The organism is Vibrio sp. 1159, assembly GCF_033340395.1.
GTDB classification, from domain to species: Bacteria; Pseudomonadota; Gammaproteobacteria; order Enterobacterales; family Vibrionaceae; genus Vibrio; species Vibrio alginolyticus.
In genome coordinates, this window is the sequence record NZ_JAWOWL010000003.1 from 248,365 (window position 1) to 342,294 (window position 93,930).

Below are 93,930 nucleotides of genomic sequence, written 5' to 3' on the forward strand. Positions count from 1 at the left end.
CGTCACGTGGTAATGGCTTGAAAGCTATTGTAGAGCAGATTAAGCAAATCGCCGTGTAACGAGTCATTTTCCCAACTCTTAAAAAACGCCGAATAGCCTAACTGTTTGGCGTTTTTTGTATCTGAGTTGAGATATTTTTTGCATATGGATAAAAAGTATGCAAATGGTCGACTATTTTAGCGTTAATTAACCATTCTATTGATCCTGGTTCATTATATTGCCCACTTGGTTTTTATAAACTCAATTGTATTTAAAATTTGTCTATATTAGATAATAGACATATGCCCCATTCGCTCCTATTCCCCAATGTGGAAACACACTTGGAAGCGATTGGGTTACTTAGATACAAATGCTAGGAACCTCCCTATATGCAATTCACCTTGGAACATGCGCAAGACGTGTTATCCGGAATGCCAGACCCCACTTTTATTCTGAGTGAAGATGGTATCTATATTGATGTTTTTGGAGGAACAGATAAAAAAGCCTATCACGATGGAAGTAATTTGATAGGTGAGACGCTGCACAGCGTACTCGAGAAAGATAAAGCTGACTGGTTTATCGAACAGATAAATCGGTCACTGAAACAAGACAGTATTGTGACGATCGAGTACAAGATGTGCGCCGACAGCATTCAGGGAATAGATGCTAACAGTGGGCCAAGAGGCGACCTATACTACGAAGGCAAGATCTGCCCACTCGCTATAAAATACCGGGGTCGTCGCGTTGTCCTTATTCTTACACGCAACATCTCCAATCGCCACCGAGTTGAAACCCTTCTTCGCCATCAAAGCCAAATAGATGCTCTCACCAATATCTACAACCGACGTGTTTTTTTCGAAAAGCTCACAGAAGAGGTCATTAAAGCTCAAGAGCCGAACTATCACTCCGCGTTGTTATTGTTTGATTTGGACTTTTTTAAAGTCATTAATGATAAACGTGGTCATGATGCGGGAGACCATGTCTTAGAAACGTTAGCTGATTTGGTTTCTCACTTACTCGTCAAAGATGAAATTTTCGCAAGAGTCGGAGGGGAGGAGTTTGCGATTATTTTGCCAGAAACTTCTCTGTCGGCGGCGAAAGAGGTAGGAGAGGAAGTACGTTCCCACATTCAAAATTGTCAGTTCGAATTTGAAAAGATTGAAATTCCGGTCACGGTGAGTGTAGGCGTGGTGGAAATAGGCAGAAATGAAACCACCAAACGTTTGTATGCGCATGCAGATAAAGCGCTTTATGCTGCGAAAAGAAATGGCAGAAATTGCGTGGCGACTCTGGATAGGCAGATGGAGTAACCTTGTTGGTTACTCCAAATCAAACCGTTGGCGTTATAGCATGTCGACGGCTTTTTCAACGGCGGCGATGAGTCTTTCCACATCGCTCGTCGTGTTATAAATACCAAAAGAGACGCGTACCGTGCCTTTCACATTTAGCGCATCCATCAATGGGTGAGCGCAGTGGTGTCCTGCTCGTACCGCAATGCCTTGTTGATCGAGCAGCGTCGCAATATCTTGGTGATGAACGCCGTCCATTACGAAGGTCAGTACAGAGGCATTCGGTTGATAGCCTAGAATATGGATGTCATCCAAAGCGCTTAGTGCTTGGTAGGCCTTATCCTGAAGCGCATGGAGATGAGTCTCTACTTCGTGATGGTCAAAACCTTGGTACCACTCAATGGCTTTCGCTAGAGCAATCGCGCCCGCAACGTTTGGTGTGCCCGCTTCAAATTTTCCAGGAAGTGCAGAAAACGTCGTTTTTTCGAAAGAAACGCGTTCAACCATTTTACCGCCGCCGTGCCATGGTGGCATGGCTTCCAAAAGTTCAAGCTTGCCGTATAAAACCCCAATGCCTGCTGGTGCATAAAGTTTGTGACCTGAGAAAACGTAGAAATCGATATCTGATGCCGATAAATCAAGTTGCTCATGTACGATGCCTTGCGCGCCATCAACTACAATAACCGCGCCAACGTTGTGCGCCAGTTCAGTGATTTTTTCGATAGGTTGGCGTGTGCCTGTTACGTTGGTTATTTGTCCGCAAGTAACAATTTTACAGCGGTCAGACAGAAGCGCCTCAAATGCACTGATGTCGAACTGACAATCTGATGTCATCGGAACTTTAATGACTTTAGCCCCCGTTTGCTCTGCCACGATTTGCCAGGGCACGATGTTGGCGTGGTGCTCCATCTCGCTAATTAAGATCTCATCACCTGGTTGTAACGTGCTACGGGCGTAGGTTTGAGCAATTAAGTTCAGTGCTTCGGTTGCGCCCCGTGTCCAAATGATTTCCTTAGAGCTGTTTGCACCAATAAAGCTTGCCACTCGTTCTCGTGCCGCTTCAAATTGGCTGGTAGCATTAGCCGTTAAACTATGACTGCCACGGTGAACATTGGCATTTTGCGCACTGTAGTAATGACTGATGACATCAATCACACATTGCGGTTTTTGCGTTGTCGCTGCGCTATCTAGATACACTAAGGGCGTATCGTTGACGGATTGATTTAGAGCGGGAAATTGCTCACGTACAGCATTTACGTCAAACATTATTCTTCACCAAGCTTGTGGTAGTGCAGAGTAGGCAGAGGGAGCATTGGTTCAGCAACTGACCATGCGTGTTTTTTACCTGAGAGTTGAATGATTACTTCCATCGCGAACTCTAAAGCTGTACCCGGACCTTGACTAGTGATCAGGTTGTGGTTGATATCAAAGGTCACGCGTTTGCTGCGCCACTTCTCTTCCGGGATATGTGACTGAAAGCTCGGGTGACAGGTCATCAGTGATTGTGGGAAAAGATCATGGTGTTGCAATACCAACGCCGGTGATGCGCAGATAGCAGCAACCAATTTTCCCTCGTAGATGTGCTGCTTAAGGATTTCTATCATCACCGTACTATCACGGAAAATTTCTGCACCACCAACACCACCAGACAGTGCTATGGCATCAAACTCATCATCAGCGATATCGACTAGCTTACAATCTGCCGTTAATGTGACTCCGCGAGAAGCTTTCATCGTCAATGAGCCATCAAAAGCAGCACTCGCTACTGTAACGTCATAACCCGCGCGAACCATCATGTCGATAACGGTGACGGCTTCCATTTCTTCGGTGCCTGGAGCTATTGGCACTAAGATTTTCTTACTCATTGTTCTGTCCAGCTTTGTTCTATTTGTTTGATGCGTTGGTAAAGTTTTAAATTCTCAGGCGTATTGATGCGATGTTTCTCGGCAGCCTTTAAAAAGTATCCGGTTATAAAATCAATTTCCGTTCGACGCTGATGGAATACGTCTTGTCTCATTGAAGAATAGTTCTCAGCTGTGGCGTTCACCACTTGCATTACCGTATCGAAAAGAGAGCGAAACTCGATAGCAATACCTTCTTTACTCATTACTTCAACCAGTTCTTGAGTGATGCTTTCGAGTTGTATCTTAAACTCGGGCTGCGCAAGCTCACCATTCTTACACTGCTGAATCGCAGTCAGTGGGTTAATCGCGCAGTTAATTGCTAACTTAGTCCATAACGCAGATTGGATGTGTGGATTCCAAATGACCTCTGGAAGAGCATGAAGCATAACATCTTGCAGAAAAGCGCACTGCATTCCTTTGTCATTATAACCACCCACTTGCGTTGTTCCGTGACCGGTATGCAGTACGTGTTGGTTATCTGGTTTGTATGCGCCGTGCGTCGTTGTTGCGAGCACTATCGGATTGTTTTGCACAACCTTCTCCACGCCAGAGGCAGTACCCATACCATTGTGCATCAGCATGATAATCGTGTCTGTATTGATATGAGGGAGCAAAGGCTGAATGGCGTCTTCCACTTGCCAAGCTTTTACCGTGATCAAAATGAGATCCGCTTGATTTACGGAGGAAATATCTTGATTACTGAATACGATTGCGGGTGTGTCATCCAACTGAAGTGATTGTTGTCTCTCTGAACTTCTTCCCCACAATGAAACATTGTGCCCGGCAAGCTGAAATTTTGTTGCCCAGAGTGAGCCCACCGCACCTGGACCGAGGATAAGGATATTCACCAAACGCTCTCATTAAAAAGGTTTGCTGCAAGGATAATGAGGGAAAAAAGGAAAGCAAATAAAAATGGCGCCGAAAGGCGCCATTTTTGATGAAACTTAGTGGTTCAATTAGAACTTGTAAGTTACAGCTACGTAGTGACCTACGCCTGAAGACTCAGATTTTGTCGAAGAATCCCATGGTAGACCAGTACCATCTTCGAAACCATATACGTCATGGTATAGCTTCAGACCGTAACCTACCGCGAAGCGGTCAGAGTGCCAGTAGATACCGTTGAACATAGCACCGCCATTACTAACTTGAGAATACTCGTCTTTCATACCAAATTGGTAATCGATGTAACCTTGGTAAGAGATGAATGAACCGTTCTCGAAGAAGTAGAATGGTTTGAACCAGTTAGTCGAGATTTGGAAACCGTTCCAATCTTTTTGGTTTGAGTCGTAAGTGCCGTAAAGGTTTAGACCCATTTTACCAAACCAAGGAACCATTACGTCAGAACCAAGACCTACTTTCTGAGTGTTAACACCGCCATTGTTACCGTCCCATTCAAAAAGAGTAGACAAGTAAAGCTCTTGTACTGGACCGAAAGATAAGTCTTTACCAGTAATAGCGTCTAGAGACATACGAGGGGCGAACTTCATAAAGATTTTACCATCTTTATCAGCTTTATCACTGCTGCTGTCGGAAGTTAGGTTGAATACGTCAACGTAGCCGTAAAGGTCGAAAATACCAGAGCGACCGCCAAATTCCATTTCTAGGTAATCGTGAGTTGATTCGTAAGGACCTTTCTCATTTATTGCGCCCATGATGTTGAACTGCATCCACTTGTAATCGTTCTTGTGGATATCGCCATCTGAGTAGTCAGCAGCCATAACTGGAGCTGAAGTAGCCGCTAGAAGGCTAAGAGCTAAAAGTGATTTACGCATAAGGGGACTCTCTATGTTTGTAATGATTCAGAACACGCAATCTGTGCTGCGCTTTCCAATTGGCGGGAATAATAGCGATAAAAATCCCAAATGAAAGTGATAAAGGGTGCAAAATTGAACGTTTTTGGTGAGTTATGTCACGAAATTATCTTTATTTACGGAACTTTTTGTTTGTTGCATTTGATTGCAATAAATATGTGATTTGGATCGTTTGCGTAAGCGATTTTATGACTTTTTAAGCCAGTCGATTAACCAACATAAATCGTTAGTGATCGGAGTGATAAGGGATTCGTATGTATCCGTGAATCAAAGAGGACGTTTGAATGAAAGAAGTCATGTTATTCCCACTCACTTCAGTTGTACTCCCTGAAGGTAAAATGAATCTGCGCATTTTTGAGCCACGATATAAGCGAATGGTAAAGGAATGCAGCCTACAAAATGTGGGCTTTGGAGTTTGCCTAGTAGGAAGTGAAGGTGACCCTAAAGACGTGGGTAACGTTTCATCTATCGGAACTTTGGTCAGGATCGTTGATTTTGAAACACTCAGTGATGGCCTTCTTGGTATTACAGTTGCTGGTGAGCAACGCTTTGTTGTCAAACGCGTCCGTGCAGATGCGGATGGCTTACGTCATGCAGAGGTTGAATGGTTAGACAATTGGCAACATCTAGACAACTCACCAGATTTCTTCTTTTTAAGCCAGCAGTTATCCCATGTTTATGAAGAGTTTCCTCAACTTGGAAGCCTCTACCAGCATCGTTTTTACGATGACTCTGCTTGGGTTACTCAGCGTTGGCTTGAGTTACTACCCCTAGACTGCAATCTGTTCGAACAGCTAGTCGGCGCAGAGGACTGTATTTCTGCGTTGCAATTTCTGACAGAAGCCATAGAAGCCCCGACTAACAAAGAGGCAAGGATATGAAAGGATTTAATAAAGCTGCGCTAACTATTGTTGCGACATTAGGACTGGCGGCGTGTGGCTCCGACAGTGACACTATCGAGTATTCCAATTTACAGGCAGTGCACGCGTCTTCTGATGCGCCGCTTGCAAATGTGTGGATCAACGATAAACCATCATTAACGAATGTTGATTATGGTGTGGGATCTGGCTACGTTAAATTGCGAGAGGGGATGAATTCGATTCAGGTCGATGTTCAGCTCCCAGGTAATGAAACCGCGACCGTAATACCTAAAACAGAACTAGATCTTGATTCCGACCTCAATTATAACGTGTTCGTTGTTGGCGATGCCGATGGTTCGCCAAACCCAGTTGAGCCTTTAGTTGTGACTCGCAGCGCCGATTCAATGGCTGATGCCAATAGTCTAGATGTTCAAGTTGTTCATGCAGCTTCAGGCGTTCCTGCTGTTGATCTTTATGTCACTGAGCCAGGTGTTGCTCTTGCTAGCGCGACTCCAATAACTAACCTTGCTTACAAAGCTTCTACCGACGTATTGAACATCCCAGCTGGTGAGTATCAAGTTCGACTTGCCGTAGGAGACAGCGTTGCTTTTGACTCCGGCACAGTACCTCTTGCGGCTAACTCCAACTTGACGATTGCCGCTATCGGCACAGGAGATTCGAATAGCACGTCACCTGTCAAACTCTTGGTGTTGGACGGTTCGGGCTCTTCTATAATTGAAGATATGGGCAGCCAAGCTGAAGTAAGAGTCGGACACCTTGTCGATGGAGCGCCAGTCGTCGATGTTAACGTTAACGGGGCGGCCTTCGCTCCTCTTGCCGACTTAGCGTTCAAAGAGATTCGTGGTTATTTGGATCTTGCTGCTGGGGATTACGATATTGATGTTTACGTGGATGGCACAACAACCAATCCGATCATAGATGTTGACGGGTTAATGGTTGCAGGTGGAATGGATTACAGTGTTTATGCAGTCGGTGTTGTTAGCCCAGCGATTGATATCGAAGCTCTGGTTGTTGAAGATATGAGACGCGCTGTGACGACTAGCGCGACATTGAATGTGACACACGCGGCGGCTAATCCTATAGCGGAAATGGTGGATATTTACCTCACTACGAGTGCAGGAATAGATGGAAGTGATCCAACTATTGCTAATTTTGCGTATAAAAATAGTGTACAAGGATTATATGTCGCTGAAGGTACATATTATGTAACGGTAACAGTGGCTGGTAACCCAAGTATTGTTGCGGTTGACTCAGCACCAGTCAATGTAATGAACGGTGTTGTGTACCAAGTCGTTGCCATTGATGATGGGAACAACGGTGGTTTCAACTTGTTGGTCGATGACGTGACCGATTAGGAAGAATGGGAGGAGGAAACTCCTCCCACAAATTAAGGCCGATTATGATGAGTGATAGCCCGAAAAAACTGGGGCGCAGTGATTGGAACGATTACATGGATAAAGTGAAGGCTCGAGACAAAGACGCGTTCGCTTTTGTATTCCGTTTTTACGCACCCAAGCTGAAGCAATTCGCTTACAAACATGTTGGTAATGAGCAAGTTGCTATGGAGATGGTGCAAGAGACCATGGCGACAGTTTGGCAGAAAGCGCACCTCTATGATGGTGAAAAGAGCGCGTTATCGACTTGGATATATACCATAATCCGAAACCTTTGTTTTGATGTGCTGAGAAAACAGAAAGGTAAGGAATTACACATTCATTCTGATGACATTTGGCCGTCAGAGTATTATCCACCTGATCTTGTTGATCACTATTCACCAGAGCAAGATATGTTGAAAGAACAGGTGGTTAAGTTTTTAGATATATTACCGAAAAACCAGAGAGATGTTTTACAAGCGGTATATCTTGAAGAGCTACCTCATCAACAGGTCGCGGAATTATTTGATATACCCCTCGGTACTGTAAAATCCAGGCTGAGGCTTGCAGTAGAAAAGCTAAGGCATTCAATGCATACGGAGCAACTATGAACAAACACCCAGATAACAGCTTGTTAGAAGCATACGCTTCGGGAAGGATTGATGCAGTTTCTGGTCTTGTGGTCGCAACCCATTTAGAAACATGCACCAAGTGCCGAGCTTATGTGAACCAAGTCGAAGCAAGTCAAGCGAACATCGTAAGTGACATACCTTCTGAGTATGTTTCTGAATTTGACGACATGTTTAATGACATCATCAATGCGGAGCCAGCGACTGATAATATCGTGATCCGCGACCCTGCTGCTGTTAATGTGGCAGGAAAAAGTTTCGCTCTTCCTAAAACTCTAGCGCGTTTCTCTGACCTCGTAGGGTCATGGAGAAGTTACGGAGGCAAGGTTTTCAGTGCTCAGATTGACCTAGGGGAAGACGCTCGTGTCAGCTTAATGTACATCGGGGAAGATGTGCAAATTCCTCAACATACGCACAAAGGCCTGGAGTCTACATTGATCCTACATGGCGGATTTAGTGACGAGGATGGCCAATATGAAGAAGGCGATTTGATGATTAGAGACGCATCAGTGAAGCATAGCCCTTACACTAAGGCCGGAGAAGACTGCTTGTGTTTAACCGTATTGACTGAGCCGATGATCTTTACTCAAGGCGTGGCACGTATATTTAATATGTTTGGTAAAGGGTTATACCCATAGACCTCTTATCTTATATATCGCAAAACAAAAACCACCGAATTCGGTGGTTTTTTATATGCTTCGTTAATGCTTGTGACGTGCTTTTTCCAATAGAGCATCAAAGTAATGTCGTAGCGAGTACAACATAATCAAGCTTGGCACGACCATGACAGCGGTAAGCACGAAGAATGTGCTCCAATCATTAAGATAATCCACTAGCTCGCCACTGAAAGAAGCAAGAGTCGTCCGTCCGAAGTTTCCTAGAGAGGCAAGCAACGCATACTGAGTTGCCGAAAATGCTTGCCCGGTTAGAATCGTCAAAAATGAAACAAAAGCGACAGTTGAGAAAGCAGTCGTAAAGTTATCGACAATAATCGTGGCTAAGTACAAGTGCTCGTTTGGGCCTACCGAAGCAATCCATGCAAACATCAAGTTACTGGCAGACATAGCAATACCGCCGATCATTAATCCACGTACAATACCAAACCTAACGTTGAACATGCTTCCGACAAAAGTAAAGAAGATGGTGGCTCCCCAACCAATCAGTTTGGAGTAATAGCCAATTTGTTCATTGCTAAAACCAATATCTTTATAGAACGCGATCGACATCCTGCCCAAAAACGCTTCGCCAATTTTAAATAGGAAAACGAACAGCAACAGAGTAATCGCGACACGGACGCCATTGCGATTAAAGAAATCAAGGAAAGGTTCTACAACAGTCACGGTAAACCAAGCTACGACTTTTGAACCAACCACTTCTTTGTGGCGTTGTTCAGCGGCAGACTGAAGTTGTTCGCGTTGAGTCTTCGGTTCACCGACTAAAATCGTAAAGACCATTAGAATGCCGACTATCACCGCCATCCCGTAGTACACACCATTCCAACCGACACTGTCAGCATTAACAAACGCTAAATAACCCGGTAGTGAATAACCTGTCCACCAGCCAATGACCGCCATTGCAGAAGCTTGAGGCAGTTTAGACTCTTCTGACTTTGGGAAAGTATCAATACGAAAAGCATCAATTGCGATGTCTTGTGTCGCTGAAGCCGTTGCAATGCACAAGGCGAGTAGTGACGCAAACACCAAGTTTTCCGCTGGATTAACGCCGGCAATAAATAGGGTAGCGACGAGTACGATACTTTGGCAAAAGAAAATCCAGCTACGTCTTTGCCCCAGCAGTCTAAAGAGGACTGGCAGCTTCACGCGGTCAACCAGAGGTGCCCACAGAAAGTTGATCGCATAGACCGCAAAAACGCTACCAAAATAGCCAATTGCGGAGAGGGTCAAGCCGGCATCTTTTAGCCAACCTGACATGTTTGAACCGATAAGAACCCACGGAAAGCCGCTAGAGCAGCCCAGCATGAAAACCCACATGAGTCGTTTATCGAGGTAACTTTTTACCGTTTCCAACCAAGTGATGGAAGGTAATGAAGACATAAATCAATCCAATAAAATGAAGCCGTTGAAAGAGAAAGCCCTTCGATTATTCAAAGGGCTTATCGTTTTGGCTATTTAAGTAGTGTAGCTTTGGTGATGACGATTTGCGTCTCTGGTACATCACGCATTCGGCCTACTGTCGTGGTCGGCTGCTGAGCCATTTTCTGGATAACGTCGAACCCCTCAGTAACCTCACCAAATACAGCATAACCTGGTGGTCGAGCGCCATAGTTGAGAAAGTCATTGTCGACTAAGTTGACGAAAAACTGACGAGTTGCAGAGTTTGGTGCATTAGTTCGTGCCATGGCGATGGTAGCACGGTCATTGTTTAGACCATTATTTCCTTCGTTTTTGATTGGCGCGTATGTTTTCACCATCTGCATATCTTGGTTAAAGCCGCCACCTTGTGCCATGAAGCCTGGGATAATACGATGAAAAATAGTACCTTCGTAGCTCCCATCTTCTACATATTTCAGAAAATTAGCGACAGTGATAGGTGCTTTCTCTTCGTTTAACTCAACCGTAAATGAGCCAAGTGTCGTTTCAAACGCTACTTTTGGTCCAGCCCAAACGCTGCAGCTGAGTAATGCTAAAGACAGAATCGCTTTGCGTAACATTAGAAACGCTCCTGCATGTATTGACGAAGCTCAGGGTCATTGGCAATCTCTTTAAGCGTCAATGTCACCACATCATTCAATGTCTCTTCAATATCGGCATCAGAAGCACTCAATGTGCCAGATCGCTTTGCTGTACCTGTATAAGTTTTGACTAGCTTGCCCTCAGGTGTCTCTGCTGTGATTTCCAGCACAACTTTAGCATCCATCTCATTTTCCATCACCGAATGCTTCACGTTGACCAACGCTTCTTGAACGCTCAATTCAATCGCGTTGTTGCTGTTTAGATCCGCATGGAAACCTTGAGATGAGAATTGCTTCTCTAATGCTTCTTCTAACGCAATACGTAAATTCTGTTTAGCATGAAGAGGAAGAATGTTCGAACGGCCGTTATCCACCAACGCCACGTACTGCGCTGCACGTACATCTTTGCTGGTCAAACTGTAAGTCTTGCCTTGAACAATTGGATTGGTGCTCAATGTGCTTTCTGGCATCAGGTTCAGCTGAGGTTGTTGAGGGGCTGAACACGCAGCAAGCAACGCAACCGAAGCCGCAAGTACCAATTTTCTCATTTTATTATTCCTTTTAACTATTTTGCTAAAGCTTATTTTGCGCTTAATTTAGCAGGATTTTTTGTAGCCTGTAAAATCACAAACTTATTGTTGGAAGCGATAAGTTTCACATTTTTATCGCCAAACAGACGTTTGAGTTTTGCGTCGTACCCGAGGTGACGATTTCCGATAACCAGTAAACGGCCATTTTCACTTAATACTTGTTTAGCATCGCAGAACATTTGCCAAGCAATATGATCGGTGATTGCCTGTTGTTGATGAAACGGTGGATTACACATAACCATAGAGCTGCTGCTGTGTTTAAAACCGTCCAAGCAATTGTTTGCTATGCACTGTATGTCTCTATTTTCACCAAGGTTGTCGAGTAGGTTCTGTTTTGCCGACTCAAGCGCCATAAAGCTTTCATCAACACATGTTAGCCGAGCATTTGGATTCAACTGACCAAATTTAACAGACAAAACACCATTGCCGCAGCCGAGGTCGATGACATTGTCTATCGAAGGGTCTTGAGGCAGGTGCTGCAGCATAAAGCGTGCACCTAAATCTAAACTTTCTCCTGAATAGACATTTGGCATGTTCTTGAGTTCGATATCTTCGCCATCAACGCGCCAAGTCGTGAAAGGCATTACTTCAATCGGAGGCTCAACTGTTGCTTGAGAAAACACCAATCTGTGCTTTTTCCAGGCCAAAGATGTTTTTGTTTCGCCTAAGTATTTTTCAAACAGTTTTAGCGTCGAAGTATGAATGTCTTTCGCTTTATTGACTGCAATGACGGGGCAGGAAGCCGGTAGCGCCTTTCTTAATTGGCTTAGTATCCACACTAGATGGCGGTTACTTTTGGGCAGTTGCAGCAAGACGAGATCAATATTGGCAGGAACGAGGTCCATCGTGGTGGCAAGCGCTACTTTATTGCACTGGTTTTGCTCGAGATTTTGCTGTGCACCTTTATGTGAGATGAATGAATCACTCATTAGCGTTACATGGTGCTTTTCCGAAAACCAGCAGGAGAGGGCACCAAAGCTGTCATTAATCACGAGGATGTTTTGATTGTCTGGCAAAGCAAGCTCTTCAACATGATTAATAAGATACTCATCACCGGCATCCCACGCTTGTAGCGTTTCGTTACTACGTTTTGGGAAACGATGAAGTGTTAAGCTTCGCTCGTGAAGGTTCAGTTCGGTTTTCATAGCTAAATGTAAGTTGATTTAGAAATTAAGTGTTATTGTCGCAAATGATGACGTGTCGAGATACAAAAAGCTGTCAAATTTTACGAGTTCAGTGATGGCTGCTCTCTAGGCATGCTCATGGAGTCGAGCGCCTTGAGACAATATGTCTACAAAGTGCGTCAATAATGAGAGTGACGTTTGAGTGATGCATGTCTGCTTTACTTAGGTATATACTTATGGAATTCGCATCAATGAGGAACGAATATGATCCAAGAAATCATAGAGAAGAAACTACACAGTGAGCTGCAACCCAGCTATCTCAAAGTCATTAATGAGAGCTACATGCATAATGTGCCACCAGGCTCAGAGAGTCATTTCAAAGTGATTGTTGTGAGTGATTCGTTCGCGGGACAGCGTTTGATTGGGCGCCATCGTCAAGTTCATCAAATTTTGGCAGATGAACTGGACAACCACATTCATGCATTAGCTATTCATACATATACTGATGAAGAGTGGAAGCGTGAACAAGATGGCGCCCCTGATAGCCCGATGTGTATGGGTGGTGGTCACTAAAAACGCAAGATATAAAGGTGCAGAGAAAGGTGGCTTAAGGCCATCTTTTTTCGTTTTACATTCTTTAGGGACGTTAACGTGGCACAAATTCTGGTTAAAAAATGTGTTAACAGTGTTTCAACAAATGAATGGAAATTGCAGAATATTTCAGGCGATGAATATCACTTTTCCATAAGATATGTATGGAATATGGCATTTGTGCGATGGGTCAAAGTTATGACTATTCTTTGACCTTTTAGACCTGATTCTACCGAAATAACCCCTCTATTCTAATGATTGATCATGGCATCAAGTTCCTAAAAAATGCTAGACTACGGCACCTGATAAATCTCGCGTATTCCTTGTGACGAGATTTTTAATAGGATGTTGCGATTTTGATGTTTAAAACAACATCAAAACCGGACACTGATGTCGTGTCTAAAAGTTACGCAATCAAAAGAATCTTTTTCCCGATAAAAGTAGTGCAAGTGCGTATGATTACAATAAAGAAGGGCTTGGATCTTCCTATCGCAGGAACTCCATCCCAGGTGATTAATGATGGTAAGACCATCAAAAAAGTCGCCTTGCTTGGCGAAGAGTACGTTGGCATGCGACCTACCATGCATGTCCGCGTTGGTGATGAAGTGAAAAAAGCGCAAGTTCTTTTTGAAGATAAAAAGAACCCAGGCGTGAAATTTACTGCACCAGCAGCCGGTAAAGTGATCGAAGTTAACCGTGGCGCTAAACGTGTCCTTCAATCTGTAGTGATTGAAGTGGCAGGTGAAGAGCAGGTGACATTTGATAAGTTCGAAGCCGCTCAACTTTCAGGTCTAGATCGTGAAGTGATCAAGACTCAGTTGGTTGACTCTGGCTTATGGACCGCTTTACGTACTCGTCCGTTTAGCAAGGTTCCTGCAATCGAGTCTTCTACTAAGGCTATTTTCGTAACTGCAATGGATACTAATCCACTAGCAGCTAAGCCTGAGTTGATCATTAATGAGCAACAAGAAGCATTCATTGCTGGTCTAGACATTCTTTCAGCCCTGACAGAAGGCAAGGTTTACGTATGTAAATCTGGCACTAGCTTGCCACGCTCTTCACAGTCTAACGTAGAAGAACACGTCTTCGATGGCCCTCACCCAGCAGGTCTTGCTGGCACCCACATGCATTTCCTATACCCAGTAAATGCAGAGAATGTGGCATGGAGCATCAACTACCAAGACGTTATCGCGTTCGGTAAGCTGTTCCTAACTGGTGAGCTATGCACAGATCGTGTTGTGTCTCTAGCTGGCCCAGTTGTGAATAACCCTCGTCTAGTCCGTACCGTAATGGGTGCAAGCTTAGATGACCTAACAGATAACGAGCTGATGCCTGGCGAAGTTCGTGTGATCTCTGGTTCAGTACTAACAGGTACACATGCAACTGGTCCACACGCATACCTTGGCCGTTACCATCAACAGGTTTCTGTATTACGTGAAGGCCGTGAAAAAGAACTATTTGGCTGGGCAATGCCTGGTAAGAATAAGTTCTCGGTAACTCGCTCTTTCCTTGGTCACGTATTCAAAGGTCAGTTGTTCAATATGACAACGACGACCAATGGTAGTGATCGTTCAATGGTTCCAATTGGCAACTACGAACGCGTAATGCCTCTAGATATGGAGCCTACTTTGCTGCTTCGTGATCTATGTGCCGGCGACACAGACAGTGCTCAAGCACTGGGTGCGCTTGAACTGGATGAAGAAGATCTAGCATTGTGTACCTTTGTATGTCCAGGTAAGTACGAGTACGGTACGTTACTTCGTGAATGCCTAGATACTATCGAGAAGGAAGGGTAATTTTCATGGCTCTTAAAAAGTTTCTTGAAGACATCGAGCATCATTTTGAGCCTGGTGGCAAACACGAAAAATGGTTTGCCCTGTACGAAGCTGTAGCAACAGTTTTTTACACCCCAGGTATCGTAACAAATAAAAGCTCGCACGTTCGTGATAGCGTTGACCTAAAACGTATCATGATCATGGTTTGGTTTGCGGTATTCCCAGCAATGTTCTGGGGTATGTACAACGCAGGTGGCCAAGCTATTGCAGCACTTAACCACATGTACGCTGGTGACCAACTAGCGACAGTTATCGCAGGTAACTGGCACTACTGGCTAACAGAAATGCTTGGCGGCACTATCGGTGCGGAAGCGGGTGTTGGCAGTAAGATGCTACTAGGTGCGACTTACTTCCTGCCAATCTACGCAACAGTATTTATTGTTGGTGGCTTCTGGGAAGTGTTGTTCTGTATGGTGCGTAAACACGAAGTTAACGAAGGTTTCTTTGTAACTTCTATCTTATTCGCACTTATCGTTCCACCAACGCTACCTCTATGGCAAGCGGCACTAGGTATCACATTTGGTGTTGTTGTAGCAAAAGAGATCTTCGGTGGTACAGGTCGTAACTTCCTTAACCCTGCACTTGCAGGTCGTGCATTTCTATTCTTCGCTTACCCAGCACAAATTTCGGGTGACGTAGTATGGACTGCAGCTGACGGCTTCTCTGGTGCAACTGCTCTTAGCCAATGGGCTCAAGGTGGTAACGGTGCTCTAGTTAACACAGTAACTGGCGCTCCTATCACTTGGATGGACGCGTTCATCGGTAACATCCCTGGCTCTATTGGTGAAGTATCGACTCTAGCTCTAATGATCGGTGCAGCGATGATCGTTTACATGCGAATCGCTTCATGGCGCATCATTGCGGGTGTGATGATCGGTATGATCGCAGTATCGACTCTGTTTAACGTGATCGGTTCTGACACTAATCCAATGTTTAATATGCCATGGCACTGGCACCTAGTTCTAGGTGGTTTTGCATTCGGTATGTTCTTCATGGCAACGGACCCAGTATCAGCGTCATTTACTAGCAAAGGTAAATGGTGGTACGGCATCCTGATTGGTGCAATGTGTGTGATGATCCGTGTAGTTAACCCAGCGTACCCAGAAGGTATGATGCTGGCGATTCTATTCGCGAACCTATTCGCACCTCTGTTCGACCATGTAGTGATTGAGAAGAACATCAAGCGGAGACTAGCACGCTATGGCAAGTAATAACGACAGCATTAAAAAGACGCTGGGTGTTGTTATCGGGTTGAGCCTTGTTTGTTCAATCATCGTATCAACAGCAGCAGTAGGTCTGCGTGATAAGCAAAAAGCTAACGCTGTCCTAGATAAGCAATCAAAGATCGTTGAAGTTGCAGGCATTGACGCAAACGGTAAGAAAGTACCAGAGCTATTTGCTGAGTACATCGAACCTCGTCTAGTAGACCTTGAAACAGGTAACTTTACTGAGGGTAATGCATCTACGTACGATCAACGTGAAGCATCAAAAGATGCAGAACGTTCAATCGCATTGACACCAGAAGAAGACGTAGCTGATATCCGTCGTCGCGCGAATACAGCAGTGGTGTACCTTGTAAAAGATCAAGATGAAGTCCAAAAAGTTATCCTGCCTATGCACGGTAAAGGACTATGGTCGATGATGTATGCCTTTGTAGCCGTTGAAACTGATGGTAACACTGTGTCTGCTATTACTTACTACGAGCAAGGTGAAACTCCTGGACTTGGTGGTGAAGTAGAGAACCCTTCATGGCGCGATCAATTCATTGGCAAGAAATTGTACAATGAAGATCACCAGCCAGCGATTAAGGTCGTGAAAGGCGGCGCACCGCAAGGTTCTGAGCACGGTGTTGATGGCCTATCAGGAGCGACGCTCACTAGTAATGGTGTTCAACACACATTTGACTTCTGGTTAGGTGATATGGGCTTTGGTCCTTTCCTAGCAAAAGTTCGTGACGGAGAACTTAACTAATGTCTAGTGCACAAAACGTTAAAAAGAGCATCCTAGCGCCAGTGTTGGATAACAACCCAATCGCGCTACAAGTTCTTGGTGTATGTTCTGCTCTTGCAGTAACAACTAAACTAGAAACAGCTTTTGTAATGACACTAGCGGTAACATTTGTAACTGCGTTGTCTAACTTCTCTGTTTCATTGATCCGTAACCACATTCCTAACAGTGTGCGTATCATCGTTCAGATGGCAATCATCGCATCGTTAGTAATCGTGGTAGACCAAGTGCTAAAAGCTTACCTATACGATATCTCTAAACAGCTATCTGTATTCGTTGGTCTGATTATCACTAACTGTATCGTAATGGGTCGTGCTGAAGCATTCGCAATGAAGTCTGCGCCAGTACCATCTCTTATTGACGGTATTGGTAACGGTCTAGGTTACGGCTTCGTTCTTATCACTGTAGGTTTCTTCCGTGAGCTATTTGGCTCAGGCAAACTATTTGGTCTAGAAGTTCTACCTCTAGTGAGCAACGGTGGTTGGTACCAGCCTAACGGCCTAATGCTACTAGCACCATCAGCATTCTTCCTAATCGGCTTCCTTATCTGGGTAATCCGTATTCTGAAACCAGAACAAGTAGAAGCGAAGGAGTAAGGACGTCATGGAACATTACATTAGTCTGTTAGTTAAATCGATTTTCATCGAAAACATGGCTCTGTCTTTCTTCCTAGGTATGTGTACTTTCCTTGCCGTATCTAAGAAGGTTAAGACCTCTTTCGGCCTAGGTGTTGCAGTTGTGGTAGTTCTGACTATCGCTGTTCCTGTGAACAACCTGGTATACAACCTAGTTCTGAGAGAGAACGCGTTAGTTGAGGGCGTGGACCTTAGCTTCCTAAACTTCATCACCTTTATCGGTGTAATTGCAGCACTTGTACAGATTCTAGAGATGGTCCTAGACCGTTTCTTCCCACCTTTGTACAACGCGCTAGGCATCTTCCTACCGCTGATCACAGTAAACTGTGCAATCTTCGGTGGTGTATCTTTCATGGTACAACGTGACTACAACTTTGCTGAATCGATCGTTTACGGTTTCGGCTCTGGTGTGGGCTGGATGCTAGCAATCGTTGCTCTTGCAGGTATCCGTGAGAAGATGAAGTACTCTGACGTACCTCCAGGTCTACGTGGTCTTGGTATCACATTTATCACTGTAGGTCTTATGGCGTTAGGCTTTATGTCTTTCTCTGGTGTTCAACTGTAAGTCGGGTAAACCGCAACAATTAAGGAATAGTCAATGGACATTATTCTTGGTGTAGTGATGTTTACTCTGATCGTACTAGCACTAGTACTAGTGATTCTTTTCGCTAAGTCTAAGCTTGTACCAACAGGTGACATTACAATTTCTGTGAACGATGACCCTTCTCTGGCGATCGTTACACAACCAGGTGGTAAGCTACTGAGTGCTCTAGCAGGTGCTGGCGTATTCGTATCTTCTGCTTGTGGTGGCGGTGGCTCATGTGGTCAGTGTCGCGTAAAAGTTAAATCAGGTGGTGGCGACATCCTACCAACCGAGCTTGACCATATTACTAAAGGTGAAGCGCGTGAAGGTGAGCGTCTAGCGTGTCAGGTTGCAATGAAAACTGACATGGATATCGAGCTTCCTGAAGAAATCTTCGGCGTTAAGAAGTGGGAATGTACTGTTATCTCTAACGATAACAAAGCGACATTCATCAAAGAGCTTAAGCTACAAATTCCAGATGGCGAATCAGTACCTTTCCGTGCTGGTGGTTACATCCAGATTGAAGCTCCTGCTCACCACGTGAAATACGCAGACTACGATATTCCTGAGGAATACCGTGAAGACTGGGAGAAGTTCAACCTTTTCCGTTACGAGTCTAAAGTTAATGAAGAGACCATTCGTGCATACTCTATGGCTAACTACCCAGAAGAGCACGGTATCATCATGCTTAACGTTCGTATCGCAACTCCGCCGCCGAACAACCCAGACGTACCACCAGGCATCATGTCTTCGTACATCTGGTCTCTAAAAGAAGGCGACAAGTGTACTATTTCTGGTCCATTTGGTGAGTTCTTTGCGAAAGATACAGATGCAGAAATGGTATTCGTTGGTGGTGGTGCTGGTATGGCTCCAATGCGCTCACACATCTTCGACCAACTTAAGCGTCTGCACTCTAAGCGTAAGATGTCTTTCTGGTACGGCGCACGTTCTAAGCGTGAAATGTTCTACGTAGAAGACTTCGATATGCTACAAGCTGAGAATGACAACTTCGTATGGCACTGTGCACTGTCTGATCCACTTCCAGAAGATAACTGGGATGGTTACACTGGCTTTATTCACAACGTTCTTTACGAGAACTACCTACGTGATCACGAAGCGCCAGAAGACTGTGAATACTACATGTGTGGTCCACCTATGATGAACGCTGCTGTAATCGGCATGCTAAAAGATCTAGGTGTAGAGGATGAAAACATCCTACTAGATGACTTCGGTGGTTAATTCCTCCAAGTGATTGAATCTATGGCTAGCTCTCCAAGAGAGCTAGCCATTATTTTTTATAGACATAAAACTGATACTCAACAGTTGATATAGGTAATCGGATTGAAAGGATTGATCCTATTTCCCATATCAATTCAACAACATTGGGAGTTAACAAGTGAAAAAGTGGCTTGTTGCATTTGCTTCTCTATTGATTTTGGCTGGCTGTGAGCAGCCTGCCGATCAAATTCATTTAAGTGGCCCTACCATGGGGACTTCTTACAACATCAAGTATATCGAGCAAGATGGTATTCCAACGCCAAAAGCGATGCAGACAGAAATTGATCGCTTATTGGAAGAGGTTAATGACCAAATGTCGACCTATCGTGACGACTCAGAGTTAAGTCGTTTTAATCAGCATCAAACGAGCGAGCCATTTACAGTTTCGACACAAACTGCAACGGTAGTGAAAGAAGCAATTCGCCTTAACGGTCTTACTTTAGGTGCATTGGATGTGACGGTCGGCCCTCTAGTTAACCTGTGGGGGTTTGGTCCAGAAGCTCGTCCAGATGTAGTTCCAACCGATGAAGAACTCGCTGCTCGCAAAGCAAATACCGGTATTCACCACCTATCTGTTGATGGTAATACACTGTCCAAAGACCTTCCTAACTTGTACGTCGACCTATCGACGATTGCGAAAGGTTGGGGGGTTGACGTGGTTGCTGACTACCTTCAATCTGAAGGGGTACAGAACTTTATGGTCGAAGTTGGCGGTGAAATGCGTCTCAAAGGTGTCAATCGTGAAGGTGTGCCTTGGCGTATCGCAATTGAAAAACCGACCGTTGATGAACGTTCAATTCAAGAAATTATTGAACCAGGCGACATGGCAATTGCAACAAGTGGTGACTATCGTAATTACTTTGAGAGTAATGGTGTGAGATACTCTCATATTATTAATCCACGAACAGGCAAACCAATTCATCATAAAGTGGTGTCTGTAACGGTATTAGATAAATCGTCGATGACTGCTGATGGTCTTGCAACTGGTCTTATGGTGCTAGGTGAAGACAAAGGCATGGCAATTGCGAACGAAAATAATATTCCTGTTTTCATGATTGTGAAAACGGAAGATGGTTTTAAAGAGTTGGCTTCGGAAGCATACAAGCCATTCATGAAGAAATAACAACAGAAGTGAGCATGTTTTTATGAATACATTTCTAATTACCTTTGCTGTGTTTGTCGCGGTAATCACTGCAATGGCTGTCGGATACATTTTCCAAAAGAAAGTCGTGAAAGGTAGCTGTGGTGGCTTAGGGGCAGTTGGCATCGAAAAAGTGTGTAATTGTCCAGAACCCTGCGATGCGCGTAAAAAACGTGAAGCGCGCGAGGCTGCGCGTGCTGAGAAATTGGCGGCGTGGGAAAAAGATAGAATTGCTTAGTATTGGTTAATCGTACTAAGAAAGTGATAAAGCTCAGCGTTCTGCTGAGCTTTATTTTTAGGCAGCTAACCAAAGCTCAGATGTCCGAGAAAGAGCCCAATACCGTGTTTTGTTGTTTCTTTCTCTCATGTTACAGAGCAAGACCACACTGATAGTCATTAGGACGAAGAAATGATTTGGTTACGTCCGTTCTCTTTGGCCATGTAAAGTCGCTCATCCGCCACTTTTATTTGTTGTTCCAGCTCCCCCTCGATGTTGCTTACACCAATACTCGCGGTCACAAGAATGTTTTTGTCCAAATAAGTTATTGGCGTTTTTTCTATGCGCTGTCTCATTTGTTCTAAGCGTGTTAGAAAGCCGTCATAGTCGCCACTGGCTTGAATACAAAACTCCTCGCCACCAAGCCTAGCGACAATATCATTTGGAAAATAGATTTTTAGAATATTCGCTATCATGACTAACACTGCATCGCCGCCCTCATGTCCGTGTGTATCATTTACTTGCTTAAAGAAATCGATATCAAGCATCGCGATGTTTCTTTGAGCGTTTTCTACATGGGGTTGCTCAAACAGAAAGCGGCGGTTCCATAAGCCCGTTAGCGCATCTTGATTTGCCATTTTAAACAGTTCAGATGTTGCGTCTTTGATATCTAACAGTTGGTGAATACGGCAAAAAAATTCTTCTTGATTAAATGGCTTGTATAAAAAGTCATTGGCCCCTGCTTTTAGAAACCTAGCCGTCATGGTCTTAGAGTTACTACCCGACAAGCCGAGAATGGCTAATTGATTTTTATCCCACTTCCGACGTAATTCACGCACCATAGTAATGCCATCTTTAACGGGCATATCATGGTCGGTTAAAACGAGAGTGATATCTGGATTTTGCTCGACAAGCTCTAGGGCTTTTTGCCCATTGTCAGCTTCCAACGTCTGAATATATTGATGCTCCAAAAGTTGGGCAATGTGTCTTCTTACGGTGTGTGAATCATCAACGACTAAACATTTGTGTTGTTGATTGTTGGTTAGTCGCTTGAGGAGTGGTAATAGATAGGAAACGGACGCCATGCTGTCTTTCAAAATATAGTCGAGGACACCTTTTGCAAGCATCTTTTCGCGAGTGTCTTCTTGAAATCGAGCCGTTAAAACAATGACACGATGACCATGTTCCAAAACGAGGTCAATAATCTCGCCATCTTGAGCATCCGGTAAACAATAGTCTAAAACCGCACAGAAGAGGTCCTGTGCTGAAGATAACAAGTTCTTTGCCTCCGCGTAGCTTTCCGCTGCGATGACCTCATAACCAGCTTGGCTTATTGTTTGGCAAAGAAAGTTTTTAAATGCACGACTATCTTCAACAACCAGAATCTTATTACTCAAGCGCAGTCCCCAAAATTAATTGTTTAAAATCAATGATAACTAAAATTAAACTTATCGCCATCAAAAAACACATGTCAACCAAAAGTAGAACAACTACTCAAATGTTTGACACGCATCCGTTAACATCACATCATTATTCCTGTCTTAGTTATATAATTATGTTTAGCTAACGTAGGGAGAAAGTAGTATGGAAATGCATCAACATGGTATGGCTGAGCTATTTCAACAACTGGGTCTCGGTAGCTCTCCTCAAGAAATGAAAGATTTTATTAATCAACATCGACACAAAAGAGATTCTGCGCCTTTACATGAAGCTAGCTTTTGGACGATGTCACAGGCGAACTTTCTAAAACAAGCCATCGAAGAAGATGCAGATTGGGCCGAATTAGTCGATCAATTGGACGTAATGCTTCGAGATTGACGTTCGCTTAAACACGCCCATTTCTCTTCAGGTAGATTTGATTTATACTGTTTTTTTGAACAGTGCTTTGATGGCTATGTCAGATCGAATTAGAAAAATTATTCATGTCGATATGGATTGTTTTTATGCTGCCGTAGAGATGAGAGATAACCCCAGTTACCGTGGCATTGCACTCGCTGTTGGCGGACATGAAAAGCAGCGTGGAGTGATTAGCACCTGTAATTATGATGCGCGTAAATATGGTGTTCGCAGTGCAATGTCAACGGCGCGCGCGCTGCAACTCTGTCCTCATTTGTTGGTTGTGCCCGGTAGAATGCATGTATATAAGCAAGTCTCTCAGCAGATTCGTGCTATTTTTGAGCGTTATACGCCTATCATTGAACCTCTCTCATTGGATGAAGCATACCTCGATGTCACGGACTCGACAGCTTGCCGTGGCTCCGCTACGTTGATCGCAGAGTCAATTCGCCGCGATATCTGGAGTGAACTTGGGTTGACGGCATCGGCGGGCATTGCTCCGATAAAGTTTCTTGCCAAGGTCGCGTCAGACATGAACAAGCCCAACGGTCAGTTTGTGATTCCGCCAGAGAAAGTCCAAGAGGTTATCGATAGTCTTCCGCTAGAGAACATTCCTGGTGTGGGGAAGGTGAGTCTTGAGAAGCTCCACCAAGCCGGTTTTTATCGATGTGAGGACATTAAAAACAGTGACTATCGAGAGTTGTTGAGGCAGTTTGGTCGTCAGGGTGCCTCCTTATGGCAGCGAAGCCATGGAATTGATAATCGAGAAGTCGTTGTTGAGCGCGAGAGAAAGTCCGTCGGTGTGGAAAGGACATTCAGCCAGAACATCGCAACCTATGATGAATGTTGGCAAGTGATTGAGGAGAAACTTTATCCTGAACTCGAGAAACGTTTAGAGCGTGCAAGCCCAGATAAGTCGATTATTAAACAAGGTATTAAAGTCAAATTTGCCGACTTTCAACTGACAACAATTGAGCACATCCATCCGCAATTAGAGCTTGAGGACTTCAAGATCTTGCTAAGAGATATTCTTAAACGCCAAAATGGACGGGAAATTCGCCTTTTAGGCTTGAACGTGATGCTCAAGCCCGAAGACCAAGCGCGTCAATTGAGCTTTTTTTAGGCCCTTACCGTTTCTACCTGCGTTAATACCTGCTCAAAACTTACATTTGCCATTGCACCATAACCTGCTAGCTTTGAGGCTTTTAGCTGGCTAATCAAAGGAGTGCTGATTCCGCACAAGAAGCGAGCAACGGCATCATTACTGATGGCCGATGGGGAAAGCTGAATAAACTCCCGCGCCCATATCGATACTTGAGATTGTTCAATATCTTCAGGTTCTGGTGCTGTGAATGTGGCGACGTGACCACGACACACGGAGCAGTGACCACATTGCTTTGGTGCATCGTGATCCGCAAAGTAGTTCGCCAATTGTGAGCTCAAACAGTGCTCGGACTGGAACAAGTGCAGCATGGTGTGGATTCTTTCGATATCTTTGCTTTCTTTGGATTGGAACAGTTCATACAGTTGTTGGATTAAAACATCCGAGCTCTGTTTGGTTGGCATAACTGAGTACACGTCCGTCAGTTGTTTGCTCTCTAGTTCTATCCAGCCGTTCTGGTGAAAATAGTCGAGCGCTGCGACAACTCGGCTGCGTTCCGATTGATAGTTCATCCATAGCGCTTCTAGATCAACTTGGCACCACACTTTGGCTTTTTGTGAGCAGGAAAAAATAGCCTCCACAAATTGACGTCGCTCGCCTTGAAATTGATTCACAATAAATTGCTGATCGTGCAAAAACTTAAACCGATATTCCGCAAAGTAACTGTACTTTGCTTCAATGACGTTATGTAGCTCCAAATAAACCAACAAGGTTTTGAGTGTCAATTGGCGGATATTACTTTCACGCGACAAACGCAGTGGCACTACCTCCCATTGTGGAGCATGTTCTTTCGCTTGCTCGACTACATAGTTAATTGACGTAAATTCTGGTGTGTCACCATAGACAAAATTCTCCAACACCGTTAGGCCGGACGTATTGCCTAGCAGAATGCACTCCGAGCGTTGCCCGTCCCTGCCTGCACGTCCAATCTCTTGTGCGTAGTTCTCGATTGATTTGGGTAAGTCGAAGTGAATGACGCGTCGAATATCAGATTTATCGACCCCCATACCAAATGCAATCGTTGCAACAATACAGTCAATTTGGCCATCCATGAACTGCTGTTGGATTTGTTCACGAACGTCGCTTTTCATGCCAGCGTGGTATGCGTGAGCGTTAATGCCAATATGGATTAATGACTTTGCTACTCGTTCTGCTGTTTGCTGCTGCGTCACGTATACGATGGTCGGAAGCTTAGGTGAAGAGGCGATGATCTCACTGAGCTGTTCTTGTTTCTTTGTTTCCTCACACGGGATCACCGAGATATCCAGATTAGAGCGGTAGAAGCCTGTAACGGTAATATGTTCACTGGAAATATCGAACTTTTTTTGCATGTCTTCAATAACTGCAGGCGTTGCCGTTGCGGTGAGAAGTAAAGACTGTGGGATGTTCAGTTCACGTTGATATTGCGGTAGTTTGAGATAATCTGGACGAAAGTTATGCCCCCATTCGGAAATACAGTGCGCTTCATCAATGACCATCAAAGAAATCGGTACTTGGCGAATGAATTCACGAAAACGCTCATTTTTTAGTCGCTCAACAGAAATCATCAAGATTTTGATTTGTCCATTCTTCACGCCAGCCATGACCTGTTGTGCTTCTTCTCTACTTTGACTGCTATCGATAGAAGCGGCCGCGATTCCTTTACTTTGTAAAAAGCTCAGTTGATCCTTCATTAACGCCAACAACGGAGAGATCACCAACGTAAGGTTGGGTAATATGGTTGCAGGTAGTTGATAACAGAGTGACTTCCCCGAGCCTGTAGGAAAGATTGCCGCAGCAGAGTAACCATTCATAACGGCTTCAATAACGGGTTGCTGACCTTGGCGTAATGAGTCAAAACCAAATACAGATTGAAGTGTTTGATGCAGCGAGTCACTTTGCATAATAGGGAAACCTTTCTTTGATGGTAAACTTGGCTACATTAACACACCCCGAATACTAAACGCGCGTCCTAAAAGTATGAACAAAGCTGACTTAGTCCAAATTATCATCCAACATCTGGAAGAAAAACTTCAAGTTGCCCATTCATCGGCTCAGCGAGCTATCGATGCCGCCACAGATGAAGAAACTGTTCCCGAGCACAAGTACGATACATTGGCACTTGAAGCCGCGTATCTTGCTCATGGACAAGCCATGCGAATTCAAGATAGTGAAGAGGAGTTGCGTCAATATCGTTCTTTAGTGACTCGTAACTTTAAGAATGCGCCTGTTGGTGTTGGTGCTTACGTTGTTCTCGCAGATGAGAATTTGATCGAAAAGCACTTCTTTGTAGGCCCTTGCTCTGGTGGTTTGACTGTTCAATATCAGACTCTGGAAGTCTTTGTCTTAACAGCCAAATCTCCTCTGGGTCGAGCGTTGTTCGGGAAAGAAGAGGGTGATGAGGTTGACGTGAAAATAGGAGATAAAACAACTTGTTACGAAGTCGTGACGATTTGCTGACATCTCATGTATCACTCAGTGTTATGTTTAACACGAGTAATGTTAAATAAAAGAGAATGACATGAAAAAGCTTTTTACACTCTCATTGCTGATGGTCAGTGCTACTGGTTATGCAGCGCAGTGTCGTGTGGACATCAATAATGAAGTCCGTATGGATGGGCAAAGCTTGGAAATTCGCCAAACGACAGGTGATAAAGCTGTCGTGGATGAGGATAACAACCTCTTCATCAAAGGTGAGCTAATTGAACTCAATGCCGACCAAAAAGCGGCAATTGAAGACTATCGCGAAAAAATGAACGCGTATATTCCACAAGCAAAGCAATTGGCGAGTGATGGTTTAGCGCTTGCGAATGATATTATTGATGATGTTGCGGAAAGCCTCGATGCACCTGGTGCGTTTGATAATGTAAAAGTCGCAGTAAAGGACTTTTTCGCTGATGTTGAATCACGTTACTACAAAGATGGTGATTTCATCCTGCCTGCGGAGAGTTTTGAGTCTATGACACAAGGGTGGACTGAAGACTTTGCAAAAGCACAAGAGATCTTCAATAAAGAGTTTTTAGCCAGTTCGTTGGATGCTTTATCGAAAAAAATGAAGGAAGAGGGAGGGATAAACCTCACTGCATTATCAGAGAGTATGGCTGAACTCAGCGCGAAAGTAGAAGAGCGTTTAGCCGAGCATTCAAAAGAGGTAGAACAACAAGCAGAAGACTTGTGCGATTCGCTGGATGACATGGCAGGGCAAGAAAACGATCTGTTGAAGAAAATCCCTGAGCTAAAAGATTACCGAGTATTTACGATTTAATTACTCATTAAAAAGCAAAAACTCGATGAGATAAAGAAAGAGAGCACTATTGTGCTCTCTTTGCGTTTTACTCGCTTATTCTTTGATAGCTTATTGCGCATTCATCTCGGTGAGTTTATCGCCGACAGGTTTTGAGAAGTTAAAGCCATCATGCTGATCCCAGTTGATAGACCATGTCATTACTCCTGCATAATTCGGGTAATGGTACGCTGGTTTTACGGTGCCACATGAAGTGCCTTTGGTTAAACAATCTAGTGCGTTGATAATATTCTGTGTTGGAGCCTGCCCTGAATTTGCCGAGCTAGGACCTGAAGGTAAACCGATTGCGACTTGATCATCGCGCAATGGTGCAAATTGAGTGCCGTCGGCCAACTCAAAACCTTCGATAAGCATTTTAGATTGCGCTACCATCATATCCACAGAGCCTTCTGGTGCACTGCCTGGCAGGTATGGGTTTGGCAAACCGCCGTTGTTATATAACTGGACGTGAAGCAAGTCGAGCGTGCTGCGTGTCTCGTTTATCACAGGAATGTAAGCTCCCCAAATACCGCTGTAAGCCACATAGCCGCCTTGAACATAAGGGTGCTCAGGCGCCATGGTTAGGTACATATCTCCACCCATGTTTTGCTCTATTTGAAGCAAAGCACGACCAAGGCGAGCTTGAATTTGCGAGCCATGAACTAAGTTAGAACCACTCTCTAAATCCACATCTAGACCATCAAAGCCCCACTCAGCGATAAGACCTGTTAGGCTAGAGACAAAGTTGGCTTCATCTTGGTCGGTATTCAGCGTAATCGTGCCTTCTGCGCCGCCAAGAGAGAGAACAAACTTCTTACCTTTAGCTTGAAGCGCTGCCATGTCCTGCTTGAATTGTGTTGGATCGAGTGCTGGACAATCGCTGTAAATATCGCCTGAATATAGATTAAAGTGCACAGTGCCATCACTGTTGCGATCATTTTCAGCAAAGGCAATATCAATCACATCCCAAGCATCTGCCATATCTGCTAGACGAATTGGACAGCCCGCACCATTTACAAAATTGTGCCAGTAACCGATGAGGTTATGGCGTTTCTCTACTTGCTCAACCACCGTTATTGCTGCGGCGTCAGACAGTGCATTGCTTCCTGACAAATCCACAGCTTGGGCGCTAACTGTAAAGTTACCAAGTGCAGTTGGTGTCCAGTTGGCTGTGTAAGGTGCTGTGGTATCGGTTGCAACAATAGAGCCGTTGATCATGAAATCAACGTGTTTAATGCCTGAAGTTAAAGACGTTGCATCGGCGCTTAATGCGAGACTTTTGCCTAATCCGACGGTTTGACCGCTGCTTGGTGAAGTCAGAGAGACGACCAAATCTTTATCGCTGACTTCCACACCAACCAGGGACTCTGACGTGTTGTTATCATTATCGGTTGCGACGGCTTTAAGCTGGTTAGCGCCAATAAGTGTGGCGTTCCAAGTAACGGAATATGGCGCTTGAGTGGTGACCCCTAAGCTGGTGTTGTTCGCAAAAAACTCAACTTGCGTGACTGTGCCATCAGCATCGCTTGCGTTTGCCGTGATTTCGTTATTGCTGCCAGCGAGCACGACTTGTCCATCCGTTGGTGCCGTAATGGTAACTTGCGGTGGTGTCGAACAAGCACCTAGGCCACTCCAAGCATCTTGCCAGTATAGCCCTTCACCAGGCTCGTAAGCCCATGTCGCATCCGAGGAGCACCAACCAGCAACATCACAACGATATTTTTGGTTGAAGTGAGAAATCAGGTCGCCAGCTTGATAACTTGTGCCTGCCACATAAGGTACTGCATCTGCACATCCGCCCGTTCCGGTTTCTGAATTACTAATAACCAGCGCTACTTCTTGGCTCATCGTTGCGAGGTTTGTATCATCAGTCGCTTGTGCTTTGAACGAGTATGTACCTGGACTAGCGGTCCATTGATATTCGTAAGGTGCGCTAGTATCAATGGCGACAGATTGATTGTTTACGAAGAACTCAACTTGTGTGACCACACCATCAATATCGTCAGCTTGAGCGGCTACGGTTAGGTTATCGCCTACATTAAGCACTTCTGTGCCTACTGGGCTTGTCAATGAAATGCTTGGTGGCGGTAATTCGACTTGTGGTTGAACTTGGATAGAAATCGTCGTGGTGCTAACAGCTCCCTCATTATCTGTCGCAATTGCGGTCAATTGCGAGATCCCTTCAATAGCTGTCCAAGAAGCTTCGAATGGTGCTTGAGTTACCACAGCAACGGTTTGGTTGCCTGCAACAAACTCAATTTGTGTGATTTGGCCATCTTCGTCAGTTGCGTTGGCTAACAAAGTGATCGCACTGCCTTCGGGAATTTGTGCGTTGTTTATTGGAGAGGAGAACGACACCGTTGGTGATAAATTGTTGCTTCCACCATCACATTGCCCTAACGCTTTCCATGCTTCCCAAGATCCTGAGTTGGTCACGGGATCATTGCCTTGCGTCCAATATGCAGCCTCATAAGCGGCTCCTTGCGTTTTTACTAAAGCGCCCGATGTATAAGTCGCAGTGCTGTCCCAGTCGGGTAAACTTTGACAGTTATAGGCTTGAGCTTGGTAGCTGGCGCTGAGTGCTACAACCATCGCTCCGTGAAGTAGGGTGACCTTCATTTTCCTCTCCTTGAATCATGGGTATAAATGAGAACAGAGTAATAACTAGCTGATAAATAGACATTAGGGGGAAAAAGCGAAGCACAATATTCTGCTTTTCGACACAGTATCACGAGGAACAGTTCGTCCCTTACACCAGAGCTCATTATTTTTCGGCTCACTTCACGGCAGAAGGATTGGTAAAATTCAGCCACGTAAAACGAACAACAGTCGCGAGGCTTTTGAGCGATGAATATGAGATGTACGTTAAAATTTACAAGCTGAATGACTACAAATTGTTTCAACTGTCGAGGATTTAACCGAGGTGCTCTTGTTGAATAGTGAATATTGCTATAGTGTACTAGTTAGCTAGTTCAATGATATTTTTGTGTGAGTAGTATGACACAGCAAACCTCTTCTCAGCCTCGCGAGCATTTTGGCTCTCGTCTCGGGTTCATCTTAGCTGCCGCAGGTGCCGCAGTTGGCCTTGGCAATATTTGGGGCTTCCCAACTCAAGCAGCCAGTAATGGTGGCGGTGCTTTCCTGTTAGTTTATTTGGTGATGATTCTTATCGTCGCATTTCCGATGCTGGTGGTTGAAATGGCGATTGGTCGCCATGGTCAAGCCAACCCTGTAGACAGTATGCGTGCAATCACAGATAACCCTACCGGTAAAAAACTCGGCGGCATTGTGGGTTGGATTGGTTTAAGCGTACCAAGCGCTGTCTTAGCGTTTTATTCAATTGTTGGTGGTTGGTTGATCTGCTTTTTACTGGGTGCAATCACAGATCTAATGGGGTTAGAAGCTGCAACTCAATGGCTAAAGGGCTTTAGTGTTGAACGTAACTTGTTCGGAACCATTACTTTTTATGTACTGACGATTCTCATCGTACAAGGTGGCGTAAAACAAGGTATTGAGAAGTGGTCCACACGTTTGATGCCAGCATTGTTTGTTCTGTTTGCTCTGCTATTTGCTTACATCATGACGCAAAACGGTGCGATGGAAGGTCTGAAACATTACCTAGTGCCGGATTTTGAAAAGGTATGGGACCGCAAGTTGATTCTTGCTGCAATGGGACAGGGCTTCTTCTCGCTTACGATCGGTGGCTGTTCAATGCTGATTTATGGCTCTTACTTGAGTAAGAAAGAGAACCTACCAAAGATGGCGATGAACGTGACCATGGTAGATACTGCCGTTGCTTTCATTGCAGGATTAGTGGTGATGCCAGCGATGTTTGTGGCAATGCAAAAAGGCGTTCAGATCTATGCAGAAGATGGCTCTCTATTAAGCTCTGATACGTTGGTATTTACCGTATTGCCATTGATGTTTGATAGCTTAGGTTTGCTTGGTCAATTGTTCTCTATTGTGTTCTTCTTATTGCTGACGATTGCGGCGCTAACGTCCTCCATTTCAATGTTAGAGTGTCCAGTGGCTTTAGTGAGTGAGCGCTTCAATACTAAGCGCAGCGCAACGAGCTGGGTTTTAGGTGGTCTCATTGCCTTGTTCAGTGTGGTGATTGTTTATAACTTTGGCGCTCTGTTTGGTATGGTCGCGACGGTTGCTACTCAGTATCTACAACCAACCGCTGCGCTCTTATTCTGCTTATTTGGTGGTTGGGTATGGAATCGCAACTCAAAAATCAAAGAGCTTGAGCAAGGTTGCCCGGAGTTTACGCAAGGTTGGTTTGGTAAGTTATGGCCTGCGTATGTGAAGTTTGTATGTCCAATTCTTGTGGCGACAGTCATCTGGGCTTCATTTGGCTAACCGAGACGCCTATCGAATAAAAGAAAAGGGCTTGATGGTAACTCATCAAGCCCTTTTTCATATTGGTTATTCTCGTTTCGGTTATCCGCCAAGCATGGTGTGGATTAACGGAATTGTCCTGCTTCTGGAAGAAAGTCAAAACCAGCAGAAGCCAGTTTTGTCTCCAGTGCTGTGCGCTCGATATCGAAGAAAGCCACCAGTTTGTCCAGATCACCTCCGAAGTCATCGCGTAGCTTCATATTCACAATGCTCATCAGCATGACAGGGTCCATGGATTCAAAGTTCGTTAGATTCATGACTTATCCTCAAAATCTGAAATCAGTAGGTTTGCCGCAGCAAATGCCGCTTTTTCACGCACTTCTTTTGGTAGCGATTCATCCGCTGCAACATCGTTCAGTGCTTTAACTGCACATGAAATTGCTTGGGGAATATAAGCTTGATCGCCACTACCAATCTGAGCATAAAGCTCACGAACCAGTTCACAACAGCCGTATACTTGCATGTTTTCTTTCCACTAAATGATAACTTATCTCAATATACACACAGCGGATTTGAAACTCAAAGTACAGAGTTGTTTTGGCTCAAGTTGAAGGTTTGCTTGAGCGAGATTTAATCACTGCATTTGTGCTTCTAACTTCTGAGTGACTTCTGGTGAAAGTTGAAGTTGTTTTGCTAGTTCTTGCAGATACGCTTTTTCCATAAAGTTTTGTTCATCAGCGACGATCAAAGACGCTAGGTAAATTTCTGACGCTTGTTGAGGAGAGGTCGCCTGATTAGCAATTTCAGCAGGATCAAGCGGTTTGTTTAACTCTTGCTGAACGAGGTGACGAACGTGCTCATCTGCGCCCATATCCGCGAGAGCTTGTTCAATGCGCGCCATTTCCTCTTCATCAACGTGACCATCAGCTTTTGCAGATCCAATCATTGCTTTTAAAATTAAGACACTGTGTTTACTGTCATCGGGGTCAAAGGTTTCTTGAACACCTTGACCGGATTGCTTGGCTTGCCAGTCGTTATACACTTTGTAGGCCAAGGCTCCAAGCGCAGCTGCGCCACCGACTTTTAATGCGTTTGACCCTATTTTTTTAGTCATTTTTTTACTTTTCTTTGAGCCCATCAGCATACCGATGAGGCCTCCGCCTACAGCACCTGCTCCTAGCGTTTTTAGACTACTTGAATTTGATGAGGATTTGATGTTGTTGGTTTGTTTGCCCAATGCATCTGCACCTTGCTTAAGTAAGTCTGATTTGAGTGCTTGGTTTAGAAGACTTTTTAAATCCATAACTGACCTCCTTTAGATGATGAAATCAGTTTAATAGCAAGAAGCTGAACCAAAGATTAACAAAGTGAATAGTTCGAAAAAGGTGGAGGGAGGATGTTGAGCTGTAATAAAAAGGGCTGACCGAAGCCAACCCTTTTTAACTATTTGAAACTACTTCAAATGCGAACTCGTCTAGTGCTTACTTTAGTTGAGCTTTTACGTGCTCAACAATGTCAGTCATTGCGACTGCTGTTTTCTCACCAGTAGCACGGTTCTTGTATTCGAAGTTGCCTTCTTTCATTGAGCGGTCACCGATAATAATGGTATGCGGTACACCAATAAGCTCCATGTCAGAGAACATTACGCCTGGGCGTTCTTTACGGTCATCAAATAGCACTTCGATGCCCATTGCCGTTAGCTCAGCGTACAATTTCTCAGCGGCTTCTTTCACTTCTTCTGACTTGTGCATGTTCATTGGAACGATCGCTACCTGGAATGGTGCGATTGCATCTGGCCAGATGATGCCGTATTTGTCGTGGTTTTGTTCAATAGCAGCCGCTACTACGCGAGTGATACCGATACCGTAACAACCCATTTCTAGGATGACGTTCTTACCATCAGGACCCAGTACACCACAGTTCATCGCTGCGGAGTAAGCGTTACCTAGTTGGAAGATATGGCCAACTTCGATACCACGCTTAAGCTGGATAATGCCCTTGCCACATGGGCTTGGGTCACCTTCCACAACGTTACGTAGGTCTTCAACTTGACCAAGCTCTACATCACGACCCCAGTTAATACCGAAGTAGTGTTTGCCATCGATGTTCGCGCCCGCACCGAAGTCGCTCATTACCGCAACGCTGCGGTCAACAATGAACGGCAGTTTAAGGCCAACAGGGCCTAGTGAACCAGGGCCTGCACCGATAAGCGCACGAATTTCTTCTTCAGATGCCATTTCCAGTGGAGCTGCAACCTGAGGAAGGTTTTCTGCTTTCACTTCGTTCAGTTCATGATCACCACGAATAATAAGCGCGATGATTGGCGTATCAACTTCGTCAGATGCTTTCACAAACAGTGTTTTCACTGTTTTTTCAATTGGTAGTTCGAACTGCTCAACCAATTCAGCGATTGTTTTCGCGTTTGGCGTATCAACCAACGTCATTTCTTGTGTTGGTGCCGCAGCCTCAGAGGCTGGAGCTAGTGCTTCTGCTTTTTCAATGTTTGCCGCGTAATCTGACTCGCTAGAGAATGCGATGATATCTTCGCCGCTTTCAGCCAGTACGTGGAACTCTTGAGAGCCGCTACCACCGATAGCACCGCTATCTGCAAGTACAGGACGGTAATCCAGACCCATGCGATCGAATGCTTTACAGTAAGCATCATGCATTGCGTCGTATGACTTTTGTAGTCCGTCTTTATCAATGTCAAAGCTGTACGCATCCATCATTGAGAATTCACGTGAACGCATTACGCCAAAACGTGGGCGTCGTTCGTCACGAAATTTAGTTTGGATTTGGTACAGGTTTAGCGGAAGCTGTTTGTAAGAGCTCACTTCATTGCGAACAAGGCTAGTGATCACTTCTTCAGCGGTTGGGCTAAGTACAAACGGACGAACATGACGGTCAGTAAAGCGAAGTAGCTCAGGGCCCATCTTTTCGCTGCGGCCTGTCTCTTCCCATAGTTCAAACGGCTGAACAACGGGCATCAAAGTTTCGACTGCGCCTGCATTGTCGATTTCTTGACGAACGATGTTTTCGACTTTACGCAGTACACGTAGACCAGTAGGTAGCCAGGTGTATAAACCTGAAGCCAGCTTACGGATCATACCTGCACGTAGCATGAGCTGGTGGCTCACTACTTCTGCGTCGTTTGGAGTCTCCTTCAGAGTAGAAAGAAGATAATTACTGGTACGCATTAAATTTATCCGTTTATTTAAGTTAGATACTCAAGCTTGAATAAGCAGGAGTATGGGAGTTCCCGAAAGGGAAATTTGTTAGCCGTCTATAATATCAGCCAATTGCGTTTGTCAAAAGCTTTCAATAGCGGTAACCGTTATTAAGTTGCTTGTTGCTGTGAACTTTACGTTCAAGTCGAACAAATTTACCGCATATTCTTTGTCGTCCGGTTTGTTTTTCTTATATGCAGGGCGAGGATCTTGTGCCAGAACTTGTTCAATGACTGATCTTACATAGTCAGTATCGGATCGACTTTCTATCGTTGCTAATGCTTGAGCAGAAAAGGTGACTTGTGACTTTTCTGGCTCTTGGTCTGCGTATCCGCCTTGTGCTTCCGAAATAGAATCCGAATAGGGGATATAAGGCTTAATATCCACAATCGGTGTCCCATCCACGAGATCTACACTGCCTAAATCAAGATAGATTTGATCGCCTTGCTTAGTGACTCCTTTCACTTCAACGGCTGACATTCCGATTCCGTTTGGACGGAAAGTCGAGCGCGAGGCAAAGACACCAATTCGTTCATTGCCGCCTAATCGTGGCGGACGTACAGTTGGTTTCCAACCAGCTTCCAGATTCTGATCAAATAGAAACAACAACCAAACGTGAGAGAACTGTTCTAGCCCACGCACTGCTTCAGGGCTATTTGCTGCACCTAACAGTTTTACGCGTGCTTTAGCCTCTGGTACTAAGCGTGGTTGGCGCGGAACTGCAAACTTTTCTTTGTACGGTGTCTCAATGACGCCGATGGGTTCGATGGAATACATGGTGGACATCTTTAAGAATTCATTGAGATGAAAGTATCACAAATTTCTCTTGCTTTTCTTGTTGATAATGACTATTAATTAAAATGTTATAACATAACAATTTAATTGAAAGGAAAAGTATTATGAAACCAGGAATCCATCCTGAATATCGTCCTGTGGTGTTCCACGACACCAGTGTAGATAAGTACTTTGTCGTTGGTTCTACATTGAAAACGGAGAGAACCATCGAATGGAAAGATGGCAAAACTTACCCTTACTTTACGTTAGATGTGTCGTCAGCTTCTCACCCGTACTACACCGGTAAACAGCGCGTTGTACAAACCGAAGGTCGCATTGCGAACTTCAACCGTCGTTTTGGTCAATTTAAGAGCGAAAAGGAATAAATCATGAAGGTAGTAAAATCATTAAAAAGTGCAAAAAGTCGTCATCCGGATTGCCAGATTGTAAAACGGAGAGGGCGTCTTTATGTCATTTGCAAAACGAACCCGAGATTCAAAGCTGTGCAAAAGTAATCAACCTGCATATATCTAACTTATGGTTTTGTTTAATTGATAATGTTGAGTTAATTATCTTACATGGATGAAATATCTACATTTTTATTCAATGTTGGTTATAAATGCCTCTGTTCGTCACAGTTTGTAACATTTAGGGCTTTTATTTGACCTTCTACTCAAGTACCCTTCGCACGCTTTTTGACATTTTTGTCACATTTGCATAGGAATAAAAACAAGGAGGGAACAGATGAGTTCATCTGATTCAATTAAACAAAACTCGCCTAAGAAGCCGCTGTTTACGCGCTTTTTGGATACTGTCGAATATTTGGGGAACTTATTGCCCCACCCGATCACACTATTTGCCATTTTCTGTTTAGCCATTCTGGTGATGTCGGGTATTGCAGGATACTTCGAAGTTTCCGTAGTTGATCCTCGTCCTGAGGGTGCAAAAGGTCGTGCCGCGGATGGCATGATTCATGTCGTTAGCTTGCTTAACGCTGATGGCCTTGAACTAATCGTTACCAATCTAGTGAAAAACTTTGTCGGCTTTGCACCTTTGGGTACGGTATTGGTTGCGATGTTGGGTGTTGCTATTGCTGAATACTCAGGCTTACTATCTGCAGCAATGCGTGGCTTAGTCATGGGTGCATCACAACGCATGGTAACAGTGACGGTCGTTTTCGCGGGTATCATTTCAAATACGGCATCAGAGCTTGGCTATGTGGTACTTATTCCACTGGCTGCAATGCTGTTCCATTCTTTAGGTCGTCACCCACTTGCCGGTCTTGCTGCGGCGTTCGCTGGTGTATCTGGTGGTTACTCAGCAAACCTACTTATTGGTACGGTTGACCCGCTGTTGTCAGGCATTACTGAAACGGCTGCGCAAATGATTGACCCAACTTACACTGTTGGTCCAGAAGTTAACTGGTACTTCATGTTTGTGTCGACATTCTTCATTGCAATCACAGGTGCGTTTGTTACTGAAAAAATTGTTGAGCCAAAGCTTGGCAAATACAGTGAAGAAGAAGCCTCAGAAGATTTGTCGAACGACAAAATGGGTGGCTTAACAGACATTGAGAAGAAAGGCCTAAAACTAGCAGGTGTTGCTGTACTGGTTGTTTCAGCGCTGCTTGCTTGGACGGTTGTTCCAGAAGACGGCATTCTACGTTCTGATGCAGGTACAATTGCAGGTTCACCATTCCTGAAAAGTATCGTGGCATTCATCTTTGTGTTCTTTGCTATTCCAGGCTTTGTGTTTGGTAAAGTTGTTGGCACGATGAAGACGGATCGCGATGTAATTGATGCAATGGCGAAATCTATGTCTTCTATGGGCATGTACATTGTATTAGTTTTCTTTGCGGCTCAGTTCGTTGCTTTCTTTAAATGGACTAACTTCGGTCAGGTATTCGCGGTTGCTGGCGCTAGCTTCCTGCAAGAAATTGGCTTAACTGGCCCAATGTTGTTCTTTGCCTTCATCCTGATGTGTGGATTTATCAACCTAATGATTGGTTCGGCATCGGCGCAGTGGGCAGTAACGGCTCCGATTTTTGTTCCTATGTTGATGCTTGTTGGTTATGCACCGGAAACGATTCAGGCTGCTTACCGAATTGGTGACTCGACGACAAACATCATTACTCCAATGATGAGCTACTTTGGTTTGATTCTTGCCGTAGCGACTCGTTACATGAAGAACTTAGGTATCGGTACGCTGATCGCGACCATGCTACCTTACTCAATCTGCTTCATTGTAGGTTGGAGTGTGCTGTTCTACCTATGGGTATTCGTATTTGGTTTACCAGTAGGCCCTGGCGCAGCAACATACTACACACCTTAGAAAACGGTTACCTCACACAGCTCCATTATAAAAAGCCTGCGAACGTCGCAGGCTTTTTTATCGATTGAGACTGTGTACGCAGGCTTACCTGATTATAGATGTCGGATTATAGCTGAAAACGTATCAACAAAGGGCGATAAAAGTGCTGAGTGAGCCAGCACAAGCTTTTCCAAATTATGCGTTTGTACCAGGGTAAGTGCGCAATATACACATAGCTAAATTCAATTTCTGGCTGGGCTTTTCTGTTGCGTTTAAAAGCCGGAGCACCTGAGCTCATATTAAAGCGACGCTGGAATATCATTGCGTGGCGGATGGTATAGGCCGATATTCGACGATACAATGCGAGGCGTTGTGGCTTATTGGTATCGTAGCCAAAAATTGGGCAAGTCATATCATTATCAATTTCTACAATGCCTAACGTAGCCAGCATCTCTTCTTGATAAAACAGTCCCACTAACTTTACTAATTTGTTCTGGCTCGCCTGTTTTAAATATTGGGTTGAAAACTGGATGTTATTGATGCTGTATTTATCAAGGTAAAGCATGTCATATAACTCTTTGGCACGCTGAAACTCTTCATCAGTGGTCAGTGGCCTAAACTGCCAATCTTTATCATTAAGCAGTTTGAAGTCTTTCGTTAAATCTCGGTTGAAGCTGAACGCTTGCCAATCATCAAGTAAATACACTTGTCGTGTTACCAAGCTTTGCCATTGCTGCTGCTCTAATCGCTGAATAAAGCGTGATTGTTGACGTTGGTTAATGGAGCGAAGTACCAAGGGAAAGGTGGGATATTTATCGAGTGCGACGCGACGCAGTTCATCGAGATTTAAGGCTGCCCATTGTTCGCTATACATATTGGTGGACAAGCACTGATTGTTGAGCGTTTGGACTTGATCCAATCCAGCCAATGATAAGATTGGTTTAGTCATATTAATAAGTAACTTACATACCCATCGAACAGCCACATTTTTGACTTTGTGAAGCTCTCCTTCGGCGTAGCCACTAAGCAGTGTCATAGGGGAGACTGCATAACAGTTGTTTGGTATTTTTGGTGTTACGGAGTAAGGAATGGCAACATCATCGATATAGTAGCAACCAAAGCTTGCTGTGCATTCATCAATAGGATTTGACTGCATAAGAGTGATAAAGGTTTGATGCCATTCTTGAAAGGAAAGTGTCATGAGTTCAATGCCTCTCCATTCCACTCAATATCAACGGTAGAAGCGTCGCTCCACTTCGTCTTGTTCTGCCTAGCTAACCGGAGTAATTCAAACATACTCCGGATTTGGCTCCCGACCAGTAAGTTATGCTGTTGCATCACATTCACTCCAGACCACCAATCTTGCCAAGTTCGAGCCTTGAACAGGGATAACCCGCCCTCAGCGATGAGTGTTATTGGACCTAAATGATGCAATCGCTGCTTGGAAGGACTGGTAAACTCCATATTAGGAAGCAGTTGGTTGCATCGAGACGAGAGTAGGTGCAAACCACTGGTGGCTCTTGGGTTACATTCAATCACGTAGAGCTCATCTTGTGATTTGATGAAGTCAAACGACACTTGCCCATGATAAGTATGACGTTTACCAAAAGCGGCGATAAATCTATCTAGTCGTTCGCACGAGATCGGCTGAAAAGCACTGGCGGCCGAGCCGTTTACACAGTATTTCGGCACATAAGCTTGGTGTGCTTTAAGGTCACCATGTTCAAAAATGGCATAGTTACACACCGGAGTCCCTTGGATTTTTTGTTGCTGAACCCAAGGGAAAAGGGGCGATATCGTGGCGGCAGAAATAGACTGAGTCGTCACATCTCTTATGACTTGCCCGCCAAACCGAGAGTAAACGGGCTTTAGAACGGTCCTCTTATTAATTTCAATCTCACTTTTATCAGCGACCAAACGAGTTTTTGGAAGTGTGATTTCTGGCAAACCCTGAAGCTGTTCAAAGACGGTCAACTTGTTGTGCAGGGCATTGAGTAGTCCCACATTGGGCAGAAAAAAATCTACTTCTGGGCATTGTTTGGCAACATGAGCCAAGTAATAAACTTCTTCACAAGTGGGTATCACTATATCAATACGCATCTGAGTAATGATTTTTAGGATCTGCTGTTGATAGGTGGGAAACGCAAATCGAGGTGAAGCGGTGGGTATGTAAGACTCGATACCTCGCAAAAACGATCCCAGAGGCTTTTTTAGCGAATCGGTGAGAATTACTTCATGCCCATGATGCATACACATGGTTGCCCACTCTAGTGCAACTGGTGCTCGGGCTCCGGTGATTAAGACCCGCATATGTTCACCACACGTCGTTGTTTATTCATTGGCGTCCAAATAGGCGCAGGGCGGTAACTAAATCTGACAGGATCAAGCCGCAATTGGTCAAACAACTTTATCAAGGCTTGGTGTATAACCCGATGGTGGTGAACATCCGCTTCAATTTGAATGGCTTGTGACCCTGTTTGGGTGATTCGGTAATCCACGCGACCTTTGGCAGATAGTGTTATAGCGCGGTAGATGAGATCTGGTAACACCGTAACTGGGACGTGGTTTGCGTTTAGCGTGAGGCGATCACCACATCGTCCGGCAATCGTGCCAAGAGGTTCAAATACGCCATTATCCTGTTTATTCTCAATAATATCGTCGAGCTGATAACGAATAATGGGCTGAGTTTTACGACGAAAATCGGTGATAATTGGGCTGTAATGAGTACGTTCGGTATTCAGCCAATGTTTTTCGATGTAAATAACATCCTGATTCCAGCGCATTTGTCCATGCTGATCAGTACATGCAAGAAAACCTTCGGTACATTGATAGACTTCATGGAGTTCGCTGTCGAACCGTTGAGAAATAAAGTGACGGTCACTCTCAGTTAGGACTTCTGCACCAGAAATGATCCGCTGTGGTTGAATTTCGGGTTGACCAAATTGACCGCTGAACTGGGCGCAGAGCTGAAGAGCTTGCGCACTACCAACTAAAAGCGTGGGTTGGAACTCATCTAGCTCTTTTATCCATTCTTGGTAAGGTTTAGTTAAATCCGCATAAAAGAATGTGACAGGGCCTTTCGCGACGGATTTATACAGTGGGCTGTTGGCGCGCAAGGCTAGCGCAATTCGGTGCTTTTGCCATAGGTTGGGCAACAGGCGAGCCAATATATTGCCAGCCCACAGTTGCGTTTCCTGTTTGTCAGCAAGAAACAACCCGCGTATGCCTGATGTGCCCGAAGAAAGCCCAACAGTAACATCGCCAACTTTCGAAGCGGCGAAGTTGCGTGACTGTTCTGCTTCGAGTGCTTGTTGCATTAGCTGTTCAGCATCTAAGCCCTTCGTATTCAACTCTGAAAGGTTCTCCATCATGGTTTGCTTATTCATGATAGGGAAATCACTGAGTGGTGCACCTTGAAGTGAGCGGTAATACGGTGAATGGCGGCATACCCAATCCAAGTGTTGCGTTAAGTGTTGTTGCTGCCATGTTTCGACTTGTTCCCTTGAGCCGAAGGGGCGGTAGCGGGTTCGCCAGAATTCTGAGATAAGCGTTCTCACTTCATCCATCCTTCTTTGATTAGCTGCTGGATAGTTTCCTGACAATGTGAAGGCACGAAGCGAACAAAGTGGTGGGTTTGTTGGTAGCAACTTCTCAACTCGGAGAGGGTGTTTTTATAGGCTTTTGTATCATCGCAAAGCATGTTCGCCAGCCAATGTTGATCGATATTTTCACTCAAGCTCTCGATTAACCAGCATGCATCGGCGAGTAAGAACAGCCAACCTTGGTCTCTTTTAACCAGCAAGCCCACTTGGCCAGCTGCATGGCCTGGCAAGCTAACCATATAAATAAATCCATCGTCGAACATGTCTTTACAGAGCAAATTAACACCTTGGCACTGAGGAAGAATTTGGCTGATTGATACAGAAAAGTCACTATGAATGAATAAGTTAGATTCAAGTTGTGGAGGAAGTAGAGCTTTTAGGTATCCTTTTCTTACGCCTCCAATTCGACCACTTTTAGTAATTGCATCCACCCCTTTTTGTTGGCAATGCAATTGAGAGTGGGAAAACTCAGACACGGCAGCAATGTGATCAGCATGGAAGTGGGAAAGTACTAAGTGTTCAATATCATGAGGTTTGAGACTTTCTTTTGCTAACTGCGCAACAATTCCGTGTTCTTTTTTATAGCGACAAGGTGTTGTCCAAGCATAAAAACGTTCAGGGAAGGGGCGAGTCGCGCTAAAAAAATGCTCGTGATATCCCGTGTCAAACAGGATGTTGCCTTGTGTTGGGTGCTGAATTAACGCAACGGCTGCCGGAAATGCTCTAGGCTTGATACCAGAACCTGGTTTGACAACAAAGCCTGGGTGTACGCAGTGTCCAGCCTCAAAGATTTTTATTTTTAGACCAGTTTGCATACTGCTGTATTCCTTCTTGAATTGAAAAAAGCGGTTGGTAATTCAGTGTTTGTTTAGCCTTGCTGATATCCAGAGTTTGATGATAGTTAAACAATCCTGCGCTGTATGAGGTGAGCCTTGGTTCTGGCTGATGTGGTAAGTGCCTTCGTATTTGCTCACTGAGCTTTAATAATGGTGATACCACACCGTATGGTAATGATTGTAACGTTACTTTTAGGTTTAACCCCTCACATAAAGCTTGCAGAACAGTCTCAATTGGCATTGGTTCGTTGTTGGAAATGTTGAACACATCACCATGCTGAAGTCGGTCTGCCTGAGTGCAAGCGAGCATCGCTGCATGGGCAACGTTGTCGACATAGGTCAGATCAACCACAGGATTTCTACCCGATGGCAGAAGCAGAGTGTTGTTTTTTATCGCCTTAAGCACTCTTGGGATAATCGCGCGATCATTGGGTCCAAAAATGCCACGCGGTCTTAAAATGATCGCTTTACTTCGACCTTTTACGGCTTCAATTTCTGATAGATATTTTGTGTGTGCGTAATCATTACACCAGTATGAAGCTATGGCGTCGGTTTCTCTAATATTCCAACGGTCTTGATGGTCAAAGTAGACGCTGGTGGACGAAATATGGATAAAACGCGAGATTTGATGCGTATTAGCCGCATTGACGAGGTTTTTGGTGGCATCTACATTGGCTTGATAAAACGCCTGCCACTTTCCCCATGGGCTTGAGAGAGCGGCACAATGGATGATTGCATCCATACCTTGGCATACCGCATGAACTGCTGAGTGGTCTCTTAAATCGACTATATGTGGGATAACATCGAATTGCTCGGCGAGTTGTTTAGCGATGACTGTATTTCGTGCTGTAAAATGCAGTTCATGCTGCTGGTGAAACATTCTCAGAATTGCGCTACCCAACATCCCGCTGCCACCAGTGACCAATATCTTCATAGTTTTAGCACTCCCATCCCTAGTGACAACCCTGCGGCGGTGCCAGCTAATAACACATGTTTTCCTGCGGTTTCTGGCTGATTACGCAGCCAGTGTAAGTTAATTGGGAGTGAGGCGGCGACTTGGTTTCCCAAAGTCGAAAAGTGATTAACGGTTTTCTCTGTTGGTAGCCCGGTGAGTGTAGGCAGTTTTTTTAATCCATGCGCGCTGGCTTGATGAGGAAGAAAATAATCAATATCGCCGAGTGTTACCGGAGAGGCGTCAAACCCTTTTTTTAGAAACGCTGGTAAGGCGTTACGCACATGTTTAAAGAGTGCTTTGCCCTCCATCTCAAACTGGCAACTTTTTAAATAGGCTTGATGCTCGGAGGTATGCGGATTGATATGACTACCTCCGCCCTTAATTTGACAAAATGAATACCCGGTATGATGCGTTTCAAAGTGACTGGTGAGCAATCCATCATCGTTGCGTTCTTCGAGCAAAAATGCGGCGGCACCGTCTGCGAATAGCGTTGCAACTTCTGGTTTGAGCGTAAAATTTCGATTCAGTGTGATGCCAGTGGCGAGTTCGCTGGTGACAATAAGAATCCGACGGTATCGTTTTGCTAAGAATAGACTCTGGGCAAGATCAAGCGCAGAGAGAAAGGATAAACAGGTGCTGTTCAAATCAAAGCTTTCTAGCCATGTTGGAGCGTCTAACGCGGCGAGAACCGCTGAGGCGTCGTAGGGTAGAGACTGGTGATGTGTGCCGCTAGCGTAGATAAGAAGATCAACGGAGCTTAAGGTATGTGTGTTTCCTAAACACTGCTCTATTGCCTGCACCGCCATGTAAATAGCGGTCTCTTTTGTATTGGCTACATGACGACATTCAACGTCGAATTTATTTCGGCAGGTCCCTGGCGCTAATTTTAGGAAGCGATCCATCTCTCGATCAGACCATTGATTCGTTGGCAGGTAGCTTCCACTGGAAACGATGTTAAAGCCCATTATTCTCTATACACTTATTAAAAACGTCGTTCAAAATAAACCACGTTGCATATTGAAGCTATGACGAGCGAGATGAAAAATAAACAGAACAAAACAAATGGGAGTAAGAGCACGCTTTGGGTGCAATGCTGAGAATGAATTTTCAGGAATGAGCCAGGCTTTGATTTGCTGGCTCAATATGAATAGAGTGAGGGTTACTTCTTGAATTTCGCCAAAATACGATCCAAATGGTTTGCAAATTCGCGTCGATCGGTTTGAGAAAGCGCGGCGGGCCCACCTGTCTGAATTCCGCTTGAACGCATGGTTTCCATAAAGTCGCGGATATTTAGGCGAGCTTTGATGGTGTCTTTTGTATAGAGCTCGCCACGAGAACTGAGGGCTTGAGCGCCTTTAGAGATAACCTCATCTGCAAGCGGAATATCTGACGTGATCACCAAATCGTTGGCTTCTACACGCTTGACGATTTCGTTGTCTGCGATGTCAAATCCCGCAGGGACTTGTAGCGAGTGGATGTTGTCTCTTTTCGGCACAGGGACAACGTGGTTAGCGACAAACGTACATTCAATCCCCGTACGCTCGGCGGCACGCACAATGGTTTCGCGAATAACTTTCGGACACGCGTCTGCATCTACCCATAACTTCATGATGATTTCTCACTGAGTTTCGCTTCTAACTCTTCAATACGAATGGCTAGCATTTTTACGGTGCGCTCTAGGGCTTCAAGACGATCATTATCGGTGTGGTGTTGTGCTGCGATTTCAATCTTGGGTACGCGTTGAGCACTCTTCCAACTTTTTATTGCGGTGATTAATGCTGGCATTGGAACTGGCGTTTTCAAGCGTGCTTTCACTAACGCTACGGTTGGCTCTTTTCCTTGTTGTTGCAACTGTTCCATTGCCGCTTCTAATTCTTTAGTAACGTCTTGAGTTAACATTTTTAATCCTTAACAACGATATATCTATCATCATACGTTGAGTGCGCTGATTTGGCGAATGGCATTTTGGAGAGTGTAGTGTGAGAGATCTCTTACATAGGTTGTGAGAGAAAACGATTTCGTAAGCGGAAAAAGAGAAGCTGAAGAGCTTAAGTTTCTGATAAATAATGATTTAACAACTTGTTAACCAATGTGAGAGCCAAATATTTATCTTGGATAGATTGTCTATTTTTGGAAAAGGCGTAAATTGAGAGTTGTCAGCAGGAAGCAGACATGGAACAGGAAAGCACCAAGGATTTGGTTATCGTCAGGAAGACGATTTGGTTGGTCAGGATGATTAATCAAGCATGGAGCGTAGGACATTGTAAGGATACGATCATCAATAGGATGTTGATGACTAAGGATAGACAATGGACCCCTCTAGGATTGAGGTTATGGACAGCATCAGGAAGATGCAAGGGACACCGCTCAAGGAACAAGTGACGTGTGCTAACGAGGAATGTTAGCAGTCAGGATGATAAGGACACCGCTAGGACGGCGACGTAAGGAATAAGCTGACGGAATCAGCCACTATTATGGATGATGCATGGAGCACTTTTAGTAGCCGGACTGCTGCGAGTAAGACCATGACCCCGATACTTATGTGTCGGGGTCTTTCTTATATAAAAACGATATCCAGTGCTCTCATTGAATTAAGCATCTCGATGTTACTTGGGGATATCAATATCACAAAATATATAAATTCCTAATAACACTTAATAAAAAACAACTCAGATCAATACCCTTTCCAACCAGTTGGTTTAACTTTCGGCTTCTCTACAAGGTGTTATGCCCGCAATCATTGAGCATGTTCAGCTCATCGAGTTTGTGATCTGCGGATAGATTAAGTTTGTTGTAATCAAGGAACAGATGTGGCCATAGTAACCAGAAGAATGCTTCTTCTACCCTACAATGAGTCGTTGCAACTAGAATTCGTCATGCTGAATTGCTGTGCGAAAAACCGTGCTGAATTGAATGGTCCGTATACAGTTGCGTCTGCCAAACAGATGTTTGAGAAAATACTAGATGATGAGAACATTTATAGTATGGCAGTGCTAGAGAGCACCAGTCGTGACTATATGGGGCACGTGTTCATTGCTAATCTCGATTCCGAACCTGAATTAGGGTTTATTTTTGATAAAGCATATTGGGGTAAAGGGTTAGCAACAGAAGCACTAAAAGCATTTTTCCCCAAAGCGTGCCGTGAATTGGGCTTGAATAAGGTGAAAGCTAACGTGAATAGCAATCATCAAGCTTCTATGGCAGTACTGAAAAAGCTGGGATTTGTTGAAACAAAAGAAAGTAAGGATATATATGGTCCTTACTTTGAAATGGAATTTACAAGCGATGCGGTGGTAGGTGAAAGTTCTGCGGCCTGAAACCGACCATGGTTAACTCTCCTTGGTAGCAATCGTCACCAAGAGATGAAAACTCAAATTGATACACCGTATGCCAACGCCAGACTCCGTCTGGCGTTTTTAGTTTATGGGCACCAAAGGCGATGCTGATTAATTGGAGATCCAATTGCTCACATTTACGCGTGATGGCCGCTTTTGCGAGTTCGGCTTGGCGACGCTGTTGCCAAAACAGGTAACAGAAAAAGCAGAGCCCTAAAATTGCTAAAAGATCACCAATCATTCCTGAACCTTTCTTAGCTTTTTGTTGCTTGTTGTAAGCTTACTAGCGCATTTGCTAGTTCCTCTGATGGGTTTGAATGCAGCAAAGGCAATAACACCATTCTTAACTCTGGCAGCATCACTAAATCGGCAAATAACTGATTAAATAGGGCTTGATTACCGGTTTGAGCTAAACGCAGCAAAAACTGTTCTGCTACCTTTTCATTGGCGAGTAAGTGCCAAGCGCGACCCGCCACACCAATCAATACCTCCTGATGGCTTAAACGAGGGCTATGCAATATCGCATCTAATACTGGAGAGGCGACTTCTGTTGGCGCACCAGCAAGGGCTCGGATAAGTGCTGAAAGTAGGAAGAGATCAGGTTCGCTACTTGCGATTTCTTGCTGTGCCTTTTCCGCGATACGTTCTGCTAAACGCTCTTGAAGCTCTACATGCTCAAGCGCACCTAATAGGGCATAAAGTGGCTCATTTGGTAGGTGGTTCAACGCTTTGCGTATCATTACCCCGTTTTGCTCTTTGTCCAAACGAGCTGCCATGTCGGTGATCCCTTGCAGACCTACGGTTTGCCAATTATCCCAGCCTAAACCACCTGAAAAGTAATGCTGAGTGTGCTCATAATATTGGCTGGTAGGAAGATCGAGGTTCGCGCGGACCTGGCTATGAAACACGGCCATTTTGTCTTCGGAAGGTTTGAACGTATATGGGTTATTAGACAGCTTTTGCTGTTGCTCTTCAGAGATATCACCATTGAGGCGTGTTCCCATGGCTTCCACTACGTATTTAATGAAATTGCCGATATCTGATTGCTTTAACAAACCGCGCTCGTCCAATTCAAACTTTAGAAACCAAATCCAAGGTTGCTTTTGTTCATTCCAATAAGCGATGGCAAGGTGTGCTTTACGCTGCATTGGGAATGGGTACGGTGCTTGACCTTTTTCTACATCGGCAAACTCTTTCTTAGCGATGGTTTTGATACGACGACCAAGATCGAAGATTTGATAATCACAGCGGCTGTTGTTCAACAGTTGAGTGAGGGTTTGAATGTTTTCCATTAAATACGACGTCCTAACGTTCTTTTCACAAGAAATGGTATCATTCTCGGCTAATTCAAGGTTCGAGATAGAATTAATGGTAACAAATACTCAATTGGTCGACTTACTTCACCAACTTGAAACGCAGCTTAAAGAACATAAGTTGTGGCAACACACTAGGCCTTCAGAGCAAGCCTTACAAAGCGTGGAGCCATTTGCGATTGATACATTGCATCCTCATGAGTGGTTGCAGTGGATCTTTATAGACAGAATGCACGTGCTAGTGGAAAACAACCAACCATTGCCAAGAGGGTTTTCTCTCGAGCCCTATTTTTCAGAAGCGTGGAAGCAGGAACCGCAGTTCGCAGAGCTGCTTGTTACAATCCGAACCATTGACGAACTGTGTAAGTAAACGAATGCTAGAACAAGAAATAGCGCGATCTTCAGAACCAGTTGAGCTGGAGATCGTTTATCAGGATGAATATTTTGTAGCGGTCAACAAGCCTGCCGGCATGTTAGTGCATCGCAGTTGGTTAGATAAACACGAAACTCAATTTGTCATGCAAACTTTGCGCGACCAAATTGGTCAGCATGTGTTCCCATTGCATCGTCTGGATCGTCCAACATCTGGTGTGCTCGTGTTTGCGTTGTCGAGTGAAGTCGCATCACAAGTCATGCCGATGTTTGCTGAACATAAAATGGAAAAGACATACCACGCAATAGTACGCGGTTGGATTGAGGAAGAGGGCGTTTTGGATTACTCGCTCAAAGTCGAGTTAGACAAGATTGCGGATAAGTTCGCTTCACAAGAAAAAGAAGCGCAAGAAGCGGTGACGGAATATAAGCCGTTGGCTAAAGTGGAGGTTCCCTATTCGACGGGTAAATTTCCTACAACGCGTTATTGCTTAGTTGAGATGAAACCTAAAACGGGGCGTAAGCACCAACTTCGTCGTCATATGGCACATCTACGCCATCCGATCGTGGGTGATACAACGCACGGGGATGGAAAGCACAACAAGCTGTATCGCACAGAGTTTGAATCTCATCGTTTGCTACTGCATGCTTCAGAGTTACGGTTTGTCCATCCATTTACCGATCAAGAGATTGTCATGACGGCCAATCTTGATGAAACTTGGCAGCAATTGTTTACTCGATTTGAGTGGGATGAACCGATAATCGGCGCAGTTAGATCTAGATAATGATTGAGTACAAATAAAAAGGGTTAGCATCAATGCTAACCCTTTTTAATATTTAAGACTTAACGTTTTACTTTAGTTTTTCAAGATCCGCTTCGATCTCTGCGATCTTGCTCGAAACGACTTTTTCTAAATGACGAAGGTCTGAAAGAATTTTCTCTTTTACATCAACCTCAGGTTGTTTCGTTGGCTTAGTGATTTTATTCAGTTCATCAATGACTAATGTGAGGTTACGGTTGATTTCCGTTACTTCTTTATATTTGTGACTGCCACTGTCCACAAGAACATTTTTGATTTGGCGCGGGTATTTGAATTTAACGCTTTTAGCGAACAGTTCGCCTTTTTGCTTGTGGAAATAGATCTTGAGTACGTCTTTGTGTGCTTCTTGGCGTAGGGAATAACGTTCAATCTGCTTAGGGTCGTGAATACCCAAACCAGTGAGGTGGGGATACATAGGTTACCTCTATTACATCGAATTGATATTGATATAACTGTAGCAGCCTATGTATGAGCTAGATAGCTGATATTTAGCCAAAATGCTTAACTTGTGGGCAAGATCGCTCTCGCCCAGAACCGAAAAGATTGGCAGGTTTGATCTAAGCAGCGACCTCATCAGATAACTTTTCGATCAATCTCTCTCTTAGCTCATCTTGCTGTTCTTCACTTAATCTTCCCCCTGCATCACTGGTTAAAATAAACAAGTCTTCTGCTCGCTCACCAATGGTGGTGATTTTTGCACCATGAAGGTTGATATTTAAATCAGCAAACGTACGGCCTACTTTGGCCAACAGCCCTGGTGTGTCTAGCGCGACAAACTCCATTAAAGTGTGTTTTTTACCTTTGGTTGGTAAGAAGTCGACTTTGGTTTTCACATTAAAGTGCTGAAGTTTGTTCGGAGTACGGCGCGTTTTAATCTTGGTTGGTCGGCCCGCCTCCAGTACATGGGTGAGGTGTTTAATCACCGCCGCGTGACGAGATTCATCGATCGCTTCGCCATGTTGATCGAGTACCATAAAGGTATCAATCACGTGCCCATCTTTGCTGGTCATGATTTGCGCGTCGTGTACATTAAAATTACGCCTATCTAACTCCGCCACGACCGTCGCAAATAAAGCAGGCTGGTCTTTCGTATATACAAACACCTCAGTGCCGCCACGAGTGGCTTTTTTACTGATCAACACCAAAGGCTTAGTCGGATCTTCCATGCGAAGTAAGTGTTCGCAGTGCCACGCGATTTGCGTATGGGTATGACGAAGGAAGTAGTCAGCTTTGAAGCGTTGCCACAATACTTCAATTTCGCGCGCGGCAAACCCCTCTTTGCGCAGCATTGCGGAGGCCATTTGTTGATTGTGGCGAATTCGCTCACGCACATCGACAGGGTTCTCTAGCCCTCTGCGTAAAGCACGTTGTGTGGAGTAATACAGCTCTGCAAGTAAAGTTCGTTTCCAAGCATTCCAAAGTTCTGGGTTGGTTGCACAAATATCTGCAACTGTCAGGCATACAAGATAATCGAGAGATTCTTCGTCTCTGACTTTTTTGGCAAACTCGGTAATGACATCGGGATCATAAATGTCTCGGCGCTGTGCGGTGACAGACATTAATAGATGATGTCTTACCAACCAAGCGACAAGTTTGGCTTCGGGCTTCGATAAGCCATGCTCAATGCAGAAGTCGTATGCTTCTCCTTCACCGATAATTGAGTGATCGCCGCCACGACCTTTCCCGATATCGTGGAAAATAGCGGCAATAATCAGCAGCTCTTTCTTTTGCATTCGAGGGTAGACGTCACAGCAAATTGGGTGCTTCGCATGATTTTCTGGGTCACTAAAAGTGTTGATGTGTTTAAGTAAGCGAATACTGTGTTCATCAACTGTGTAGGCATGGAATAAGTCAAACTGCATTTGACCAACAATCTGACTCCATTGCGGTAAATAGGCCGCCATAACCCCTAATCGGTGCATGAGACTGAATGCTTTGTGCAGAGCATTAGGGTGACGACATAACGCCATGAACTTTTCACGCGCAGCAGGAATGGTGTGCAAAAACTTGTTGAGCCGACGGCGAGCGGTGCGCAGTTGACGCAGCGTTGGTGGGCTCACCCCTTCAATAGTTGAGTCGTTAGCAATATGTAAGAACATATCCAGAATAGTTTCTGGGCGAGCTTGGAACAATGCGGGTTTCCGCGCTTCAATTAAAGAACCGCGACGTTGAAAGTCCGTATCGAGAATCTCGGCACTTTCTGTCGCCCCACCATTAATGATCGCTTGGTCAAAGAGTTTGAGTAGCATTTTATTGAGCTCTGCCACACGACGAAGCGTGCGGTAGAACTCTTTCATCATCATTTCTACGCCTCGATTGCCTTCTCCGACGTAGCCTAGATTTTCCGCAACTTGTGCTTGATGGGCAAAGGTCAAGCGGTTGTCATAGCGGCGAAGCTCCATGTGCAGAGCGAAACGTACTCGCCAAAGGAAGTCCTGACATTCAACCAATTCTCGGTATTCTGCGTCAGTTAAAAATCCGTATCGGCTCATTTCTAACAATGAAGTCGCACCAAAGTGACGTCGAGCGACCCAGCTTAATGTATGAATATCGCGCAGCCCGCCAGGGGTTGATTTAATGTCCGGTTCTAAGTTGTAGGTCGTGTCGTGGTAACGTGCATGGCGTTCGCGCTGCTCTTGAATTTTAGCGCGGTAAAACGTCTCACTTGGCCAGAAGGAGTCTGATAACACGACTTTCTTCAGTGCCTGAAAGGTGTCCTCGCTTCCACACAGCAATCGCGCTTCTTGCAGGTTTGTCGCGACCGTTAGATCGGCTTTACCAATTTCAGCACATTCAGTAACGGTGCGAACAGCGTGTCCGACCTCGAGTTTTAAATCCCACAACAGCGTAATGAATTCGCTGATTTTTGCTTCTAACGCGGTTGGCAGTTTATTGTTCGACAGAATCAAAATATCGATATCGGAGAGCGGATGCAGCTCGCCTCGTCCGTAGCCACCAACGGCAACTAGGGAAATGTTGTAAATATCCTTGAAACCAAAATGTTGCCACAAACGATTGAGAAGCAGATCCATATATTCAGCTCTGGCTAAAACCAAGCTTGTTACCGGATGATGATTGAGAAACTCTTGGTTTTGATTAGAGCTAAACTTCTCTAATTCTTGTTTGAGTTCACCGATATTGATTTGTTCATCGGAAAAGGTAAGAGGGGACTGAAGTGTCATATTTGCCATCCGTGCAAGCTAATCTAATAACAATCTAACAAATTTGCGGCAGATAAAAAATATCCCCGCCGAAGCAGGGATATAGTAAACAACGAGTGGTTGTCAGCTTTACGCGTTTTTCATTAGGCGAGGAATCGTATCGTCGCTACGAAGCGTCAGTACTTCACAACCTTCTTTTGTTACTACAATGGTATGTTCCCATTGCGCAGAGTTCTTGCCGTCGCCCGTGTAAACAGTCCAGTCATCTTGTGCATCAACAGAGCAACCAAATTTACCTGCGTTAATCATCGGCTCAATAGTAAAGCACATGCCTTCTTTTAATACGCGGCGGTCTTTGTTCTTGTAATGAACCACTTGTGGTTCTTCATGGAACTCATCGCCGATACCGTGACCACAGAAGTCTTTCACAATAGAAAACTTGTTGCGAGGATTGTTCTTGTTGTTCTCTTTGATGTACTTCTCGATAGCTGTACCGATGTCGCCAACTGTTGAACCTGGCTTAACGGTACGCATACCAACGTACAGTGCTTCTTGAGCTACCATGCACAGACGTTTGTTTGCAGGCGAAACATCACCGACTAGGAACATCTTAGAAGTGTCACCATGGTAACCCTGAGGACGCACGCTCAGATCGGCATTCTCATCATTTGGAACGATTACGGTAATATCAACGTTTAAGATGTCACCATCTTTTAGTACCGCCGGCTTCATTTGGCCGTTGCTACCGATTTCGTCTTTTTCCGCTGGAATACCGTGGCATACGATATGGTTGATTGAAGTACAGATCGACTTAGGGAAACCATGGTAATCAAGCGGAGCAGAGTATGCGCCTTTTTCTAGAGCGTACTCATGACAGATTTTGTTTAACTCTTCTGTCGTCACACCAACTTTGATGTGTGGTTCGATCATTTCTAGAATCTCTGCGGCTAGCTTGCCCGCAATGCGCATGCGTTCTATTTCTTCAGCAGTTTTAATCTTGATTGACATTGGCTTTCTCTACTTATTCCTAAGCACGTAAACGTGCGAATGGCCGCATTCTATCAGACATCGGGGCGTTAACCCAAGTTAGATAGGAATATGCATCATTCTTAATTCGATCATATGTTTAAAGTTTTGCTTATAAATAGGAGAAAGTGGCTCGGTGAAGAAATAATTTTTACTAGCCACAGTGAGCTAAAATATGGTATAAAGCGCGCCGGAATAGAGGACTGTTCTCTTCGTTTAGCAAAGTTAAGCGGCGAAGCAAGCTTCATCCGAATAACCTTTTATCTTTAAATCACACACATTCCGTCACATATTCCGGGGTGCTGAGCAGAAGCTTGGTCGGAGTTATGGGGAATGTGGAGGCCTAACCCCATAGAGGATTTTAAAATGGCAACTGTATCAATGCGCGATATGCTAAAAGCTGGTGTTCACTTCGGTCACCAGACTCGTTACTGGAACCCAAAAATGAAGCCATTCATCTTTGGCGCTCGTAACAAAGTTCATATCATCAACCTAGAAAAAACTGTACCAATGTTCAACGACGCTCTAGCTGAACTAGCTAAAGTTGGCGAGAAGAAAGGTAAGGTTCTATTCGTAGGTACTAAGCGCGCTGCATCTGAAGCTGTTAAAGAAGCTGCAATCGCAAGCAACCAGTTTTACGTAAACAACCGCTGGTTAGGCGGTATGCTTACAAACTACAAAACAGTTCGTCAGTCTATCAAGCGTCTAAAAGAACTAGAGACTCAATCTCAAGACGGTACTTTTGACAAACTAACTAAGAAAGAAGCTCTAATGCGTACTCGCGAAATGGAGAAGCTAGAGAAATCTCTTGGTGGTATCAAAGACATGGGCGGCCTACCAGACGCTCTATTCGTAATCGACGCTGATCACGAACACATTGCAATTAAAGAAGCTAACAACCTAGGCATTCCAGTATACGCTGTGGTAGATACTAACTCTAACCCAGACGGCGTTGACTACGTAATCCCAGGTAACGACGACGCGATCCGCGCTGTACAGCTATACCTGAACGCTGCTGCTTCAGCAGTATCTGAAGGTCGTAACAAAGACGTAGCTGCAGTTGCTGAAAAAGACGGTTTCGTAGAAGCTGAATAATAGCGGCTCTGTGTCACACTTGGTCTATGTGAAACCTTTGTGTAGCATAAACTAAGTTATAGTTAGCAATGGGGGCCGACAATGTTAGGCCCCTGTTTTTTACCTTATTTCGAATCAAACGAGGAAGACAGAATGGCAACTGTAACTGCTGCTCTAGTTAAAGAACTTCGCGAGCGTACTGGCGCTGGCATGATGGAATGTAAGAAAGCGCTTGTAGAAGCAAACGCTGACATCGAACTAGCAATTGAAAACATGCGTAAATCTGGCGCAGCGAAAGCAGCTAAGAAAGCTGGTAACGTTGCAGCTGAAGGCGCAATCATCATCAAAGAAGAAAACGGCGTTGCTGTTCTTCTTGAAGTTAACTGCCAAACTGACTTCGTTGCTAAAGACGGTAACTTCACTGCATTCGCAGAAGAAGTTGCAGCTGCAGCTCTAGCTTCAAAAGCTTCTGTTGAAGAACTACAAGCACAATTCGAAGACGCACGTGTAGCTCTAGTAGCTAAAATCGGTGAAAACATCACTATCCGTCGCGTAGAATACGTTCAAGGCACTGCAATCGCTTCTTACCGTCACGGTGAGAAAATCGGTGTTGTTGTTGCTGGTGAAGGCGACGCAGAAACTCTTAAGCACGTTGCAATGCACGTTGCTGCTTCTAAGCCAGAGTTCGTTAACCCAGAAGACGTACCAGCTGACGTAGTAGAAAAAGAGAAAGCGGTTCAAGTTGAAATCGCAATGAACGAAGGCAAGCCTGCTGAAATCGCTGAGAAGATGGTTGTTGGCCGCATGAAGAAATTCACTGGCGAGATCTCTCTAACAGGTCAAGCTTTCATCATGGAGCCTAAGAAAACTGTAGGCGAAATGCTGAAAGAAAAAGGCGCTTCAGTTTCTACGTTCGTTCGCCTAGAAGTAGGTGAAGGTATCGAGAAGAAAGAAGAAATGAGCTTCGCTGAAGAAGTTGCAGCAGCTCAAAAAGGTTAATCCTTAGAGACTGTATAAAGATTAGACCGTAGCCAAGGCTGCGGTCTTTTTATGAGCAGTGAACGATTAGCCGTGATGAATAGCCATAACTGAAGTTGTGTCTATTCATGACTGTTAATCAACAACTCTCTTTGGAAGGTAAACTCCATGACTACGAACCCTAAACCAGCGTATCAACGTATTCTATTAAAACTGAGTGGTGAAGCTCTTCAAGGTGAAGACGGTTTTGGTATTGATCCTGCGGTCCTTGATCGTATGGCACAAGAAGTTAAAGAACTGGTTGAACTGGGTGTTCAGGTTGGTGTAGTTATCGGTGGCGGTAACTTGTTCCGTGGTGCAGGCCTAGCTGAAGCTGGTATGAACCGCGTAGTTGGTGACCACATGGGTATGCTTGCTACAGTAATGAATGGCCTAGCGATGCGTGATGCTCTTCACCGTGCATACGTAAATGCGCGCGTTATGTCTGCAATCCCTCTAAAAGGCGTATGTGACGACTATAATTGGGCTGATGCGATCCGTGAGCTTCGCCAAGGCCGAGTTGTCATCTTCTCTGCTGGTACTGGTAACCCGTTCTTTACAACGGATTCTGCTGCTTGTTTACGTGGTATCGAAATTGAAGCGGATGTCGTACTAAAAGCGACGAAAGTTGATGGTGTATTTACTGCTGACCCTGTAGCAAACCCAGACGCAGAGCTGTATGATAAGCTATCTTATGCAGAAGTTCTGGATAAAGAGCTGAAAGTTATGGACTTGGCGGCGTTTACGCTAGCTCGTGACCACAAAATGCCAATCCGCGTATTTAATATGAACAAGCCAGGCGCACTACGTCGCGTGGTAATGGGCGAAGCAGAAGGCACGCTCATCAACGAATAAGCTTGGCTTAAGGTGCCACTCCAAAGCGTTAGGGTGGTGCTTGCTTTGCTCAACCGTTTTAGGCTTTCTTCAGGAAAGATGACATTTTTAAGGTGAAACTGTGATTAACGAAATCAAAAAAGACGCGCAAGAGCGCATGGATAAAAGCGTTGAAGCGCTTAAGAACAACCTTTCTAAAATTCGTACAGGTCGTGCACACCCAAGCCTACTATCTGGTATTTCTGTAGAATACTACGGTGCAGCAACACCTCTAAACCAAGTAGCAAACGTTATTGCTGAAGATGCACGTACACTTGCAATCACGGTTTTTGATAAAGAGCTGACGCCGAAAGTAGAAAAAGCGATCATGACGTCTGACCTTGGTCTAAACCCTATGTCAGCTGGCACTATCATCCGCGTTCCACTTCCACCGCTAACGGAAGAACGTCGTAAAGACCTAGTTAAGATCGTCCGTGGTGAAGCTGAAGGTGGTCGTGTTGCTGTTCGTAACATCCGTCGTGACGCAAACAACGATCTTAAAGCGCTTCTAAAAGATAAAGAAATCTCTGAAGATGAAGACCGTAAAGCACAAGACGAAATTCAAAAGCTAACTGACGTTGCAGTTAAGAAGATCGATGAAGTTCTTGCTGCAAAAGAAAAAGAGTTGATGGAAGTTTAATACTCCCACACACATCACTGTTGGAAAACGCTGTGCTCACAGCTCAGCGTTTTTTTATGTTAGTCTATCCAACTGATGGAACTCAATTAACTCCCTATGCAAAATTCTCAAGCCTTCTCTGATTCCCTTCCTAAGCATATTGCCATCATTATGGACGGTAATGGCCGTTGGGCTAAGTCCAAAGGAAAACCTCGCGTATTTGGTCATAAAAAAGGCGTTAGTGCCGTTCGTAAGACCGTGGCTGCTGCTTCAAAACTAGGCATTAGAGCCATGACGCTGTTTGCTTTTAGTAGTGAAAACTGGCGTCGTCCGGAGGAAGAAGTGGGTCTTTTGATGGAACTGTTTATCACGGTCCTGTCTAGTGAAGTAAAAAAACTACACAAAAATAACTTACGGTTGCGCGTGATCGGTGATACCAGTCGATTTAGTGAGCGTCTACAAAAGAAAATTGTAGAAGCAGAAAACCTAACGGCAGATAACACGGGTATGGTGATCAACATTGCAGCCAACTATGGCGGTAAATGGGACATCACAGAAGCTGCTAAAACGTTAGCGCTAAAAGCACGTAACGGTGAAATTCGTGTAGAGGATATCAATGAGCAGCTAATCAGTGAGCATTTGACCATGGCAGACCTACCGGAAGTGGATCTTTTAATTCGCACCAGTGGAGAGTGCCGCATCAGCAACTTTATGTTGTGGCAAATGGCTTATGCAGAAATGTACTTTACACCAGAGTACTGGCCAGAATTCGATGAAGACAGTTTGGTAGAAGCTGTGACTTGGTTTATCAACCGAGAACGTCGTTTTGGCTGTACAGGTGAACAAATAAAGGCATTGATGGCAGCTCAATAAGGACTAGTTAGTTTGAAACAGAGAATAATAACAGCACTAATTTTAGCTCCCCTGGTTATTTTAGGCATTTTTAAATTACCGCTAATGGGCTTTATTGCCGCTTTAACTGCAATAACGCTATTAGGTTTTTGGGAGTGGACTCAGTTTACAGGAAGCAACTCTCGCATTGCTGCCCTTGTGCCGGCAATCATTATTACCGGACTTAGTTTTCTATACATCTCGCCTGATGCATATAGTCTCAATCACTTAACGACACCTCATTATGTCGTCTTGGGTATTGGTTTTGTTTGGTGGATTATTGCTAGCTTAATGGCGATTACTTACCCCAAAACGACGAAATCTTGGCAAAGTAATTTTGTTTTACGTCATGTATTTGGTTTTCTGACATTAATCCCATTCCTTTGGAGTGTGATTATTCTCAGAGCGTATGACATCACTGTAGATCCATACCACGGCGCAAAGCTTGTGTTGTACGTTTGTTTCTTGGTATGGGCTGCAGATAGCGGCGCCTACTTTGCAGGCAAAAGCTTAGGCAAACGTAAGATGGCTCCTCATGTAAGCCCCAATAAAACTATTGAAGGGCTAATTGGTGGCATTATCACGGCATTAATCGTAGCGTGGGCATTTGCTGATTGGTTCGACATCCAGTTCACTAGCCCTGTCCATATGGTGCTGATTACGCTAGTGACTGTCGTTATTTCAGTGCTTGGTGATCTGGTTGAAAGTATGTTCAAACGTGTCTCAGGCATTAAAGACAGCAGTAACATTATCCCAGGGCACGGTGGTGTGCTAGATCGTATCGACAGCCTAACCGCAGCATTCCCAGTTTTTGCTCTTCTTTACTACGTATTCTAATTTATCAGGAGCGGCGTCGTCGCTCCTGAGCTTTCTAACGGTCTTACAACATGCAAAAGTTAACGATTCTTGGTGCTACTGGATCAATTGGTGCAAGCACGCTTAAAGTGGTCGAACAAAACCCAGATCTGTTTTCTGTCGTTGCCTTAGCGGCAAGCACTAACGTTGAAAAGATGATCGGTCTATGTCGTCAGTGGCAACCTAAGTATGCGGTCATGGCAGATAAAGCTGCGGCATCTCAACTTCAAGCTGAGCTACACTCGGTTTCACCAAGTACCGAAGTGCTAGGTGGTGTTGATGCGCTATGCCATATTGCTTCGCTGGACGAGGTCGACAGTGTAATGGCTGCTATTGTAGGAGCAGCCGGCTTATTGCCTACTATGGCTGCCGTGAAAGCAGGTAAGCGAGTCTTGTTGGCAAATAAAGAAGCACTTGTAATGTCAGGCCAGCTATTTATTGATGCTGTAGAAGAATTTGGCGCAGAGCTACTTCCCGTCGACAGTGAACACAACGCCATTTTCCAATGTTTACCACAGCAAGTACAAACCAATCTAGGTCGTTGCAATTTACAAGAACATGGCATTTCTCATATTTTGTTGACTGGATCTGGTGGTCCTTTCCGTTACACTGACATCGCAGAACTGGAGCAGGTGACACCCGCGCAGGCGATTGCTCATCCAAACTGGTCGATGGGGCCAAAAATTTCTGTTGATTCTGCCACGATGATGAACAAAGGCCTTGAGTATATCGAAGCTAAGTGGCTATTTAATGCTGCTCGCGAACAACTGAAGGTGGTTATTCATCCTCAATCGGTAATTCATTCTATGGTTCAGTATCGTGATGGTTCGGTCTTGGCACAAATGGGAGAAGCGGATATGGCGACGCCAATTGCGCTCACCATGTCATACCCGTCAAGAGTGGAAGCTGGGGTTAAGCCGCTAGACTTCACGAAAGTTGGTGAGCTGACGTTTTTGCAGCCTGATTTTGCTCGTTACCCATGTTTAAAACTCGCAATTGATGCCTGTTATGAAGGTCAACACGCAACAACAGCATTGAACGCAGCTAATGAAGTCGCTGTTGATGCATTTTTAAATAACAGACTAGGTTTTACCGATATTGCTCGCATCAATGAGTCTGTGTTGAATAAAATCAACGCAAGCTGCAAAGCTGAGAATGCGAATAGCTTGGAAAGCTTGCTCGAGCTAGATAGAATGGCACGAACTATTGCCCTAGAAACCATACGCGAGCGTAGCTGATGACTGGTATATTGTGGAATCTCATTTCTTTTATCGTCGCACTGGGCATTCTTGTTGCCGTGCACGAATTTGGGCATTTTTGGGTTGCTCGCCGTTGCGGCGTTAAAGTTGAAAAGTTTTCAATCGGTTTCGGCAAGTCTATTTGGAGTAAAGTAGGCAAAGACGGAACGGAGTTCAGCATCTCAATGATCCCTCTCGGCGGCTATGTGAAAATGGTTGATAGCCGTGTCGATGAGGTGCCGGAACATGAGAAGCACCTAGCGTTTGATAAGAAGCCGTTATGGAAGCGAACCTCTATTGTTGCGGCTGGCCCCATCTTTAATTTTCTTTTCGCAATTTTTGCCTATTGGCTGGTATTTCTAATTGGTATCCCGGCTGTTAAGCCTGTAATTGGTGAAGTTACGCCCAATTCGATTGTTGCGGAAGCTGGAATTGAATCTGGAATGGAACTTAAATCGATATCTGGTATCAAAACTCCGGATTGGGAATCAGTAAATATGGGATTGATTTCTCATATTGGCGATGATTTGATGACGGTAACACTAACGTCAGCGAATGAAGTTGGTTCAGAAGTAACGAAAACGCTCGATTTACGTGAGTGGAAGTTCGACCCAGAAACTCAGTCAGCGATGCAGTCGTTAGGTTTTGCTCCGTATACACCGGAGGTGTATCGAGTTATCGAGCAGGTCTCGCAAGGTGGAGCGGCGGAAAAAGCCGGTGTGCTTCCAGGTGATGAGGTTGTCGCAATTGGTCAACAACGCGTAACCGAATGGAAGCAAGTGGTTGAAGCGGTTCGTTCTAATCCTGATACACCGCTTGAATTGACGGTGTTACGTCAGGGTTATGAGCAAACATTGACGCTGACGCCCGGTAGCCGTGAGCTAGCTAACAAAGAAGTCGTTGGTTTTGCAGGTATTGCACCTAAAGTCGCAGAATGGCCAGAAAGTTATCGCTTCGATCTTCAGTTTGGTGTATTCGAGTCAATAGGTAAAGCAGTAGACAAAACTGGCCAAGTCATTGGTTTGACAATCAGCATGCTTAAGAAGCTGATTGTTGGAGACGTTGGTCTGAATAATCTGAGTGGACCAATATCAATAGCCAAAGGCGCAGGCGCGACAGCAGATTATGGTTTGGTCTACTTTTTAGGTTTTCTCGCTCTAATTAGTGTTAACCTAGGTATTATTAACCTCGTTCCTTTACCAATGTTGGATGGCGGTCATTTGTTGTTTTTTGCAATTGAAGCAGTCATTCGACGTCCTGTTCCTGAGAAAGTGCAGGAAATGGGCTTTAGAATTGGTGGTGCGATTATCTTCTCGCTCATGGCGTTAGCGCTATTTAATGATTTTACTCGTCTGTGATAGTTCAGAGACAAAAGCAGTAGCAAGGAATAATTAGAACAAGTATGGCGATTAAGCGAATTCTATTTGCAAGTTTACTGGCGACCAGTGTATCTGCAAATGGAGCAGAGAACTTCGTAGTTCAAGATATTGAAATCGATGGATTGCAGCGTGTAGCACTGGGTGCTGCATTGTTGAAAATGCCTGTACGTGTCGGTGATACCATTGGCCAAGGCGATGTTGCAGAAATTATCCGCGCCCTGTATGCATCTGGTAACTTTGAAGATGTGAAAGTGTTGCGTGACGGTGGTGTTCTGATGGTTCAAGTCAAAGAACGTCCTACCATTGCAAGCATCTCTTTTTCAGGTAACAAAGCAATCAAGGACGAGCAGCTACAAGAAAACCTGAACGCGTCTGGCGTTCGTGAAGGTGAAGCGCTTGACCGCACCACGCTAAGCAACATTGAAAAAGGCTTAGAAGACTTTTACTACAGCGTAGGTAAATACAACGCAACAGTAAAAGCGGTGGTTACTCCACTACCACGTAATCGTTCTGATCTTAAGTTTGTCTTTACTGAAGGTGTGTCGGCAAAAATTCAGCAAATCAACTTTATCGGTAATGAAGTGTTCAGTGATGAAGAGCTGCTTTCGCGCTTTAACTTAAATGTTGATGTGCCGTGGTGGAATTTCCTTTCTGATGAAAAGTATCAAAAGCAAGTTCTTGCAGGTGATATTGAAGCACTCAAATCATTCTACCTAGATCGTGGTTACTTAAAATTTAACGTTGATTCGACACAAGTTGCAATCTCTCCTGACAAGAAAGGGGTATACATTACTCTTGGTCTAGAAGAGGGCGAGGTTTACACCGTTAAGAACGTGAAGTTCCGTGGTGATTTGATTGGCGAGGAAGCGACGTTCGAAAGACTTGTGCCATTTGAAGACAATGAGACATACAACGGCTCGTTGGTTACTTCAATGGAAGAAGGGATTAAGCGTGTGCTTGGTGAGTCCGGTTATGCTTATCCTCAAGTGAATACCATTCCAGAGTTTGACGACGAGAATCAAGAAGTTTCTTTGGTCGTTAACGTAGAACCGGGTAACCGAATTTATGTTCGTGACATTCGCTTCACGGGTAATAACTCAACCAAAGATGAAGTCCTTCGTCGTGAAATGCGTCAGATGGAAGGCAGTTGGTTGAACTCGAAATCGATTGAAACGGGTAAAACTCGTCTAAATCGTTTGGGCTACTTTGAAAATGTTGAAGTACAGACGGTTCGAGTTCCTGGTAGTGATGATCAAGTTGACCTAGTTTACTCTGTCAAAGAAGCGAACTCTGGTAGCGTTAACTTCGGTGTTGGCTACGGCACAGAATCGGGTGTGAGCTTCCAGGTTGGCCTGCAACAAGATAACTTCATTGGTAGTGGTAACCGTGTTGGTATCAACGCGATGATGAATGACTACCAGAAAAACATCAGTCTAGATTACCGTGATCCGTACTGGAACTTAGACGGTGTAAGCTTAGGTGGTAAGGTTTTCTATAACGAATTTGAAGCGAAAGAAGCCAATATCGTTGACTATACCAACGAAAGCTATGGCGCGAGCTTAACGTGGGGTTTCCCATTCGATGAGTTGAACCGTTTTGAATTCGGTGTCGGTTATACGCACAACAAGATCGGTAACTTATCGCCTTACTTACAGGTAGAGCAGTTCTTACGAGCACAAGCAGACAACATTGATTCTAGTGGAGCGTTGAACACAAACGACTTCGACTTCAATATCTCTTGGACACGTAATAACTTAAACCGTGGCTACTTCCCTACGGCAGGTAACCATCAGCGTGCATTCTATAAAATGACCGTACCTGGCTCTGACGTTCAATACTTCAAAATGCAGTACGATGTTCGTCAGTATGTGCCATTGACTAAAAAGCACGAGTTTACCCTCTTGTTCCGTGGCCGCTTAGGTTACGGTAATGGTTACGGTCAAACGGATGGCAACGATAACTTGTTCCCATTCTACGAAAACTACTACGCAGGTGGCTTTACATCGCTTCGTGGCTTTGGCTCAAACTCTGTTGGTCCTAAAGCGGTTTACCGTGATACATCTGGTTCAAACAATGGCGCAGATACAGCAACAGATGACTCTGTTGGTGGTAACGCCGTAGCGCTAGCAAGTGTTGAGTTGATTGTCCCAACACCATTTGCATCAGAAGAAGTACAAAACCAAATTCGTACCAGTATCTTCTTTGATATGGCAAGTGTTTGGGATACGGAGTTTGACTACCGCGATTCAGGTGCGGAATATGGTGACCGTTACTACTACGATTACTCAGATCCAACCAACTACCGCTCTTCTTACGGTGCGGCGTTGCAGTGGATGTCTCCAATGGGGCCACTAGTATTCTCACTAGCGAAACCAATTAAGAAATTTGATGGCGATGATGAAGAGTTCTTCACATTCACTATCGGTAGAACTTTCTAAAGAGGAAAATATTTTGAATAAAATGATCAAAGCGGCTGGGATTGGCCTTCTTGTACTGAGCTCTTCAATGTTTGCAAATGCGGCAGAAGCTGCACAAAAAATTGCTTATGTAAATACAGCTCAAGTTTTCCAAGCTCTTCCTCAACGTGAAGTTGTACTACAAAAAATGCAGAAAGACTTCAAAAGCAAAGCTGATGAACTGAAGTCAATCCAAGCACAAGCTAAAACAAAGATTGAGAAGCTACAACGTGACGGCGAGCTTTTGGGTCAAGACGACGTTGAAAAGCTACGTATCGATATCGCGAAGCTAGACAGCGAGTACAAAGTGAAAGCACAAGCACTTGAAAAAGCAAGTGCGCGTCGTGAAGCTGAAGAAAAAGCGAAGCTTTTCAAAACGATTCAAGATGCAGTTAAGAAAGTCGCAGACAAAAATGGTTACGATCTTGTGATTGATATCTCTGCTTTGCAGTACGGCAAGCCAGAATACAATATCTCTGAAGACGTAATTAAAGCTCTAAAATAAGAAGTTATGAAGACATTAACATTAGCCGAATTGGCGACAATTACCGGGGGTGAACTGTTTGGTGACGAGTCTCTCGTTGTAAGCCGTGTTGCCCCAATGGATAAAGCACAAGAAGGTGATGTAACCTTCTTGTCTAACCCAAAATACGCAAAACACCTTTCTGAGTGCCAAGCTACCGTTGTTATGGTAAAGGCTGAGCATAAAGATCAATGCGTTGGAAATGCGTTAGTGGTTTCAGACCCTTATGTCGCATTTGCTCGTGTGGTTCAAGCGATGGATACCACACCAAAGCCGGCAAACGATATTGCACCAAGTGCTGTGATTGCCGCTGACGTTAAGATGGGTGAGAACGTTACAATCGGTGCTAACGCTGTGATTGAAACGGGCGTAGAACTCGGCGATAACGTAAGCGTTGGAGCTGGTTGTTTTATCGGTAAGAACGCCAAGCTAGGGAATAACACCAAGCTTTGGGCTAATGTCACTATCTATCATGAAGTGTCATTGGGTGATGACTGTCTCGTTCAATCGGGTACCGTCATTGGCTCTGATGGCTTCGGTTATGCGAATGACAAAGGCGAGTGGATCAAAATTCCTCAGCTTGGTTCAGTGCGTATCGGTAACCGCGTTGAGATTGGTGCTTGTACTACGATTGACCGCGGTGCACTCGAAGATACTATCATTGAAGACAATGTCATTCTGGATAACCAACTTCAAATCGCGCACAACGTGCAGATCGGATATGGTACCGTGATGCCTGGTGGTACTATTGTCGCGGGCAGTACAAAAATTGGTAAGTACTGCCAGATTGGCGGCGCGTCTGTTCTGAATGGCCATATCACTATCGCAGATGGTGTGGCTATTACAGGTATGGGCATGGTAATGCGCAGTATCGAAGAAAAAGGCCTTTACTCATCAGGTATCCCACTACAAACGAACAGAGAGTGGCGTAAGACCGCGACTCGAGTTCACCGTATTGATGAGATGAATAAGCGCCTAAAAGCGGTTGAAAAACAGCTGGAACAGAAAGAAGAAATTTAGAACAAGTTATCTTTCGCTCTGTATTTAACACGAAGGCTAACAAGCTCTAGTTCCATATTCTGTAAGAAGACTCGCGAAATGCGGGTCTTTTTCTTCTATAATGACGCGCTCTAAGTAGATTTAACTCCAAGATGGTGCGTATTTTGCTAGTATATTGCAAAGCGATTCGGCTTTACGACCTGTTGCCACGTTTGCCATCTTGGCGGCAAAAAATTGATATAGGAAGACGACTTTGACTACTGAAAAGAAAACGATGAACATCTCTGAAATTCAAGAGCTACTACCTCATCGCTACCCATTCTTATTGATCGACCGAGTGATAGACTTCCAAGAAGAGAAGTACCTTCACGCGATTAAAAACGTGTCGGTTAACGAACCTCAGTTCACAGGTCACTTTCCTCAACTACCAGTATTCCCAGGTGTTTTGATTTTAGAAGCAATGGCTCAGGCAACAGGCTTACTTGCATTTAAATCATTTGGTGCACCAACAGAAAATGAACTGTACTACTTTGCAAGCGTAGACGGCGCGAAATTCCGTAAACCAGTGGTTCCGGGCGACCAATTGGTTATTGAGGTAGAATTTCTGAAAGAACGTCGCGGCATTGCTGCATTTAGCGGTGTAGCAAAAGTTGACGGTGAAGTGGTATGTTCTGCAGAACTGAAGTGTGCTCGTCGAGAGTTTTAATATGATTCATGAAACCGCTAAAATCCACCCGGCAGCGGTGGTAGAAGAGGGCGCCAAAATTGGTGCTAACGTAACAGTAGGTCCTTTTACGTACATCACCTCTACGGTTGAAATTGGTGAAGGCACAGAAGTGATGTCTCACGTTGTGATCAAAGGTCACACAACTATTGGCAAAGATAACCGTATTTTCCCACATGCTGTCATTGGTGAAGAAAACCAAGACAAAAAATACGGTGGTGAAGACACAACTGTGGTTATCGGTGACCGTAACGTCATTCGTGAAGCGGTCCAAGTTCACCGCGGCACAGTGCAAGACAAAGCAACCACGATCATTGGTGATGACAACTTATTGTGTGTGAATGCACACGTTGCGCATGATGTTGTTATTGGTAACCACACTCATATCGGTAATAACTCGATTCTTGGTGGTCACGTTACTGTTGATGACTATGCCGGTGTGATGGCACTGTCTGCGATTCATCCGTTTTGTACAGTGGGCGCTTACGCATACATTGGCGGCTGTTCAGCTGTGGTGCAAGATGTCCCAGCTTATGTACTCGCGCAAGGTAACCACGCTACTCCATTCGGCTTGAACCTTGTTGGCTTGAAGCGTAATGGCTTTGAGAAACCAGAGATTCGTGCGCTACAAAAAGCGTATAAAGAAATCTACCGTTCAGGTAAGACGCTAGAAGAAGTGAAGCCTATTCTAGCTGAAATGGCTCAAGAGTGGCCGGCTGTGAAGCGTTTCTCAGATATTCTGGAAACGACGGAACGTGGCATTATTCGTTAATTGGCGAATGAACCAATAAATAAAAAGATCGTGACCGAATTTGAGGTTACGATCTTTTTGTGTTTTATGGATAAGGCAAACCGTTATCCATAGCGCACAGGAAAAATAGCGAAGTAGATATGGAAAGACCATTACGTATTGGCATCATTGCCGGAGAATTGTCTGGCGATACGCTAGGTGAAGGCTTTATCAAAGCAGTAAAGCAACAATATCCAGACGCAGAGTTCGTAGGCATTGGTGGTCCGAAAATGATAGCCCAAGGTTGCGAGTCTCTGTTTGATATGGAAGAGCTTGCGGTGATGGGATTAGTCGAGGTTTTAGGCCGCTTACCGAGACTTCTTAAAGTGAAAGCTGAGCTCGTTCAGTATTTTACTCAGAATCCGCCTGATGTTTTCATCGGGATCGATGCTCCTGACTTCAACTTACGCCTGGAGCTTGACCTCAAGCAAGCGGGCATTAAAACCGTTCATTACGTGAGTCCGTCTGTTTGGGCTTGGCGTCAGAAGCGCATCTTTAAAATAGAAGCGGCAACGAACTTGGTGCTAGCATTTCTTCCGTTTGAGAAAGCGTTCTACGACAAATTTAATGTACCTTGCGAGTTCATTGGTCATACCTTGGCTGATGCCATCCCACTAGAATCAGAACAAGCGCCTGCACGTGAGTTGCTTGGTTTAGAACAAGATAAAAAGTGGCTTGCTGTCCTGCCAGGCAGTCGTGGTAGCGAGTTAAAAATGCTCTCAGAGCCATTTATTGAAACCTGCAAGTTACTCCATAAAAAATTTCCAGAACTGGGGTTTGTTGTCGCGCTTGTTAATCAAAAACGCCGTGAGCAGTTTGAACAAGCATGGAAAGAGCTAGCGCCAGAGTTGGACTTCAAGTTAGTTGATGATACCGCACGCAACGTCATCACCGCATCCGATGCTGTGATGTTGGCCTCCGGTACCGTAGCGTTGGAGTGTATGCTTCTCAAGCGTCCAATGGTGGTGGGTTATCGTGTGAATGCATTTACTGCTTTCTTAGCTAAACGTCTATTGAAAACGAAGTATGTGTCATTGCCGAATATCTTGGCGGATGATGAGCTCGTCAAAGAATATCTACAAGATGAGTGCACACCAGACAATTTGTTTACTGAGGTTTCTCGCTTATTGGAAAGCGACAATAAACCGATGTTAGATAAGTTTACGGAAATGCATCATTGGATCCGTAAAGATGCGGATCAACAAGCCGCAAACGCGGTTCTAAAACTGATTGAAAAATAGAGATTTATCATGGCTGTTAAACCAAAAGCGACCAAAACCAAAGTTGAACTCCCTCCGTTTGAATATCCGCAAGGTTACCAGCTTGTGGCCGGAGTCGACGAGGTCGGACGTGGCCCTTTGGTGGGAGACGTCGTCACCGCTGCGGTTATCCTTGATCCTAACAATCCTATCGAAGGGTTGAACGATTCGAAAAAATTGACCGAAAAGAAACGCATGGCGTTGCTTCCTGAAATCAAAGAAAAAGCATTGGCGTGGGCGGTCGGGCGTTGTTCTCCTGAAGAAATTGATCAACTGAATATTTTACAGGCGACTATGGTTGCGATGCAGCGTGCAGTGGCGGGGTTACAGGTTCAACCTGATTTGGTGTTGATTGATGGTAACCGTTGTCCGGAGCTGCCAATGGATGCTCAAGCTGTAGTAAAAGGCGATCTACGTGTTGCCGAAATCAGTGCGGCTTCAATTATTGCCAAAGTCGTGCGTGACCAAGAGATGGAAGAGTTGGATAAACTTCATCCACAATTTGGCTTCGCGAAGCACAAAGGTTACCCAACTAAAGCGCACTTTGAAGCGATTGAGCAACACGGAGTGATCAGTGAACACCGCAAGAGTTTCAAGCCAGTAAAAAAAGCGTTAGGCATAGAATAATCAAACGATCTAATTGTTGTTATAAACCCAACCTCTTTAGGTTAGAATCCCCAACAAAATAGAGTTACACGGTACCTGTTAATGTCAGATCCCAAATTCATCCACCTGCGTGTTCATAGTGACTTCTCGATGGTGGATGGCCTCAACAAAGTTCCGCCAATCGTAAAGAAAGTTGCTGAGCTCGGTATGCCCGCAATGGCGTTGACCGACTTTACCAACCTATGTGGTTTGGTGAAGTTTTACGGTACGGCGCATGGCAGTGGTGTTAAACCGATCATCGGTGCTGACTTTAAAATGCAGTCGGACGAGTTTGGTGAAGAGCTGACTCAAGTGACTTTGCTTGCGGCGGATAATGTGGGTTATAAGAACCTGACGTTATTGATATCAAAAGCGTACTTACGTGGACATGTTCAACACCACCCTGTGATTGATAAAGCCTGGTTGGCTGAAATGTCTGAAGGCTTGATTGTATTATCCGGCGGTAAAAGCGGGGAAATTGGTCGCGGCCTTTTGAAAGGCAACCGTCAAATAGTGCAGGGGTGTGTTGATTTTTATAAACAGCATTTTCCAGATCGCTTTTATCTTGAGCTACTTCGTACCGGTCGTCCAGATGAAGAAACTTATCTTCACTTTGCGGTTGAATTGGCAGAGCAGCAAGACTTGCCAGTAGTGGCGACCAATGAAGTTGTATTCCTGAGTCCAGACCTATTTGATGCTCATGATATACGCGTAGCGATTCACGATGGTTACACATTAGAAGATCCGCGTAGGCCAAAAAACTACAGTCCGCAGCAATATCTTCGTACAGAAGAAGAAATGTGTGAGCTGTTTGCTGATATTCCTGAAGCGTTAGAAAACAGTGTCGAGATAGCGAAGCGTTGTAACGTGACTGTGCGCTTAGGTGAGTACTTCCTACCAGCTTTCCCAACCGAAGGGATGAAAGAAACTGAGTTCCTAGTCATGAAATCCCGAGAGGGGTTGGAAGAGCGTTTAGAGTTCCTATTTCCAGATGAGGAAGAGAGAAAACGTCGCCGCCCTGAATATGATGAACGTCTTCAGATAGAGCTAGATGTTATCAACCAAATGGGATTTCCTGGTTACTTCTTGATCGTAATGGAGTTCATCCAGTGGTCAAAAGATAATGGAATTCCTGTCGGTCCTGGACGTGGTTCCGGTGCTGGTTCTTTGGTGGCTTACGCACTAAAAATCACCGATCTGGATCCACTAGAATATGACTTGCTGTTCGAACGTTTCTTGAACCCAGAACGTGTTTCGATGCCCGATTTCGACGTCGATTTCTGTATGGATAAACGTGACCAGGTTATTGACCACGTTGCGGAAATGTACGGTCGCGACGCGGTATCTCAGATCATCACGTTTGGTACCATGGCGGCAAAAGCGGTAATCCGTGACGTTGGCCGCGTATTGGGCCACCCATTTGGTTTTGTTGATCGTATTTCAAAGCTGATCCCGCCCGATCCAGGCATGACGCTAGATAAAGCGTTTAAAGCTGAACCTGCACTACCTGAATTGTATGAGGCCGATGAGGAAGTTAAAGAACTCATCGACATGTGTCATATTTTGGAAGGCTGTACGCGAAACGCCGGTAAACACGCTGGTGGTGTTGTAATTTCACCTACAACAATTACCGATTTTGCGCCAATTTATGCAGACGCTGAAGGTCACTTTCCGGTTACTCAATTTGATAAAAACGATGTTGAGACCGCTGGCCTAGTTAAGTTTGACTTCTTGGGTTTACGTACCTTAACCATTATTGACTGGGCGTTAGGACTGATTAACCCACGCCTAGAGCGAGAAGGGAAAGAACCGGTTCAAATTGAATCCATACCGTTAGAAGACCCTGCCTCTTTCCGTTTGTTGCAAAACTCTGAAACGACAGCAGTATTCCAGCTTGAATCTCGAGGCATGAAAGAGCTGATCAAACGACTTCAGCCAGACTGTTTCGAAGACATTATCGCATTGGTAGCACTCTTCCGTCCGGGTCCTTTGCAATCGGGCATGGTAGATAACTTTATCGACCGTAAACATGGTCGAGAAGCGATCTCTTATCCAGATGAAAAGTGGCAACACGAGTCGCTAAAAGAGACGCTTGATCCAACCTACGGCATCATCCTGTACCAAGAGCAGGTAATGCAGATTGCGCAGATCTTAGCAGGTTACACGCTAGGTGGTGCGGACATGCTTCGTCGTGCAATGGGTAAGAAAAAGCCAGAAGAGATGGCAAAACAACGTGCTATCTTTGAAGAAGGTGCGATAAAGAACGGTATCGATGGCGAGTTGGCGATGAAAATCTTCGACTTGGTAGAGAAGTTCGCCGGTTATGGTTTTAACAAATCGCACTCTGCTGCTTATGCATTGGTTTCTTATCAGACTCTTTGGCTGAAAACACATTACCCTGCCGAATTTATGGCTGCGGTAATGACAGCCGATATGGATAACACGGAAAAAGTCGTTGGCTTGGTCGATGAGTGTTTCCGTATGAAGCTCACCGTGCTGCCACCAGACATCAACTCTGGCTTATATCGCTTTAATGTTGATGAAAATGGCGCAATTGTTTACGGTATTGGTGCGATAAAAGGGGTAGGTGAGGGTCCTATCGATGCGATTCTTGAGGCGAGAAATAAAGGTGGTCACTTTAAAGACCTATTTGATTTCTGTGCTCGAGTTGATCTAAAACGCGTCAATAAACGAGTGATAGAGAAGCTGATTTACGCGGGCGCGTTGGATCGACTAGGCCCACACCGCGCGGCGATGATGGCGTCACTCAATGATGCGGTAAAAGCAGCAAGTCAACATCACCAAGCTGAAGCGTTTGGTCAAACGGATATGTTTGGTGTGCTAACGGATGCACCTGAAGAAGTAGAGCATAAGTATACGCAGGTTCCGCCTTGGCCAGAAAAAGTGTGGTTAGAGGGCGAGCGTGATACCCTAGGTCTATATTTGACAGGGCACCCAATTAACGCCTACGTAAAGGAACTAAACAAATACACCAGTTGTCGACTAAAAGACGCAACGCCCACTCGCCGCGACCAATCTGTCACGGTGGCAGGTCTGGTTATTGCCGCTCGTGTAATGACGACTAAGCGTGGTACACGAATTGGCATTATGACACTGGATGACCGAAGTGGTCGCATGGAAGTGATGTTGTTCTCAGATGCACTGGATCGATACGCTGAACTTCTCGAAAAAGACAGAATTTTGGTCGTTTCTGGACAGGTCAGCTTTGATGACTTCAACGGTGGCCTTAAAATGTCGGCGCGTGAAGTTATGGATCTCGGCAGTGCGCGCGAGAAATACGCTCGTGGTTTGTCGGTATCGATAGATGCAAATCAGATCAACGATCAGTTTTTTGAGCAGTTCAGCCGTATTTTAGAACCGCACAAAGCCGGAACCGTACCCGTCAATGTATACTACCAGCGTGCCGACGCCAGAGCGCGGTTAACATTGGGCACCGAGTGGCGAGTTACGCCAAGTGATACATTACTCGACGATTTAAAACAGTTGCTTGGCAAAAGCCAGGTAGAACTCGAATTTAACTAAAAATTCAGCGCAATATGTTAGACGCTGAGTAAACAAGGATTCATAGATGAGCCTAAACTTTCTTGAATTTGAAAAGCCAATTGCAGAACTAGAAGCGAAAATTGAAGCATTACGTGATGTCTCTCGTCACGGTGGTGATTCTGCGATTGACCTGGATAAAGAAATCGAACAGCTTGAGAAGAAAAGCTTAGAGCTGAAGAAAAAAACCTTCAGTGACCTAGGTGCATGGGAAACAGCTCAACTGGCTCGTCACCCACTACGTCCTTACACGCTGGATTACATCCAACACGCTTTTGAGGAGTTTGATGAATTAGCGGGTGACCGCGCGTTTGCAGACGACAAAGCGATTGTGGGTGGCATGGCTCGCCTTGAAGGCCGCCCTGTGATGATCATTGGTCACCAAAAAGGTCGTGAGACCAAAGAAAAGGTGAAACGTAACTTTGGTATGCCGAAACCAGAAGGCTACCGTAAGGCTCTACGCTTGATGGAAATGGCAGAGCGTTTCAACATGCCGATCATCACATTTATTGACACGGCTGGCGCATACCCAGGTGTGGGCGCAGAAGAACGTGGTCAATCTGAAGCTATCGCGAAAAACCTAAAAGTGATGTCTGGTCTTAAAGTACCAGTAATCTGTAACGTTGTCGGTGAAGGCGGTTCTGGTGGTGCATTAGCAATCGGTGTAGGCGACTACGTGAACATGCTTCAGTACTCTACGTACTCAGTAATTTCTCCTGAGGGTTGTGCTTCAATCTTATGGCGTGATTCAGACAAAGCGCCACAAGCGGCAGAGGCAATGGGCCTAACTGCTCCGCGTCTTAAAGAGCTTGAACTGATCGACGAAATCATCGAAGAGCCACTAGGCGGCGCTCATCGCGATCATGTTCAAATGGCAGCGAATATGAAAGCGACACTACTTCGTCAGCTCGAAGATCTAGAACAACTGGATGAAGAGACGCTACGCGAACGTCGTTACCAGCGCCTAATGAGCTACGGTTACTGTTAATTTCGGTGATTGCTGTTAAGCGTTAGCTGATATCTCAATTGATAACAGTTAAAATAGAAAGGGTTGGATGAGAGTCCAGCCCTTTTTTGCACCTATCGGATCGTTTATGGAATCGCTTTACCTGCATTTTGCTCAAGTTCTCGGCCGCTACTATCAATCAGGCACTAAGGTTGTCTTGGCGTTTAGCGGAGGGGTGGATTCACGTCTTTTACTCGAATTACTCAGTCGCTACCAACAAGCGCACTCTGTAGAGTGTCACGCTGTGTATGTGCACCATGGTTTAAGCTCGAATGCCGATAATTGGGCCGATAAATGCTTACTTTGGGCACAACAAGTGGGGATATCGTGCTCGATCGAGCGAGTGAGCTTAGACATCAACAATGGTGAAAGTATTGAACTTCTTGCTCGTGAAGCTCGCTACCAAGCCTTAACTAAGTACATTCAAGAAGGCGATATACTGTTGACTGGTCAACATGCCGACGATCAAATAGAGACTTTTCTCCTTGCTCTTAAGCGCGGTAGCGGGCCAAAAGGGTTATCTTCGATGGCGGAGAGTATGCCGTTTTCTTGCGGATCTCTAGTTCGACCATTGCTTACTATCAAGCGGAAGACCATCGAAGACGCCGCTACTAAATTAGGCTTGGAGTGGGTGGAAGACGAAAGCAATCAAGATACCCGTTATGATCGTAACTTTCTTCGTCATTGTGTTGTTCCTGAATTGTCTGGTCGTTGGCCGAGTATCCATCAAGCGGTTCAGCGCAGTGCAAGCTTATGTGCTCAACAAGAAGCGCTATTGGATGAACTATTGAGCGCGGTGTTTGAACGCGCTTTACAAACGGATCTAAGTTTGAGTATTGAAGAACTGGCTAAGCACAGTGAATTAGCACGTGCGCGCTTGATTCGTATGTGGCTAGCTAAGCTTAATACTAGTATGCCGACTCAGGTACAACTCAATCTTATCTGGAATGAAGTGGCATTAGCTCAGCAAGATGCCAACCCCAAACTACAACTTAAACAAGGTGAAGTGCGCCGTTTTCGAAATCGTCTCTATTGGGTAACGGAAACGGCTGATGTCACTAAGTGGCAAAGTACGATTCAAGTTGATGCGACTTTGTCGCTGCCTGAGGGACTCGGGGAGCTGACCTTAACGACGAGTTCTAGTAACGCAACGATTGCGCTACCGAGTCAGCCAGAATTGCTTCGCGTGACCTTCAATCCGGAAGGTTTATCAGCGCATCCAACCACGCGTAATCACAGTCGAAAACTGAAGAAGTTATTCCAAGAATACAATGTGCCAAGCTGGCTGCGTCGTCAAATTCCGATTTTAATGTACCAAGACCGAGTCGTTGCTGTGGCAGATCTGTTCGTTGATCAGGCGTTTAATGGTCAAGATTGTGAACTTATTTGGCGCAGGTAATGAAAATTCATGCCACAATGTCGATTATAAAATATAAAAATCCTTAAATAATAATTGATTAGGTGAAGCAATGAAGAAAACAATCATGGGTGCAATGGTGGCGTTAACCATGTTCAGTGGGCAGGCTCTAGCTGCGGGAGATGCTGCAGCAGGTCAAGCAAAGTCGGGAGTATGCGCGGCGTGTCATGGCGCTGATGGTATTGCTGTCATTCCGGGTTACCCAAATCTGAAAGGGCAAAATGAGCAATATATTATCAGTTCAATTAAAGCTTATAAAAATAAAGAGCGAACAGGTGGGCTTGCTGCTGTGATGCAAGCTCAAGCTTCATTGTTGTCTGATGAAGATATCGCTAACCTAGCGGCTTACTACGCAAGTTTGAAGTAAACGCGAGTCTGAAAAAGCTTGGACGATTGGGCATTGAGCAGTCCTCATTGGGTTTTATCAACTCACGATATTCGCTATGTTAATTTGCTCAGCCTGGATTTTCGCTGGTGGATCAGAGACAAACATTGAATGTTGCGAAACGCTAAACGATAATAAGCGCAATCGATTGAAGCTTAAGGGATGAACATGAAAAAAATTGAAGCGATTATCAAGCCATTTAAACTGGATGATGTTCGAGAAGCGCTAGCTGAAGTTGGCATTACAGGGATGACCGTCTCTGAAGTGAAAGGCTTTGGTCGCCAAAAAGGTCACACCGAGCTTTACCGTGGTGCAGAGTACATGGTGGACTTTCTACCTAAAGTGAAGCTCGAAATCGTTGTAACGGAAGATGTGGCTGATAAATGCGTAGAGACAATCATTGAAACCGCGCAAACTGGTAAGATTGGTGATGGTAAAATATTCGTCACTGATATTGAGCGTGTGGTTCGTATTCGTACTGGTGAAGAAGACGAAGACGCGATCTAAGGTTTCTTGTCACTTGTTTCGTATTTATTATGCTAAAAGGGAGCCAAGTGGCTCCTTTTTTGTTGTTTGCTTATTAGTGAAATCATTTAACCCGAGATTGGTTGTTCTAGATTTCGGGTGCCTACATTCAGGTTTGTCGTATGTTTAAGCGTTTTTTTCTGGCGTTAGCTTTTCTTATTATGGCGGTATTGGTCGGCTTCCAAGTTATTTTCACCGTACCAGATCAGCCGCAAATCATTACTCAAACAGGCTCAGAGTTGACGCAGGATATTAGGTGTATCGAATTTAGCGGCTCAAAAGCTTTGGATCAGGGCGGTGAAATCAATGTACTTGTCTGGAATATCTACAAACAGAACCGAACGAATTGGCAACGTGCACTCGATGAGTTTTCTGCTGATAAGCAGTTACTGTTATTGCAAGAAGCCAGCATGACACCATCATTTAAACAGTGGTTGGTGGATGGTCGCTGGGTTAGTAATCAAGTGAGTGCTTTTAAGGCGCTGGGTAGCGGTGCCGGTGTAATTAGTATTGCTCAAGGGCAACCAGAAAAAGCCTGCGCTTACACCTCTAAAGAGCCGTGGCTTCGCTTACCTAAGTCTGCATTATATAGCCAGTATCACTTGAGTAATGGCGAGAAACTCGCAGTGGTGAATGTACATGCGATTAACTTCACCGTGGGTACAAAAGAGTATGTATCTCAGTTAACGGCGCTTGAAATGCTTTTAAAGCATCATGTGGGGCCAATTCTATTTGCTGGAGACTTCAATAGCTGGAGTGAATCTCGCGTTAATGCGATGAGGCAGGCCTTAAAGGCTGCGGACTTACAAGAGGTGACGTTCTTGCCGGATCATCGAGTCCAATTTATAACAGGGTTACCACTGGACCATGTGTTTTACCGAGGTCTGACGCTTAAGTACGCAAAAGCGCCGCAGAGCGACGCTTCCGATCATAACCCATTGTTATTGTCATTTACGTTAAATGACTAGCTTAGGTTACCACAATATAAAGTGCCCAAATAACGTAGAAGAATACCCATGGCAGGCTTGCAATCACCAAAGCTTGGCCACGTTCAAACTCCGTCCACGTCAGTACAACGCCGTAGCCGAGCACAATGTACCAAGGCAGAAGCAAAGGTAACGAGCTAGCGAAATGAGACCATTCGTTAGTAAGAGGCAGCTTTAATAGACCATTGAGGCTATTTAAATCGGCAGCGTAAGTCATTACCTGACCATGCTTGAGTAGCAAGCTCGCGTAGCTTGCTACATCGCCCAATACTGCTGGGAATAAGATAGCACACGATGCGGCAAACCATTTCCAGTAACCGTATTGTTGTTTGCTTGCCTTTGTTGCAAGAAAGAACCAAAGCGCGAGCAATATTAAGGTGGCAAAGCGGTTGAATACATCATTGATGATCGCGCTTGCCATTAGCGTGTTTGGTTCTAATAGCTCAATCTGCTTCGGGTCGATTTGCTGAAATTGCGCAGCAAGTTGGTCACTGAGCCACGTGAAATCGACATTCGAAAAGTAAGCACCCCAGAATAAAAACGGACTAAGCATCAGGAAGATGAACGGTTGCCATCCCCATCCACCGCGTTGATAAAGCGCGAGAAAACAAGATGTTGGAGAACGAAAAATGTCCAACAGCATCACAAGTGGATTGCTTGATGGGTTCATACACTTACCTTCGTTACGTCAACGTACAACTTAAGCTTTTGACCTGGTTGTAAGTATTTTTTCTTGTGTAGCGAGTTCCATTTCACGATGTCGTTTGTTTTTACTTTGAACTTGCTTGCAATGCCGCTAATGGTGTCGCCAGAGCGAACGTTGTAGAAAACGGTACGGATCACAGAACCTTTGTCTGAGTCCTTCCATATCACTAGCTTTTGACCCACACGCAATGGATCTTTAGGGCTCATACCATTCCATTTAGCTAACGATTTATACGACACTTTATTGTTACGTGCGATTGACCACAAACTTTCTCCAGACTGAACGACATGGGTGAGCTTGAGTTGACCACGAGCACGAGATTGAGTCTTGTTTAATCGGTTTTGTGCCGTTAATGCGTATTTTGCATCGTCTTTTGTTGATGTCGGAATCAACAGGTATTGACCAATACGAATATTGTTATTCGATAGGCCGTTGGCACGTCGAATGACTTTCGTGGTTGTGCCGTATTTATTAGCTAGCACGCTTAAAGAGTCGCCAGATTTCACCTTGTAGCGAGCGACCTTCATCCCTTTACCGCGATTTTTCTCCACCTTGGTGAGAAAAGTCTCTTTTTTCTCTACGGGAATCAAAAGTTGGTGCGGCCCCTCAGGCGCTGTCGACCACTGGTTGTATGCTGGGTTGTAACTCTGCAACTCTTTTACGCTAATGCCGGCATAATCTGCGGCAATAGCCAGATCTAACTGCGCTTCTGGATCAACAAGCGTTAGAACAGGCTTGTTTGGAATTGCAGGAATATTAAGTCCGTACTTGTCTTGGTTTGCGATAACGTCAGCCAAGGCCAATAGCTTAGGAACGTAACTGCTGGTCTCTTTTGGTAAGTCTAATGAGAAGAAATCGATAGGTTTACCGAGCTTTTTATTCTTACGAATTGCGCTAGAAACTCGGCCTCCACCGCTGTTATAAGCGGCGATTGCATGTTCCCAGTTACCATCAAAACGCTCGTTTAGTTGTACTAGGTAGTCCAGCGCTGCATCCGTTGCTGCTGCCACATCTCTGCGACCGTCATACCAGTAGTTTTGCTCTAATCCCATCATTTTTCCGGTGCCTGGGACAAATTGCCACAACCCAGCCGCGCTACCATGTGAGTAGGCAAAGGCATCGAATGAACTTTCCACTACAGGAAGTAATGCAAGCTCCATTGGGAGTCCGCGCTCTTCGATACGTTTTGTGATCATGTATAGAAAAGGAGTCGCACGCTTAGATACCGTGTAAAGGTGATTTGGGTGCTTTAAATACCACGTACGGTAGTAGTCCACTTTCTTGTGGTTTGGGATATCCATGTCCAGCTGCATGGCGATACGTTGCCACACATCTTCTTGTTCTTGGGGGGAGAGAACTTTAGGCGCGTCGTTAGCGGATTTTTTTGCTAGTGACGATTTATTGCCCGGTTGAGCTTTTACTGCATTTTGCTTTGCAGTCTGCTCAGATTTATTGGTTTCTGGTGTAGAAGACGTTGAATCTGACTGAGTCAATTGACAGCCAGATAATAACAACGCCAACGCCCAAGTATACTTCAAACGCATGGATTCAGCCTATTTAGGGCCTGTTTATCTTCACCTGCCTGTCGCGCAACGTAATGTGCGTGGCAGTCGCAAGATAATAGACATCTTTTAAACACTAACTAATTTATAGAGGCAAAGAGCTTCTAATTATGCAATGGGGAGAAATTCAAATAGATTTATATCAACCCCAAACGTAAGAGAAGCGCCAGTGGCGCTTCTCGAAAAATCAGTCCCTGATAATACTGGGGTCTTGCAAACTTACAAGCAGAAAATGGTTAAAATTCGTTCTTCCACTCGCGTAAAGCAGTAAAAACCGAGCATGGATCGCTATTTTTAATGCGACTAGCAACAGATTGAACCACGTCAGGGTTAGAGGTTCGCAAGAACGGATTAATCCACTTTTCTTTGCGTATTGTTGTTGGAAGTGTCGGAATGTTGAGTGCTCGCAGTCGGTTTACATCGTCGCGATATTGGCGAAGTTGCTCATTGTCAGGTTCAACCGCTAGAGCAAACGCCACGTTACTCGCCGTGTATTCATGTGCGCAGAAGACTTGAGTTTCTTCTGGTAGAGACGTTAGTTTGCTCAGTGATTCAAACATTTGCTCAGGCGTACCTTCAAAAATACGACCGCAGCCAGCAGAAAAGAGCACATCACCGCAAAACAGTTTTCCGTCCCCAACGTAACCGATATGGCCCAAAGTATGGCCGGGTAACCCAAGTACTAAGAAAATCTCACCAAACAACTCCAGCTTGTCGCCTTCTTCCATTGGTGTCGTTAGGGTTGGAATTGGCTCTGATTTTGGGCCCACAACGGCGACGTCAGGAAATGCACGCACTAAGTCTGGAACGCCACCAATGTGATCGTTGTGGTGGTGCGTAATTAAAATCGCTTCTAAAGTTAATTCGTTAGCCTGCAGAAATTCTAATACTGGCTTCGCATCGCCCGGATCAACGACTGCGCAGCGCTTATCGCTATTTTGTATCAGCCAGATGTAATTATCATTAAATGCGGGTATGCTTTTGATCTCTAACACGATTCGTTCTCCGTCACCCATTTTAGTCAGGTGGTTAATGAAACCAGCACTCAGCAACAAAACTATACCACACCCGTCGACTTGGTCAGCAATGAACAACGGTCCGTGGGTGCTTGAGTCAATCCAGACCCGACTTGATGAATGGTGCCCGAAACTCTTCGGCTACCATATGCTCAAACTGGGCGGGTTGAGCTGTGAGCTAACCAGCTGTAATTGTAACATTCAACACCAAGTCAACGTAGATATCCAGAACCCGTTGCATAATGTGATTGCAGATGGTTACGAATTACCCTTTTTGGAAAAAAGCTTTGATGTTGTGATACTCGCTCATCAGCTCGACTATGCAAGCGATCCACACCGTTTGTTGCGTGAAGTCGATAGAGTGATGATGGATGATGGCTATGTAATTATTACTGGATTCAACCCATTAAGCTTGACTGGATTAGCGAGTTTGCTTCCATGGCGTAAACATAATTTGCCTTGGAGTGGACGAATGTTTACGTCGAACCGCATCAAAGATTGGTTAGGGTTACTTAATTATCAAGTGATTCATTGTGATCGTTATGCGCTGTTTCCGATGAAACGTTACCGTACGATGTGGACATGGTTGGAAAATAGTCTTGGTGATTGGGCATCACCCGCTGGGAGTTTGTATTACATAGTCGCGCGGAAACGGACATACCCTCTCAAGCCTATCAAACCGCATTGGCGCTTGAAGAAAAAGCTCACACCACTTGGGGTGATGAATCGAGAGGGTAACACTATGAAGAAAGAATCTCGCTAAGAGGGTTGGTAACCTGTATCTTCCTCAGTTGGGTTTTCTGCAGCAGTCCGGGCTAGCTCATCACACATTTCGTTCTCACGATGGCCCGCGTGGCCTTTTACCCAATGCCATTCAACTTGATGGCGTGCGGTTTCTTTGTCTAGAGCTTGCCATAAATCGGCATTCTTCACGGGTTTTTTATCCGCTGTTTTCCAACCACGCTTCTTCCAGTTATGGATCCACTGAGTAATACCTTGGCGCACATATTGGCTGTCAGTCGTTAAAGTGACTTTACAAGGTTGTTTTAACGTCTGTAGCGCGACGACAGCCGCCAACATTTCCATGCGGTTGTTGGTAGTTAACGTATAGCCTTTGGAAAGTGTCTTTTCTACGTCTTTGTAACGCAATACTATGCCGTAACCACCTGGTCCTGGGTTACCTAAACAAGAACCGTCAGTGAAAATCTCAACGTGTTTGGTCATATTTTTTGGTACTATTAGCCGAAACATTTAATAAAGCATAGTCTGACATACATAACCTTATGAATACCAGCAGCAATTCTGAATATAACCGCATTGTCGTTCTCGATACCGAAACCACAGGTATGAACCGCGAGGGTGGTCCTCACTACATGGGACACCGCATTATTGAAATCGGTGCCGTGGAGATCATCAACCGTAAGCTGACTGGTCGTCACTTCCACGTTTATTTAAAACCCGATCGTGAAATCCAACCAGAAGCGGTTGAAGTTCACGGTATTACGGATGAATTCTTGGTTGATAAACCGGAATACGCGAGCGTGCACCAAGAGTTTCTTGAGTTTATTAAAGGCGCAGAACTTGTTGCCCACAACGCGCCCTTCGATACCGGATTTATGGATTACGAGTTTGGCATGCTCGATCCTAACATCGGCAAAACGGACGACTACTGCAAGGTGACCGACACCCTTGCTATGGCGAAGAAAATCTTCCCTGGTAAGCGAAACAACCTTGATATCTTATGTGAACGTTACGGTATTGATAACTCGCACCGTACTCTCCACGGAGCTTTGCTCGATGCGGAGATTCTAGCCGACGTTTACCTCTTTATGACGGGTGGTCAAACGAGTCTAGAATTTAACGCGAATAAACAAGAGGGTGGAGTAGAAACCATTCGTCGTATTGAAGGAAGAAAAGCGCTAAAGGTTTTGCGCGCAAGTGCCGATGAACTAGAAGCTCACCAAAAAAGATTAGAGTTGGTGAACGACTGTATTTGGCATCAATAGGAGAAGCTATGTTGAGGGCTTTGTTGGTCGCGTTTTTAGCGATATGGAGTAGTCTCTCGAGTGCTGCGAGTGAATCTACAATGTCTTTGTTAGACAATCGCTTTCGAGTTGATCCAACCATCGAGCAGATCACGTTTTTGGTTTATCGTGAGCAAAGTTCTCAGCCAGTCGTTTTAGTCCGTCCTGACGGTAAAAAATACTATGCTTGGGGCTCTTACGACAATGTACGTTGGTATCAAGAAGCCTCTCTCGATATTATTTCCGTTGATAACCCTATGCCAGGTCCATGGCAGGCTGTAGGGAAAGTTACACCTAAAAATAACATCCGCTTAATTTCTCACCTAAAGCTCAGTACGGATCGGTTCCCAAACCGATTATATAATGGGGAAGCGCTTAAGTTTACAGCTCGCCTGACCTCCGACGGCAAACCTCTTGTATTGCGCGACTTCCTTGATCGCGTGAATCTGCGCGTGACATTTACCAAGTTTGTCGAAAATGAAGATGAGCTGATCAAAGAAGCTCGTCCAGTGCCGATGGTTGTGGGTGAGTTTTCTGATGACGGCCGCGGCTTGGATGAAAAAGCAGGGGATGGTGTGTTTACGGTTCAGCTCCCGATAGACGTTGAGCCTGGTAAGTACCGCGCGCGCATCACGTCTGGCAATGGCGTATTCTTACGAGCGCAAGAACAAGTCATCTTAGTTTATCCGAACCCAATCTCTCGTACTTTTATTCAGGCTCGTAATTCCGATAAGCCACACCAATTAGTGGTGAGTGGCGAGCAAGGTATGATTGCACCAGGCTCTATAGCAGTCACAGTGAAAAAGGACGCTCCCGATGGTTTCATTAGTTACAGCCAAGGACAGGTCTCTAAAGATGGAATGAGAGTTACGTTGAACCTCAATAACGATGCTGAGCTTGGTAAGTACGCATGGCGCGGCGAGATCTTTGCCACTGATTTTGCAACCCAGCGTCCGTTGGTGTTTCCTATTCCAGAGCAAACCTTCAGTGTTGTTGATGAAGTTGATCTAGAAGCTGCTCGAATTGCAAAAGAAGCTGAATTAGCCGAGCAACGCCGTATTGAAATGGAAAAGCAAATTATCGCTGAGCGGGAGGCTGAGCGTAAGAGCAGCATGATTATTATCGCGGTGGGTAACGTGATAATGCTGCTGATTGTGATCATTGCATGGATAGTCTGGCGCAAAATTAAAGCGAAGCGCGATGCCATGCCAGAGATGCAATTAGAAGTACCAAAGAAATAGTAGTAACACACATAAAGCGAGAAATGGAGCCAATCGGCTCCGTTTTTTTCAGTTTAAGTTTGAGACAGAATTTGATGTTTCTCATGGTCATTAATCATTTTATTTTAAAGTAACACCATGATTTAACGTTGATTAATCATAATAAAGCTCGCATGATACTGTTTACGTTTCGACTTGATTTTAGTGCGTATAGACGGAGTGAGTTATGACAATTGGAGAGTTAGGACTAGAACATTTACCACGACAAAAGGCCTTGGTTGAGTCAGCTTATGATGCCTTTTATTCTGAAAAAGACGTTGTTGCCGCGGTATTGCTTGGCTCCTTGTCATCAGGACAAGGTGACCGTATTTCGGACGCTGATGTTGTTGTATTTACTCAAAACAACTTCCATAAAGCCTCAGAGCCTTGCTTTACCCAGTTTGAAGCTAATAAAGACATTTTTTATCGCCTTGAGGGAGAGCACAACGAAAATGCGTGTTTCAAAAAATACATTTTTAATGACCTAACCAGTGCAGAGATTCATTGTTTAGATCTCTGTGACCCCTTCAAACTTTCTAAGCCATTTAAGACTTTATTTGATAAAGCTGATGTGATTGCGGGCATGGTTACTGATGAACCTGCGCCAAAGCATGAAGAGTTCCCAGTTTATACCAGTGGTGATCAAGGCCTGATCTGGGAACTCTTTGATTGTATTAAGTGGTTGAGCAGAGATAACCATGAGCTTGCTAAGTCCTACTTGAAAAAACTCTCTGAGAAACTCTAATTTGAGAGTCATCTCCGTTCCTCCCACTGAAGTTAGCTAGGCGGTTAGGTTATGAAATACAAAAAGCGTCAGAAGTATAAATACACTCTCCATTCTGAAGAAAAGATTGAGACTCACATTTCAGTGAGTAACGCGTATGACAGCCCTTTTCTTAGTTTGTCCAAACAAGGCGTGTTAACGATTAAAAAGGGCTATGCATGGGATGGAGCGAGTGGGCCAGCGTTAGACACAAAAAACATTATGAAAGCTTCTTTAGTGCATGATGCTCTTTACCAACTCATGAGGGAAGAGGTGTTGCCACAAAGTGCTCGAAAGCATGCGGATACGTTGTTGAGAGAAACATGTTTAGAAAAAGGAATGTCTAGCTTCAGAGCAACTTATATCTATTATGGCGTCAGAGTTGTCGGTGGCTTCTTTTCTAGACCTGATACTTTGTGTGCTTAATGGGAACATCTTTCCAACGTTTAACTGTTTATTTATACAGTTTAGTTATGTAAGCTCCAAGGTGATACAAAGGAGTAGTACATAATGACAATAAGATATGAAGAGCATGTGCCAAGCCCGAAAGAATACTGTGATATGCGTATAAAAGCCGGGCTATCACCTAAATCGTTGAAAGCTGCTGAAATTGGCCTACCCAATTCGTTATATGGCGTATCTGTTCGGGATGAAGGAAAGCTCATTGCAATGGGTCGGGTTGTTGGTGACGGGGCGTGTAACTTCGAAATTGTCGACGTTGCCGTTGATTCTGATTATCAAGGTAACGGTTTAGGTAGAAAAGTCATGGAATACATCGACGGTTATCTTTCTTCTGTTGCACTTGAAGGCTCTTACGTTTCTATGATTGCTGATGAACCGGTCTTTTACGAAAAGCTTGGTTATAGGCTGGTGGCTCCTAAAAGCCAAGGGATGACAAAAAAGTTTAAGCCAAAGGCATAACACGTATTCAGCTGTGAAGATAAGCACTAGAAAACAGGAGTTTAATTTCCTGTTTTCTATATTAAATTTCTATTTAAGCCACTTCTGGAATTGGTTTGGGTGGCTGCTCTAAATCAGGCTCTTTTTGAACAGTAGGAATTTGTCCCTCACCCACAGCACTGATGTAACAGCCACTAAGTTTAATGGCAAGGTACATATCAGCTCGCAGTAAGATGCCTCCTTCACTGGTGCTGATACCAGTAAGCTCACACCATTGACGAAGACGTCGTTTCCTTCCTGCGAGGATTAAGCGTACACCTCTCTTTTTCAAAGTATTGTGAATATCTGCCAGTGTTGCCATCACACTGAGATCCAAGTGAGTAAAGCTCGATACGGCGTCGATGACAACGCAACTTGCGTCTTTGTGATGCTCTGCCTGCTCTAACACTCTACGTTTAAAGTAAGGAGCATTGAAGTAAGTTAGCGGTGAGTTAAAGCGGTAAATCACCATTCCAGGAATAGGCGAAGCTTTTCCTGAGTCGTCGATGGTCCGAATGGTACCTTTTTCATCCAAGCCAAGTAGCTGATCACTCGGTCGCATGACAATCCGTAAAAATTGAAACAGCCCTAGCAATACCGCCAAAGTGATCCCCGGTATTACACCCACGATCAACACAGAAATAAAAGTAATGATGGCCAGATAAAATGCATCTTTGTCACGAGATTTTAATTTCCAAATTGCTTTAAGATCGAGCAGCGATAGGGACGCAATGATCAATACAACACCAAGTGAAGCGATAGGGATGAACTGCAAAGGCTCGTAAATAAATACCGCAATAATGGCAATGGTGATTGCGGCGACAATCGAAACTAATTGAGATTTACCGCCATTTGCATCATTGACGGCTGTGCGTGAGTCAGCGCCGCTTATTGCGAAACCTTGTGAAAACGCTGAGGCAATGTTGGCAAAACCCAACGCCTGAAACTCTTTATTTGCATCAATATCATAACCGTTTTTAGCCGCGAAACTGCGGGCGGTGAGCATCATGCTAACAAAACTGACAATCGCAAGGTTGAGCGCCGGGACCACTAGTTCACGGACTTCACCTAGCTCAAACTCCGGTGTTTGAAACTGAGGGAAGCCACCTTGTGTGAGTCCGACAACCGATACGCCCATCTCTTGTAAATGGAAAAACCAAACTGACGCAGTAGTTACGAGGATCGCCAGCATGGCAGCAGGCCAAGTTGGTCGGTAGCGTTTGGTGAGCAAATAAACGACAACCGTCACGATACTCAGAGTTACAGTAGGCCAATGAAGATCGGTTAATCGTTGTGGAGCTTCCCATAAACGTTCCAGTAAATAACGTTGCTCGTATTTCAAACCGACTACTTTCGCAAACTGACCAACGATAATTGTGAGAGCAACACCGTTGAGTAGACCCAAAAGAATCGGACGAGAAAGGAAATCTGCAAACACTCCTAGCTTGAAACGACTTGCCAGTACACACCAAATTCCCGTCATCGCTGTCATGGTCATAACCAACTGCCAATGTTTTGTGGGGTCACCTGCGGCAAGTGGTGTCACAACAGCTGCGATCACTGCACAGGTTGCTGCATCGGGTCCGACAATGAGTTGCCGAGATGTGCCCATCATGGCGTAAACCAACATTGGCAGTACACACGAATACAGACCGACAATTGCGGATACACCAGTTAACTGTGCATAAGCTATGGCAACTGGCAGTGCAACCGCGACAACAGAAAAGGCGGCTCTAAAGTCGTTAACAAACCATTCTTTTTGATAATGCTTAAGCTGAACAAGCCCTGGGAACCACTGTGCGAGTAATATTTTAGCCAACGGATTTACCATATATGTGAGTGAGTTACTTAAAGTATACACCGCTTAGTTGGAACGTCTGTGAGTTAGTTATCACTGGAAATCGGGGAAAAGATTGGAGTGCGAGGATTTTATTGCGCAGGGGGGCTTTGTAGTGTGAGGTGTTATGAATCCGATTCTGGAAGCAATAAAAAACGGGAGCTGATACTCCCGTTTGTGGTCTCAGATTCTAGAGTTACGCGACACTATCCATCTGAGGGTATAGCGGCTTTGCGGCAAGCAGTTCCGGCTCAAAATCGTCAACGTTGATTGTATCTAGACGATGCTGTTCCGCTTCTCTGAGTAGATCGGCTTCTTCTTGCGTGATAAAGTCTTGCTCTAGCCCTTCCTGAGCAATCATATCCAAACGTAAGAATGGGCGACGCTTACCTTGCGCTTTACATACTTTGTCAAACACAGGTTCAGCTTGAAGAATGACTGACAGCGCAAGCTCAATCTTACCTGCTGCGTTGTGCTCGGTTGGTTCAAGGTATTGACCGCGACCAATGCGTGAGCGCGTTGCACTTGGCGTTTGTAGAATGCGCGCCACTTTACTGTCTAGTTTATCGCTTGGCGCTTTGCGTACACGACCGAATGGCATGATTAACACGCGCAGTGCACGACCAATCACTTTGTTCGGGAAGTTTGCTAAGAATTCGTCTACCGCCACTTCCGCTTGTTTCAAACTGTCTTGTAGACCCCAGTGTACTAATGGTAAATCTTCGACTGGGCGTCCATCTTGCTCAAAACGTTTCAACGTCGCAGAGCTTAAATATAGCTGGCTTAGAATGTCACCAAGACGCGCTGATAGACGCTCTTTACGCTTCAAAGAGCCACCTAGCACTGCCATCGAGATATCCGATAGTAAGGCAAGGTTTGCACTGTAGCGGTTCAATTGTTGGTAGTAACGCTTGGTTGCATCTTTGGTTGGCGATGAAGAGCCCAGACCGTCGCTCAAACCAAACCATATACTGCGCACTAGGTTACTCATTGTAAAGCTCACGTGACCAGCAAGCGCTTTATCAAATTTCTCGACAGCATTACTTGCTTCAGAATACGCCGCGTTCATTTCTTCAAGAACGTACGGATGGCAACGGATTGCGCCTTGGCCAAAGATGATCATTGAGCGTGTTAGAATGTTAGCACCCTCAACCGTTACTGCGATTGGCGCACCTTGGTAACCACGAGCTAGGAAGTTAGAAGGTCCCATACAGATACCTTTACCGCCTACGATGTCCATTGCATCGATGATGCTTTGCTGGCCGCGGTGCGTACAGTGATACTTCACGATAGCTGAGATAACTGAAGGTTTTTCACCTAAGTCGATACCCGCAACGGTTAAGTTGCTTGCTGCATCCATCACGTAAGCATTACCACCCAAGCGTGCTAATGGTTCTTCAACTCCTTCCATATGGCCGATCGGCTGTTTGAACTGACGGCGAATACGTGAGTAAGCACCGGTTGCCATTGCCGCAGTTTTGATGCCACCTGTTGAGTTTGAAGGTAGCGTGATACCACGTCCAACCGACAGACACTCAACCAGCATACGCCAACCTTGGCCCGCCATTTTTTCACCACCGATAATGAAATCGATAGGAACAAAGATGTCTTTACCGCGCGTTGGACCATTTTGGAATGGTACATTGAGCGGGAAGTGTCGGTTACCAATCTCAACACCTTTGACATCAGTTGGGATAAGCGCACAAGTGATGCCAAGATCTTCTTTGTCGCCTAGCAAACCTTCAGGATCGCGAAGTTTAAATGCTAAGCCTAGTACCGTTGCGACTGGCGCTAGGGTGATGTAGCGCTTGTTCCAAGTCAGGCGCATACCCAGTACTTCTTTTCCTTCCCATTCGCCTTTACAGACCACACCGTAATCTGGAATAGAGCCTGCGTCAGAACCCGCTTCTGGACTTGTTAGGGCGAAACAAGGGATTTCCTTACCTTCAGCTAGACGCGGTAAGTAATGATTTTTTTGATCTTCAGTACCGTAGTGTTGCAGTAGCTCACCTGGGCCCAAAGAGTTAGGAACACCAACGGTAGACGATAGAACGCCAGAAACACCCGTTAGTTTTTGTAGTACTAGTGATTGCGCGTATGCTGAGAATTCCAGACCACCGTACTTTTTCTTAATGATCATGGCGAAGAACTTATGATCTTTCAGGTATTGCCAAACTTCTGGCGGTAAGTCCGCGAGTTCATGGGTCACTTGGAAATCACTCACCATGGCGCACACTTCATTCACAGGGCCGTCTAAAAAGGCTTGTTCTTCCGCACTTAACTTAGGTGCTTGAATCGCGTGTAGCTTTTGCCACTCTGGTTTGCCTTTAAACAGTTCGGCTTCCCACCAGACGGTACCTGCGTCTAACGCTTCTTTTTCGGTTTGAGACATAGCTGGCAGCACTTTCTTGAAAAGCACTAACGCTTTGCGGCTAATTAAAGACTGACGTACGCCAGGAACCGCGAGCACAGCTGCGGCGAGAACGTAAATAGCCCAACCAATAACGCCGACAGTTCCTGCTACTGTAAGAGCCAGCATGGCCGCGGTGAGTAAGCTAATAGATTTCACGAGAGACATGCGGTGGTAGAGCGTAATGCCTAGCACGATCGCCATCGTGATGATTGAGAGCAAGATGTCCATATATATTTTCCTTTTCAGACTTTATAAGTTTTGTACGTCTGTATGTTAGGTAAGAGGTCTAACCAGTTGGTTTAAGTGTAATCAAAATATTAAGGAAATGTAAAACATAAGATTGGATAAAAAGTGATCTAAGTAGAGTTAAAATTCTAAAGTTGAGATTTGAGTGATGGTTTCATGAGCAAGTTGACAAGTTTATTACCATCACTAATCTAAATCTGTTGGTTCACTATCGACACTAATTCTCGTTTGTGGGTAAACTCAGAGTAATCAAACCCGAGTTCAGGTTTATGAAATGTCCGATACCAAATTGGTATCAGAACAATTTGCTCAGTGAGTCAAGAGCTGACTGAAGCCGAAATAATAAAGAGAACGTCTTATGTACCATGATCTGATTAGAAGTGAATTAAACGAAGCTGCTGAAGTGCTCAACAAATTTTTAAGCGATGACCATAACATTGCGCAAATCGAAGCAGCGGCGAAAATGATTGCTGACTCATTCAAACAAGATGGTAAAGTATTGTCATGTGGTAACGGTGGTTCTCACTGTGATTCAATGCACTTTGCCGAAGAGCTAACAGGCCGTTACCGAGAAAATCGTCCTGGCTATGCTGGTATTGCTATTTCAGATCCAAGCCACCTTTCTTGTGTGAGTAATGACTTTGGTTATGACTTCGTGTTTTCACGTTATGTAGAAGCGGTTGGTCGAAAAGGTGACGTACTGTTTGGTCTGTCGACTTCAGGTAACTCAGGTAACATCCTGAAAGCGATTGAAGCAGCACAAGCGAAAGGCATGAAGACGATTGCGCTAACAGGTAAAGATGGCGGCAAAATGGCAGGCCTTGCAGATATTGAAATCCGCGTGCCACACTTTGGTTATGCAGACCGCATTCAGGAAATTCATATTAAGATTATTCATATCATCATTCAGTTGATCGAAAAAGAGATGGAATAATCGTTTACGGCCACCGTTTCGAGCTGTGTTGTTAGGGAGTTTTTTAAACCATGTGTGAATTGCTCGGTATGAGCGCTAATGTTCCAACGGATATTTGTTTCAGTTTTACTGGGCTCATGCAGCGTGGAGGTCGAACTGGCCCACACCGTGACGGATGGGGGATCACCTTCTACGAAGGGAAGGGCTTTCGAACCTTCAAAGATCCCAAGCCAAGTTGTGAGTCTAAAATAGCAGAGTTGGTACAAAATTATCCCATCAAAAGTCGTGCGGTCGTTAGTCATATCCGACAGGCGAATCGTGGTGGTGTTAATTTAGAAAATACTCATCCCTTTACACGTGAGCTGTGGGGTAGGTATTGGACGTTTGCGCATAACGGTCAGCTCTCTGGCTACCAAGACTTGCATACAGGTCGACATCGACCTGTCGGTGAGACAGATAGTGAACTGGCATTTTGCTGGTTGTTGAAGCAAATGGAAGATCGATATCCTGAGCCACCAAAGGATATGGAGTCGGTGTTCTTATATGTTGCTAAATGTTGTGATGAGCTAAGAGAGAAGGGTGTATTTAACATGCTTCTGAGTGATGGTGAGTATGTAATGACGTATTGCACCAATCATTTGTATTGGATCACAAGACGCGCACCGTTTGGAAAAGCTGCTTTGCTTGATGAAGATGTGGAAATTAACTTCCAAGAAGAAACCACGCCACATGACATCGTTTTTGTGATCGCAACTCAACCTTTGACGGGCAACGAAGCTTGGCAGCGTATGAAACCTGGCGAATACGGCTTGTTTCACCTAGGTGAACTAGTCAAAAATAATGCCTCTGAACTGGTAAATGTGCCGTTTGCGGCGGCTAAGCCGGGCAATCAAGCGCCAACCGAACCGTTAGAGTGATGGTCTCTTACTCTGAATATAAAAATAAAGCTCGCTTAATCGCGAGCTTTATTTTTATGCGTTTTAAACCGAGGGTGGATACGGATGAGCATTCTTACTTTCTAGAGTGCTGGTAGTAGAGTCCTAGTCTCGCTAAGGCTTGCTGTAAAGACGTAATTGATAGAGATTTCTCATAAAAGACGACGTTATTCTGAACGGTGAAGAACGAACCAGATTCAGAATCTACTTTCCGAGTGTTATGCTACTCGAGTGGTTATGGGATTTTTAGAATGTTGGGTTTTAGGTTTCTAGTCTCACCATGGTTTTCTTGAATCAAGTTTATAAGTATTGAAAACACAAAAGAGCAGCCCTCAGGCTGCTCTTTTGTGCATGGAGTTTATTATTCAGGGCTACTCATCTGAGGCGTACCCATGTACGCCAAGCTCTGCGCCATCTAAATAGGCTTTACCATCCTTCATGATCAACCGCTCGTCTACCAGCCACTTAGCCACCATAGGGTAGATTCGGTGCTCCTGCGCCTGAACACGTGCCGCAAGTACACTAGCATCATCGTCTTCGAACACAGGAACTTTTGCTTGCAGTATGACAGGGCCACCATCAAGCTCTTCCGTTACAAAGTGCACACTCGTACCATGTTCTTTATCGCCAGCATCAATTGCTCTCTGGTGTGTGTGTAGCCCAGGATATTTTGGTAGAAGAGAAGGGTGGATATTGATCATCTTACCCATGTAATGAGAAACAAATGCGCTGCTCAGAATGCGCATGTAACCAGCAAGAATAATCACGTCTGGTTGGTATTCATCTATTTGACTCATTAGCTCTGCATCAAAGCTTTCACGCGAGCTGAATGCTTTAGGGTCGACAAAGTGACCGTCCACATCAAACTTTTTTGCACGTTCTAAACCAAAAGCATCTGCTTTGTTAGAGAACACGGCTGCCACTCGTGCGTTTGGCATGCTGTCTTCGCAAGATTCCAAGATAGCTTGCAGGTTACTTCCGTTACCCGAGATGAGGACCACAATGTTTTTTAGGGTATGGTTTTTCATGATGTCGAGAGCGCCTTGGTATTGTAGGTTGGAGTTATGTAGCTTCTAAACTACCTACTAATAGAATGGTTTTTAGTGTTCTAGATAGCAAAATGAGGACCTAGTCATCTAGTGTCCTCATTCTTCTTATCTTTTGAGCTCGATTTGCAAATTATTGGATTTCAACTTGCTCTTCGTTCGCGTCTGCTTGTGCGATTTGACCAATCACCCACGCGTTTTCGCCTTCTTCTTTAAGAAGAGCAACTGCTGCATCTGCCTGGTCTTTCGGTAGTGCAACGATTAGACCTACACCACAGTTGAATGTGCGGTACATTTCGTGTGTGTCGACGTTGCCTTTCTCTTGTAGCCACTTGAAGATAACTGGCCATTCCCAACTGTTACCATCGATAACTGCTTTCGTGCCTTCAGGCAGTACGCGTGGGATGTTTTCCCAGAAACCACCACCAGTGATATGAGAAATCGCATGGATGTCGTGTTTCTCAATCATCTTGAGTGCTGACTTGATGTAAATTTTTGTTGGTTCTAGTAGGTGCTCACCAATAGTGCGGCCTGCTAGCTCTTCGCTCTTATCTGCACCAGATACTTCTAGGATCTTACGGATAAGGGAGTAACCGTTTGAGTGTGGGCCGCTTGAGCCAACAGCGATAAGTGCATCACCAGCAGCGACTTTCGTGCCGTCAATCACGTCTTCTTTTTCTACTACGCCAACACAGAAACCAGCTACGTCGTAGTCTTCGCCTTCATACATGCCAGGCATCTCCGCAGTTTCGCCACCAATTAGGGCACAACCTGCTTGAACACACCCTTCTGCGATACCTGAAACAACATCCGCTGCGGTATCAACGTCTAGTTTGCCTGTTGCATAGTAATCTAGGAAAAACAGTGGCTCTGCGCCTTGCACGATAAGATCATTTACACACATTGCCACTAGGTCGATGCCAATCGTGTCGTGCTTATTCATATCCAGTGCTAGGCGAAGTTTTGTGCCAACGCCATCAGTACCAGAAACCAGTACAGGTTGTTTGTATTTAGTTGGCAATTCGCATAGCGCGCCAAAACCACCGATACCACCCATAACTTCAGGGCGACGAGTACGTTTTACCGCACCCTTAATACGATCCACAAGCGCGTTGCCTGCATCAATATCTACACCAGCGTCTTTATAGCTAAGAGAAGAGTTGTTACCACTCACAGGGAAGTCCTCGGTATTAAGTTGGATATGAAAACGGCGCTATTCTAACAGTGCTTAAACATAGATAGCAAACGTTTGCGTCTGTTTTTTTCTTTAGTGATTTATCCTGATATCCCTGTGAAAATCATGTATAATCTGAAGGTTTATTTAAATATTGCCAACTATAGCCGGAGATGGACATGAAAGTTGTTGAAGTAAAGCACCCTCTAGTAAAACATAAAATTGGTCTAATGAGAGAAGGTGACATCAGCACAAAACGTTTTCGTGAGTTAGCGACTGAGGTCGGTAGCCTACTTACTTACGAAGCAACGTCAGACTTTGAAACAGAAAAAGTGACCATTGATGGTTGGAACGGTCCGGTAGAAGTAGACCAGATTAAAGGTAAAAAAGTAACCGTAGTGCCAATCCTACGTGCAGGTCTAGGCATGATGGATGGAGTTCTTGAGCACATGCCAAGCGCACGTATCAGTGTTGTGGGTATTTACCGTGATGAAGAAACGCTTGAGCCAGTTCCTTACTTCAACAAGCTTGCTTCAAACATCGAGGAGCGTATTGCGCTTGTTGTTGACCCAATGCTTGCAACAGGTGGTTCTATGATTGCTACTATCGATCTCCTAAAAGAGAAAGGTTGTAACCAAATCAAAGTGCTGGTACTTGTTGCTGCACCAGAAGGTATTGAAGCGCTAGAAAAAGCACACCCAGATGTTGAGCTATACACTGCGGCAATCGATGAGAAGCTTAATGACAAAGGCTACATCGTTCCGGGTCTAGGCGATGCAGGTGATAAGATCTTCGGTACTAAGTAATTCTTTGATGTATTACTATGACTGAACAGAAAAAGGCTTGGTGAAAACCAAGCCTTTTTTGTATCTACTGTGCCGTCCTAAATAAGGTTGACACTTTCCACCCCCAAAATTGGAGAGTGTTATGAAATCAACAACTAAAAGAACTCAGCGCGATTACTCCCTCGCTTTTAAACTCAC

Annotated in this window: 93 protein-coding genes (1 of these 93 only partly in view); 56 read left to right on the plus strand and 37 right to left on the minus strand. The window is 44.8% G+C overall.

Translation table 11 applies throughout. The features are described 5' to 3' along the window. Together csdE and R7127_RS04415 are read left to right on the plus strand one after the other, a co-directional pair. Window positions 1-59 carry the final stretch of a cysteine desulfurase sulfur acceptor subunit CsdE gene (csdE, locus tag R7127_RS04410; protein ID WP_005380244.1) on the plus strand. The gene continues 370 nt to the left of window position 1, outside the view, so the window shows 59 of its 429 coding nt (coding positions 371-429); its start codon lies beyond the left edge, outside the window; its stop codon occupies window positions 57-59. A 309-nt stretch (window positions 60-368) separates the two neighbouring features. Next, window positions 369-1,289, plus strand: a complete 921-nt coding sequence (locus tag R7127_RS04415) for a GGDEF domain-containing protein (RefSeq protein ID WP_033905545.1) — start codon at window positions 369-371, stop codon at window positions 1,287-1,289. A gap of 33 nt (window positions 1,290-1,322) precedes the next feature. Here R7127_RS04415 and csdA read toward each other — a convergent pair whose 3' ends face one another. From csdA to R7127_RS04435, 4 genes are all read right to left on the minus strand, one after another. After that, the gene (gene csdA, locus R7127_RS04420) at window positions 1,323-2,534 is read right to left on the minus strand and encodes a cysteine desulfurase CsdA (protein ID WP_064376477.1); all 1,212 of its coding nucleotides are present in this window, start codon (window positions 2,532-2,534) and stop codon (window positions 1,323-1,325) included. Further along, window positions 2,534-3,133 (minus strand): DJ-1 family glyoxalase III, encoded by a 600-nt coding sequence (locus R7127_RS04425; RefSeq protein ID WP_033905543.1) that lies wholly within the window; start codon window positions 3,131-3,133, stop codon window positions 2,534-2,536. The genes csdA and R7127_RS04425 overlap by 1 nt, the downstream gene beginning before the upstream one ends. Further along, window positions 3,130-4,020, minus strand: a complete 891-nt coding sequence (panE, locus tag R7127_RS04430; protein WP_033905542.1) for a 2-dehydropantoate 2-reductase — start codon at window positions 4,018-4,020, stop codon at window positions 3,130-3,132. Before panE ends, R7127_RS04425 begins: the two co-directional genes overlap by 4 nt. Window positions 4,021-4,128: 108 nt before the next feature. Continuing rightward, window positions 4,129-4,944 (minus strand): outer membrane protein OmpK, encoded by an 816-nt coding sequence (locus R7127_RS04435; RefSeq protein ID WP_033905541.1) that lies wholly within the window; start codon window positions 4,942-4,944, stop codon window positions 4,129-4,131. A 323-nt stretch (window positions 4,945-5,267) separates the two neighbouring features. On the opposite strand from R7127_RS04435, the gene R7127_RS04440 reads away from it, so the two are divergent. The 4 genes from R7127_RS04440 to R7127_RS04455 are packed head-to-tail and all read left to right on the plus strand — an operon-like array spanning window position 5,268 to window position 8,504. Next, window positions 5,268-5,864, plus strand: coding sequence for an LON peptidase substrate-binding domain-containing protein (locus R7127_RS04440; protein ID WP_033905540.1), 597 nt, complete (start codon window positions 5,268-5,270; stop codon window positions 5,862-5,864). Further along, window positions 5,861-7,219 carry a DUF4397 domain-containing protein gene (locus tag R7127_RS04445; protein ID WP_033905539.1) on the plus strand — a complete coding sequence of 453 codons (1,359 nt, stop codon included), beginning with the start codon at window positions 5,861-5,863 and terminating at the stop codon, window positions 7,217-7,219. Before R7127_RS04440 ends, R7127_RS04445 begins: the two co-directional genes overlap by 4 nt. Before the next feature lie 44 nt (window positions 7,220-7,263). After that, window positions 7,264-7,848 (plus strand): RNA polymerase sigma factor, encoded by a 585-nt coding sequence (locus R7127_RS04450; RefSeq protein ID WP_213895567.1) that lies wholly within the window; start codon window positions 7,264-7,266, stop codon window positions 7,846-7,848. Continuing rightward, window positions 7,845-8,504: a ChrR family anti-sigma-E factor gene (locus R7127_RS04455; RefSeq protein ID WP_318141923.1), complete on the plus strand. Its 660-nt coding sequence runs from the start codon at window positions 7,845-7,847 to the stop codon at window positions 8,502-8,504. Before R7127_RS04450 ends, R7127_RS04455 begins: the two co-directional genes overlap by 4 nt. Window positions 8,505-8,567: 63 nt before the next feature. On the opposite strand, the gene R7127_RS04460 is transcribed toward R7127_RS04455, so the two are convergent. From R7127_RS04460 to R7127_RS04475, 4 genes are all read right to left on the minus strand, one after another. Then, window positions 8,568-9,920, minus strand: coding sequence for an AmpG family muropeptide MFS transporter (locus R7127_RS04460; protein ID WP_005380257.1), 1,353 nt, complete (start codon window positions 9,918-9,920; stop codon window positions 8,568-8,570). A 71-nt stretch (window positions 9,921-9,991) separates the two neighbouring features. Beyond that, window positions 9,992-10,537: a peptidylprolyl isomerase gene (locus R7127_RS04465; protein ID WP_005380258.1), complete on the minus strand. Its 546-nt coding sequence runs from the start codon at window positions 10,535-10,537 to the stop codon at window positions 9,992-9,994. Beyond that, the gene (locus tag R7127_RS04470) at window positions 10,537-11,106 is read right to left on the minus strand and encodes a YajG family lipoprotein (protein ID WP_005380259.1); all 570 of its coding nucleotides are present in this window, start codon (window positions 11,104-11,106) and stop codon (window positions 10,537-10,539) included. The genes R7127_RS04465 and R7127_RS04470 overlap by 1 nt, the downstream gene beginning before the upstream one ends. Window positions 11,107-11,138: 32 nt before the next feature. Continuing rightward, complete coding sequence (locus tag R7127_RS04475) at window positions 11,139-12,293, minus strand: methyltransferase (RefSeq protein ID WP_033905535.1); 1,155 nt, start codon at window positions 12,291-12,293, stop codon at window positions 11,139-11,141. Window positions 12,294-12,536: 243 nt separating this feature from the next. On the opposite strand from R7127_RS04475, the gene bolA reads away from it, so the two are divergent. From bolA to nqrM, 9 genes are all read left to right on the plus strand, one after another. After that, window positions 12,537-12,845, plus strand: a complete 309-nt coding sequence (bolA, locus tag R7127_RS04480; protein WP_005380262.1) for a transcriptional regulator BolA — start codon at window positions 12,537-12,539, stop codon at window positions 12,843-12,845. 473 nt (window positions 12,846-13,318) lie between these two features. Continuing rightward, on the plus strand, window positions 13,319-14,659 hold the full coding sequence (locus R7127_RS04485) for a Na(+)-translocating NADH-quinone reductase subunit A (RefSeq protein WP_005380264.1): 1,341 nt from the start codon (window positions 13,319-13,321) through the stop codon (window positions 14,657-14,659). A gap of 5 nt (window positions 14,660-14,664) precedes the next feature. Continuing rightward, window positions 14,665-15,909, plus strand: coding sequence for an NADH:ubiquinone reductase (Na(+)-transporting) subunit B (locus R7127_RS04490; RefSeq protein ID WP_005380265.1), 1,245 nt, complete (start codon window positions 14,665-14,667; stop codon window positions 15,907-15,909). Continuing rightward, complete coding sequence (locus R7127_RS04495; RefSeq protein WP_005380267.1) at window positions 15,899-16,669, plus strand: Na(+)-translocating NADH-quinone reductase subunit C; 771 nt, start codon at window positions 15,899-15,901, stop codon at window positions 16,667-16,669. The genes R7127_RS04490 and R7127_RS04495 overlap by 11 nt, the downstream gene beginning before the upstream one ends. Then, entirely contained in the window at window positions 16,669-17,301 is a 633-nt protein-coding gene (locus R7127_RS04500; protein WP_005380269.1) for an NADH:ubiquinone reductase (Na(+)-transporting) subunit D, read from the plus strand. The genes R7127_RS04495 and R7127_RS04500 overlap by 1 nt, the downstream gene beginning before the upstream one ends. A 7-nt stretch (window positions 17,302-17,308) precedes the next feature. Continuing rightward, entirely contained in the window at window positions 17,309-17,905 is a 597-nt protein-coding gene (gene nqrE, locus R7127_RS04505; protein ID WP_005380270.1) for an NADH:ubiquinone reductase (Na(+)-transporting) subunit E, read from the plus strand. 33 nt (window positions 17,906-17,938) lie between these two features. Further along, on the plus strand, window positions 17,939-19,162 hold the full coding sequence (gene nqrF / locus R7127_RS04510) for an NADH:ubiquinone reductase (Na(+)-transporting) subunit F (protein WP_005380271.1): 1,224 nt from the start codon (window positions 17,939-17,941) through the stop codon (window positions 19,160-19,162). Window positions 19,163-19,319: 157 nt separating this feature from the next. Then, window positions 19,320-20,324, plus strand: coding sequence for an FAD:protein FMN transferase (locus tag R7127_RS04515; protein ID WP_005380272.1), 1,005 nt, complete (start codon window positions 19,320-19,322; stop codon window positions 20,322-20,324). A 22-nt stretch (window positions 20,325-20,346) separates the two neighbouring features. Further along, window positions 20,347-20,580 (plus strand): (Na+)-NQR maturation NqrM, encoded by a 234-nt coding sequence (gene nqrM / locus R7127_RS04520; RefSeq protein WP_005380273.1) that lies wholly within the window; start codon window positions 20,347-20,349, stop codon window positions 20,578-20,580. Window positions 20,581-20,738: 158 nt separating this feature from the next. Here nqrM and R7127_RS04525 read toward each other — a convergent pair whose 3' ends face one another. After that, window positions 20,739-21,956: a response regulator gene (locus R7127_RS04525; RefSeq protein ID WP_005380276.1), complete on the minus strand. Its 1,218-nt coding sequence runs from the start codon at window positions 21,954-21,956 to the stop codon at window positions 20,739-20,741. A gap of 187 nt (window positions 21,957-22,143) precedes the next feature. On the opposite strand from R7127_RS04525, the gene R7127_RS04530 reads away from it, so the two are divergent. Both R7127_RS04530 and dinB read left to right on the plus strand, forming a co-directional pair. After that, a complete protein-coding gene (locus R7127_RS04530; RefSeq protein ID WP_005380277.1) occupies window positions 22,144-22,377 on the plus strand; it encodes a DUF2789 domain-containing protein in 234 nt (77 codons plus the stop codon). A 76-nt stretch (window positions 22,378-22,453) separates the two neighbouring features. Further along, a complete protein-coding gene (gene dinB, locus R7127_RS04535) occupies window positions 22,454-23,518 on the plus strand; it encodes a DNA polymerase IV (protein ID WP_025768236.1) in 1,065 nt (354 codons plus the stop codon). Here dinB and R7127_RS04540 read toward each other — a convergent pair. Continuing rightward, entirely contained in the window at window positions 23,515-25,440 is a 1,926-nt protein-coding gene (locus tag R7127_RS04540; RefSeq protein ID WP_033905533.1) for an ATP-dependent DNA helicase RecQ, read from the minus strand. The two genes, dinB and R7127_RS04540, sit on opposite strands and share 4 nt — an antisense overlap. Window positions 25,441-25,516: 76 nt before the next feature. On the opposite strand from R7127_RS04540, the gene R7127_RS04545 reads away from it, so the two are divergent. Both R7127_RS04545 and R7127_RS04550 read left to right on the plus strand, forming a co-directional pair. Next, the gene (locus R7127_RS04545) at window positions 25,517-25,996 is read left to right on the plus strand and encodes a GreA/GreB family elongation factor (protein WP_005380280.1); all 480 of its coding nucleotides are present in this window, start codon (window positions 25,517-25,519) and stop codon (window positions 25,994-25,996) included. Between the two features lie 61 nt (window positions 25,997-26,057). Beyond that, window positions 26,058-26,801, plus strand: a complete 744-nt coding sequence (locus R7127_RS04550) for a YggN family protein (RefSeq protein ID WP_005380283.1) — start codon at window positions 26,058-26,060, stop codon at window positions 26,799-26,801. Between the two features lie 90 nt (window positions 26,802-26,891). Here R7127_RS04550 and R7127_RS04555 read toward each other — a convergent pair whose 3' ends face one another. Then, window positions 26,892-29,438: an Ig-like domain-containing protein gene (locus tag R7127_RS04555; protein ID WP_033905532.1), complete on the minus strand. Its 2,547-nt coding sequence runs from the start codon at window positions 29,436-29,438 to the stop codon at window positions 26,892-26,894. Window positions 29,439-29,816: 378 nt separating this feature from the next. On the opposite strand from R7127_RS04555, the gene R7127_RS04560 reads away from it, so the two are divergent. Then, window positions 29,817-31,181, plus strand: a complete 1,365-nt coding sequence (locus tag R7127_RS04560) for a sodium-dependent transporter (RefSeq protein ID WP_033905531.1) — start codon at window positions 29,817-29,819, stop codon at window positions 31,179-31,181. Window positions 31,182-31,285: 104 nt separating this feature from the next. Here the strand turns inward: R7127_RS04560 and R7127_RS04565 are convergent, their stop codons facing one another. The 5 genes from R7127_RS04565 to tsaA form a co-directional block, all read right to left on the minus strand. Next, complete coding sequence (locus R7127_RS04565) at window positions 31,286-31,477, minus strand: DUF4250 domain-containing protein (protein WP_033905530.1); 192 nt, start codon at window positions 31,475-31,477, stop codon at window positions 31,286-31,288. After that, entirely contained in the window at window positions 31,474-31,683 is a 210-nt protein-coding gene (locus R7127_RS04570) for a YaeP family protein (RefSeq protein WP_033905529.1), read from the minus strand. Before R7127_RS04570 ends, R7127_RS04565 begins: the two co-directional genes overlap by 4 nt. A 111-nt stretch (window positions 31,684-31,794) precedes the next feature. After that, window positions 31,795-32,463: a tellurite resistance TerB family protein gene (locus tag R7127_RS04575; RefSeq protein ID WP_033905528.1), complete on the minus strand. Its 669-nt coding sequence runs from the start codon at window positions 32,461-32,463 to the stop codon at window positions 31,795-31,797. 178 nt (window positions 32,464-32,641) lie between these two features. After that, the gene (locus R7127_RS04580; RefSeq protein WP_064354243.1) at window positions 32,642-34,357 is read right to left on the minus strand and encodes a proline--tRNA ligase; all 1,716 of its coding nucleotides are present in this window, start codon (window positions 34,355-34,357) and stop codon (window positions 32,642-32,644) included. A 111-nt stretch (window positions 34,358-34,468) separates the two neighbouring features. Continuing rightward, a complete protein-coding gene (gene tsaA, locus R7127_RS04585; protein WP_064354297.1) occupies window positions 34,469-35,164 on the minus strand; it encodes a tRNA (N6-threonylcarbamoyladenosine(37)-N6)-methyltransferase TrmO in 696 nt (231 codons plus the stop codon). 122 nt (window positions 35,165-35,286) lie between these two features. Here tsaA and R7127_RS04590 point away from each other — a divergent pair, with 122 nt between their 5' ends. From R7127_RS04590 to R7127_RS04600, 3 genes are all read left to right on the plus strand, one after another. After that, window positions 35,287-35,547 carry a type B 50S ribosomal protein L31 gene (locus R7127_RS04590; protein ID WP_005380295.1) on the plus strand — a complete coding sequence of 87 codons (261 nt, stop codon included), beginning with the start codon at window positions 35,287-35,289 and terminating at the stop codon, window positions 35,545-35,547. 3 nt (window positions 35,548-35,550) lie between these two features. Beyond that, a complete protein-coding gene (gene ykgO / locus R7127_RS04595; RefSeq protein WP_005380299.1) occupies window positions 35,551-35,676 on the plus strand; it encodes a type B 50S ribosomal protein L36 in 126 nt (41 codons plus the stop codon). A 229-nt stretch (window positions 35,677-35,905) separates the two neighbouring features. Continuing rightward, a complete protein-coding gene (locus R7127_RS04600; protein WP_005380301.1) occupies window positions 35,906-37,492 on the plus strand; it encodes an AbgT family transporter in 1,587 nt (528 codons plus the stop codon). A 106-nt stretch (window positions 37,493-37,598) separates the two neighbouring features. Here R7127_RS04600 and R7127_RS04605 read toward each other — a convergent pair whose 3' ends face one another. The 8 genes from R7127_RS04605 to R7127_RS04640 form a co-directional block, all read right to left on the minus strand. Continuing rightward, on the minus strand, window positions 37,599-38,672 hold the full coding sequence (locus R7127_RS04605) for a hypothetical protein (protein WP_104979629.1): 1,074 nt from the start codon (window positions 38,670-38,672) through the stop codon (window positions 37,599-37,601). Beyond that, window positions 38,669-39,781: an ATP-grasp domain-containing protein gene (locus tag R7127_RS04610; RefSeq protein WP_213895566.1), complete on the minus strand. Its 1,113-nt coding sequence runs from the start codon at window positions 39,779-39,781 to the stop codon at window positions 38,669-38,671. Before R7127_RS04610 ends, R7127_RS04605 begins: the two co-directional genes overlap by 4 nt. Continuing rightward, window positions 39,769-41,037: a F390 synthetase-related protein gene (locus R7127_RS04615; protein ID WP_171343216.1), complete on the minus strand. Its 1,269-nt coding sequence runs from the start codon at window positions 41,035-41,037 to the stop codon at window positions 39,769-39,771. Before R7127_RS04615 ends, R7127_RS04610 begins: the two co-directional genes overlap by 13 nt. Beyond that, window positions 41,025-41,888, minus strand: coding sequence for an MBL fold metallo-hydrolase (locus R7127_RS04620; protein ID WP_017820759.1), 864 nt, complete (start codon window positions 41,886-41,888; stop codon window positions 41,025-41,027). The genes R7127_RS04615 and R7127_RS04620 overlap by 13 nt, the downstream gene beginning before the upstream one ends. Beyond that, on the minus strand, window positions 41,857-42,843 hold the full coding sequence (locus R7127_RS04625) for an NAD-dependent epimerase/dehydratase family protein (RefSeq protein WP_053306722.1): 987 nt from the start codon (window positions 42,841-42,843) through the stop codon (window positions 41,857-41,859). The genes R7127_RS04620 and R7127_RS04625 overlap by 32 nt, the downstream gene beginning before the upstream one ends. After that, window positions 42,840-43,829 (minus strand): ketoacyl-ACP synthase III, encoded by a 990-nt coding sequence (locus tag R7127_RS04630; RefSeq protein ID WP_173646022.1) that lies wholly within the window; start codon window positions 43,827-43,829, stop codon window positions 42,840-42,842. Before R7127_RS04630 ends, R7127_RS04625 begins: the two co-directional genes overlap by 4 nt. A 194-nt stretch (window positions 43,830-44,023) precedes the next feature. Next, entirely contained in the window at window positions 44,024-44,473 is a 450-nt protein-coding gene (locus R7127_RS04635; protein ID WP_005380310.1) for a YaiI/YqxD family protein, read from the minus strand. Continuing rightward, window positions 44,470-44,763, minus strand: coding sequence for a hypothetical protein (locus R7127_RS04640; protein ID WP_064377187.1), 294 nt, complete (start codon window positions 44,761-44,763; stop codon window positions 44,470-44,472). The genes R7127_RS04635 and R7127_RS04640 overlap by 4 nt, the downstream gene beginning before the upstream one ends. Window positions 44,764-45,695: 932 nt before the next feature. Here R7127_RS04640 and R7127_RS04645 point away from each other — a divergent pair. Beyond that, complete coding sequence (locus tag R7127_RS04645; protein ID WP_081107518.1) at window positions 45,696-46,181, plus strand: GNAT family N-acetyltransferase; 486 nt, start codon at window positions 45,696-45,698, stop codon at window positions 46,179-46,181. On the opposite strand, the gene R7127_RS04650 is transcribed toward R7127_RS04645, so the two are convergent. Both R7127_RS04650 and R7127_RS04655 read right to left on the minus strand, forming a co-directional pair. Then, window positions 46,141-46,440 carry a DUF3301 domain-containing protein gene (locus R7127_RS04650; protein ID WP_005380315.1) on the minus strand — a complete coding sequence of 100 codons (300 nt, stop codon included), beginning with the start codon at window positions 46,438-46,440 and terminating at the stop codon, window positions 46,141-46,143. The two genes, R7127_RS04645 and R7127_RS04650, sit on opposite strands and share 41 nt — an antisense overlap. 13 nt (window positions 46,441-46,453) lie before the next feature. Then, window positions 46,454-47,491 carry a DUF3549 family protein gene (locus R7127_RS04655; RefSeq protein WP_017636035.1) on the minus strand — a complete coding sequence of 346 codons (1,038 nt, stop codon included), beginning with the start codon at window positions 47,489-47,491 and terminating at the stop codon, window positions 46,454-46,456. Window positions 47,492-47,567: 76 nt separating this feature from the next. Between R7127_RS04655 and R7127_RS04660 the strand changes: the two genes are divergently transcribed. Both R7127_RS04660 and truC read left to right on the plus strand, forming a co-directional pair. After that, window positions 47,568-47,882 (plus strand): YqcC family protein, encoded by a 315-nt coding sequence (locus R7127_RS04660; protein ID WP_005391784.1) that lies wholly within the window; start codon window positions 47,568-47,570, stop codon window positions 47,880-47,882. Between the two features lie 4 nt (window positions 47,883-47,886). Next, the gene (gene truC / locus R7127_RS04665; RefSeq protein WP_064377183.1) at window positions 47,887-48,669 is read left to right on the plus strand and encodes a tRNA pseudouridine(65) synthase TruC; all 783 of its coding nucleotides are present in this window, start codon (window positions 47,887-47,889) and stop codon (window positions 48,667-48,669) included. Window positions 48,670-48,736: 67 nt separating this feature from the next. Here the strand turns inward: truC and R7127_RS04670 are convergent, their stop codons facing one another. From R7127_RS04670 to map, 3 genes are all read right to left on the minus strand, one after another. After that, window positions 48,737-49,120 carry a DUF3461 family protein gene (locus R7127_RS04670; RefSeq protein WP_005380322.1) on the minus strand — a complete coding sequence of 128 codons (384 nt, stop codon included), beginning with the start codon at window positions 49,118-49,120 and terminating at the stop codon, window positions 48,737-48,739. Window positions 49,121-49,262: 142 nt separating this feature from the next. Continuing rightward, entirely contained in the window at window positions 49,263-51,887 is a 2,625-nt protein-coding gene (glnD, locus tag R7127_RS04675; protein ID WP_017636037.1) for a bifunctional uridylyltransferase/uridylyl-removing protein GlnD, read from the minus strand. Between the two features lie 108 nt (window positions 51,888-51,995). Then, entirely contained in the window at window positions 51,996-52,874 is an 879-nt protein-coding gene (gene map / locus R7127_RS04680; RefSeq protein WP_005380326.1) for a type I methionyl aminopeptidase, read from the minus strand. A 384-nt stretch (window positions 52,875-53,258) separates the two neighbouring features. On the opposite strand from map, the gene rpsB reads away from it, so the two are divergent. The 21 genes from rpsB (at window position 53,259) to R7127_RS04785 (ending at window position 76,096) form a co-directional block, all read left to right on the plus strand. Beyond that, entirely contained in the window at window positions 53,259-53,987 is a 729-nt protein-coding gene (rpsB, locus tag R7127_RS04685; protein WP_005380327.1) for a 30S ribosomal protein S2, read from the plus strand. 132 nt (window positions 53,988-54,119) lie between these two features. Continuing rightward, entirely contained in the window at window positions 54,120-54,965 is an 846-nt protein-coding gene (tsf, locus tag R7127_RS04690; protein ID WP_005380328.1) for a translation elongation factor Ts, read from the plus strand. Between the two features lie 147 nt (window positions 54,966-55,112). Further along, window positions 55,113-55,838 (plus strand): UMP kinase, encoded by a 726-nt coding sequence (pyrH, locus tag R7127_RS04695; RefSeq protein ID WP_005380329.1) that lies wholly within the window; start codon window positions 55,113-55,115, stop codon window positions 55,836-55,838. A gap of 100 nt (window positions 55,839-55,938) precedes the next feature. Then, window positions 55,939-56,496 carry a ribosome recycling factor gene (gene frr, locus R7127_RS04700; RefSeq protein ID WP_005380330.1) on the plus strand — a complete coding sequence of 186 codons (558 nt, stop codon included), beginning with the start codon at window positions 55,939-55,941 and terminating at the stop codon, window positions 56,494-56,496. 96 nt (window positions 56,497-56,592) lie between these two features. Further along, window positions 56,593-57,348 (plus strand): isoprenyl transferase, encoded by a 756-nt coding sequence (locus R7127_RS04705; protein WP_064377181.1) that lies wholly within the window; start codon window positions 56,593-56,595, stop codon window positions 57,346-57,348. A gap of 12 nt (window positions 57,349-57,360) precedes the next feature. Continuing rightward, the gene (locus tag R7127_RS04710) at window positions 57,361-58,203 is read left to right on the plus strand and encodes a phosphatidate cytidylyltransferase (protein WP_005385351.1); all 843 of its coding nucleotides are present in this window, start codon (window positions 57,361-57,363) and stop codon (window positions 58,201-58,203) included. Between the two features lie 50 nt (window positions 58,204-58,253). Next, complete coding sequence (ispC, locus tag R7127_RS04715) at window positions 58,254-59,459, plus strand: 1-deoxy-D-xylulose-5-phosphate reductoisomerase (protein ID WP_054574847.1); 1,206 nt, start codon at window positions 58,254-58,256, stop codon at window positions 59,457-59,459. Continuing rightward, window positions 59,459-60,817 carry a sigma E protease regulator RseP gene (rseP, locus tag R7127_RS04720; RefSeq protein WP_064377176.1) on the plus strand — a complete coding sequence of 453 codons (1,359 nt, stop codon included), beginning with the start codon at window positions 59,459-59,461 and terminating at the stop codon, window positions 60,815-60,817. Before ispC ends, rseP begins: the two co-directional genes overlap by 1 nt. Window positions 60,818-60,861: 44 nt before the next feature. Further along, window positions 60,862-63,276, plus strand: a complete 2,415-nt coding sequence (gene bamA, locus R7127_RS04725; protein ID WP_158174124.1) for an outer membrane protein assembly factor BamA — start codon at window positions 60,862-60,864, stop codon at window positions 63,274-63,276. A gap of 13 nt (window positions 63,277-63,289) precedes the next feature. After that, window positions 63,290-63,799, plus strand: a complete 510-nt coding sequence (locus R7127_RS04730; RefSeq protein ID WP_199266740.1) for an OmpH family outer membrane protein — start codon at window positions 63,290-63,292, stop codon at window positions 63,797-63,799. A gap of 6 nt (window positions 63,800-63,805) precedes the next feature. Beyond that, window positions 63,806-64,837 carry a UDP-3-O-(3-hydroxymyristoyl)glucosamine N-acyltransferase gene (gene lpxD, locus R7127_RS04735; protein WP_042521415.1) on the plus strand — a complete coding sequence of 344 codons (1,032 nt, stop codon included), beginning with the start codon at window positions 63,806-63,808 and terminating at the stop codon, window positions 64,835-64,837. A 232-nt stretch (window positions 64,838-65,069) separates the two neighbouring features. Then, window positions 65,070-65,522 carry a 3-hydroxyacyl-ACP dehydratase FabZ gene (fabZ, locus tag R7127_RS04740; protein ID WP_005380349.1) on the plus strand — a complete coding sequence of 151 codons (453 nt, stop codon included), beginning with the start codon at window positions 65,070-65,072 and terminating at the stop codon, window positions 65,520-65,522. Between the two features lies 1 nt (window position 65,523). Continuing rightward, the gene (gene lpxA, locus R7127_RS04745) at window positions 65,524-66,312 is read left to right on the plus strand and encodes an acyl-ACP--UDP-N-acetylglucosamine O-acyltransferase (RefSeq protein ID WP_005380357.1); all 789 of its coding nucleotides are present in this window, start codon (window positions 65,524-65,526) and stop codon (window positions 66,310-66,312) included. 119 nt (window positions 66,313-66,431) lie between these two features. After that, the gene (gene lpxB / locus R7127_RS04750) at window positions 66,432-67,571 is read left to right on the plus strand and encodes a lipid-A-disaccharide synthase (protein WP_017636041.1); all 1,140 of its coding nucleotides are present in this window, start codon (window positions 66,432-66,434) and stop codon (window positions 67,569-67,571) included. A gap of 9 nt (window positions 67,572-67,580) precedes the next feature. Then, entirely contained in the window at window positions 67,581-68,216 is a 636-nt protein-coding gene (gene rnhB / locus R7127_RS04755) for a ribonuclease HII (RefSeq protein ID WP_005380361.1), read from the plus strand. A gap of 81 nt (window positions 68,217-68,297) precedes the next feature. Further along, a complete protein-coding gene (gene dnaE / locus R7127_RS04760) occupies window positions 68,298-71,777 on the plus strand; it encodes a DNA polymerase III subunit alpha (protein WP_205390978.1) in 3,480 nt (1,159 codons plus the stop codon). Window positions 71,778-71,823: 46 nt separating this feature from the next. Next, window positions 71,824-72,783, plus strand: coding sequence for an acetyl-CoA carboxylase carboxyl transferase subunit alpha (gene accA, locus R7127_RS04765; protein WP_005380365.1), 960 nt, complete (start codon window positions 71,824-71,826; stop codon window positions 72,781-72,783). Between the two features lie 106 nt (window positions 72,784-72,889). Beyond that, window positions 72,890-74,200, plus strand: a complete 1,311-nt coding sequence (gene tilS, locus R7127_RS04770; protein WP_005380367.1) for a tRNA lysidine(34) synthetase TilS — start codon at window positions 72,890-72,892, stop codon at window positions 74,198-74,200. A gap of 70 nt (window positions 74,201-74,270) precedes the next feature. Further along, window positions 74,271-74,585, plus strand: a complete 315-nt coding sequence (locus R7127_RS04775; RefSeq protein ID WP_017636043.1) for a c-type cytochrome — start codon at window positions 74,271-74,273, stop codon at window positions 74,583-74,585. A 186-nt stretch (window positions 74,586-74,771) separates the two neighbouring features. Continuing rightward, on the plus strand, window positions 74,772-75,110 hold the full coding sequence (gene glnB, locus R7127_RS04780) for a nitrogen regulatory protein P-II (protein WP_005380372.1): 339 nt from the start codon (window positions 74,772-74,774) through the stop codon (window positions 75,108-75,110). Window positions 75,111-75,250: 140 nt separating this feature from the next. After that, a complete protein-coding gene (locus tag R7127_RS04785; protein WP_172563516.1) occupies window positions 75,251-76,096 on the plus strand; it encodes an endonuclease/exonuclease/phosphatase family protein in 846 nt (281 codons plus the stop codon). Window position 76,097: 1 nt separating this feature from the next. Here the strand turns inward: R7127_RS04785 and R7127_RS04790 are convergent, their stop codons facing one another. The 3 genes from R7127_RS04790 to gloB form a co-directional block, all read right to left on the minus strand. After that, window positions 76,098-76,784, minus strand: a complete 687-nt coding sequence (locus R7127_RS04790; RefSeq protein WP_033905504.1) for a YIP1 family protein — start codon at window positions 76,782-76,784, stop codon at window positions 76,098-76,100. Continuing rightward, window positions 76,781-78,364, minus strand: a complete 1,584-nt coding sequence (locus R7127_RS04795; protein ID WP_206971357.1) for a LysM peptidoglycan-binding domain-containing protein — start codon at window positions 78,362-78,364, stop codon at window positions 76,781-76,783. The genes R7127_RS04790 and R7127_RS04795 overlap by 4 nt, the downstream gene beginning before the upstream one ends. A 254-nt stretch (window positions 78,365-78,618) precedes the next feature. Further along, a complete protein-coding gene (gloB, locus tag R7127_RS04800) occupies window positions 78,619-79,377 on the minus strand; it encodes a hydroxyacylglutathione hydrolase (protein WP_017636045.1) in 759 nt (252 codons plus the stop codon). A gap of 37 nt (window positions 79,378-79,414) precedes the next feature. Between gloB and R7127_RS04805 the strand changes: the two genes are divergently transcribed. Next, the gene (locus R7127_RS04805; RefSeq protein ID WP_064377170.1) at window positions 79,415-80,161 is read left to right on the plus strand and encodes a class I SAM-dependent methyltransferase; all 747 of its coding nucleotides are present in this window, start codon (window positions 79,415-79,417) and stop codon (window positions 80,159-80,161) included. On the opposite strand, the gene rnhA is transcribed toward R7127_RS04805, so the two are convergent. Next, the gene (gene rnhA, locus R7127_RS04810; protein ID WP_005380384.1) at window positions 80,158-80,622 is read right to left on the minus strand and encodes a ribonuclease HI; all 465 of its coding nucleotides are present in this window, start codon (window positions 80,620-80,622) and stop codon (window positions 80,158-80,160) included. The two genes, R7127_RS04805 and rnhA, sit on opposite strands and share 4 nt — an antisense overlap. Before the next feature lie 59 nt (window positions 80,623-80,681). On the opposite strand from rnhA, the gene dnaQ reads away from it, so the two are divergent. The 5 genes from dnaQ to R7127_RS04835 all read left to right on the plus strand — a co-directional run bounded on the left by dnaQ (window position 80,682) and on the right by R7127_RS04835 (window position 84,365). Beyond that, complete coding sequence (dnaQ, locus tag R7127_RS04815; protein ID WP_005380385.1) at window positions 80,682-81,404, plus strand: DNA polymerase III subunit epsilon; 723 nt, start codon at window positions 80,682-80,684, stop codon at window positions 81,402-81,404. Between the two features lie 8 nt (window positions 81,405-81,412). Next, window positions 81,413-82,663, plus strand: a complete 1,251-nt coding sequence (locus R7127_RS04820) for a TIGR03503 family protein (protein ID WP_172563517.1) — start codon at window positions 81,413-81,415, stop codon at window positions 82,661-82,663. A 205-nt stretch (window positions 82,664-82,868) separates the two neighbouring features. Beyond that, window positions 82,869-83,426, plus strand: coding sequence for a hypothetical protein (locus tag R7127_RS04825; RefSeq protein WP_017820743.1), 558 nt, complete (start codon window positions 82,869-82,871; stop codon window positions 83,424-83,426). A 51-nt stretch (window positions 83,427-83,477) separates the two neighbouring features. Next, window positions 83,478-83,870, plus strand: coding sequence for a DUF1353 domain-containing protein (locus tag R7127_RS04830; RefSeq protein WP_017633769.1), 393 nt, complete (start codon window positions 83,478-83,480; stop codon window positions 83,868-83,870). Window positions 83,871-83,954: 84 nt separating this feature from the next. Continuing rightward, window positions 83,955-84,365: a GNAT family N-acetyltransferase gene (locus R7127_RS04835; protein ID WP_005391824.1), complete on the plus strand. Its 411-nt coding sequence runs from the start codon at window positions 83,955-83,957 to the stop codon at window positions 84,363-84,365. A 73-nt stretch (window positions 84,366-84,438) separates the two neighbouring features. On the opposite strand, the gene R7127_RS04840 is transcribed toward R7127_RS04835, so the two are convergent. Next, window positions 84,439-86,214, minus strand: coding sequence for a SulP family inorganic anion transporter (locus R7127_RS04840; protein WP_005380390.1), 1,776 nt, complete (start codon window positions 86,212-86,214; stop codon window positions 84,439-84,441). A gap of 202 nt (window positions 86,215-86,416) precedes the next feature. Then, window positions 86,417-88,861, minus strand: coding sequence for an acyl-CoA dehydrogenase FadE (fadE, locus tag R7127_RS04845; protein ID WP_258647303.1), 2,445 nt, complete (start codon window positions 88,859-88,861; stop codon window positions 86,417-86,419). A gap of 376 nt (window positions 88,862-89,237) precedes the next feature. Here fadE and lpcA point away from each other — a divergent pair, with 376 nt between their 5' ends. Beyond that, window positions 89,238-89,813: a D-sedoheptulose 7-phosphate isomerase gene (gene lpcA / locus R7127_RS04850; RefSeq protein ID WP_005380392.1), complete on the plus strand. Its 576-nt coding sequence runs from the start codon at window positions 89,238-89,240 to the stop codon at window positions 89,811-89,813. Window positions 89,814-89,863: 50 nt separating this feature from the next. Next, window positions 89,864-90,709: a class II glutamine amidotransferase gene (locus R7127_RS04855; protein WP_172563518.1), complete on the plus strand. Its 846-nt coding sequence runs from the start codon at window positions 89,864-89,866 to the stop codon at window positions 90,707-90,709. Window positions 90,710-91,098: 389 nt separating this feature from the next. On the opposite strand, the gene purN is transcribed toward R7127_RS04855, so the two are convergent. Both purN and purM read right to left on the minus strand, forming a co-directional pair. Next, window positions 91,099-91,755 (minus strand): phosphoribosylglycinamide formyltransferase, encoded by a 657-nt coding sequence (gene purN / locus R7127_RS04860; protein WP_064377459.1) that lies wholly within the window; start codon window positions 91,753-91,755, stop codon window positions 91,099-91,101. 151 nt (window positions 91,756-91,906) lie between these two features. Next, a complete protein-coding gene (gene purM, locus R7127_RS04865) occupies window positions 91,907-92,947 on the minus strand; it encodes a phosphoribosylformylglycinamidine cyclo-ligase (RefSeq protein WP_005389861.1) in 1,041 nt (346 codons plus the stop codon). 179 nt (window positions 92,948-93,126) lie between these two features. Between purM and upp the strand changes: the two genes are divergently transcribed. Then, entirely contained in the window at window positions 93,127-93,753 is a 627-nt protein-coding gene (gene upp / locus R7127_RS04870; RefSeq protein ID WP_005380401.1) for a uracil phosphoribosyltransferase, read from the plus strand. Window positions 93,754-93,930 lie beyond the last annotated feature (177 nt).

Bases quoted from the DNA above. Each gene is read 5' to 3' on its own strand.
- R7127_RS04415 (WP_033905545.1), top strand. From the start codon at position 369: ATGCAATTCACCTTGGAACATGCGCAAGACGTGTTATCCGGAATGCCA.
- csdA (WP_064376477.1), bottom strand. From the start codon at position 2,534: ATGTTTGACGTAAATGCTGTACGTGAGCAATTTCCCGCTCTAAATCAA.
- R7127_RS04425 (WP_033905543.1), bottom strand. From the start codon at position 3,133: ATGAGTAAGAAAATCTTAGTGCCAATAGCTCCAGGCACCGAAGAAATG.
- R7127_RS04435 (WP_033905541.1), bottom strand. From the start codon at position 4,944: ATGCGTAAATCACTTTTAGCTCTTAGCCTTCTAGCGGCTACTTCAGCT.
- R7127_RS04440 (WP_033905540.1), top strand. From the start codon at position 5,268: ATGAAAGAAGTCATGTTATTCCCACTCACTTCAGTTGTACTCCCTGAA.
- R7127_RS04445 (WP_033905539.1), top strand. From the start codon at position 5,861: ATGAAAGGATTTAATAAAGCTGCGCTAACTATTGTTGCGACATTAGGA.
- R7127_RS04450 (WP_213895567.1), top strand. From the start codon at position 7,264: ATGATGAGTGATAGCCCGAAAAAACTGGGGCGCAGTGATTGGAACGAT.
- R7127_RS04455 (WP_318141923.1), top strand. From the start codon at position 7,845: ATGAACAAACACCCAGATAACAGCTTGTTAGAAGCATACGCTTCGGGA.
- R7127_RS04460 (WP_005380257.1), bottom strand. From the start codon at position 9,920: ATGTCTTCATTACCTTCCATCACTTGGTTGGAAACGGTAAAAAGTTAC.
- R7127_RS04465 (WP_005380258.1), bottom strand. From the start codon at position 10,537: ATGTTACGCAAAGCGATTCTGTCTTTAGCATTACTCAGCTGCAGCGTT.
- R7127_RS04470 (WP_005380259.1), bottom strand. From the start codon at position 11,106: ATGAGAAAATTGGTACTTGCGGCTTCGGTTGCGTTGCTTGCTGCGTGT.
- R7127_RS04475 (WP_033905535.1), bottom strand. From the start codon at position 12,293: ATGAAAACCGAACTGAACCTTCACGAGCGAAGCTTAACACTTCATCGT.
- bolA (WP_005380262.1), top strand. From the start codon at position 12,537: ATGATCCAAGAAATCATAGAGAAGAAACTACACAGTGAGCTGCAACCC.
- R7127_RS04485 (WP_005380264.1), top strand. From the start codon at position 13,319: ATGATTACAATAAAGAAGGGCTTGGATCTTCCTATCGCAGGAACTCCA.
- R7127_RS04490 (WP_005380265.1), top strand. From the start codon at position 14,665: ATGGCTCTTAAAAAGTTTCTTGAAGACATCGAGCATCATTTTGAGCCT.
- R7127_RS04495 (WP_005380267.1), top strand. From the start codon at position 15,899: ATGGCAAGTAATAACGACAGCATTAAAAAGACGCTGGGTGTTGTTATC.
- R7127_RS04500 (WP_005380269.1), top strand. From the start codon at position 16,669: ATGTCTAGTGCACAAAACGTTAAAAAGAGCATCCTAGCGCCAGTGTTG.
- nqrE (WP_005380270.1), top strand. From the start codon at position 17,309: ATGGAACATTACATTAGTCTGTTAGTTAAATCGATTTTCATCGAAAAC.
- nqrF (WP_005380271.1), top strand. From the start codon at position 17,939: ATGGACATTATTCTTGGTGTAGTGATGTTTACTCTGATCGTACTAGCA.
- nqrM (WP_005380273.1), top strand. From the start codon at position 20,347: ATGAATACATTTCTAATTACCTTTGCTGTGTTTGTCGCGGTAATCACT.
- R7127_RS04530 (WP_005380277.1), top strand. From the start codon at position 22,144: ATGGAAATGCATCAACATGGTATGGCTGAGCTATTTCAACAACTGGGT.
- dinB (WP_025768236.1), top strand. From the start codon at position 22,454: ATGTCAGATCGAATTAGAAAAATTATTCATGTCGATATGGATTGTTTT.
- R7127_RS04540 (WP_033905533.1), bottom strand. From the start codon at position 25,440: ATGCAAAGTGACTCGCTGCATCAAACACTTCAATCTGTATTTGGTTTT.
- R7127_RS04545 (WP_005380280.1), top strand. From the start codon at position 25,517: ATGAACAAAGCTGACTTAGTCCAAATTATCATCCAACATCTGGAAGAA.
- R7127_RS04550 (WP_005380283.1), top strand. From the start codon at position 26,058: ATGAAAAAGCTTTTTACACTCTCATTGCTGATGGTCAGTGCTACTGGT.
- R7127_RS04555 (WP_033905532.1), bottom strand. From the start codon at position 29,438: ATGAAGGTCACCCTACTTCACGGAGCGATGGTTGTAGCACTCAGCGCC.
- R7127_RS04560 (WP_033905531.1), top strand. From the start codon at position 29,817: ATGACACAGCAAACCTCTTCTCAGCCTCGCGAGCATTTTGGCTCTCGT.
- R7127_RS04565 (WP_033905530.1), bottom strand. From the start codon at position 31,477: ATGAATCTAACGAACTTTGAATCCATGGACCCTGTCATGCTGATGAGC.
- R7127_RS04570 (WP_033905529.1), bottom strand. From the start codon at position 31,683: ATGCAAGTATACGGCTGTTGTGAACTGGTTCGTGAGCTTTATGCTCAG.
- R7127_RS04575 (WP_033905528.1), bottom strand. From the start codon at position 32,463: ATGGATTTAAAAAGTCTTCTAAACCAAGCACTCAAATCAGACTTACTT.
- R7127_RS04580 (WP_064354243.1), bottom strand. From the start codon at position 34,357: ATGCGTACCAGTAATTATCTTCTTTCTACTCTGAAGGAGACTCCAAAC.
- tsaA (WP_064354297.1), bottom strand. From the start codon at position 35,164: ATGTATTCCATCGAACCCATCGGCGTCATTGAGACACCGTACAAAGAA.
- R7127_RS04590 (WP_005380295.1), top strand. From the start codon at position 35,287: ATGAAACCAGGAATCCATCCTGAATATCGTCCTGTGGTGTTCCACGAC.
- ykgO (WP_005380299.1), top strand. From the start codon at position 35,551: ATGAAGGTAGTAAAATCATTAAAAAGTGCAAAAAGTCGTCATCCGGAT.
- R7127_RS04600 (WP_005380301.1), top strand. From the start codon at position 35,906: ATGAGTTCATCTGATTCAATTAAACAAAACTCGCCTAAGAAGCCGCTG.
- R7127_RS04605 (WP_104979629.1), bottom strand. From the start codon at position 38,672: ATGACACTTTCCTTTCAAGAATGGCATCAAACCTTTATCACTCTTATG.
- R7127_RS04610 (WP_213895566.1), bottom strand. From the start codon at position 39,781: ATGCGGGTCTTAATCACCGGAGCCCGAGCACCAGTTGCACTAGAGTGG.
- R7127_RS04615 (WP_171343216.1), bottom strand. From the start codon at position 41,037: ATGGATGAAGTGAGAACGCTTATCTCAGAATTCTGGCGAACCCGCTAC.
- R7127_RS04620 (WP_017820759.1), bottom strand. From the start codon at position 41,888: ATGCAAACTGGTCTAAAAATAAAAATCTTTGAGGCTGGACACTGCGTA.
- R7127_RS04625 (WP_053306722.1), bottom strand. From the start codon at position 42,843: ATGAAGATATTGGTCACTGGTGGCAGCGGGATGTTGGGTAGCGCAATT.
- R7127_RS04630 (WP_173646022.1), bottom strand. From the start codon at position 43,829: ATGGGCTTTAACATCGTTTCCAGTGGAAGCTACCTGCCAACGAATCAA.
- R7127_RS04635 (WP_005380310.1), bottom strand. From the start codon at position 44,473: ATGAAGTTATGGGTAGATGCAGACGCGTGTCCGAAAGTTATTCGCGAA.
- R7127_RS04640 (WP_064377187.1), bottom strand. From the start codon at position 44,763: ATGTTAACTCAAGACGTTACTAAAGAATTAGAAGCGGCAATGGAACAG.
- R7127_RS04645 (WP_081107518.1), top strand. From the start codon at position 45,696: ATGCTTCTTCTACCCTACAATGAGTCGTTGCAACTAGAATTCGTCATG.
- R7127_RS04650 (WP_005380315.1), bottom strand. From the start codon at position 46,440: ATGATTGGTGATCTTTTAGCAATTTTAGGGCTCTGCTTTTTCTGTTAC.
- R7127_RS04655 (WP_017636035.1), bottom strand. From the start codon at position 47,491: ATGGAAAACATTCAAACCCTCACTCAACTGTTGAACAACAGCCGCTGT.
- R7127_RS04660 (WP_005391784.1), top strand. From the start codon at position 47,568: ATGGTAACAAATACTCAATTGGTCGACTTACTTCACCAACTTGAAACG.
- truC (WP_064377183.1), top strand. From the start codon at position 47,887: ATGCTAGAACAAGAAATAGCGCGATCTTCAGAACCAGTTGAGCTGGAG.
- R7127_RS04670 (WP_005380322.1), bottom strand. From the start codon at position 49,120: ATGTATCCCCACCTCACTGGTTTGGGTATTCACGACCCTAAGCAGATT.
- glnD (WP_017636037.1), bottom strand. From the start codon at position 51,887: ATGACACTTCAGTCCCCTCTTACCTTTTCCGATGAACAAATCAATATC.
- map (WP_005380326.1), bottom strand. From the start codon at position 52,874: ATGTCAATCAAGATTAAAACTGCTGAAGAAATAGAACGCATGCGCATT.
- rpsB (WP_005380327.1), top strand. From the start codon at position 53,259: ATGGCAACTGTATCAATGCGCGATATGCTAAAAGCTGGTGTTCACTTC.
- tsf (WP_005380328.1), top strand. From the start codon at position 54,120: ATGGCAACTGTAACTGCTGCTCTAGTTAAAGAACTTCGCGAGCGTACT.
- pyrH (WP_005380329.1), top strand. From the start codon at position 55,113: ATGACTACGAACCCTAAACCAGCGTATCAACGTATTCTATTAAAACTG.
- R7127_RS04705 (WP_064377181.1), top strand. From the start codon at position 56,593: ATGCAAAATTCTCAAGCCTTCTCTGATTCCCTTCCTAAGCATATTGCC.
- ispC (WP_054574847.1), top strand. From the start codon at position 58,254: ATGCAAAAGTTAACGATTCTTGGTGCTACTGGATCAATTGGTGCAAGC.
- rseP (WP_064377176.1), top strand. From the start codon at position 59,459: ATGACTGGTATATTGTGGAATCTCATTTCTTTTATCGTCGCACTGGGC.
- bamA (WP_158174124.1), top strand. From the start codon at position 60,862: ATGGCGATTAAGCGAATTCTATTTGCAAGTTTACTGGCGACCAGTGTA.
- lpxD (WP_042521415.1), top strand. From the start codon at position 63,806: ATGAAGACATTAACATTAGCCGAATTGGCGACAATTACCGGGGGTGAA.
- lpxA (WP_005380357.1), top strand. From the start codon at position 65,524: ATGATTCATGAAACCGCTAAAATCCACCCGGCAGCGGTGGTAGAAGAG.
- lpxB (WP_017636041.1), top strand. From the start codon at position 66,432: ATGGAAAGACCATTACGTATTGGCATCATTGCCGGAGAATTGTCTGGC.
- rnhB (WP_005380361.1), top strand. From the start codon at position 67,581: ATGGCTGTTAAACCAAAAGCGACCAAAACCAAAGTTGAACTCCCTCCG.
- dnaE (WP_205390978.1), top strand. From the start codon at position 68,298: ATGTCAGATCCCAAATTCATCCACCTGCGTGTTCATAGTGACTTCTCG.
- accA (WP_005380365.1), top strand. From the start codon at position 71,824: ATGAGCCTAAACTTTCTTGAATTTGAAAAGCCAATTGCAGAACTAGAA.
- tilS (WP_005380367.1), top strand. From the start codon at position 72,890: ATGGAATCGCTTTACCTGCATTTTGCTCAAGTTCTCGGCCGCTACTAT.
- R7127_RS04775 (WP_017636043.1), top strand. From the start codon at position 74,271: ATGAAGAAAACAATCATGGGTGCAATGGTGGCGTTAACCATGTTCAGT.
- glnB (WP_005380372.1), top strand. From the start codon at position 74,772: ATGAAAAAAATTGAAGCGATTATCAAGCCATTTAAACTGGATGATGTT.
- R7127_RS04785 (WP_172563516.1), top strand. From the start codon at position 75,251: ATGTTTAAGCGTTTTTTTCTGGCGTTAGCTTTTCTTATTATGGCGGTA.
- R7127_RS04790 (WP_033905504.1), bottom strand. From the start codon at position 76,784: ATGAACCCATCAAGCAATCCACTTGTGATGCTGTTGGACATTTTTCGT.
- R7127_RS04795 (WP_206971357.1), bottom strand. From the start codon at position 78,364: ATGCGTTTGAAGTATACTTGGGCGTTGGCGTTGTTATTATCTGGCTGT.
- R7127_RS04805 (WP_064377170.1), top strand. From the start codon at position 79,415: ATGAAACCAGCACTCAGCAACAAAACTATACCACACCCGTCGACTTGG.
- rnhA (WP_005380384.1), bottom strand. From the start codon at position 80,622: ATGACCAAACACGTTGAGATTTTCACTGACGGTTCTTGTTTAGGTAAC.
- dnaQ (WP_005380385.1), top strand. From the start codon at position 80,682: ATGAATACCAGCAGCAATTCTGAATATAACCGCATTGTCGTTCTCGAT.
- R7127_RS04820 (WP_172563517.1), top strand. From the start codon at position 81,413: ATGTTGAGGGCTTTGTTGGTCGCGTTTTTAGCGATATGGAGTAGTCTC.
- R7127_RS04825 (WP_017820743.1), top strand. From the start codon at position 82,869: ATGACAATTGGAGAGTTAGGACTAGAACATTTACCACGACAAAAGGCC.
- R7127_RS04830 (WP_017633769.1), top strand. From the start codon at position 83,478: ATGAAATACAAAAAGCGTCAGAAGTATAAATACACTCTCCATTCTGAA.
- R7127_RS04835 (WP_005391824.1), top strand. From the start codon at position 83,955: ATGACAATAAGATATGAAGAGCATGTGCCAAGCCCGAAAGAATACTGT.
- R7127_RS04840 (WP_005380390.1), bottom strand. From the start codon at position 86,214: ATGGTAAATCCGTTGGCTAAAATATTACTCGCACAGTGGTTCCCAGGG.
- fadE (WP_258647303.1), bottom strand. From the start codon at position 88,861: ATGGACATCTTGCTCTCAATCATCACGATGGCGATCGTGCTAGGCATT.
- lpcA (WP_005380392.1), top strand. From the start codon at position 89,238: ATGTACCATGATCTGATTAGAAGTGAATTAAACGAAGCTGCTGAAGTG.
- R7127_RS04855 (WP_172563518.1), top strand. From the start codon at position 89,864: ATGTGTGAATTGCTCGGTATGAGCGCTAATGTTCCAACGGATATTTGT.
- purN (WP_064377459.1), bottom strand. From the start codon at position 91,755: ATGAAAAACCATACCCTAAAAAACATTGTGGTCCTCATCTCGGGTAAC.
- upp (WP_005380401.1), top strand. From the start codon at position 93,127: ATGAAAGTTGTTGAAGTAAAGCACCCTCTAGTAAAACATAAAATTGGT.